110 protein-coding genes, 12 tRNA genes, 1 rRNA gene and 1 pseudogene (1 of these 124 running past the window's edge) are annotated in these 115,343 nt (G+C 45.3%); 9 read left to right on the top strand and 115 right to left on the bottom strand.

What is annotated here, in order from left to right; translation table 11 throughout:
- From PEPTYR26121_RS01760 to hflX, 81 genes and pseudogenes are all read right to left on the bottom strand, one after another.
- Positions 1 to 443, bottom strand: the 5' portion of a protein-coding gene (locus PEPTYR26121_RS01760) for a hypothetical protein (protein ID WP_180498615.1). It extends 313 nt beyond the left edge of the window; the window shows 443 of its 756 coding nt (coding positions 1-443); it begins with the start codon at positions 441 to 443; the stop codon falls past the left edge of the window.
- Positions 444 to 501: 58 nt separating this feature from the next.
- On the bottom strand, positions 502 to 1,500 hold the full coding sequence (asnA, locus tag PEPTYR26121_RS01755; protein ID WP_180498613.1) for an aspartate--ammonia ligase: 999 nt from the start codon (positions 1,498 to 1,500) through the stop codon (positions 502 to 504).
- A gap of 219 nt (positions 1,501 to 1,719) precedes the next feature.
- Entirely contained in the window at positions 1,720 to 2,355 is a 636-nt protein-coding gene (locus PEPTYR26121_RS01750) for a zinc dependent phospholipase C family protein (protein ID WP_180498611.1), read from the bottom strand.
- A 61-nt stretch (positions 2,356 to 2,416) separates the two neighbouring features.
- Complete coding sequence (locus PEPTYR26121_RS01745; protein WP_180498609.1) at positions 2,417 to 4,084, bottom strand: glycosyl hydrolase family 18 protein; 1,668 nt, start codon at positions 4,082 to 4,084, stop codon at positions 2,417 to 2,419.
- A 66-nt stretch (positions 4,085 to 4,150) separates the two neighbouring features.
- The gene (rplS, locus tag PEPTYR26121_RS01740) at positions 4,151 to 4,495 is read right to left on the bottom strand and encodes a 50S ribosomal protein L19 (protein ID WP_180498607.1); all 345 of its coding nucleotides are present in this window, start codon (positions 4,493 to 4,495) and stop codon (positions 4,151 to 4,153) included.
- Positions 4,482 to 5,231, bottom strand: coding sequence for a tRNA (guanosine(37)-N1)-methyltransferase TrmD (gene trmD, locus PEPTYR26121_RS01735; protein WP_180498605.1), 750 nt, complete (start codon positions 5,229 to 5,231; stop codon positions 4,482 to 4,484). The genes rplS and trmD overlap by 14 nt, the downstream gene beginning before the upstream one ends.
- Positions 5,228 to 5,728: a ribosome maturation factor RimM gene (gene rimM / locus PEPTYR26121_RS01730; RefSeq protein WP_180498603.1), complete on the bottom strand. Its 501-nt coding sequence runs from the start codon at positions 5,726 to 5,728 to the stop codon at positions 5,228 to 5,230. The genes trmD and rimM overlap by 4 nt, the downstream gene beginning before the upstream one ends.
- Positions 5,712 to 5,951: a KH domain-containing protein gene (locus tag PEPTYR26121_RS01725; RefSeq protein WP_180498601.1), complete on the bottom strand. Its 240-nt coding sequence runs from the start codon at positions 5,949 to 5,951 to the stop codon at positions 5,712 to 5,714. The genes rimM and PEPTYR26121_RS01725 overlap by 17 nt, the downstream gene beginning before the upstream one ends.
- A gap of 297 nt (positions 5,952 to 6,248) precedes the next feature.
- Positions 6,249 to 6,494, bottom strand: a pseudogene (rpsP, locus tag PEPTYR26121_RS01720) (30S ribosomal protein S16); the annotation flags it as partial.
- Between the two features lie 23 nt (positions 6,495 to 6,517).
- Positions 6,518 to 7,855 (bottom strand): signal recognition particle protein, encoded by a 1,338-nt coding sequence (gene ffh, locus PEPTYR26121_RS01715; RefSeq protein WP_180498597.1) that lies wholly within the window; start codon positions 7,853 to 7,855, stop codon positions 6,518 to 6,520.
- Positions 7,845 to 8,204: a YlxM family DNA-binding protein gene (gene ylxM, locus PEPTYR26121_RS01710; RefSeq protein WP_180498595.1), complete on the bottom strand. Its 360-nt coding sequence runs from the start codon at positions 8,202 to 8,204 to the stop codon at positions 7,845 to 7,847. Before ylxM ends, ffh begins: the two co-directional genes overlap by 11 nt.
- A gap of 73 nt (positions 8,205 to 8,277) precedes the next feature.
- Complete coding sequence (alr, locus tag PEPTYR26121_RS01705) at positions 8,278 to 9,441, bottom strand: alanine racemase (RefSeq protein WP_180498593.1); 1,164 nt, start codon at positions 9,439 to 9,441, stop codon at positions 8,278 to 8,280.
- Positions 9,442 to 9,519: 78 nt separating this feature from the next.
- A complete protein-coding gene (ftsY, locus tag PEPTYR26121_RS01700; RefSeq protein ID WP_180498591.1) occupies positions 9,520 to 11,118 on the bottom strand; it encodes a signal recognition particle-docking protein FtsY in 1,599 nt (532 codons plus the stop codon).
- Complete coding sequence (gene smc / locus PEPTYR26121_RS01695; RefSeq protein ID WP_180498589.1) at positions 11,087 to 14,650, bottom strand: chromosome segregation protein SMC; 3,564 nt, start codon at positions 14,648 to 14,650, stop codon at positions 11,087 to 11,089. The genes ftsY and smc overlap by 32 nt, the downstream gene beginning before the upstream one ends.
- Positions 14,651 to 14,654: 4 nt before the next feature.
- Entirely contained in the window at positions 14,655 to 15,626 is a 972-nt protein-coding gene (locus PEPTYR26121_RS01690; protein ID WP_180498587.1) for an elongator complex protein 3, read from the bottom strand.
- Positions 15,613 to 16,284 carry a ribonuclease III gene (gene rnc, locus PEPTYR26121_RS01685; RefSeq protein WP_180498585.1) on the bottom strand — a complete coding sequence of 224 codons (672 nt, stop codon included), beginning with the start codon at positions 16,282 to 16,284 and terminating at the stop codon, positions 15,613 to 15,615. Before rnc ends, PEPTYR26121_RS01690 begins: the two co-directional genes overlap by 14 nt.
- Positions 16,284 to 16,514, bottom strand: a complete 231-nt coding sequence (gene acpP, locus PEPTYR26121_RS01680; protein ID WP_343045206.1) for an acyl carrier protein — start codon at positions 16,512 to 16,514, stop codon at positions 16,284 to 16,286. The genes rnc and acpP overlap by 1 nt, the downstream gene beginning before the upstream one ends.
- A 13-nt stretch (positions 16,515 to 16,527) precedes the next feature.
- A complete protein-coding gene (plsX, locus tag PEPTYR26121_RS01675) occupies positions 16,528 to 17,463 on the bottom strand; it encodes a phosphate acyltransferase PlsX (protein WP_180498583.1) in 936 nt (311 codons plus the stop codon).
- 258 nt (positions 17,464 to 17,721) lie between these two features.
- Positions 17,722 to 17,805, bottom strand: a tRNA-Leu gene (locus tag PEPTYR26121_RS01670).
- 37 nt (positions 17,806 to 17,842) lie between these two features.
- Positions 17,843 to 17,919 (bottom strand) — tRNA-His (locus tag PEPTYR26121_RS01665).
- A gap of 55 nt (positions 17,920 to 17,974) precedes the next feature.
- Positions 17,975 to 18,553 carry an RdgB/HAM1 family non-canonical purine NTP pyrophosphatase gene (gene rdgB / locus PEPTYR26121_RS01660; RefSeq protein ID WP_180498581.1) on the bottom strand — a complete coding sequence of 193 codons (579 nt, stop codon included), beginning with the start codon at positions 18,551 to 18,553 and terminating at the stop codon, positions 17,975 to 17,977.
- 37 nt (positions 18,554 to 18,590) lie between these two features.
- Complete coding sequence (locus PEPTYR26121_RS01655; protein ID WP_180498572.1) at positions 18,591 to 19,829, bottom strand: N-acetylmuramoyl-L-alanine amidase; 1,239 nt, start codon at positions 19,827 to 19,829, stop codon at positions 18,591 to 18,593.
- A gap of 89 nt (positions 19,830 to 19,918) precedes the next feature.
- Positions 19,919 to 20,920: an AIR synthase family protein gene (locus PEPTYR26121_RS01650; protein WP_180498571.1), complete on the bottom strand. Its 1,002-nt coding sequence runs from the start codon at positions 20,918 to 20,920 to the stop codon at positions 19,919 to 19,921.
- Positions 20,921 to 20,929: 9 nt separating this feature from the next.
- Positions 20,930 to 22,402: a pilus assembly protein PilM gene (gene pilM, locus PEPTYR26121_RS01645; RefSeq protein WP_180498569.1), complete on the bottom strand. Its 1,473-nt coding sequence runs from the start codon at positions 22,400 to 22,402 to the stop codon at positions 20,930 to 20,932.
- A gap of 64 nt (positions 22,403 to 22,466) precedes the next feature.
- Complete coding sequence (locus PEPTYR26121_RS09265) at positions 22,467 to 23,162, bottom strand: prepilin peptidase (RefSeq protein ID WP_425484705.1); 696 nt, start codon at positions 23,160 to 23,162, stop codon at positions 22,467 to 22,469.
- Positions 23,159 to 23,524 (bottom strand): prepilin-type N-terminal cleavage/methylation domain-containing protein, encoded by a 366-nt coding sequence (locus PEPTYR26121_RS01635; RefSeq protein ID WP_343045205.1) that lies wholly within the window; start codon positions 23,522 to 23,524, stop codon positions 23,159 to 23,161. The genes PEPTYR26121_RS09265 and PEPTYR26121_RS01635 overlap by 4 nt, the downstream gene beginning before the upstream one ends.
- 9 nt (positions 23,525 to 23,533) lie before the next feature.
- Positions 23,534 to 24,721, bottom strand: a complete 1,188-nt coding sequence (locus PEPTYR26121_RS01630; RefSeq protein ID WP_180498563.1) for a type II secretion system F family protein — start codon at positions 24,719 to 24,721, stop codon at positions 23,534 to 23,536.
- A 7-nt stretch (positions 24,722 to 24,728) separates the two neighbouring features.
- Positions 24,729 to 26,066, bottom strand: coding sequence for a GspE/PulE family protein (locus PEPTYR26121_RS01625; RefSeq protein ID WP_180498561.1), 1,338 nt, complete (start codon positions 26,064 to 26,066; stop codon positions 24,729 to 24,731).
- Entirely contained in the window at positions 26,053 to 28,143 is a 2,091-nt protein-coding gene (topA, locus tag PEPTYR26121_RS01620) for a type I DNA topoisomerase (RefSeq protein WP_180498560.1), read from the bottom strand. Before topA ends, PEPTYR26121_RS01625 begins: the two co-directional genes overlap by 14 nt.
- A gap of 24 nt (positions 28,144 to 28,167) precedes the next feature.
- On the bottom strand, positions 28,168 to 28,443 hold the full coding sequence (locus tag PEPTYR26121_RS01615; RefSeq protein WP_180498558.1) for a DprA-like winged helix domain-containing protein: 276 nt from the start codon (positions 28,441 to 28,443) through the stop codon (positions 28,168 to 28,170).
- Entirely contained in the window at positions 28,440 to 29,243 is an 804-nt protein-coding gene (dprA, locus tag PEPTYR26121_RS01610) for a DNA-processing protein DprA (protein ID WP_180498556.1), read from the bottom strand. Before dprA ends, PEPTYR26121_RS01615 begins: the two co-directional genes overlap by 4 nt.
- Positions 29,231 to 30,757 (bottom strand): YifB family Mg chelatase-like AAA ATPase, encoded by a 1,527-nt coding sequence (locus PEPTYR26121_RS01605; RefSeq protein ID WP_180498554.1) that lies wholly within the window; start codon positions 30,755 to 30,757, stop codon positions 29,231 to 29,233. The genes dprA and PEPTYR26121_RS01605 overlap by 13 nt, the downstream gene beginning before the upstream one ends.
- Before the next feature lies 1 nt (position 30,758).
- Positions 30,759 to 31,118: a YraN family protein gene (locus tag PEPTYR26121_RS01600; protein WP_180498552.1), complete on the bottom strand. Its 360-nt coding sequence runs from the start codon at positions 31,116 to 31,118 to the stop codon at positions 30,759 to 30,761.
- Positions 31,119 to 31,293: 175 nt separating this feature from the next.
- The gene (locus PEPTYR26121_RS01595) at positions 31,294 to 31,644 is read right to left on the bottom strand and encodes a CD1247 N-terminal domain-containing protein (RefSeq protein WP_180498550.1); all 351 of its coding nucleotides are present in this window, start codon (positions 31,642 to 31,644) and stop codon (positions 31,294 to 31,296) included.
- Between the two features lie 14 nt (positions 31,645 to 31,658).
- Positions 31,659 to 32,216: an elongation factor P gene (efp, locus tag PEPTYR26121_RS01590; RefSeq protein WP_180498548.1), complete on the bottom strand. Its 558-nt coding sequence runs from the start codon at positions 32,214 to 32,216 to the stop codon at positions 31,659 to 31,661.
- A gap of 66 nt (positions 32,217 to 32,282) precedes the next feature.
- Positions 32,283 to 33,185, bottom strand: a complete 903-nt coding sequence (locus tag PEPTYR26121_RS01585) for a hypothetical protein (RefSeq protein WP_180498546.1) — start codon at positions 33,183 to 33,185, stop codon at positions 32,283 to 32,285.
- Positions 33,178 to 33,702 (bottom strand): prepilin-type N-terminal cleavage/methylation domain-containing protein, encoded by a 525-nt coding sequence (locus tag PEPTYR26121_RS01580; RefSeq protein ID WP_180498544.1) that lies wholly within the window; start codon positions 33,700 to 33,702, stop codon positions 33,178 to 33,180. The genes PEPTYR26121_RS01585 and PEPTYR26121_RS01580 overlap by 8 nt, the downstream gene beginning before the upstream one ends.
- Positions 33,638 to 33,955, bottom strand: a complete 318-nt coding sequence (locus PEPTYR26121_RS01575; RefSeq protein WP_180498542.1) for a type II secretion system protein — start codon at positions 33,953 to 33,955, stop codon at positions 33,638 to 33,640. Before PEPTYR26121_RS01575 ends, PEPTYR26121_RS01580 begins: the two co-directional genes overlap by 65 nt.
- Entirely contained in the window at positions 33,948 to 34,388 is a 441-nt protein-coding gene (locus PEPTYR26121_RS01570; RefSeq protein ID WP_180498540.1) for a prepilin-type N-terminal cleavage/methylation domain-containing protein, read from the bottom strand. Before PEPTYR26121_RS01570 ends, PEPTYR26121_RS01575 begins: the two co-directional genes overlap by 8 nt.
- Entirely contained in the window at positions 34,378 to 35,790 is a 1,413-nt protein-coding gene (locus tag PEPTYR26121_RS01565; RefSeq protein ID WP_180498538.1) for a hypothetical protein, read from the bottom strand. The genes PEPTYR26121_RS01570 and PEPTYR26121_RS01565 overlap by 11 nt, the downstream gene beginning before the upstream one ends.
- Positions 35,791 to 35,902: 112 nt before the next feature.
- A complete protein-coding gene (locus PEPTYR26121_RS01560; RefSeq protein WP_180498536.1) occupies positions 35,903 to 36,427 on the bottom strand; it encodes an SGNH/GDSL hydrolase family protein in 525 nt (174 codons plus the stop codon).
- The gene (gene thrS, locus PEPTYR26121_RS01555) at positions 36,420 to 38,324 is read right to left on the bottom strand and encodes a threonine--tRNA ligase (protein WP_180498534.1); all 1,905 of its coding nucleotides are present in this window, start codon (positions 38,322 to 38,324) and stop codon (positions 36,420 to 36,422) included. The genes PEPTYR26121_RS01560 and thrS overlap by 8 nt, the downstream gene beginning before the upstream one ends.
- 255 nt (positions 38,325 to 38,579) lie before the next feature.
- Complete coding sequence (hisS, locus tag PEPTYR26121_RS01550; RefSeq protein ID WP_180498532.1) at positions 38,580 to 39,890, bottom strand: histidine--tRNA ligase; 1,311 nt, start codon at positions 39,888 to 39,890, stop codon at positions 38,580 to 38,582.
- Positions 39,887 to 40,645, bottom strand: a complete 759-nt coding sequence (locus PEPTYR26121_RS01545) for a TrmH family RNA methyltransferase (protein WP_180498530.1) — start codon at positions 40,643 to 40,645, stop codon at positions 39,887 to 39,889. Before PEPTYR26121_RS01545 ends, hisS begins: the two co-directional genes overlap by 4 nt.
- Positions 40,632 to 41,300, bottom strand: a complete 669-nt coding sequence (locus PEPTYR26121_RS01540; RefSeq protein ID WP_180498528.1) for a potassium channel family protein — start codon at positions 41,298 to 41,300, stop codon at positions 40,632 to 40,634. The genes PEPTYR26121_RS01545 and PEPTYR26121_RS01540 overlap by 14 nt, the downstream gene beginning before the upstream one ends.
- 9 nt (positions 41,301 to 41,309) lie before the next feature.
- Positions 41,310 to 42,659, bottom strand: a complete 1,350-nt coding sequence (locus PEPTYR26121_RS01535; protein ID WP_246285866.1) for a TrkH family potassium uptake protein — start codon at positions 42,657 to 42,659, stop codon at positions 41,310 to 41,312.
- Between the two features lie 55 nt (positions 42,660 to 42,714).
- Entirely contained in the window at positions 42,715 to 43,065 is a 351-nt protein-coding gene (gene rplT / locus PEPTYR26121_RS01530) for a 50S ribosomal protein L20 (RefSeq protein WP_068367814.1), read from the bottom strand.
- A gap of 18 nt (positions 43,066 to 43,083) precedes the next feature.
- A complete protein-coding gene (rpmI, locus tag PEPTYR26121_RS01525; RefSeq protein WP_180498524.1) occupies positions 43,084 to 43,275 on the bottom strand; it encodes a 50S ribosomal protein L35 in 192 nt (63 codons plus the stop codon).
- Positions 43,276 to 43,289: 14 nt separating this feature from the next.
- On the bottom strand, positions 43,290 to 43,802 hold the full coding sequence (infC, locus tag PEPTYR26121_RS01520; protein WP_180499200.1) for a translation initiation factor IF-3: 513 nt from the start codon (positions 43,800 to 43,802) through the stop codon (positions 43,290 to 43,292).
- A 155-nt stretch (positions 43,803 to 43,957) separates the two neighbouring features.
- On the bottom strand, positions 43,958 to 44,590 hold the full coding sequence (gene udk, locus PEPTYR26121_RS01515) for a uridine kinase (RefSeq protein WP_281359973.1): 633 nt from the start codon (positions 44,588 to 44,590) through the stop codon (positions 43,958 to 43,960).
- A complete protein-coding gene (locus PEPTYR26121_RS01510) occupies positions 44,586 to 45,806 on the bottom strand; it encodes a peptidase U32 family protein (RefSeq protein WP_180498520.1) in 1,221 nt (406 codons plus the stop codon). Before PEPTYR26121_RS01510 ends, udk begins: the two co-directional genes overlap by 5 nt.
- Positions 45,799 to 46,440, bottom strand: coding sequence for an O-methyltransferase (locus PEPTYR26121_RS01505; RefSeq protein WP_180498519.1), 642 nt, complete (start codon positions 46,438 to 46,440; stop codon positions 45,799 to 45,801). Before PEPTYR26121_RS01505 ends, PEPTYR26121_RS01510 begins: the two co-directional genes overlap by 8 nt.
- Positions 46,441 to 46,468: 28 nt before the next feature.
- Positions 46,469 to 48,139, bottom strand: a complete 1,671-nt coding sequence (locus PEPTYR26121_RS01500) for a ribonuclease J (protein WP_180498516.1) — start codon at positions 48,137 to 48,139, stop codon at positions 46,469 to 46,471.
- The gene (locus PEPTYR26121_RS01495; protein ID WP_180498514.1) at positions 48,129 to 48,587 is read right to left on the bottom strand and encodes a Fur family transcriptional regulator; all 459 of its coding nucleotides are present in this window, start codon (positions 48,585 to 48,587) and stop codon (positions 48,129 to 48,131) included. Before PEPTYR26121_RS01495 ends, PEPTYR26121_RS01500 begins: the two co-directional genes overlap by 11 nt.
- Positions 48,588 to 48,653: 66 nt before the next feature.
- The gene (gene ruvX, locus PEPTYR26121_RS01490; protein ID WP_180498512.1) at positions 48,654 to 49,070 is read right to left on the bottom strand and encodes a Holliday junction resolvase RuvX; all 417 of its coding nucleotides are present in this window, start codon (positions 49,068 to 49,070) and stop codon (positions 48,654 to 48,656) included.
- A complete protein-coding gene (locus PEPTYR26121_RS01485) occupies positions 49,071 to 50,012 on the bottom strand; it encodes an aldo/keto reductase (protein WP_180498510.1) in 942 nt (313 codons plus the stop codon).
- A 45-nt stretch (positions 50,013 to 50,057) separates the two neighbouring features.
- Positions 50,058 to 50,315, bottom strand: a complete 258-nt coding sequence (locus tag PEPTYR26121_RS01480; RefSeq protein WP_180498508.1) for an IreB family regulatory phosphoprotein — start codon at positions 50,313 to 50,315, stop codon at positions 50,058 to 50,060.
- Between the two features lie 48 nt (positions 50,316 to 50,363).
- On the bottom strand, positions 50,364 to 53,003 hold the full coding sequence (alaS, locus tag PEPTYR26121_RS01475) for an alanine--tRNA ligase (RefSeq protein WP_180498506.1): 2,640 nt from the start codon (positions 53,001 to 53,003) through the stop codon (positions 50,364 to 50,366).
- A 115-nt stretch (positions 53,004 to 53,118) separates the two neighbouring features.
- Positions 53,119 to 54,357 (bottom strand): AI-2E family transporter, encoded by a 1,239-nt coding sequence (locus tag PEPTYR26121_RS01470; RefSeq protein WP_180498504.1) that lies wholly within the window; start codon positions 54,355 to 54,357, stop codon positions 53,119 to 53,121.
- A gap of 2 nt (positions 54,358 to 54,359) precedes the next feature.
- Positions 54,360 to 54,758, bottom strand: coding sequence for an RrF2 family transcriptional regulator (locus PEPTYR26121_RS01465; protein WP_180498502.1), 399 nt, complete (start codon positions 54,756 to 54,758; stop codon positions 54,360 to 54,362).
- A gap of 67 nt (positions 54,759 to 54,825) precedes the next feature.
- Positions 54,826 to 57,234, bottom strand: a complete 2,409-nt coding sequence (gene leuS / locus PEPTYR26121_RS01460) for a leucine--tRNA ligase (protein WP_180498500.1) — start codon at positions 57,232 to 57,234, stop codon at positions 54,826 to 54,828.
- 13 nt (positions 57,235 to 57,247) lie between these two features.
- On the bottom strand, positions 57,248 to 58,576 hold the full coding sequence (asnS, locus tag PEPTYR26121_RS01455; protein WP_246285883.1) for an asparagine--tRNA ligase: 1,329 nt from the start codon (positions 58,574 to 58,576) through the stop codon (positions 57,248 to 57,250).
- Between the two features lie 37 nt (positions 58,577 to 58,613).
- Entirely contained in the window at positions 58,614 to 59,939 is a 1,326-nt protein-coding gene (locus tag PEPTYR26121_RS01450) for a replication-associated recombination protein A (protein WP_180498496.1), read from the bottom strand.
- Positions 59,940 to 59,941: 2 nt separating this feature from the next.
- Positions 59,942 to 60,409, bottom strand: coding sequence for a transcriptional regulator NrdR (gene nrdR, locus PEPTYR26121_RS01445; RefSeq protein WP_180498494.1), 468 nt, complete (start codon positions 60,407 to 60,409; stop codon positions 59,942 to 59,944).
- Between the two features lie 54 nt (positions 60,410 to 60,463).
- Positions 60,464 to 61,555 carry a cell division protein FtsZ gene (gene ftsZ, locus PEPTYR26121_RS01440; RefSeq protein WP_180498492.1) on the bottom strand — a complete coding sequence of 364 codons (1,092 nt, stop codon included), beginning with the start codon at positions 61,553 to 61,555 and terminating at the stop codon, positions 60,464 to 60,466.
- Positions 61,556 to 61,648: 93 nt separating this feature from the next.
- Positions 61,649 to 62,593: an FtsQ-type POTRA domain-containing protein gene (locus PEPTYR26121_RS01435; RefSeq protein WP_180498490.1), complete on the bottom strand. Its 945-nt coding sequence runs from the start codon at positions 62,591 to 62,593 to the stop codon at positions 61,649 to 61,651.
- Positions 62,590 to 63,687 carry an undecaprenyldiphospho-muramoylpentapeptide beta-N-acetylglucosaminyltransferase gene (gene murG, locus PEPTYR26121_RS01430; RefSeq protein ID WP_180498489.1) on the bottom strand — a complete coding sequence of 366 codons (1,098 nt, stop codon included), beginning with the start codon at positions 63,685 to 63,687 and terminating at the stop codon, positions 62,590 to 62,592. Before murG ends, PEPTYR26121_RS01435 begins: the two co-directional genes overlap by 4 nt.
- Positions 63,684 to 64,781 carry an FtsW/RodA/SpoVE family cell cycle protein gene (locus tag PEPTYR26121_RS01425; protein WP_180498488.1) on the bottom strand — a complete coding sequence of 366 codons (1,098 nt, stop codon included), beginning with the start codon at positions 64,779 to 64,781 and terminating at the stop codon, positions 63,684 to 63,686. The genes murG and PEPTYR26121_RS01425 overlap by 4 nt, the downstream gene beginning before the upstream one ends.
- A 7-nt stretch (positions 64,782 to 64,788) precedes the next feature.
- Positions 64,789 to 66,096, bottom strand: a complete 1,308-nt coding sequence (gene murD, locus PEPTYR26121_RS01420; RefSeq protein WP_180498487.1) for a UDP-N-acetylmuramoyl-L-alanine--D-glutamate ligase — start codon at positions 66,094 to 66,096, stop codon at positions 64,789 to 64,791.
- Positions 66,097 to 66,105: 9 nt separating this feature from the next.
- Positions 66,106 to 67,062 carry a phospho-N-acetylmuramoyl-pentapeptide-transferase gene (gene mraY / locus PEPTYR26121_RS01415; RefSeq protein WP_180498486.1) on the bottom strand — a complete coding sequence of 319 codons (957 nt, stop codon included), beginning with the start codon at positions 67,060 to 67,062 and terminating at the stop codon, positions 66,106 to 66,108.
- Between the two features lie 3 nt (positions 67,063 to 67,065).
- Positions 67,066 to 69,411, bottom strand: a complete 2,346-nt coding sequence (locus PEPTYR26121_RS01410) for a peptidoglycan D,D-transpeptidase FtsI family protein (RefSeq protein WP_180498485.1) — start codon at positions 69,409 to 69,411, stop codon at positions 67,066 to 67,068.
- A 9-nt stretch (positions 69,412 to 69,420) separates the two neighbouring features.
- A complete protein-coding gene (locus PEPTYR26121_RS01405; RefSeq protein ID WP_180498484.1) occupies positions 69,421 to 69,834 on the bottom strand; it encodes an FtsB/FtsL family cell division protein in 414 nt (137 codons plus the stop codon).
- A gap of 13 nt (positions 69,835 to 69,847) precedes the next feature.
- A complete protein-coding gene (gene rsmH, locus PEPTYR26121_RS01400) occupies positions 69,848 to 70,780 on the bottom strand; it encodes a 16S rRNA (cytosine(1402)-N(4))-methyltransferase RsmH (protein WP_180498483.1) in 933 nt (310 codons plus the stop codon).
- A gap of 8 nt (positions 70,781 to 70,788) precedes the next feature.
- Positions 70,789 to 71,220: a division/cell wall cluster transcriptional repressor MraZ gene (mraZ, locus tag PEPTYR26121_RS01395; protein WP_180498482.1), complete on the bottom strand. Its 432-nt coding sequence runs from the start codon at positions 71,218 to 71,220 to the stop codon at positions 70,789 to 70,791.
- A gap of 135 nt (positions 71,221 to 71,355) precedes the next feature.
- On the bottom strand, positions 71,356 to 72,123 hold the full coding sequence (lgt, locus tag PEPTYR26121_RS01390; RefSeq protein WP_180498481.1) for a prolipoprotein diacylglyceryl transferase: 768 nt from the start codon (positions 72,121 to 72,123) through the stop codon (positions 71,356 to 71,358).
- Position 72,124: 1 nt separating this feature from the next.
- On the bottom strand, positions 72,125 to 72,766 hold the full coding sequence (deoC, locus tag PEPTYR26121_RS01385) for a deoxyribose-phosphate aldolase (RefSeq protein WP_180498480.1): 642 nt from the start codon (positions 72,764 to 72,766) through the stop codon (positions 72,125 to 72,127).
- A complete protein-coding gene (locus PEPTYR26121_RS01380) occupies positions 72,753 to 73,394 on the bottom strand; it encodes a TIGR01906 family membrane protein (RefSeq protein ID WP_180498479.1) in 642 nt (213 codons plus the stop codon). The genes deoC and PEPTYR26121_RS01380 overlap by 14 nt, the downstream gene beginning before the upstream one ends.
- A complete protein-coding gene (locus PEPTYR26121_RS01375) occupies positions 73,394 to 74,137 on the bottom strand; it encodes a YebC/PmpR family DNA-binding transcriptional regulator (RefSeq protein ID WP_180498478.1) in 744 nt (247 codons plus the stop codon). Before PEPTYR26121_RS01375 ends, PEPTYR26121_RS01380 begins: the two co-directional genes overlap by 1 nt.
- Positions 74,138 to 74,186: 49 nt before the next feature.
- Positions 74,187 to 74,888 carry an NAD(+) synthase gene (nadE, locus tag PEPTYR26121_RS01370; protein WP_180498477.1) on the bottom strand — a complete coding sequence of 234 codons (702 nt, stop codon included), beginning with the start codon at positions 74,886 to 74,888 and terminating at the stop codon, positions 74,187 to 74,189.
- Positions 74,888 to 75,568, bottom strand: a complete 681-nt coding sequence (locus tag PEPTYR26121_RS01365; protein ID WP_180498476.1) for a YigZ family protein — start codon at positions 75,566 to 75,568, stop codon at positions 74,888 to 74,890. Before PEPTYR26121_RS01365 ends, nadE begins: the two co-directional genes overlap by 1 nt.
- Complete coding sequence (hflX, locus tag PEPTYR26121_RS01360; RefSeq protein ID WP_180498474.1) at positions 75,561 to 76,838, bottom strand: GTPase HflX; 1,278 nt, start codon at positions 76,836 to 76,838, stop codon at positions 75,561 to 75,563. Before hflX ends, PEPTYR26121_RS01365 begins: the two co-directional genes overlap by 8 nt.
- A gap of 85 nt (positions 76,839 to 76,923) precedes the next feature.
- Between hflX and PEPTYR26121_RS01355 the strand changes: the two genes are divergently transcribed.
- Together PEPTYR26121_RS01355 and PEPTYR26121_RS09200 are read left to right on the top strand one after the other, a co-directional pair.
- Entirely contained in the window at positions 76,924 to 79,758 is a 2,835-nt protein-coding gene (locus PEPTYR26121_RS01355; RefSeq protein ID WP_180498472.1) for a transglycosylase domain-containing protein, read from the top strand.
- Positions 79,759 to 79,815: 57 nt separating this feature from the next.
- Positions 79,816 to 79,950: a hypothetical protein gene (locus tag PEPTYR26121_RS09200; RefSeq protein WP_281359967.1), complete on the top strand. Its 135-nt coding sequence runs from the start codon at positions 79,816 to 79,818 to the stop codon at positions 79,948 to 79,950.
- Between the two features lie 112 nt (positions 79,951 to 80,062).
- Here the strand turns inward: PEPTYR26121_RS09200 and PEPTYR26121_RS01350 are convergent, their stop codons facing one another.
- Both PEPTYR26121_RS01350 and PEPTYR26121_RS01345 read right to left on the bottom strand, forming a co-directional pair.
- Positions 80,063 to 80,887, bottom strand: coding sequence for a bifunctional 5,10-methylenetetrahydrofolate dehydrogenase/5,10-methenyltetrahydrofolate cyclohydrolase (locus PEPTYR26121_RS01350; protein ID WP_180498470.1), 825 nt, complete (start codon positions 80,885 to 80,887; stop codon positions 80,063 to 80,065).
- A 50-nt stretch (positions 80,888 to 80,937) separates the two neighbouring features.
- Positions 80,938 to 82,017, bottom strand: a complete 1,080-nt coding sequence (locus PEPTYR26121_RS01345; protein ID WP_180498468.1) for a C40 family peptidase — start codon at positions 82,015 to 82,017, stop codon at positions 80,938 to 80,940.
- Between the two features lie 272 nt (positions 82,018 to 82,289).
- Here PEPTYR26121_RS01345 and mgtE point away from each other — a divergent pair, with 272 nt between their 5' ends.
- Positions 82,290 to 83,654 carry a magnesium transporter gene (gene mgtE / locus PEPTYR26121_RS01340; protein ID WP_180498466.1) on the top strand — a complete coding sequence of 455 codons (1,365 nt, stop codon included), beginning with the start codon at positions 82,290 to 82,292 and terminating at the stop codon, positions 83,652 to 83,654.
- 20 nt (positions 83,655 to 83,674) lie between these two features.
- Here mgtE and PEPTYR26121_RS01335 read toward each other — a convergent pair whose 3' ends face one another.
- The 11 genes from PEPTYR26121_RS01335 to PEPTYR26121_RS01285 all read right to left on the bottom strand — a co-directional run bounded on the left by PEPTYR26121_RS01335 (position 83,675) and on the right by PEPTYR26121_RS01285 (position 98,375).
- On the bottom strand, positions 83,675 to 85,153 hold the full coding sequence (locus PEPTYR26121_RS01335) for a cobyric acid synthase (RefSeq protein WP_218956307.1): 1,479 nt from the start codon (positions 85,151 to 85,153) through the stop codon (positions 83,675 to 83,677).
- Entirely contained in the window at positions 85,132 to 86,463 is a 1,332-nt protein-coding gene (locus tag PEPTYR26121_RS01330) for a cobyrinic acid a,c-diamide synthase CobB (protein ID WP_180498464.1), read from the bottom strand. The genes PEPTYR26121_RS01335 and PEPTYR26121_RS01330 overlap by 22 nt, the downstream gene beginning before the upstream one ends.
- A complete protein-coding gene (gene sfsA / locus PEPTYR26121_RS01325; RefSeq protein WP_180498462.1) occupies positions 86,460 to 87,662 on the bottom strand; it encodes a DNA/RNA nuclease SfsA in 1,203 nt (400 codons plus the stop codon). The genes PEPTYR26121_RS01330 and sfsA overlap by 4 nt, the downstream gene beginning before the upstream one ends.
- Before the next feature lies 1 nt (position 87,663).
- Complete coding sequence (locus PEPTYR26121_RS01320) at positions 87,664 to 88,272, bottom strand: DedA family protein (protein ID WP_180498460.1); 609 nt, start codon at positions 88,270 to 88,272, stop codon at positions 87,664 to 87,666.
- Positions 88,273 to 88,287: 15 nt separating this feature from the next.
- Complete coding sequence (gene gatB, locus PEPTYR26121_RS01315) at positions 88,288 to 89,718, bottom strand: Asp-tRNA(Asn)/Glu-tRNA(Gln) amidotransferase subunit GatB (protein WP_180498458.1); 1,431 nt, start codon at positions 89,716 to 89,718, stop codon at positions 88,288 to 88,290.
- On the bottom strand, positions 89,718 to 91,148 hold the full coding sequence (gene gatA / locus PEPTYR26121_RS01310; protein ID WP_180498456.1) for an Asp-tRNA(Asn)/Glu-tRNA(Gln) amidotransferase subunit GatA: 1,431 nt from the start codon (positions 91,146 to 91,148) through the stop codon (positions 89,718 to 89,720). The genes gatB and gatA overlap by 1 nt, the downstream gene beginning before the upstream one ends.
- Positions 91,149 to 91,157: 9 nt before the next feature.
- On the bottom strand, positions 91,158 to 91,436 hold the full coding sequence (gene gatC / locus PEPTYR26121_RS01305; RefSeq protein ID WP_180498454.1) for an Asp-tRNA(Asn)/Glu-tRNA(Gln) amidotransferase subunit GatC: 279 nt from the start codon (positions 91,434 to 91,436) through the stop codon (positions 91,158 to 91,160).
- Positions 91,436 to 93,373: an NAD-dependent DNA ligase LigA gene (gene ligA / locus PEPTYR26121_RS01300; protein WP_180498452.1), complete on the bottom strand. Its 1,938-nt coding sequence runs from the start codon at positions 93,371 to 93,373 to the stop codon at positions 91,436 to 91,438. The genes gatC and ligA overlap by 1 nt, the downstream gene beginning before the upstream one ends.
- A gap of 1 nt (position 93,374) precedes the next feature.
- Positions 93,375 to 95,543, bottom strand: coding sequence for an ATP-dependent helicase (locus PEPTYR26121_RS01295; protein WP_246285864.1), 2,169 nt, complete (start codon positions 95,541 to 95,543; stop codon positions 93,375 to 93,377).
- 17 nt (positions 95,544 to 95,560) lie between these two features.
- The gene (locus tag PEPTYR26121_RS01290) at positions 95,561 to 96,250 is read right to left on the bottom strand and encodes a tRNA threonylcarbamoyladenosine dehydratase (RefSeq protein ID WP_180498448.1); all 690 of its coding nucleotides are present in this window, start codon (positions 96,248 to 96,250) and stop codon (positions 95,561 to 95,563) included.
- Between the two features lie 100 nt (positions 96,251 to 96,350).
- Positions 96,351 to 98,375, bottom strand: a complete 2,025-nt coding sequence (locus PEPTYR26121_RS01285; RefSeq protein ID WP_180498446.1) for an S-layer homology domain-containing protein — start codon at positions 98,373 to 98,375, stop codon at positions 96,351 to 96,353.
- A gap of 146 nt (positions 98,376 to 98,521) precedes the next feature.
- Between PEPTYR26121_RS01285 and PEPTYR26121_RS01280 the strand changes: the two genes are divergently transcribed.
- The 5 genes from PEPTYR26121_RS01280 to PEPTYR26121_RS01260 are packed head-to-tail and all read left to right on the top strand — an operon-like array spanning position 98,522 to position 102,749.
- A complete protein-coding gene (locus PEPTYR26121_RS01280; protein ID WP_180498444.1) occupies positions 98,522 to 99,181 on the top strand; it encodes a precorrin-2 dehydrogenase/sirohydrochlorin ferrochelatase family protein in 660 nt (219 codons plus the stop codon).
- Positions 99,108 to 99,992, top strand: a complete 885-nt coding sequence (gene hemC / locus PEPTYR26121_RS01275) for a hydroxymethylbilane synthase (protein WP_180498442.1) — start codon at positions 99,108 to 99,110, stop codon at positions 99,990 to 99,992. Before PEPTYR26121_RS01280 ends, hemC begins: the two co-directional genes overlap by 74 nt.
- Positions 99,985 to 101,460: a uroporphyrinogen-III C-methyltransferase gene (gene cobA, locus PEPTYR26121_RS01270; RefSeq protein WP_180498440.1), complete on the top strand. Its 1,476-nt coding sequence runs from the start codon at positions 99,985 to 99,987 to the stop codon at positions 101,458 to 101,460. The genes hemC and cobA overlap by 8 nt, the downstream gene beginning before the upstream one ends.
- Positions 101,447 to 102,412: a porphobilinogen synthase gene (gene hemB, locus PEPTYR26121_RS01265; RefSeq protein WP_246285863.1), complete on the top strand. Its 966-nt coding sequence runs from the start codon at positions 101,447 to 101,449 to the stop codon at positions 102,410 to 102,412. Before cobA ends, hemB begins: the two co-directional genes overlap by 14 nt.
- Positions 102,405 to 102,749 (top strand): DUF6483 family protein, encoded by a 345-nt coding sequence (locus PEPTYR26121_RS01260; RefSeq protein ID WP_180498436.1) that lies wholly within the window; start codon positions 102,405 to 102,407, stop codon positions 102,747 to 102,749. The genes hemB and PEPTYR26121_RS01260 overlap by 8 nt, the downstream gene beginning before the upstream one ends.
- Positions 102,750 to 103,120: 371 nt before the next feature.
- Here the strand turns inward: PEPTYR26121_RS01260 and ppsA are convergent, their stop codons facing one another.
- Genes ppsA through ybaK form a run of 9 tightly spaced genes read right to left on the bottom strand, consistent with a single transcriptional unit; the run spans position 103,121 to position 113,186 of the window.
- Complete coding sequence (ppsA, locus tag PEPTYR26121_RS01255; RefSeq protein WP_180498434.1) at positions 103,121 to 105,499, bottom strand: phosphoenolpyruvate synthase; 2,379 nt, start codon at positions 105,497 to 105,499, stop codon at positions 103,121 to 103,123.
- Positions 105,500 to 105,547: 48 nt separating this feature from the next.
- Positions 105,548 to 106,081, bottom strand: coding sequence for a class IV adenylate cyclase (locus PEPTYR26121_RS01250; protein ID WP_180498432.1), 534 nt, complete (start codon positions 106,079 to 106,081; stop codon positions 105,548 to 105,550).
- Entirely contained in the window at positions 106,082 to 106,783 is a 702-nt protein-coding gene (locus PEPTYR26121_RS01245; RefSeq protein WP_180498430.1) for a metallophosphoesterase, read from the bottom strand.
- Between the two features lies 1 nt (position 106,784).
- Positions 106,785 to 108,551: an ATP-binding protein gene (locus PEPTYR26121_RS01240; protein WP_180498428.1), complete on the bottom strand. Its 1,767-nt coding sequence runs from the start codon at positions 108,549 to 108,551 to the stop codon at positions 106,785 to 106,787.
- A complete protein-coding gene (locus tag PEPTYR26121_RS01235) occupies positions 108,541 to 109,572 on the bottom strand; it encodes a metallophosphoesterase family protein (RefSeq protein WP_180498426.1) in 1,032 nt (343 codons plus the stop codon). The genes PEPTYR26121_RS01240 and PEPTYR26121_RS01235 overlap by 11 nt, the downstream gene beginning before the upstream one ends.
- Positions 109,573 to 109,580: 8 nt before the next feature.
- Positions 109,581 to 110,129, bottom strand: a complete 549-nt coding sequence (locus PEPTYR26121_RS01230; RefSeq protein WP_180498424.1) for an isochorismatase family protein — start codon at positions 110,127 to 110,129, stop codon at positions 109,581 to 109,583.
- Positions 110,130 to 111,035 carry a PfkB family carbohydrate kinase gene (locus PEPTYR26121_RS01225; protein WP_180498422.1) on the bottom strand — a complete coding sequence of 302 codons (906 nt, stop codon included), beginning with the start codon at positions 111,033 to 111,035 and terminating at the stop codon, positions 110,130 to 110,132. It lies immediately after the preceding gene.
- Positions 111,032 to 112,711, bottom strand: coding sequence for a phospho-sugar mutase (locus PEPTYR26121_RS01220; RefSeq protein ID WP_180498421.1), 1,680 nt, complete (start codon positions 112,709 to 112,711; stop codon positions 111,032 to 111,034). Before PEPTYR26121_RS01220 ends, PEPTYR26121_RS01225 begins: the two co-directional genes overlap by 4 nt.
- Position 112,712: 1 nt before the next feature.
- Positions 112,713 to 113,186: a Cys-tRNA(Pro) deacylase gene (gene ybaK, locus PEPTYR26121_RS01215; protein ID WP_180498419.1), complete on the bottom strand. Its 474-nt coding sequence runs from the start codon at positions 113,184 to 113,186 to the stop codon at positions 112,713 to 112,715.
- Positions 113,187 to 113,390: 204 nt separating this feature from the next.
- Between ybaK and PEPTYR26121_RS01210 the strand changes: the two genes are divergently transcribed.
- Complete coding sequence (locus PEPTYR26121_RS01210; protein WP_180498417.1) at positions 113,391 to 113,894, top strand: ECF transporter S component; 504 nt, start codon at positions 113,391 to 113,393, stop codon at positions 113,892 to 113,894.
- 69 nt (positions 113,895 to 113,963) lie between these two features.
- Here the strand turns inward: PEPTYR26121_RS01210 and PEPTYR26121_RS01205 are convergent, their stop codons facing one another.
- The 12 genes from PEPTYR26121_RS01205 to rrf form a co-directional block, all read right to left on the bottom strand.
- Entirely contained in the window at positions 113,964 to 114,248 is a 285-nt protein-coding gene (locus tag PEPTYR26121_RS01205; RefSeq protein ID WP_180498415.1) for a virulence associated protein VapD, read from the bottom strand.
- A gap of 71 nt (positions 114,249 to 114,319) precedes the next feature.
- Positions 114,320 to 114,396 (bottom strand) — tRNA-Arg (locus PEPTYR26121_RS01200).
- Positions 114,397 to 114,399: 3 nt separating this feature from the next.
- Positions 114,400 to 114,474, bottom strand: a tRNA-Gly gene (locus PEPTYR26121_RS01195).
- Between the two features lie 5 nt (positions 114,475 to 114,479).
- A tRNA-Tyr gene (locus tag PEPTYR26121_RS01190) sits at positions 114,480 to 114,565 on the bottom strand.
- Positions 114,566 to 114,576: 11 nt separating this feature from the next.
- A tRNA-Asp gene (locus PEPTYR26121_RS01185) sits at positions 114,577 to 114,653 on the bottom strand.
- A 4-nt stretch (positions 114,654 to 114,657) separates the two neighbouring features.
- Positions 114,658 to 114,733, bottom strand: a tRNA-Val gene (locus PEPTYR26121_RS01180).
- A 6-nt stretch (positions 114,734 to 114,739) separates the two neighbouring features.
- A tRNA-Glu gene (locus PEPTYR26121_RS01175) sits at positions 114,740 to 114,814 on the bottom strand.
- A 5-nt stretch (positions 114,815 to 114,819) separates the two neighbouring features.
- Positions 114,820 to 114,896 (bottom strand) — tRNA-Met (locus PEPTYR26121_RS01170).
- A 21-nt stretch (positions 114,897 to 114,917) separates the two neighbouring features.
- Positions 114,918 to 114,994: transfer RNA gene (locus tag PEPTYR26121_RS01165), tRNA-Met, on the bottom strand.
- A 37-nt stretch (positions 114,995 to 115,031) separates the two neighbouring features.
- Positions 115,032 to 115,119, bottom strand: a tRNA-Leu gene (locus PEPTYR26121_RS01160).
- 3 nt (positions 115,120 to 115,122) lie between these two features.
- Positions 115,123 to 115,197: transfer RNA gene (locus tag PEPTYR26121_RS01155), tRNA-Asn, on the bottom strand.
- A 45-nt stretch (positions 115,198 to 115,242) separates the two neighbouring features.
- Positions 115,243 to 115,343, bottom strand: a 5S ribosomal RNA gene (gene rrf, locus PEPTYR26121_RS01150); the annotation flags it as partial.

Here is a 115,343-nt window from a genome sequence, read left to right as displayed (position 1 = left end):
TAAAAAGCCTCCACAGCTTCATTTGAAAGATCATATTGGTATAAAATCTTTCTCTCAAACATAGAGCATATTTCAAATTCATCGAGGGCCAAAACTTCCAGTTCATTGGCTCCGGCTACTTCATTTAAGCCTTGTCTATAGCCTGTTAAATACATGGCGAGTTCAAAACGATTCACATCATCGTAAATGGCGTCTGTTAAACTGCCGGCAAAGAGGGAGCGATTTTCTTTTCTTCTTAAAAAATAAAGAATATCCCTCTTTAAATTTTTCATCGACACATAGGAAGGAAAAATATTATGAATTCTCTCTTCCAAATCGTATAGGTTCAGGAGAATTTGCATTGCCGAACTGTCGCAATGGTACAAAAACCGATGCATCAGTTTTGATTTAATATCGACAAAATCTACATTTTTATTTTGTAATTGTAAACTGTTCTGCGACATGCTTTTCCTCCTTATCGTTTAACATTTTACCATAAAGACGAAAAGACTTCACCTGATTTTATAATATGTCTTCTCCCCGTAACTTAGCTTCCATTATAAAAGAATCCGGCCAGACGGAGGCTTGAACCTCGGCGATAGATTTCTTTTCCAAGAAAAACATACAGATTCTGGACTGACCGATGCCGCCCCCCACCGTGTAAGGCAAATCTCCGGCCATTAAATTTTTGTGGTAGTCCATTTCCATACGATCGGTCATATCGGCAATTTCCAATTGACGCTTTAAACTTTCCTCGTCGACACGGATTCCCATTGACGATAGCTCAAGCGCCGAATCCGTTATGGGATTGTAGAATAAAATATCTCCGTTTAATTCCCAGTCATCGTAGTCCGGGCTTCTACCGTCATGAGATTCGCCGCTTTCAAGCTCACCGCCGATACCTTGTAAGAATACGGCCTTTTTTTCGCGACAAATGGCATCCTCCCGTTCCTTGGGCGTAAGATCGGGATACATATCTTCCAATTCCTGAGCCGTCATAAAATAAATAGAGCTCGGTAATTTTTTCGTCAGCAAATATGGATACACGCTGTTTATATAGGTTTCAGTTCTGAGAAATACGGAGTAAATTTCGGATACAATGAAGTGTAGATAATCGCTCGTACGATCTTCTTTGCGAATAACTTTCTCCCAGTCCCACTGATCTACATAAATAGAGTGGGTAGCGTCGACGAATTCATCGGGCCGAATGGCGTTCATATCCGTGTAAAGCCCTTCATAGTAGCCGAAATCATAAACTTTTAAAGCATTACGCTTCCACTTAGCCAATGACTGCACGATCTCTACATCGATGTCATATTTTCTCAGTTTAAAACCTACTGCTTTTTCTACGCCGCTGAGATTATCGTTAAGACCGGTTTCCGGCCGTACAAATAGAGGCGCCGATACCCGAGTTAAATTAAGGGTATTGGCCAAATCTCTCTCAAAATAATCTTTTATACTTTTAATCGCAATTTGCGTCTCTTTTATTGTAAATTTCGTTGCTTCCGAATTGTTTCTCATCTTTTCTCCTTAAAAAAAGCGAATTTTTCATCACTTGGACGAAAAATTCGCTATGCCACCACTTCAAGTACTTCATACTCTATTATAAGTTAACGGATAATACCGTCTGTCCTTTTGAGAACAGAACCTCCAAGATGTTCTCGGCAAATACTCATCGGCGGCTTGCACCATCCCGCCTCGCTGTATATGAGCGTATTTTGCGTCGCTTCTTTTCTCAGGTTATGCCATTTGAACTTGTCGCGTTACAGCGTAGCCGTATGCGGCTTCACATACTAATTTCATAATCGTAACATTCAGCCCATATGCCGATGCAGCGTCATTTGCAAAGCTGATGTTTTCTTCCAGGTATGTTTCCACGGCGGACTCGATCTTTCCTTTTACCATGACGCGAAGCTCCTCTCTTTCAACGAAAAGAGGATGGCTCACTTCACCGTTTGCCATATCGAGATCCAGGCCGTTGGAACGTACATGTCGGTTTAATTCTCTCTCATAAAGCAAGTGCTCCCTCAGATCCTGCATTGATGTGCAGCGAATGCGTCGCGCATGAGGATGGGTCATATAGTCACAAAGATAGTGACTGATGACGCCGATTTTATAGCTGATGGCATGAATCAAAAGCTTGCTCCACGGTGTGTCGAGAAGGATCTCAGACATATAAGGAACTAAACGCACAATATTTTCGACGATATAATCGATACTTTCATCGTAGTAATGGGGAATAAATTTGTATTTCGAATAAATGTCGGGAGCGATCGATCCGCGTAAAAGCTTAGTTTGATCAAGCTCCACGCCGAAGGTGGATTTAAAGTACTGATCCAATCCTCCGGCTACTATCCTATGTGTTTCAGGTACCATGAACACTCCTTTGTTAATATTCCATATACTCTAATTATATCAAAATATCGGCTTTTTGCAATTATTGATAAGGATATCTATATTTACCGAATTGATCGTGAATCGTCGTCCATACATCGGGAGTCTCAAAGCCGAGACGCCAGGATGAAATACCGGCAAGATTGTACTTCCGCATAAGGGATACTTTCCATGCGACAGAATCTCCGTTTTCGATCCATATCTTCTCCGAATTGCCGTTGACCTCCTGCTGAATGGCGTATTGCTTGGCATCCTCGTCCCATACAGGCTCTAAATTGTGAGATGCTACATAATCCGCCGTGGTCTTCATACCTACGGCTTGAGACGTCATTTTGGAATCCTGCTCCTGCCATAAACGTGCATAGAAGGGAACGGATAAGATGAATTTTTCCGGAGGAATGTCTTTTAAGCTTAAGTTAACATTCCCTTCGACCCATTTATATTCGGCGACGGATCCCGCCTTTTGAGACGTACCCCAGTGCTGATCGTAGGCCATTAATACGACGTAATCACTTACCTCGGCGAGAGCCTTGCGATCATATAACTCATCTTCTACATCTTTAGAAATCTGGGGCGTAACGCATACGGATACCAACAAGTTTTCCGCTTTGGCAGCTTCCGCTACTTCACGAACGAAAGTGGTAATACCGTCGCGGTCTTCCAGTTTCGTATTCTCAAAATCGATATTAATGCCCTTCATGCCATAGGATTTCGTCAAATTGACAAGTAAGCCAACGGCTTTTTTACGCGCTTCTTCATTTTGTAAAAAGGCATGGGTCAACTCGGGATCGAAACTGTTGTCCAAATAGGCCCAGGTGTCGATGCCTAGTTTTGCGTAATTTTCCACATAACGAATATCCCCTCGATCTTTAATGTCCCCGTTGGCATTTTCAACGGAAAACCAAGTCGGAATGATGACATCCAGTCCCTCAATGGGCTTAATATTTTGAACTACACTGTCTTTTACTTGTGCATAGGTGTAGTCATAGGTAATATTCAATGGCTTTTTTACCGCTGAATAGGTCGGCTCATCGCTCTTCTTCACGTATTCACCGTCTAAAGTTTCCACGGAAATATTATCTTCGCGAATCCAACCTAAGAGGCCGTCCCGTTCGCGTACATGATACCAGTCGTTCTCTTTTCCAAAGACAATGAGATCACTGTCGGCTTTCAGTGTCGCCATAATCGGTGAATTAGTCGTGGCTTCTTCACGTAAATTTACCCCGTCTCCGGAAAGTTTCCCCGTAGCATAACTCGTATTGCGGTCGTCAATAAGCAACACATTTTTATCTTTATTGTAGTGCATGATAACGTGGTAATCGTGGACAAAAGCCTCGACAGGCACATAAATATGATCGTCTTTTTTGACAATGGGATCTCGCAGGCCGATTTTACCTCCGTTAATGCTGCCTTCATTGCTGTCCAGGGGAAGGATTTTTTCTCCCAATTTGTTATTGAAGACAACGGCATTTTTTCCTTCGTCGTAATGAGCGCTATCATCGAAGTTTTCCTTTATGGCCTCTAAAGAGAGGTAAAATTGACCGTCTTCACGCATTGTCTGTTCTTTTGGTAAAACGCGGTCTCCGTAAATAACATGAAAAGACTCGGAAAATTTCGAATATTGATTACTACCCTTAGCTTTGTTTATTACGGTAAAGCCTCCAAATAAAAGAAGGGCGAAGACCACAAGTATTGTAAATAATTTTTTCATGGCACCTGCTACTTTCTTAGTTCAATGTACAAAGAATAGGCACCGCGTTCGCAATGCCTATTTACATTAAAACTTCTTTTCTTTAACTTTAGCTGCCTTACCTTGACGAGAACGTAAATAGTAAAGTTTAGCGCGACGTACTTTACCGCGTTTAACTACCTTAATGTCCGCAATTCTCGGAGAGTGAACGGGGAAAGTTCTTTCCACACCTACACCATAGGATAATCTTCTGACGGTAAAGGTTTCGCCGATGCCGCCACCTTGACGTTTAATAACAGTACCTTCAAAAGCTTGGATACGCTCTCTGGAACCTTCGATAATGCGGTAGTTTACGACAACCGTATCCCCTGCTTTAAACTCAGGTACATTGTCTTTTAATTGTTCTTGTTCAATGGATTTAATGATGTCCATTTTTCTCCTCCTTAATCTGTTTTTTTAATGCTCTCAAATAATCTATATCCGATGAAGAGAGTTCAGCCGATCCTAGTAGATCGGGACGACGTAAGTAAGTCACCTTGAGAGACTCTTTTCGTCGATAGTCTTCAATTTTTTTATGATTTCCACTTAAAAGGATATCGGGTACGCGATAACCCCTGAAATTATAAGGTCTCGTGTAGTGACCGTGTTCCAGAATCCCGCTTGAATGAGACTCCTCGATTGCAGAATCTTGATTACTCAAGACGCCGGGAATTAAACGACTTACCGCATCGATTAGAATCATCGATCCTAATTCTCCACCTGAAAGTACGTAATCACCGATGGAAATTTCTTCATCGATGTAATGGTCCAACACCCTTTGATCGATACCTTCATAATGTCCGTTTACGAGGACGATGTGTTCTTTTTTGGAAAGCTCTTCTACTTTTTCCTGTGTCAAAACCTTACCTCTCGGGGAAAGATGGATTACATGCCCTTCCCAACCGCGATTTTTCAAGATCGCATCCACGACAGGCTGCGGTTGCAATACCATTCCGGGTCCGCCTCCGTAACCGTAATCGTCCACATTATTGTGCTTATCCAAGGTATAGTCGCGAATATCGACACATTCCAAAGATATAAGACCGGACTGAACGCCTCGGCCGATAACGGAATAATCCGCCATAGCTTCCACAAACTCGGGAAAAAGAGATAATACGGTAAACCTCATGACAGCATCCCCTCAATGGGATCTACGACGATACGATCTTCTTCTACCTTTTTAATAAAGGCGCGGACGAACGGAATCAAGTGTTCCTTATCGTCTTTCCGAACGACGAGAATGTCGTTAACGTGTTGCGTCATAATATCGGAAACTTCTCCAATATGCTTCCCATCTGTTGTAAATACGGGAAGCTCAAGTAAATCCTCGATGAAATATTGTCCTTCTTCTAAGGGCTTACGATCCTCTATGGGAATGTAGAGTTTTACGCCTCGCAGCCGTTCGGACGCATTTCTGTCGTCGATGCCTTCTATTTTTAAAAGCACCATGGATTTCTGTACCGATGAAGACTCGATCTCTCGAAGAGATGATTCCTCTCCCAGATAGATACGCTCAATTTCCGCTAATCGCTCGGGTGTATCCGTTGAGGGATAAACTTTTACCATTCCCCGGATACCATGAGCCGATGTGATTTCGCCGACGAGAACTTTATTCTTCCCGCTCATCGAAATCCACCGATACCATCACCTGTTCTTTAGTGCCGACGGCTTTAATAATGCTTCGAATCGAGCGGGCAATTTTGCCCTGTCTTCCGATCACTTGTCCCATATCTTCCGGTGCAATATAAACCTGTATATGAACCCGATCTTCTTCTCTCGTTTCAATGACTTCGACGGCGTCGGGATTGTCAACGAGTTTAGAGACGATGTAGCAAACTAATTCCTCCATAGTCTCACCTCCTCAAGTGTATGAAACTTAAGCTTCTTCCGTTGCTTCTTCAGCTTCCGCTTCTTCTGTTTCTTCAGCTTCTTCATCGGCTTCTTCAGCAGCCTCTTCTTCTGCTGCTGCAGCTGCTTCAGCTTCTGCTTTTGCCTTGGCTGCTTCGGCTTCTTTAGCCTTGCGTTCTTTTTCTTCTTCTTCGAGGCGATCTAATTCAGCTTCTCTTTCAGCACGTGCCTTCGCTGCTTGAGCTTTTTCTTCTTCACGTTTTGCCTTTTGAACATCGGTATTGTCATAGTTACCGGTTGCTTCGTAAACTGCATTTTCTTTGAATAGGCGGTCGACGGTCGTCGTCGGTTTAGCGCCGTTTTTAATCCAGTTGTTCGCCTTATCTGCGTCAACCCTTAAGATTTTCGGCTCCGTTAAAGGATTGTAATAACCAATCTCTTCGATGAAGCGACCATCTCTCGGTTTTCTGGATTCTGCTACTACAATTCTGTAAAAAGGACTTTTCTTAGAACCCATTCTCTTTAATCTGATTTTTACCGCCATTCTTTCCTCCCATAAATTTCTGTTTAAAAGGGAAAAGGCATTTTCATCTTGCGTTTGCCTTTTCCGCCACCCATGGCTCCCAGTTTTTTCATCATCTTTTTAAGATCTTTAAACTGTTTCAGGAGCGCGTTAACTTGTCTGACATCGGTGCCCGAGCCTTGAGCAATTCGCTTTCTGCGCGAGCTGTCGATAATTTCAGGATGTGTTCTCTCCTTTTTCGTCATCGACTGGATAATGGCCTCGACACGAGCAAATTCCTTCTCGTCGATTTTCATATTCTTCAAGGCTTTATTGTTCATTCCCGGCAACATGCCGAGTAAATCTTCAAGGGGACCGAGTTTTCGCATTTGTTGCATTTGATCCAAAAAGTCGTCAAATGTGAAAGTTTGCGAGCGAATTTTTTCTTCTAATTCTTTCGCTTTTTTTTCATCGACGAATTCTTCCGCCTTCTCGATTAAACCGACAACGTCTCCCATTCCCAGGATACGTTTCGCCATGCGATCGGGGTGGAATACCTCGAGAGCATCAAGCTTTTCACCTAAGGCGATAAACTTAATCGGAACATCGGTAACCGATCGAATAGAAAGTGCCGCGCCTCCACGCGCATCGCCATCTAATTTTGTTAAGACGACGCCGGTGATGGAAACTGCATCGTGAAATGATTGAGCTACTTGCACGGCATCTTGACCTGTCATAGCATCCAGGACCAGTAGAACTTCCGTAGGATCGGTAGCTTCTTTTATGCCTTTAATTTCATCCATTAAGGCTTCGTCCACGTGCAGACGGCCGGCCGTATCGATGATCACTACATCGTTGCCCTTTGCCTTGGCATGTCGCAAACTGTTCGTAGCAATTTCTACAGGATCGACATCGGTACCTTCTGTATAAACGGGAACATCGATTTGAGAAGCTAAAACCTCGAGCTGCTTAATAGCTGCCGGACGGTAAACGTCACAGGCTACGAGCAAAGGTCTTTTATTTTGCTTCTTCAAGAGACGTGCCAGCTTTGCGGTAGTCGTCGTCTTACCGGCCCCTTGGAGACCCGCCATTAGAATAACCGTCGGATTTTTAGAAAAATCGATTTTTTTGGCGTCGTCACCCATCAGCGCGGACAATTCTTCCATTACGATTTTAATAACTTGTTGGCCCGGCGTTAAGCTTTCCATGACGTCAGATCCGAGGGAACGTTCCTTCACTCGTTTCACGAATTTTTTAACGACTCTAAAGTTAACGTCCGCTTCTAAAAGTGCCAGTTTAACCTCACGCATGGCCTCATCGACATCTTGTTCGGTAACTTTTCCTTTACCTCGCAACTTTCCGATAGTGCCTTGCAATTTGTCGGCAAGGGATTCAAATATCATAGTATCCCTCCTTATCTATACGAGATTTTATCGAGTGAATAAGCAAAAGAAAAGCAGGATCGTCGGAAAAAGCTTTCAACTCATCCAGTTCTTTTTGGATGCATTTGGAATCTTCTATCCATTTACGATTCTTTTCAGCTAATCTTAACGACACTTCAAACGAATTAAGTGCCGCTTCCCCTCGTTTAATATTTTCGGAAACGGCCTGTTTCGAAGTGTTGACGATATCGGAAATCTCGTTCAATGAATAATCTTCCCGATAATAAAGGTCCATCACTTGTTTTTGCTTATCGCTCAATAATTGATCGTATAAGTCCAGCAAAACATTGATGTGTATTGTCTTATCCATGATCACTCCCATAAAAAACAGGGTCAGGTTAAATCCTTGACCCTGTGAATTATACTATCTCTTTAGATTAATGTCAATAATCAATTCCTAAAATTTCATCGACTGTTTTATAACGCTTACCGCCCTTAATATAGACTTTCGGCAAGCGCTTTTTAAAGTGAGTACAGAAAGATGTAGGGATTTCATTATTCGCTTCGGCAAGCTCCTCAACGGTGATCTCTTCGTCGCCTTGGCGGCCGAGGATGACGACCTCATCGCCCACCTTACAGTCGACGCCGGTTACATCTACCATCATTTGATCCATGCAAATTCTGCCGATTTGCGGGCAGCGCTTACCACCTACCAATACGTCAAATTTTTCAGACATGGATCTTTCCATCCCGTCGGCATAGCCGATGGGAAGAGTAGCGACCTTGGTTTCGCGATCAGTTGTATAAATCTGGCCGTAGCTGATGCCTTCTCCGGGACCGATTGTTTTGACATGGGCGATGTCGGCCTTTAGTTGGGCGATGAAACGTACATCGTAATCTTTCCCCGCCGGATCTCCTTCCGTTGTTCCGTATTGAATAATACCCGGGCGAACGTACTCCAGGTCGAATTCTCTAAAATTCATAATAGCGTGAGAATTTGATACATGTCGCTTTAAATATATATCGCGTTTGGCAAGCTCTTGAACAAACCAATCGTAGCGCTCGTATTGTTTTTTCGTAAACTCCGGATCGCTGTCCGCTTTGGCAAAGTGTGTGAACATACCTTTTATTTCGATATGATCCATTTTACTGATAGCTTCTACGGCATCTACGCCTTCTTTACAGGGCTTAAAGCCTATTCTGTTCATTCCCGTATCTACGGCGATATGAACGCCGGCTTTTCTGCCCATGCGTCCCGCGAGATCGTTTAGCTCTTCCGCCACGTCCAATCGATAAAGGGCCATGTCGATCTTATTTTCAATCATACTGTCGGCTACTTCTCTCGGAGTAAAGCCTAAAACGAGTATTTCGACAGAGGGCAATGCCTTTCTGAGAGAAATACCTTCGTTCCCCGATGCCACGGCGAAATGATTGACGCCGCTATCTACCATTGTCTTGGCTATTTCTACCGCGCCAAAGGAATAGGCGTCGGCTTTAACGATTGAAATAATATCCGTATTTTCTTTTAAATGACTCTTAATCTCTTCGATATTATGCTTCACTTGATCGAGATCCACTTCCAGCCACGCAGGTCTTGTTATAAGCATATGCACCTCCCACTCTTATTTTTTTGTTTTACCATATTTCTACGTAAAGTATTCTGTTTTAACGAATAATTTAGTTTTTTATTCTATATTTACAAGCGCATCTGCGAAATCTTTTCCCGAGAATTCTTGTAAGTCGTTCATGCCTTCTCCCACACCTATTAGCTTAATGGGAATATCCAGCTCTTGAGTCAAGGGAAGCACCACGCCGCCTTTCGCCGTACCGTCCAGCTTGGTCAATACAATTCCCGTCAAATGGGTTACCTCGTCGAAAGATTTGGCTTGTAAAATAGCGTTTTGACCGGTAGTTGCATCGAGTACCAGGAGAGATTCTTTCTGTGCGTCGGGAGATTCTTTTTCGATAATGCGATGGATTTTTTCCAACTCATTCATAAGATTTTTCTTATTGTGCAGACGTCCCGCCGTGTCACAAATCAATACGTCGATGTTTCTGGCTTTTTGTGCTTGAATAGCATCGAAGACGACGGCAGCAGGATCTGCTCCCTCTTTATGGCTGATCACCGGCACGCCCGACCGCTCTCCCCATGTTTCCACTTGCTCGATGGCGGCGGCACGGAATGTATCCGCTGCAGCAATTAGCACGGATTTACCTTCGCCCTTTAATCTATGGGCAAGTTTACCGATCGTCGTAGTTTTCCCTACACCATTGACGCCGACGATCAGAATAATGGAAGGAGAGATATCCAGATTTAAACGATGGTCTTCTTCATTCTTTTCTAAAATCTTTCGAATTTCTTCAGCTAGAAGAGGTTTAACATCATTCGGGTCTTGAATTTGTTGTTCGCGAATACTGTCGCGGAGATTATCGATAAGCAACATGGTAGTTTCCATGCCTATATCGGAAGAGATTAAGAGATCTTCCAAGTCCTCGATCATATCCTCGTCGATTTTCACGTAATTCCCCAAGATATCATTGATCTTGTAGTTCATATCGTCGCGAGTTTTGGAGAGCCCCGCTTTTAATTTGCCGAACCAACCGACCTTCTCTTCTTCTTGTTTTTCTTCCTCTTCTACAGATTCAGTTATTTCCGATTCCGCTGCTGAATCGTTTTCGTTCGCGTTCTCATCCGCCTTCGATTCAAGACTCTTATCGACGAAGTCTTCTTTTACTTCCTCGGAATCTTTTTCATCTTCTTCGGATAATTCTTCAACAGTGTCAACTTCAAAAGTAAGCTTTGGCTCGATAATCTCTTCGTTTTCAGAGACCGCAATAACTTCCTCTTCTACTTTATGAGTTTGAAAGTCTTCGGTAGTTTCAAAAACTTCTTCATCGACTAAGTTCTCCTCTTTTCTCGACTCTACAATTTCTTCAGCCTCCAGTTGTTCTTCGCCTAAAGGCTCTTCCTCTATTTCGAGAGTTTCTTCTGCTACAGTTTCGCCAGTTTTTTCTTTATTATCAAAAGAATATTTTTCCGTGATTAAATTTTCTTCGGGAGCTTTCTTAGTCTCTTCTTTAATTTCTTCATCAGCTTCTGTCTCCGGATCGACAATTTCGGTTTCCTTCGTTAAAGATTCATCAGATTCTTTGGTATCAGCTTCTACAGCTTCAGGTTCATCTTGAACCTCGTCGGATACTTCCGCTTCTTCCTTGCCAGTCTCTTCTTTTGTTTCAACATCCTCTTCGTTTTTATTGAATTTCTTTTTCAGCCACTCCAACATGTTTTTCGACCTCCTCTAATTCTAAGAATAAAATTCTGGAAATTCCTTTCTCTTCCATTGTGACGCCGTAAAGCTGGTTGGCCATTTCCATGGTCTGTTTACGGTGGGTAATCATTATAAACTGCATATCGTCGATATTTTTTACATAATGCGAATAGCGCCTAATATTGGCGTCGTCCAGTGCTGCGTCGATTTCATCTACGATACAGAAGGGAGATTGACGCATCTTCAACAGAGCGAATAAAAGAGCTACGGCCGTCATAGACCGCTCCCCTCCGGATAGCAAACTTAAAGACTGGAGTTTTTTTCCGGGAGGACGAGCGGAAATTAAAATGCCCGCCTCTAATATATCTCCCTCTTCCCAAGCCAAAGAAGCTTCCCCGCCTTGGAAAAGTTGCTTGAAAATATCATTAAAGTAGCCGTTAATTAAGACCACCGCTTCGTCTAATTGCTTGCGCATTTCCCTATCCAGTTGACGAATCATTTTTTCCAGCTTTTCCTTAGAAAGTAGAAGATCTTCTCTCTGATTCGATAGGAAGCTCACCCGATCGTTCCACTCTTCGTATTGCTCGAGAGCGTCCCCGTCAACAGGCCCGATAATGTTAATTTCATCGGATAGTTTCTTCGATTTTTGTCGCAAACTCGTTATAGATTCATTCTCAATCTTTTCGAGCTCTTCAGGAGTTTCCATGGTCTGTAATTGATCGGTCGAATCAGCATAAGCTTTTTCTGCATCTTCAAGGCGATTATTTAAACTCACCAATTCTTTTTCTTTCGAGAAAATGGATTCTCTCAATATATTGAGCTCGTCGCCTAAATCCTTGAGTTCTTGACGGCTTAGGCCGTAATCGTCGTGGAGCTTTTCCAACTCTTTCTCTAAAGATGATTTTCTTTCTTCTAGTGTATCCGATTTCGGAGACTGTTCGTCGATTATCAATTTTACCTTATGAAGCTCTCCGCTTATTTCATCTATATTGGCTTGTGCAGTTTCTATTTCTTTCTGCAAATAGTTAAGACGTCCTTTCGATTGATCTCGCTCGATCTCTGTTTCGCGACAACGGGCAATAAGCTTTTGATGCACCACTTTCTCTTCAGTAAGCAAATCGCGCATCGTTTCCAACTCTTCAGTTAAAGCGCTATCTTCAGCTCCCGAAACCTGGCATAAGGCAGCCAGATCGTTATCGATGTCCTCCAAAATAGACTGCTTTTCTTCGCACTCCGCGTTATCTCTTGCTATAGCTTCTTTCTCTTTTTTAACTTCGCTATTAATGGATGCGACTTGATCCACGCTATTATTTATGGATGAAGCTAATCTACGAAGAGTTTCTTCTATTTTATGCTTAGCCGCTTCCTGATCTTTAAATTGAGCAATGGAATCTCGGAGATTTTCTTCACTCTTTTGCAGATCTCGAATCATTTCTTCCCGTCGACTCTCTAAAAGACGGAGTTCTTTTTCCGCCGCTTTTTTTCCCCGCTCTTTTTTCGCTATTTCTCCGTCCCGGTTGTACAGGTCGACGGAAGTATTTTTCGACTGACCGCCCGTGACGGCGCCGCCGGCCTGGAATACTTCCCCCTCCTTCGTAACGATGCGGTATCTGTAGTTTAAATCTTTAGCCAGCCTTTTTCCGTCTTCTGCATTTTCAACGAGTAAAATACGCCCGAGTAAATGAAGTGCCACAGGGCGAATTTCCTCGTTGCATTGAATACAGTCCGATGCTACTTTGAAACTGACAGAGCTCTGCTGTTCGAGTCCTCTTTCTACGGAGCGAATCTTTAAATTATTAATGGGCAGAAATGTTATGCGTCCCAACTTTTTACGTTTTAAATAAGCGAGAATATCGCCGATATGGCGATCATCTTTTAAAATAATATTTTGACCGCTAAAACCAAGGGCCGTTGAAACAGCCAGTGCGTAATCGGGATCGATAACAAAGGATTCCGCTACCGGCCCTACGACAGAATGAGCAAAATGTTCGTAATCATAGGACTTTAAAAATTGCTTGACGGCATATTGAAACCCCTCGTGATTATCTTTCAGCCTAACGAGGTAATCTCTCTCGCGCAATAGGGATTCTATCTTCAGTCTGAGTGGCATGACCTCGTTATCGAGGGCCGCAATGCCTTCTTTTGAATCATTAAGATGATCTTGTATGTTTGCGGTTTTATCGCCGAGAACTTTCAGTTTCTCTTTCAGAGCCTCATCTTTTGCCGAATAATCATTTAAAGATAGCTTTAAAGCTTCGTGCTCGCCGTCCAACTGACCTTTTCGCTCATTTAATCTGTCCAAGCGTTCACGACGTTCGGCGAGCAAATAATCCAATGCCTGTTTACGTGATTCGGCATCGTGGCGACGATCTCTCAATTGATCCTCTTTCGCTTGACGACTTCTTTCTCCCTCGTCTCGTAAACTTACTCTTTCTCTCAGTTTTTCGAGAGAGTCTTCTATACCGGCGATTTCCTCCTGCTTTTCATCTCGGTTTTTTTTGGCTTCTTCTAAGAGTGCATCAATTTTATTCAATTCCTCTTCGAGATTTCGGGTTTCATTTCGAAATTGTTCCGCCCTTGCTTTTTCATGGGAAATACGGCCCGCTAAACTCTCCTGCTGCTCATGTTTTAATTGTAAAAGACCTGAAAGTTGTTCTTTCTTCTGTACAAGTTCTAAAAGATCATCGCGAAGTTGCGTTTCTCTATTGGTGAAAGACTCCAAACTTTCTTCTAAAGCTTTCTGTTCCCTTTCTTTGGCACTAAAAATGGAACGCTCTTCGTCTCGCTCCCTTTCAATCTTTTTCAAGGACTCAGTGATTTTTTCCCGCTTTTCATATGAAGTTTTCGACTCGCGAAGAGCGAGGGCATAAGTATAAAGGTGAAAATCTTTTTGGAGGGCTTTTAGAGCCAAGGCTTTTTCTTTCCGCTCTTCCATCTCCTCGCGACGACTTAATAGCTCGGAATAAATATCGTCGATTCGATCGATGTGATCAGATGTTTTCGTTAAATTTCGAACCGTTTCTTCTTTCCGAAGTTTATATTTCGATACGCCCGCCGCTTCTTCAAAAGCATGGCGACGATCTTGGGGACGAGTAGACAGAATTTCATCAATTTGTCCCTGACCGATAAAAGAATATCCGTTTTTGCCTATACCCGTATCGAGGAAAATTTCGCGAATATCTTTCTGACGCACTCGTTTTTTATTAATAGCGTATTGACTCTCTCCGGATCGAAAATATTTTCTGGAGATGGAAAGTTCTTCATAAGGTAAATCAAAAAAGCCGTCCTTATTGTCGAAAGTGAGGACGACCTCTGCATAATTAACCCCTTGTTGCCGATCGGTGCCGCTAAAGATAACGTCTTCCATCTTATTTCCACGCAATTGTTTTACGCTGGATTCGCCGAGAGCCCACATAATCGCATCCACTATATTACTCTTACCACTTCCGTTAGGGCCTACGATGGCGGTAATATCTTCGGAAAATTGAATTCGGGTACGTTTGGCAAAGGACTTAAAGCCGTATAATTCCATTTCAATTAAGTGCATAACATCATCTTTCTTTTATCCGTACGTCATCCATCTTGCCTTCGTAAACTTTGAAGCGTATAGGACCGTACCGGTTTTCTAAAAGTTTTCGTCCGTATCCCCTCGGGCCTATGATTCGATTAATTTCCCGCGAAGAGGCTACGATTTCTTTGATCGACGAATACTCGTCAATCAGTTTCTCGGTTCGCCGTTTCGATTCGGCAAATTCCCTGAAATTATCATGATAAGGTCCGGCGATGTAATCTTCACGCTCCATTTGCGGAAGACCTACGCGAATAACGGGAATATTCTTAAGTTCGTAAAAATCCAAAAGATCCGCTGCAATGTTAATAGCCTCTTCAATTGAGAGAGGTCGGTAGCTCCCCTCGAGATAATTATCATAAAGATCCGTGTTTTCAAACACTACCGTAGAATAAATTCTTACGAAGTCGGCGTACTTGGCAATCCACTCCGCGGTCTTCAAATCTCTTTCTAAAGAGTCCGCAGGGAGGCCGATCATTTGCTGAAGCCCTATGGATAGTCCGTGATTTTTCGTAAGGCACACCGCTTCTTCCATAATCTCTAAATCTAATCCGCGCCTGGATCGATCCAGCACTTCTTTATCAATAGATTGAATGCCGAACTCGATAATCTTTACCCCCGCTCTCTTTAGACGGATCATGTCATCATCAGTTAGTTTTTCAGGCCGCGTCGACATGCGGATCGATGAAATTTCGCCGCTTCGTATAAAGTCTTGGACAGGAGACAGCAACTCGTCTTGACGCTCCAAAGGCAGCATCGTGAAGGTACCGCCGTAGAAAGCCAACTCCGCCGGCTTGCTTCCTGTTCGGCTAAGTCCCTCCAGAATTTCTTCTCGAACATCTTCTCCGGTTTTATAGGTAGTAGTCCCGGTAATACGATTTTGATCGCAATAAATACACTTAACAGGGCAACCTGAAAAGGGAATAAAAATGGGAATAATATTACACTTCGCCATGGTCTATCTTTTCTATCAGTACTCTTGCGGCGCTGTTTTCGGCGCTCTTTTTATTGCGTCCTCTGCCTGTCGCCAATTTTTCATGAGAAACCCATACTTCCGCCTCAAATCGATCTTCATCTCCGAGAGCTGAAGGATTGATTTCATAGGTCTTATAATTTAAGACATTATCGCGATATCTTTTTTGCATGATTTCTTGTGCCCGAGATTTGTAATCGTCGTCGATTGTAACATCATATTGCAGAAGAGTCCTTTCTACAAAACCTTTCGCTGTCATAAAACCTTTATCGAGATAAATCGCCGCTACAAGAGATTCATACAAATCGTCGATTTGAACATTATACTTTTCATCTCGACGAAGTTCCTCTCCCATTAATAGGAAGTCCTCCAGATTCAAGTCGCGAGCTACACGTTTTAAAGACTTTTCTCGAACAAAGGCGGCACGATACTTCGTCAGCCCACCCTCATCGTACTGTCCGCGATGAAATAAAAAATCGCCTACGATAAAGTTTAAGACACTATCGCCTAAAAATTCCAAACGTTCGTAAGAACTCGTATTCTTTTCCTTGGAATAGGTTTTATGGGTAAAAGCCGCCTCCAGTAGAGATTTGTCGTTAAAGACAATCCCTATTTTCTCTTCGAGTACAGCAAAATCCACTAAAGATCCAATTCCTCTACGAGATCAAGAACATCGCCGACAGTACGAACCTGTTCCAATTTTTCTTCGTCCACTTCGATGCCGAATTCATCTTCCAAACTCATGATCAACTCCACGAGCTCGATGGAATCTTGGTTTAAATCATCGACAAAATCCATTTCAGGTTCCAGATCTTCCGGCTCCATATTAAGTTGCTCTGCAATAATATTTAAAACTTTATCTTTAATCATGATTATCCTCCTCTTACTCTTTGATCATTTTTATTAGCGCTCGTGTAGCCGACAGAACAGCAGCTTCGTCGGACGATCCGTGGGCCTTAAATACAGGTTTTTCGAGTCCTAGCAGGGGCACACCGCCATAACGATTGTAATCGAGAGCCCCGAGTGTTTCCTTAGCAAAATTCCCGACCCAAGCTCGCATTTCGGGGGTACAATCTTCACGCGATATAGCGGCTTTCATTCCGTGCTGAACGTATCCGATAACTCCCTCCATACTTTTCAGCATGACATTACCGGCGAAACCGTCGCATACAATAACATCGCTACCGTGAAATAAGACGTCGCGCGCCTCCACATTGCCATAAAAATTCGGTAGGGCCTCTTCAAAAAGTTCGTAAGCTTCTTTCACTTGGCGATTGCCTTTACCCTTTTCCGTTCCCACGTTCAGTAGGCCCACTGAAGGATCTTTAATTCCTTCCACATTAGATAAATACTCTATGCCCATTTTTGCAAAGCTTAATAGTACTTCCGGCGAAGCGTCCATATTGGCGCCTACATCTAATAATAACTTCGTTTGAGTTCCTATATTTAAAATAACAGGAAGAGCAGCTCTTTCCACGCCTTCTTGCCGTTTAACGATAAACATACCGCCTGCGAGTAAGGCACCCGTACTGCCGGCACTTACGACACCGTCGACGCGGCCTTCTTTTAAATCGAAGAAGGAACGAACGATAGCACTGTCTTTCTTTTTGCGAATGGCCATGGTCGGGCTTTCATCACCTTCGATGGATTCGCTACAGTGGATCACACAGTCCGGATCCACACCTTCAATCTTTTTTATATTTTCTGCATCCCCATAAAATAATGGCGTGCAGTTGAATTCCTCGGCAGCTTTTAATGCGCCTCGCACTATCGCTTCAGGTGCATTATCTCCACCCTGACAATCATATGCTATTCTCATAATAACCCCTTTATATCAATTTACGCACAGTCTGTGCACTATCTTCATCATTGTAATATAAACGGGACACTTTCTTCAACAGAAAGCATAATAAAGAAGATAAATGCTTGAAATACTACTTTTTTATAATGGTATCCAAATATATACATCCTAATTAATCTTTTATTAAGTAAAACCCGATTGAAATTAAAAATAAAAAACGACACCCTCTCTCGAAGGTGTCGTTGCCATACGTTATCGTCGAAATCGCATGATAATTGGTGCGGGAAAGAGGACTTGAACCCCCACGTCAAAGACACTAGATCCTAAGTCTAGCGCGTCTGCCAATTCCGCCATTCCCGCAGAACTCGCCGAAGCGAGTTAAATCCTTAAAGGATTATGGGGTGGATAGTGGGAATCGAACCCACGGTCTCCAGGACCACAATCTGGCGCCTTAACCGACTAGGCCATACCCACCACAATTTTGACGATGGATATATATTAACATCGATTTAAGATTCTGTCAAATGGTTTATGCCAAATTAATAGATTTAATAAAAGCCTGTAAAGCACGGCCTCTGTGGCTGATCTTGTTCTTCTCGTCATCGGTCATTTCTGCAAAAGTTTTTTCTTCGCCATTCGGAACAAAGATCGGATCGTAGCCAAAGCCTGCATCCCCTCTTTCTTCTTCTGTAATTCGACCCGAACAAATGCCTTCCACCGTGTAGGTTTCATTTCCATGTTTAACGGCGATGACTGTTTTAAAATAGGCGGAACGATCCTCGATCCCCTCCAGTGCCTTTAATAGCTTTGTTCTGTTTTTCTCGTCATTTCCCTCAGCTCCTGCATAGCGAGCGGAATACACACCCGGTTCACCATTTAATGCACGGACAAAAAGACCTGTATCATCTCCGATAATAAAGTCCTCAGCGCCTGATTGAATGTCTTTAATTTTAATAAGAGCATTGGCTTCTAAGGTATCTCCGTCCTCTACCGGATGAATATCGCCATAACCAGCCTCCGTCTTGCTCAATAGCTCCACTTTTCCGTCCAATAATTCTGCAATTTCTTTTAATTTATGGGCATTATCTGTAGATAATATAATTTTCATACTTACTCCTTAAAAAAAGGAAGGCTTTCCGCCTTCCTTAAAGATATTTCTGATCGAAGCTTACAATACCACTTACGATACCTCTCGCCAACTTGTCGAGATAGGCGTCGGTCTTGATCGTATCCATTTCGTCCGGATTAGACATGAAGCCACCTTCTACAAGTGCCGCATTCATATCCGTTAAACGTAAGACTGCAAGTTCCGGGCGATTCTTAATTCCGCGATTATTCAGTCCGGTTTCTTTTAAAATGTATTTAAGCACTTCATTGGCCAGTCGACGCTGATCTCCCGCTTCCTTTTTACGACTTACATTATTTTCAGAGGCGTAGAGTACTTCAATGCCCTTCGCTTTATCGCTACCGGCCGAGTTAAAGTGAATACTTAAGAAGATATCCGCGTTGGCATTATTGGCAACTCTGGCACGCTCTGCCAATTGAATGTATTCGTCTCTGGAGCGCGTCATAATCACTTGATAACCTTGTTGAGTCAATAATGATTCAACACGTTTTGCCGTATCCAAGGCCAATTCCTTTTCTTTCGTGCCGTCGACTCCGACAGCACCACTGTCTTTTCCGCCGTGGCCTGCGTCGATTACCACGGTAGGCTTGCCGCTTTTCGGCTTTTCGGCGCGACGAGGAAGTTCCGCAGCAGCGGTCCTCTTTTCTTCGGTAGCGACTTTAGGCTTTTCAACAGGCGCAGGTTTGGACTTTTCCTGTGCCTCTTTAGCCTGTGGAGCCGGCTTTTCAATCGGCTTCACTTGCTCTTTCGGAGCCTGTACTACACCATTTGAAATACTGGCTACTCGCTTTGCATTATTCCACTGTACATCAAATCCCAAATTTTCCGAAAGAAAACGAAGGGGAACCATGGTCTTGCAATCGCCGTTTTGTCGCACATATTCCGTGAGCCTCGGCGTAGATGCCTTGTCCATCTGCGTTTTTTTATTATTTACATAGACGACTGAGCTGTTGATTTTCAGCTTCACGTCCTGGTCTTTAAGTCGGATGCGAACCGATTTGGTACCTTGATCCCATTTTACATCGGCACCCATAAGTTCCGTTAATTCACGAATCGGCACAAAGGTACGATTTCCATCAACGTAGGGCGCATAGGAACTTTTCAGACTGAATCCGTTTACTTCTACATTAGCTGTCGCTACATTTTTACGCGAGCCTCTAACTTTTATTTGAACATTAGATCCTTTCGCCATGGCATAAGACGATAACGACATCATCATGGCCATACTGAGCGCAAAGGCTTTAAATAATCGTTTCAAGAAAACCTCCTCATAATATGTAACATTTTGTCATTATTAATTATGAAGAGATCACCTCATAAAGTCAACGAATGTAGGATTTTGTAATTTTATTGTAATTGAGCGATGGCTTTAAATAAATCGTCAGGTCCGGGAGCTTCGATAGGAATTTCCTCATCGGCAAAAATCATCCCTTTCGACTCAACGACCCTACCTATAACGGTAAATAAAATATTTTCTTTTTCCAGTTCACGCTTCATATCCTCCACGTCTCGCTCGTCCAAAACGATGATCATGGAACCCGATGAAATAAGGCGATAGGGGTTAATTTCTAATTGTTCTGCTATTTTTTTAGTAGCTATATGGAGGGGAATGTCTTTTTTATTAATTTCTATTCCCTTCCCGATGGCTTGCGATGTTTCCCATAAGGCTCCCTCGATACCGCCTTCCGTTACGTCGTGCATGTAACCGATTCGGTAATTAGCCGCAATTTGTCCTTCACGCTGAACACTTAGATCATGAACTAATTCGCGACCTTCGGAGAGAATTTCTTCGCCTATCTCCTTCAGCTTGTCTCCGAAATCGCTACAAAGAATGGCAGTACCCTCTAAGCCGGCATACTTCGTCATGGCAACAACATAACCCGGTTGTATGGCTCCTGCATCGGGCATAAGCGATTTATTCACTCGTCCGATAACCGTCGAAACCATAACGGGTTTCGTAACGGCGTCGGTAATTTCAGTGTGGCCCCCGACGATATCGAGGCCTACTTCTTCCGCCGCTTTTTGAGCATCGCTCATAATCTTTTCTATTTCACCGGAAGTTGTGTTCACGGGAAGTAGTAAGGTAAGCAAAACCCCAACGGCGTCGGCGGATTTAGTAGACACATCATTGACACTTATATGAATGGCGAGGGTTCCAAGATGATCGGCAGCACCTGTAATGGGGTCGCTACTCAACACGACGTAGTCTCCCTCTAAGTCTAAAACTGCCGTATCCTCTCCGATGGACGAGCCGCCCACCACCTCCGGTCGACGATTTTTAATCTTTGAAAGAATGAGCTTGTCGAGTTCATCGTTTGGAAGTTTTCCTACCTCTTCATATCGTTTCATCTTTCACTCCTATAAGCTTTCCGAAGTATTAACTTCACCTTCACTATTTTCATAGTGGCTTGTATCCATGCTGTTCTCCATACCCTCAGAGCTTTCATCGTCGTGAGAAACATCTCCCGCGAGAGGCACGGTAAATTTGAAATAAATAGTATCTCCTATGGTGGCCGTCGGCTCTTCATTTACAGTTTTTCCGAGGACATCTTCCAATTCGTTTTTCCAGCTTTCGATAGCTGCCGAATCGGTGGTTTCACCGGAAATTGCTAACATTTCCCCTTGATACTCTAAGTTATTAACGGAAATGCTATCGGGCGCCGAGCTCTTGACTTTAGTAATTAGGTCTGCGAGATCTACTTGAGTGCCCTCATTTGGAGACGAATTCTCGTCCATTTCCTCTTGCTCTTGTTCCCGGGTCGATTGAACGATCAGTTCCCTATTCTCCTGCTTAATCTTCTCGCCGTAGATAAAGGAGCCGATTAGAATGAGGAATGCCGCTAAAACGGCTACCAATGGCAGAATAAAATTTTTATTAAAGCCACGTCCACTTTCTTTTTTCGAAAAAATCTGTATTTCTTCAGTTTGCTCATGAACAAGCGAAAAAACGTCCTTAAATGGTAACAATGCATAGTCGGAATTGGTCGTAATGTCTTCGTAAAGCCCCGACTCCGATAAGGATCCCGTAAGAAGCTTATAATTTTCCAAGGCAAAGTCATGTCCTATGTTTTCAATATGAGTCAATGCGTCGTAAAAAGAGGATTCCATTTCTCTACGAAAAGTATCTCGATCCATATCGATAATACGCTCATCATATTGTCCTTCGTACCCACGAAGCAAGTCGGAAAACTCGATACCGTATCGATCCATAAGATCTGAAAAGCCTTCATTGGATTCGGTCCTTCCGTAGTACCTGTTCTCGTTGGCATAGTAAAAACCGTCGTGGTTTGTTGCCATTAATCCGATCCGCCCACCCCCTAAATGATGAGCGTATTGAATGAGATAGGTTGAGAAGGGAATAAGGCCTTTCATCTTTAAACCGAGGCCCTTAGTAAGTTCAATATAATCTTCAATTAAATCTTCTGCACAAATACTGATCAGCAGATGGTGAATATTCTCCCCATTTTCCAGATCGCGATAGCTTAGGCGATATTCTTCCAAATTCTGAACAAACAAATTGTCGCTTTCGTTCTCGATAAGGGAGCGAATCTCCTTGTCGCTCATGGCGGGAACGTGCATGGCACGGTTCACGGCGTCGCTCGTATTAACGATAAATAAGCAAGGATTCTTTGATGCATTTAAAGAATCCAGATTTTGTTTTAATAGATAATGTAATTGGCTATTGTCCTCGATATGCCCGTCGACGAGGACATGGCTCGGTATATCAAAAGACACGAGGGAATTCTCTTCGCTTCCCTTTTTGTTTATAGATATATATCCCACTCGATCTTCTAAATAGATGACCGTCGGTTGTGAACTAAATATTTTCATCGCATCCTCCTGATTATATTATAACCTATGGATTTGAAAATTTTATGATAGGGAGAGTCTATCTTCAAAAAAGATAAAGAATTAAAAAACCCGTCAATAAAAAGGGAAACATGGGCACAGATCTTATGTCATAGCCTCTCCATTTAAAGCTTAACCCCACTACAGCTGCCAAAATAAAACTGATGGTAAAGTAAAGATAACTCATCCAAACACCGGGCAATAAGAGGGCTAAAAGAGATCCGAAATAAAGATCCCCTTCGCCGAATCCCTCCGAAAATAATAAATAGATCGCTCCGAGCAAGAAAAATATAAATAACCCGCTTAAGAAATAGAGTGGCTCTCCTAAAAACCTATATACCAAAATTAAAATGGCGGAAATAACCAGCTCCGATGTATAGACTTCTTTAAACTGAATGTCTTCAAGGGAAAGAAAAAGGAAATATACCATTAAAACACTAAAGAGGAACCCGTCGATTTCTCTTTTGGTGATCACCAGGAGTACGAACACGGCGACTAAGCCACCAAATGTTTCCGTTAGGGGATGAAGGGGAGAAATTTTACCCCCGCAAGAACAAGTCTTACTCGAAAGAAAATAACCTGCTACGGGGATAAGTGAATACCATGGGATAATCTTTCCGCAATGATCACAGCGGCTACGGCCAAATATCCAGCTCTCTCCCCTCTCTCGCCTTTCGATTACCACATTAAAGAAAGAACTGAGACTTGCTCCCACAAAAAATGCTAAGAGAGCAAGAATCATTGTTGGCTATTGTCTTCAACTAATTGATTATTTGAAACTTTCACGGGACCGGGCGTAACGATGACCTGACCGTCACTGATGGTAACGGAAAAGCTATCTTTATTTAATGCCTTGGCAGGTTTCGGCAGATTTTTAGATTCTAGATAAGGCTTGATCGCATCCATGGAAATAGTATTTTCATCGGGATGATCGACGGAATATAGAATAGCCGCATTTTTGATAACGCGTACATTGGCATTGTGCGTAGTAGCCTGAGCACTTAAATTAGATCGTTGGTATTTCGGAATGGCAATGGCGATAAGTAGTGCGAGAATTGCAATAACGATAATAAGTTCAATGAGAGTAAAGCCTTTCTTTTTCATCATAACCTCCTAAAAGTGATTGACCATGTCGAACATGGGAATGGCGATGGAAAATATAATAAAGCCGACGATAAGGGCCATACATAGTATGAGTGCCGGTTCTATGTAGACAGCGATTCGCTCCGCTCGATTTTTCTGATGATAGTCCTCCATATGAATAGCAATGGCGAGCATATCTGAAAGTGTTGAAGATTCTTCACCTAAAGAGATATAGTTGCAGATTTCTTCCTTAAACAAATTCGATTTCTCCATGGCACGTGAAAGTTCCTCACCCTGGATCAGATGCTTCTTCATCTTTTGCAGTTGATCCCCTTTATAACTGTTCTTTTCCGACGCTTCCCCGTTTTCTAATATTTGCAGCATATCCACTCCATTGTCGATTTGCATTTTCATAGTACGGAGAAAGCGCAATTCGAAGGCATCTTTGTAAAAAGGTTTAAAGAGTGGAAAATGATAGAGGGCTTTTTCCACTGACTTTTTAGTCCTCCCGTAATTTTTTAAAAAGATAAACATCAAAATGACGAATGAAAAAAATACGAGATACCAAAAACCGAAGCGATTTAGATGTTCGGATATCCGGATTAATAATCGCGTCGTCGCCGGCAGCTCCGCGTGATCGTTCGAAAAGACTTCCGTAAATACGGGCAAAACCGTTTGAAGTACGATGTTTAAGACCATAACCGATGTAATCATTAAGATAACGGGATAGGCCAGGGCATTGAGCATCTTTTGTTTCATAGCATGCTCTTCCTTAAAATACACAGCGAGTTCGTCGAAGACCGTGGGTAATCTTCCTGCCGATTCTCCGCTCTTTATCATGCCGGGTACAAAAGGCGGAAAGGCACCTGCCATTTGAGCAGATTCCGATAAAAGCTTTCCGGCTTCCATATGGTTTATCATCTCATCGATAACTTTTTTCTCATAAGATTTGCAGCTTTTTTTGATTAAATTTAATACCGTCACAATGTCCATCCCGCCTAAAGTCATTAGACCCATTTGAGAAAATAAAATGGAAAGCTGCTCAGCCGGCAAACGCCGTTGAATGTTTAAGCTAAAATCTCTCCTTTTCGATTGAAGACTTACAATTTTTAAACCTTCTCGCCGAAGCTGTAACTCAGCTTTTTCTAACGATTCGGCTTGAACTTCGCCTGTAACGAGAACGGCTTTAGTGTCGATTGCTTTATATACAAATTTCATAGCACACCTACAAAGTCATTATAGTTCGATATGCTTCATCCATACTGATGGTCCCCTCTTTTATTTTTTCGCGAAGGGAGTCTTTTAAAGGGACCATTCCCTCCTTTTCGGCTTCTCGGCGAAGCATATCAAGAGTGACACCGGGTTTAATAAGAGCGCGTAAACTTTCCGAAAGCGTTAAGATTTCAAATATTGCCTCGCGACCTACGTAACCGTTGTCGCAATAAGAACAACCTATAGGCTTATAGGTTTCTCCCTTTATATCAAAATAGTCGTCGTGAGTTTCTACTTTTCTCTTACATTCGGGACATAGTGTACGTACGAGCCGCTGAGAAATTACGCCTATAACCCCTGCAGAAAGCATGTAAGGCTCGACGCCCATGTCCATCAGTCGGATCATAGCGGAAGGGGAGTCCGTCGTGTGGAGAGTCGAAAAAATTAAGTGCCCGGTAATAGAGGAGCGCAAGGCTATTTCCGCCGTTTCTTTGGAACGAATCTCGCCCACCATCATGACCTCCGGATCTTGACGCAACATAGATTCCAGGCCCGTCGTAAAAGTAATATTCGCCTTTTGATTGACCTGCATCTGATTAATCCCGTCGATGGCGTATTCTACGGGATCTTCAATGGTCAGGATGTTTCGTTCCACCTTATTGAGAAGCTGCAAAAAAGTGTACAGTGTGGTAGTCTTTCCGCTTCCCGTAGGCCCGCAGATCAAGACGAGACCGAGAGGCTGGCGCAATAGTTTTAGAACTTCTTCCAGCTGTTTTCCTTTTAACCCGATACCTTCCGGTGTATAGTCCAGGCCTTCCCGATCGAGCAATCGTAAAACGAGCTTTTCTCTTCCCTTGACGGGAACAGAAGACACACGAACGTCTACATACTTTCCGTCCAGCGTCATGGAAAAACGCCCGTCTTGAGGACGTCGTCTCTCGCCTATGTCCATTTGACTCATAAGCTTAATGCGCGTTATGAACTCCGAGTACCGCTCATTTTCATACTCACCATATAAAAATAAAGTGCCGTTCCGGCGCATACGTACCCGCCAATGGTCGTCGGCAGGTTCGATATGCACATCGGAACAACACTTTAAAATACCATCTCTTAAAATTTGCTCACTTAAAGCGACCGCATCGAGGGGAGACTCTGAGCGGTTCACCTTGAAATCTAACGGATTACCTTCTGTAGATTTGACCAGAACGACCTCCTGAGCGAGGGCATCCGTTAAATCATCGCGCATCTCGGCAGAAGAATCGTCGCTACGAAAATAAGCTATGCCGTCTTTCTCGCCGAGAAACTCGATATCAAATTTTGAAGCCAAACTGAAACCATCATTTTTCTTCATTCTCCCCGCTCTCCCATCTGACATAATCACATTCCATATTGTGGCATTTAATGCGTTTGCCCTTGCGAGTTTGTTTTATCGTGAGCACGTCGCCGCATTTCGGACACTTCTCCTCAATAGGTTGATCCCATGATACGAAATCACAATCGGGATACTGATCGCATCCAAAAAATTTACGACCTTTTTTGCTTCGCTTAATGACGACCTCGCCCTTTTCACATTTCGGGCATTTGACGCCGATAGATTCTACGAGTGCCTTAGTATTACGGCAATCGGGAAAGCCCGGACAGGCCAGAAACTTGCCGTAGCGACCCATTTTTATTACCATATTGCGTCCGCATTTGTCGCAGATCACATCGGTAGGTTCGTCGCGAATTTCTACCTTCTCGATTTCTTTTTCAGCCTGCTCCAGATAGCCGACCAGCTTCTTATAAACGGGATCCACCGCTTCTTGCCAGGCCAGCTCCCCGTCGGCTACGGAGTCTAAGCTGTTTTCCATTTTAGCCGTAAACTCTTCGTCTACAAACATAGGAAAATAATCAGTCAATAAGCTATTTACTGTCTCGCCCAGTTCCGTCGGTACAAAGCGCTTCTCCTCGATCACTACATAGTATCGAGCGAGGAGCGTATTGATAATCGGCGCGTAAGTACTGGGCCGTCCTATTCCGAGCTCTTCTAAAAGCTTAATCAGCGATGCTTCATTGTAGCGAGCCGGAGGCTGCGTGAAGTGTTGCTCCGGCATAATATCTTTTACCTTTAGGGATTCGCCTTTTTCCAGAGTCGGAATTTCTTTATCCTTTTGATCCTTCGACGGTAGCACGCGAAGGAATCCGTCGAATACCAAGGTGTTTCCGTTCAATTGGAATAGCTCTTCATTGCTGAGTAATTTTACCTTTTGTGTCGCATATTCCGCTGCCGTCATTTGAGAAGCCACAAAGCGAGACCAGATCAATTGGTAAAGTTTGTACTCGTCTTTTCCTAAACTGTCTTTCAGCTCGAAAGGCGTCCGCATAACATCGGCCGGACGAATACATTCGTGAGCATCCTGAGTATTATCCTTTTTCTTCGACCAAGTGGAAGGCTGAGAGTATTCCTTTCCGTAGGTAGACAAAACATAGGATTTCGTACGGGCCACGGCTTGATCGGAGATACGGGTCGAGTCCGTACGCATATAAGTGATTAAACCGACAGAACCTTCTCCGGGAATGGTGATCCCTTCGTAAAGGCGCTGCGCCACCTGCATAGTCTTTCGCGTAGAGAAGTTCAGGCGTTTATTGGCTTCCTGTTGCATGGTGGAGGTGGTAAAAGGCGCCAGTGTACGCCGCTTTCGCGTTCCCTTTTGGATGTCGTGAACCGTGAACTTTTCCTTATCCATCCGCTTTAAAACCGTATCGGCATCCTCTTTCGTCGCCATTGGCGCCGATTCCAAACGCTCGCCGACTAATCGACCGGCATATTTCGCTTCTAAATGTCTGCGATTCTTCAACAGTTTTGCCATAATCGTCCAATATTCGGAAGGCTCAAATTCGTTGATCTGCTCTTCTCTGTCGCAAATAATCTTTAAAACTACAGATTGCACGCGACCGGCACTTAAACCCGATTTAACTTTTTTCCATAATAAGGGGCTTATTTTATAACCTACAAGTCGGTCTAAAATACGGCGTGCCTGTTGCGCGTCGACAAGCTCCATATCGATGGGCCGCGGATTTTTAATTCCGTTTTTTACGGCATCTTTCGTAATCTCATTAAAAGAAATCCGCACATCATTTTTCGGATCCAGATCTAAAATATGGGTCAAGTGCCAGCTGATGGCCTCCCCTTCCCTATCCGGGTCCGTTGCGAGCAAAACCTTATTTGCTTTTTTCGCTTCTTTTTTTAATTCCTTTATAACCGGCCCTTTACCCCGAATATTAATATACTTCGGCTCATAATTATTTTCCGTATCGATCCCGAGTTTCGACTTCGGTAGATCGCGAATATGGCCCACAGTCGCCACTACTTTATAATGGCTTCCCGCCATTTTACGAATGGTCTTCGCCTTCGTCGGCGACTCCACAATAATTAAATTTCTTGCCAAAAAAATCCCTCTATTCCTAGAACTTTAAAGCAGTTCAATGCATTGACTGTCTACACCTGTAATAAAATTCTTTAATTCCAACATCGTTAAACGGGCCAATATCTCGGTCATATCCCAGCCAAGATCGGCCATTAATGATTCGGCAGTTTGATTGCCGTTCTTTATACTATCATACAATCTTTTTTCTTCCAAAGAGAGTTGAGATAAATCTACAGATTTTTTCTCTTCCTTCAAATTGAATACGGGATCATCGGCAATATCGTCTACATCTAAGACCATTTGAGCACCGTCTAAAATCAAGCGATTACATCCTCTGCTGTAAATGGAATCCAAATTGCCGCATATGGCAAAACTTCTTTGCCGTATTCCGCCGAAAGACGCGCAGTAATAAGAGAGCCGCTCTTTTCCTTCGCCTCTACTACAAGAGTACCGTCGCCGAGGGCAGAAATAATCCGGTTTCTTTCGGGATAACGAAAGGGCTTCGGCGGAGTAAAGGGCGGGTACTCGCTTAATACAAGTCCCGTTTGTATAATGCGCTCGTAAACACTTCTATTACTTTTAGGATAGCATTCGCCAATGCCATTACCTAAAACGGCGATCGTATCGCCTCCGGCATCTAAAGCCTCTATATGCGCCAATTTATCGATTCCTAGAGCCAGACCGCTTACAATGACGAGGCCTCGTTCTGCCAGTGGACCTACGAATTTTTTGCACATTTTTAAACCGTAAGGCGTGTGCTTTCTCGCACCCACCACCGAAAGTGCAGGTCGAGCCATCAACTCGATATTCCCTATGGCGTAAATTACCACCGGCGGATTAGGTGTGAGGGCCAATTTCTCCGGATAAAAATCGTCGCCGACGACCAAAACGTAAATGCAGTGATTTTCGATAAAATCTTTACGCCTTTGAATATCTTGATCAAGGTAGTGCTCTACCTTCTCTTTTAAAGGACCGAGCTTGCTGAAATCGATCCTGTCGTCAAAGGAAAGCTGATCGTCTTCGGCAAGCAATCCGTAGACTTGAAGTAGTTCATCGTTCGCCATCCCGGCGAGGGACAGTCGAATAAAAAGCTTTCTGAGATTATCACTTATTCCGACCAATATTTTCCCTCCACGGTTTTATAACGAATGGCCTCCAAAACATCTTCGTCGCTGATCTCTTCACCGCCACGAAGATCCGCCACCGTACGGGCCACCTTTAAAATTTTATGAATAGATCTTCCGCTGAATTTATATTTTTTATACGCCATATCTAACAACTTCTGCGACGATTCTTTCAATTTGCAGTACTGTTCGATTAAGTTTTCGGGAATATCCGCATTGGTACGAATGCCAGTTCCCTTAAATCGCTCCGATTGAAGGATTCTCGCTCGTTCGACACGATTCCGCACCACTTCCGAGGTTTCTCCCTTATCCATCGTCTTCATATCGTCATAACTTACAGGCTTTACTTCCACCTGTAAATCGATGCGATCCAAGAGAGGATGGGAAATTTTCCCTAAATATTTTTTAATCTGCTGCATACTGCAACTGCACTCGTGATGAGGATCCTGGTAGTATCCACAGGGACACGGGTTCATACTGGCCACCAGTTGGAAATCTGCAGGGAATTTTAACCTGGCCTGCGCCCTTGAAATGTGGATGGCTCCATCTTCCATCGGTTGTCGTAAAACTTCGAGCACTTTACTTTGGAATTCGGGGAGTTCATCGAGGAACAAAACGCCGCGATGAGCTAAGGATATTTCGCCGGGTTTAGGTATGCGGCCACCGCCGATTAAAGATACACCCGACGCCGTATGGTGCGGCGCACGAAAGGGCCTTTCAGTCATTAAGCCACTTGATGTAAGTTCACCGGAAACCGAATAGATCTTTGTTACTTCTACCGCCTCATCAAATGCCATGCGCGGTAAAATCGTAGGAAGCCTTTTGGCGCTCATGCTCTTTCCGCTTCCCGGCGGCCCGATCATTAAGAGATTGTGTCCTCCTGCCGCCGCCACCTCCATGGCCCGTTTTAAGCCGCTTTGTCCTTTAATATCTGAAAAGTCCAGGGAATAAAGCCGTTTCCCCTCGTCGGGCTCCGGCACCTTTGCAGGAGATATACTTTCTCCGCCATTTAACTGGTCCACTACTTCTCGTAAATTCGTCGCAGGGTAAATGGACACATCTTCAATAACGGCAGTTTCTCTTTCATTTTCCTTGGGAACGATGAATTTCTTGAACCCCAACTCGCGAAGAGAGGCCACCATGGGTAGGGCCCCACGTATGCCGGAAACTTCGCCGTTTAACTGTAATTCGCCTAAAAATATGTATTCTTCAATCAATTCAGGATCGCAAAGACCTTGAGCTGATAGCACGGAAATGGCGATGGCAAGGTCCATTTGGGAACCGTCCTTGCGGCGATTGGCAGGTGCCAAATTGACCGTTATCTTTTGTTGCGGATAGGGCATGCCAATGTTTTTAATGGCGGAGTGTACGCGTTCGCCGGATTCACGAATTTGTGCATCGGGTAGTCCCACCATTAAAAAGCGTGGCAGTCCGCGCCCCAAATCGCATTCTACCTCGACGACAAAACCCTCAAGTCCCTCCAGGCTGCATGTTTTTACTCTTGCATACATCTCACGCCTCCAAATCGTTCCCGTTAAAAGCATTTTTTATGTAATGAATCATGGATTGCTCGCCGATAAACACTTCGATCACATCAAAGCGGGTCGAATGATAGCGAATGGATTGAGTGGAAAGGAAATATTCCGCCGTCGTATAAATCTGCCGACGCTTAAAGCTGTCCACCGCCTCCATGGGCCGCCCATAACGCTCACTTCTACGGGTCTTGACTTCCGTAAAAATCAAAACGCCTTTGTAAAAGCTTATGATATCGATTTCACCATGAGCAAATCGAAAATTTTGTTCCAGAATGTCATGCCCTCGCTCTTTCAAAAAGCGTACAGCCAATTCTTCGCCGACCCGTCCGAGATTCATAATGCCTCCTTCGTGTATTCCTTATCAATATATAATATTGAAGATGATTTTACAATATAAAAACCTATTTTGTCATATCATTTCATTTAGAATCACGATCAGCCAGAAAAAACATTTATAAACATATACCGGATACAAAAGTAAGCATAAAAAAACCGCCCGCAGGCGGTTTTGATTATTCGCTTAAATCACTTTCATCCATAAAAGGTTCGGCGCCTTCATATTCTACATCGATTTCGGTCGGATCGTTGTAATCATCAAAAAGATCGTAATCATCGAGATCGAATTCGTCGAAATCATCATACCCTTCATCGTCGTAGACGTAATCTTCGAGTTCGGCTAAATCTTCTTCTACTACATCGACATAATCTTCAAGGTCTTCAAATTTCTCATCGATGACTTCTGTAAGTTCAGCCACAACATCGACAAGTTCCAAGAGAATTTGGCCTTCTTTGGAATTTTCTTCTAATCCCAAGCCGTCGGCTAATCCTTGGACGTACGCAATTCTTTGTAAAATATTTTTCATGGCAGCCTCCTTAGCTAAACTCTGGACATATACTCGCCACTGCGCGTATCGATGCGGATAGTATCTCCGCGATCGACAAATAGCGGTACAAGGAGTGTGAATCCGGTCTCAACCGTCGCAGGTTTCGTCGCGCCGGATGTGGTGTCGCCTTTGACTCCGGGTTCGGTTTCCGTAACTTCGAGCTCTACGAAGTTTTCGGGAGTAACATTAATAGGCTTGTTTTGATAGATTTGAATCGTCGCCATGTCGTTTTCCCGCATAAAGTTCAACGCTTCTTCGACAAATGCCTTTTCAATGGGAATTTGTTCGTATGTTTCGTTGTCCATAAAGTAGTAAAGCTCGCCATCGGAATATAAGTACTGCATTTGCTTAGTTTCGATAACCGCATTTTCAAATTTTTCCGAAGGGTTGAATGTTGTTTCTTTCGCACCGCCATTTAATACGGAGCGAATTTTAGCACGAACAAACGCCGCACCTTTACCGGGCTTTACGTGTTGAAAATCGACGACTTGATAAACATCGCCGTCCATTTCAAAAGTTACACCTTTTCTAAAATCACCAGCTGAGATCATATAATCCTCCTTCTTTGTACTGCTAACATATTATATCAAATTGAAAAAAATCCTACAACTTAAGAGCTATTGCTCATAAGTCTTTTTCATATGAAGATCGTGAACCTTTATAAATTTCGGAAACTCACGGAGAATGCTTTCAACTTGTCTTGGATTAAAAGCTACCGAAACTCCTTCCGGTTTGTCACCTAAAACAATGCCGTCACACAATAGGCGCCCCTCGATGCGACAACCCGGCTTTAAAATACACACACCTTTAATCTGCAGATCACCTTTTATAACCGCATCTTCACCTACGAGGACGAGTCCCTTCAGTGCAACGGGAGATTTTAAAAGAAGGGTACCCCTTATGGATCCTCGAACGGGGAAACTCGATGTAAAGCTTCCTATCTCTTTATCTTCACGAATCAAGCGATATCGCCTGTTTGAATATTCGATATAATCACCGTTTTGCGCACTCCATATGTCATCGTTCCGCCCTATTTTATAGGATAGATCTTTTTCCAGAGATTCGATCCATGGCGATACGATTTTATGAAAGCCATCATCTCTAAAATCTAAGTGGCCGTTTTCTACAAAGAAAACGGGATCCACGAGTTCTCCGTTTAATTGCGCCATGGAAGAAATTCCCTTATATTTTACGCGAGTCGAAAGGGTGAAAGTGGAATACTTCCCTTCTTCTTCAATACGTTCTAACTCCACAGATTGAGCGGTAACCTCTCCGTAACTTGGGCGAGGCAGCTCTTGAGTAGATGCTACTAATATGGATGTGAGTTTTTCCTCATTTAGATTGCGCCATGCTAAGTATGTAAGTGATTCTGCATAATAGCCGCTTTGAGCACTGTCGCCCATAGCTTTCGTCGTCAACGATTGGGTTTCAATCCGAGAAAATAAATAGAGTGACAATAGGGCCAAAACGGAAAAAATCATGACGGCCATTAACGAAACCGAACCCGAACGCTTACTCATAGCCGCCTCGCAAAGATAAAGAACGAGAATACTCTATACCGTCCCGTTTTAAGCTGATGTTTAAAAGATCTCCCTGCTGCCGAAAATGTAGATCTTGAACCTCATCCAGAATAATATTTCTGACGCCCGGGCGTTTTCTTATCTTTTCCCTACAGTACTTTAGACGATAATAGTCGCCGTACCGGGAAAGAGTATCGTCCTGCAGAGTATAACTTACGACTTTATGTCCGTTCTGTCCTTTTTCTCTCACGTAAAATTGCAAATACTTGTCCTCAATAAAGTAGATCTCATCGGCACCATGAATCTCATCGATCATGGACTGTAAAGCGAAATATTCATCATTGGTTCTCGTCATCTTACGGCTTAGCCCTGAAGATGTATTGAGCGATGTCAGCAAAATACTTCCCAAAACAGCTATTAAAACTGAACCGATGGCTAAAGCAAGTATTAATTCAAGGAGTGTAAATGCTTTTTTTCGGCCGAAGACCCCAAAAAAGAAGTTTTCCCGTCTGTCCATGAAAGACCTCCACCTGCTCCAATCCATCACTGTAATCCTCTATTTTCACGCGACAATCTTTTGTCTCAAGGATTTCATAGGCCACGGCCGCTTCCATCATATCTTCCGCTTCGCTCATAATATTCCTGTTGCGATTTAAGCGACCAAATTGAAGTGCGCTCCCGCCTAAAGCTGCGCTCAGCATAACGACCAATAAAGCCACAATAGCGAGACTCAAAATAACCTCGATCAAACTAAAACTTTTATTATTCATGAAACTTCTCCACTCGAACCCGACTGTTTACAGGAGAAAGTATTAAGCCATAGGATTTTCTCCCTATTTCAAAATATATCGTTCCGCTGTTGGAGGGCCTTCCGGAAGGGGAAAAACTTAATCTGTCGCTTCCATCTGAAGTACGGCTCTTGACAAAGACAAGATTTTTTTCGTAGGCTGTCGAAACATTCGAACCCTTCCTCGTCTTTTGACTATAGCCATCCCTCATAAAGGACATGACCGTTTCCTCTCGCTCCACCATTGCTCTTCTTCTTAAATCGCTAAGTTCTCCCGCCATCATATGTAATTGGCGCTCAGCCTTAAATTGCCGAACGCCATGAAGGCCAAGGGTCGCTATGGTTACCGTCATGGCTAATATTGCGACGACGGTAAGCACTTCGACCAATGTCATGGCCTGTTTTTTATTTTTCACGAGATAAAACTTGAACATTTTTCATGGGAATATTGACCGATACTCCACCGGGATCTTGGAACTTGTAACGCATTTGTACGGCACGCACCGTACCATCCATGCCGTTTAAGGGGAAGAACAGACGCGTAAAACCATTATCCACCTCTGCCTTACGTATGGGCAACACTTCTTTCGTGTGTCCATCCAGATCCGAGAGGAGAAGACTGAATTCACCGCCCACACTCGAATCGGGAACGATGTCAATGGAAAATTCATAACCGTTTTTCGGTAAATAGAATCCTCCCGTATCGAGGAAGATTTCGCGCTTAACAGCTTGTCCTCCCTCTTCTAACTCGGGCGTTGAGAAGGCTAAATTACCGACACGGTTTTCTTTAGCCATGTCTTCAGTGCTGTCGGTATCGAGAGATGTCTCGAAAGTGCCGTCGCCTGTTACAGTCAAGATAGCATCCATTACGGAATAGCGGGTAATGGGCGGCGCCAGATAAGTCGTTTCCGAGATCATGGGCGGTTTTTCCGATTGGGGCTTCACTTGAGCCTTTTTAGCAGGGCTCGCCGGTTTCTTGGCTTCGGACTTTTGCGTCGAGGATGTACCGGAGTTTTTGGATGTACTCGAACTCGAGCTCGCCGAAGGGCGAACAGTAGTGGAAGGTGTTCTTGTATAAGAAGAAGAGCTTCTCGTCGAAGAAGACGGTGTCCAACTACTCGAAGTCGAGGATGAGCTCGTCGAAGAAGAGCCGCTTCCCGTCGTCGGCGTCGCTGTAGTTTCAGGTGTTTGAGCCGGAGCTGAAGGAGTCGACGGCGAGGATGTTTCAAATTCCTTAGATTCCAGACTGTTGTTTACGATCTCATATGGAATGGACAAGCGAATCGTCGTAGATTCCATATTTGACGGATCTTTGCTGTAAGAAACAGAATCGATCACAACTTTGTATGGTAGGGATTCCAAAGTTTCCAGGTATTGTGTCAAGGTTTCGGCGGGACCGTTATGTTCGATTACGAGATTTAAATTGCCTTCGCTTCCCCCTCCGCCGGCAACCTCCTCGTTGGCAACGGCAACATTAGGATCCGATGCAATATCGTCCTCGATCGCCTTTTCAACATCCGTTTCTTTAAGGAGAGGCTTTGCATTTTGAACCGGTTCATCGGTCGCTTCCTGAGCGTGAGCTACCGACGTTTTCATTGCGGCCTTTAAGGCTTCCTGCTCAGCGAGAGGCGCATGGATAAAAGCACCGTAGCCGACGCCGCATGTGGCGGCCAAGAGAAGAGCGGCCAGCGCCGCCTGTTCTTTTTTAGAAACCTCGCCTCGTTTCAGGCGGGCAAATGTATCTTTAAAAATAGGTTTTAATTCGTCATTTCTGTCGGGAATGTTCTTTTTCCCAAAAGGTAAAAAATCAAAATTCACGTGATCACCTCTATGAGTATTGTACCATCGCCTAACCCCGGTGTCGACGACTCCGCGGCATTTTCACATTTTTTACAAACAAGAAAAGAGACTCGCCGAAACGAGCCTCTGTTTATAAATTCGATATTTCTTTAAATACTGCATCGGCAATAAGCTCATGGCCCTTTTCGTCCAAATGAATGCCGTCGATAAATCGCGCGTCATCCCCCTGAATGATATTCTCGAGAGAAAATCCTTCACTTATCTCATAAAGCTCCAACAGCTTATTCTTCAACGATTCGATCATGGCCATACCGACGAACAAATCGTCGGAGGTAATGCTCGGCATGGGCGGCAGAAGGATCAACACTCGCGCCTTCGATTGGCGAGCTGTCTCACGGAAATGTTCATAAGCTCTTTCCACATCCTTCGCACTGCGGTCTCCTAAAAGATCATTGCAACCGCCTAAGACGAGCAGGTAATCTCCTTCTTCGAGGGGAATCCTTTCTTCTTGCAGTTCGGTAATCCACCCGCCGTTTATGCCTAAATTCACGATGGGCATTTGAAGCTTCTGCTCCAGTGTATCGACCCACGAGGAACCGGGCCTGACGCCGTAGCCCGCTACATAAGAATCGCCGATGGCATAAATCTTAGTCAATTTTCTTGCTTGCGATTTCTTCTTTTAATTCGACTACGAAATCGTCGAGCTTAAGAGCAGAACGCTCTTCGCCGTCGCGATTACGAACGGAGATGACGTCGTCATTTTCTTCTTTTTCGCCGACGATCACCATATAGTTGATGCGATTTAATTGGGCGTCGCGAATTTTCTTTCCGATTTTTTCGTTACGTTCGTCGAATTCTGTACGAATGCCCTTCGCCTTTAATTCCTCGGTGACTTTCACTGCATAGTCTTGGAATTTTTCACTGATGGGAAGAACCTTAACTTGTACCGGTGCGAGCCACAAGGGGAATTTACCGGCAAAGTGTTCGACTAAAATACCGAAGAAGCGTTCCATGGAGCCCATGAGCGCACGGTGACTCATAACCGGTTGTTTCTTTTCCCCGTCTTCATCTACATAAGTGAGTTCGAAACGTTCCGGCATTTGGAAGTCGAGCTGGATGGTACCGCATTGCCAAGTTCTACCAATGGCGTCGCGCAAGTGGAAGTCGATTTTCGGGCCGTAGAAAGCACCGTCGCCTTCGTTGATTTCGTAATCCATATTTTTGCTTTCGAGGGCTTTTCTTAAAGCATCAATTGCCGTATTCCATTGTTCGTCAGTACCCATGCTGTCTTCCGGACGTGTGGATAATTCTACCGTATATTCAAATCCGAAAGTATTGTAAAGTTCATCGGCAAGGTCAATAAGCTTGATAACTTCTTCTTGAATTTGATCGGGCAACATAAAGATATGGGCGTCGTCTTGTGTAAAAGTACGAACGCGGAAAAGACCGTGTAGAGCGCCGGAAAGTTCGTGACGGTGCACTTGACCGAATTCCATAAGTTTTAGCGGGAAATCGCGATAAGAGTGCATGGTTTGTTCGTAAACCAAAATAGATCCCGGGCAGTTCATGGGCTTGATGGCGTAATCTTCGCCGTCAATTTTAGTAAAGTACATATTGTCTCGATAGTGATCCCAGTGACCGGAACGATGCCATAGAGCTTCATTTAAGATAATGGGCGTTTTAATTTCCCCATAACCTTTTTCAATTTGAAGATCGCGCCAGAACGTTTCCAGTTCGTTGCGCACGATCATGCCGTTGGGATGGAAGAAGGGGAAACCCGGGCCCTCTTCGCGGAAGCTGAAAAGATCCAGTTCTTTACCGATCTTACGGTGATCGCGACGTTTGGCTTCTTCCAAGCGTTCGAGATATTCATCAAGTTCTTTTTTCTTGGTAAAGGAAATACCGTAAATCCGTTGAAGCATTTTATTCTTCTCGTCGCCTCTCCAATAAGCACCGGCAATAGAAGTCAACTTAACGGCTTTAATGTCTTTAATATTTTCGAGATGGGGTCCGCGACAAAGATCGACGAAGTCACCCAGTCTATAGATCGAGATTTCCTCATCTGCCGGGAGATCCTCGATTAATTCGATTTTATACGGTTCATCTTTGAAAATAGCTTCCGCTTTTTCTTTCGATACCACTTCTTTTTCGAATACCGGGGCTTCTTTAACGATAGCCTTCATCTCTTTTTCGATATGTTCGAGATCGTCCGGGCTTAATTGCTCGTCTAAATCGATGTCGTAATAAAAACCGTTTTCGATAGAAGGGCCGATGGCAAATTTCGCTGTCGGATAAAGTCTTTTAATGGCATAGGCCATTAAGTGAGCGGAAGAGTGCCAGAAAATTTGCTTACCTTCCGGATCTTCAAATTTGACGACTTTAAAAGTACCGTCTTCGTCAATTACATCGTGTTTACCTAAAATAACGTCATTAAAGACAGCGCCGACACTTGCTCTTTCCAAGCCTTCCGAAATATCGGCGATTAATTCTTTTACAGATTTCTTTTCTTCATATTCTCGAATGCTTCCATCGGGTAGAGTTAATTTAAACATGATTCACCTCAATAAAAAAACCGACCGTCCAAAAAGGACGATCGGTACCGTGGTTCCACCTTTATTACTTCTCAAAACAGATAACGCCTGCTGTGCGCTGCCGATTAAGGCAGAAGTCGGGGTTGGTTTTCCGCAAAATTAAGAGCTCACACCGTCCTCTTTCGCTGATGGCTTGCGTACTCGTCCCTTCATACTTGAAAGGTAGTATAGCAGAAAGAAATTCATTTTTCAATCTGTTTACAAATTTTTTTATGATTATTTCTTTAGTACAGATAGAATCTCATCAATCGTTAAGCTTTCTTCTTCCCCTGTTTTCATATTGCGAAGTTTAGGCTTGCCCCCTTCCACTTCCGACTGACCGAGGACAATGGCGTAGGGAACGTCCATGTGATCGGCGTATTTAAATTTCTTTCCGATCTTTCCGCTTTCTCCGTAGAGCTGACAGGAAATACCCTCATCGCGCAATGTTTTTAAAAGCTTTAAGCCCTCGATTTTCGTTTCGTCAAAGGGGATGATCAAACAATCAGTGCCCTTTTGATCGTAGGATTTTAATAATCCCGCCTCGTTCAACTGATAGTAGAGACGCGAAAGGCCGATGGAAATGCCGACACCGGGGAGCTTTTGCTTTGTGTAATGGCTCGCGAGATCGTCGTAGCGACCGCCGCTGCACACTGAACCGATGGAGGGATAATTATCTAAAATGGTTTCGTAAACCGTACCTGTATAATAGTCGAGTCCTCTGGCGATCTTCATATCGGGGATCATGTGCTCGCTTTTAACGCCGAGAGCGGAAGCTATTTCAAAGACTTCTTTTAATTCTTCGACGCCTTTTTTATAGTCTTCGTCCTCAACTTGCAGCTTATCCAGCTGATCGAATATTTCTTCGGTAGTGCCGTCGATGGCGATAAATTCGGCGATTTTTTCGATGCTGTCTTGGGAAAGACCGAGCTTTTCAAGTTCTTCTTTCACGCTGTCGATTCCGATCTTATCTAATTTATCCACCACTCGTAAGACATCGGTCGTGTCGTCGATGCCCAGGGCACGGTAAAAGCCGTTTAAAATACGGCGATTGTTAATATGAATCGTGAATTCGTCGAAACCTAAATCCATAAAGGTACTTTCGATGATGGAAGGAATTTCGCCGTCGTTAATAATGGAAAGCTTGTCGTTTCCGATAATATCGATATCACATTGATAAAACTCTCTGAAGCGACCTTTTTGAGCTCTTTCCCCACGGTAAACCTTTCCGATGTGGTACCGACGGAAAGGAAAACTTAAGTCGCTGTAATGTTGAGAAACGTAGCGTGCCAAAGGAACCGTCAGGTCGAAACGCATGGCGATATCGGTGCTACCTTTTTGGAAGGCGTAAATTTGCTTTTCCGTCTCCCCTCCCCCTTTTGCGAGAAGTACTTCCTGCTTTTCCAAAACCGGCGTGTCGATGGGTAAAAAGCCGTGTTTCTCATAATTATTTCGGATAATATCCTTCATTTGATTAAAGACCAGTTGGTCTTTCGGGAGCAGTTCCATAAATCCCGGCAGCGTCGAAGGCTGTACTATATTTTTCATTTTCTTCCCCCTATCATAAACATGGCAATAGACGTCGCCACATTTGCATTTAACGAATCGATGGTTTCTTTCATGGGTATACGCAACTTGTAATTTACAAGCTCTAAGGTTTCTTCTCTAAGACCTCGCGCCTCATTCCCTACCATAAGCACCAGGTCATCTTCTGTAGTTAAATCGCTCTTCATAATTTGTCCACGGATATCCAGGGCGTAAAAAGGCATTTTCTCATGTAATTTTTTGAGCTCGTCATCCGTTATTTTAGCAATAGGCACGCGAAAAGCCGAGGCCATGGAGGAGCGCACACATTTATCATTCCCCGGATCCACTGTTCCCTTTCCCAGTAAAATGCCGTCGAAATGAAAAGCTTCCGCCGAGCGAATCATGCCTCCTAAATTTCCAGGATCCTGAATGCCGTCGGTGTAGAGGAATTTTCCGGTAGTGGGAAATTCTTTCAAATCTTTTAAAAAGTGGCGACATACAGCAATGGCACCCTGGCTGGTTTCGGTAGACACCAATTCTTCGAACAAAGCGTGGTTTAACACCGTAACCGGTACATCCATTGTTTGGTAATTCTCGGATAGGTGAAGTTTCTTCTCGTCGATCAAGATCTCCTTCACATAGCCTTCCCTATAAATCTCTTCGATGACGACAGAACCTTCCACTAATATTTCACCGAAACGCCCGCGATATTTCTTGTCTTTTAATTTTTTCCAGTTTTTGAATCGTTCATTTTTTTCCGAATCAATTCTTTTCAATCCTATGTTCCTTTTGAATCTCTCTTAAATCTTCGTCGCTTCCAAAGAAAATAATCGCGTCGCCTGTACGTAAAACTTCATCGGCAATATTATGGACGATCAAATTTTCATTACGCCTGATGGCGATAACATTTACGTGAAAATGCTCCCTGAAGTCCAAAAGTCTTACAGTCTTCCCTTCCCAGTCCTCGGCTACCTCATATTCGATGATGCCGTAATTCTTGGAGATTTCAAAGTAATCGGAAATTCCGTTATCTGACAAGCTCTTTGCCAGGCGCACACCCATATCCACCTCGGGATAAATGATTTTATGAGCACCCAAGCGCTTCAGAATCGAGCCATAACGTTTGGTCGGCGCCTTGGCGATAATCGTGGGAACGCCCGCTTCCACACAGGCGATAGTGGCCATAATCGCCGATTCCAAGCTGCTGCCGATGGCGATGACCGCACAGTCGAAATTGCCGAGTCCTAAATCTTCCAACACGTCGCTGTCCATAATATCAGCTTGAATGGCGGTGGTGACATCTTCAGAAATACTTTTAACCTTTTCTACATTTACATCCACTGCCAACACATCGTTGTGCATAGCATATAATTCCTTGGCGACAGTGGAACCCAGTCGCCCGATACCGAATACAATAAAACTCTTAGCCATAATGCGCTCCTAACCTACTATATATTTGCCTTCCGCATAGCGGTATTTTTTCTTATGATCGTCGTGGAATAGGCCCATGGCGAAAGTGGTGGGCCCGATTCTACCGATATACATTGTAAATGAAAGAGCCAATTTCGAATAGCTGCTTAAATTTCCCGTAATGCCACGGGTAACACCTACCGTGCCGAAGGCTGAAATTGTTTCAAAAAGAATGTCTATAAATTGAAAAACACCATTTTCAAAGGCTACTATAAATGCCGCCACGACAAATACGAGGGCAATGGCGATGACAAATAGAGAGAAGGCCTTTCGAACTATTTCCTCCTCAACCCTTCTTTTGAAAAGGACGGTGTCCTCCTGTCCCTTTAAGGTAGAAAAAGCAGAACTCATAACGATGGCGAAAGTAGTTGTCTTAAGACCCCCTGCCGTGGATCCGGGAGAACCGCCGATAAACATAAACAGAAAGCTGAAAAATACAGTGGTATCACGCATACTACCCATATCGATAGAATTAAATCCTGCCGTTCTAAAGGTCACTGATTGAAAAAAGGAAGCGAGTACTTTCTGAGGCATGGGCATCGAACCGATGGTGCTGCTGTTGGTCGACTCAAAGAAATAAAATAAAATCATTCCGCCGATAAGTAGAATCACCGTCGTAGAAAGTACGAGTTTTGTTTGGCGTCTCGTTCGTCGCTTTTTCGGATAATTTAAGAGATCCACATAGACGATAAAACCGAGACCCCCTAAAATAATTAAAGCCGCAATAATCAATGTGACGAAATAATCGTCTTGAAAAGACACGAGAGAATCGCCGAACAAATCGAATCCGGCGTTACAAAAAGCACTGATCGAGTGAAATACGGAAAAAGCTAAGCCTTTTTTTATACCGTACATAGGAATCAGACGAAAGCTTAAAAGAAGAGCTCCTAACCCCTCTACTATAAGAGTAAACAGCGTCGCGAATCGCATAAGACGTATCAGGCCTGTTAAAGATTCCGCGCTCCACTGCTCTTTAATAAACATCCGCTCGCTTAATCCGATGCGTTTGCCGATAAAAATCGATACCCAGGCCACCATGGTCATAGTGCCGAGACCGCCAATTTGTATCAGGGTAATGATGACAACTTTACCGAAAATACTCCACGCTTCCGCCGTATTTCTGACGATGAGCCCCGTCACACAGGAAGCGGAAGTAGCACTAAAAAGCGCATCGACAAAGTTCAAACTCTTCCCGTCGGCCGATGCAAAGGGCAGGGAAAGGAGTAAGGCACCTGTTAATATGAGTATGATAAAGGATAAACCCAAAACCAATGACGGATTTTTCGTTATTTTTTTGTGAATAATGTCAGGTAATTTCAATGGTTGCTCCATACAAAAACACCCTGCAGGGAGTATTCCCTACAGGGTGTAGCAATTATTCTCCCTTAGCTACTTGAACAAGTTGTGCAAATGCTTCCGGGTCGTGAATTGCGAGCTCAGATAAAACCTTGCGGTTAATATCTACATTCGCTTTTTTAAGTCCGTTAATGAAACGACTATAGCTCATGCCGTTTAAACGAGCGGCAGCGTTGATTCTCGTAATCCAAAGTTTACGGAAATCTCTCTTCTTTTGCTTTCTACCTGCAAAGGCATAGCTCATGGAGCGCATAACCGCTTGGTTTGCTACTCTGTAAAGCTTGGATTTCGCACCAAAATAACCTTTTGCTTGCTTTAATACTTTTTTATGACGACGCTTTGCGTTTACGCCTCTTTTTACTCTTGCCATATCTTAACTACCCCCCGATTACGGAATCATATTGTCGATACGACGTGCATCGGCTGTGGAGACCATCGCTCCTTTTCTTAGATTACGCGTTCTCTTAGCCGTTTTTTTACCGGTCAAGTGACCTTTAAAGGCTTTAAATCTTCTGATTTTACCGGTTCCCGTTCTTTTGAATCGTTTTGCGGAACCTCTATGTGTTTTCATTTTACCCATAGCATTTCCTCCTATTAGTTATCTGACTTGGAACTGAAGAACATGACCATGCTTCTGCCTTCCATTTTAGGCTTCTTGTCGACTTCACCATACTCTGAAACAAGTTCGGTAAATTCATCAAGCACCTCGCGTCCGATTTCAGTATGGCCCATTTCTCTACCGCGGAAACGAACCGAAACCTTGACGCGATTTCCGTCCTTAAGGAAATCAATTGCTCTATTAGCCTTGGTGTTTAAGTCGTGGAACTCGATCTTAGGCGTGAGACGCAATTCCTTAACGGTTATGGTCTTTTGCTTTTTCTTGGATTCCTTTTCTCTTTTCATCATATCGTAACGATACTTACCGTAATCCAAGATTCTACACACCGGCGGTTTAGCTTGCGGTGCGATGTTTACGAGATCTAACTTAAATTCATCAGCAATTTCTCTTGCTTTGTCAATGGACACAACTCCCAATTGCTCTCCATCGGGATCTATGAGACGCACTTCTTTAGCGCGAATTTCACCATTGATTTGAACTTCCTTAATGACTAAACACCTCCATAGGCAACAAAAAAAGCGGGCACAAAAAAACCCGCTTTCACATAATCTGGAACAAACCTTAAAACGTGAGTCGTAAGGTGAGAAACGGACTTCTTCTTCATACAGATGGTAGTATATCAGGATTTTCTTCCATTGTCAAACTATTTCTTCCGTCCTTCTAAAATATGATCTACTTTAGTCTGAATCAAATCTACTGCCACTTTATTATAGCCGCCCTCCGGCACGATAATATCCGCATATCGTTTCGAGGGCTCAACAAATTGTAAATGGGCGGGACGCACTGTAGCCATATACTGATCGATAACGGAATCCAAGCTTCTCGCCCGCTCCTTCATATCCCGTTTGATTCGTCTTAAAATACGAACGTCACTGTCCGTATCGACGAATATTCGCATATCGAGGAGATCCAAAATACGCGGTTCGGAGAAAAGTAAAATGCCTTCGATCAGAATAATATCTTTCGGTTCCAATCGAACGGATTCTTTTTTACGATTATGCACTGAAAAGTCGTATTCCGGCATGTCGATGGCCTTCCCTTCCCGTAACATTTTTAAATGTTCGATAAAGAGATCGTTGTCGAATGCGAAAGGATGGTCGTAATTGGTCTTTTGGCGGTCTTCAAAAGACAGATGAGACTGATCTTTATAGTAATTATCTTGACGAATTACCGTACAACGTTCGCTTCCTGTTTTAGCATAGAGTTGTTCGGTTACGGTACTTTTTCCTGAACCTGATCCTCCGCAGAGGCCGATTAAAATTGGTCGCATATTAATCAATCTTCTTTCTGATCATATCTTTTGCTTCTACCGGTCGATCGAGACGGGCGGTAAAGATTTGGCGCGCTTTATTGGCCACATCTATTGCCTCTCCCTCTTCGTCGCGCATATCTTCTATTGTCCATAGGAAGTGATCCTTTTCGGGACCGAATATCTCCACTTCATCTCCTTCAAACAGACGATTGCGCTGTTCAATGGTAACCCTTTGATTTTTCTCATCGTAATCAAGGACGACGCCGACAAAATCATAATCTCTAATGTAGGTCGTGGAATCGCTGATCCCACGCGTATCCTTTGCCTCTCCATAATAGAATCCCGTAGTAAAATCTCTGTGGGAAACTTTTTGGATCTCCTCGAACAGCTTTTCATCGTACTTATAGTTCTCCGGGTCGGCGTAATAAGCGTCGATAGCCATGCGATAAGATCTGATGACGGTGGCGAGGTAGTAAGAACTCTTCACGCGCCCTTCGATTTTTAAGGATCGGATTCCCGCCTCGATAAGTTCATCGATATGTCCGATCATGGAAAGATCTTTAGAGTTTAAGATAAAACTACCCTCTTCCGAAGAATCGATTGGGAAATATTCCCCGGGGCGATTCTCTTCGACCAGATGATATTTATAGCGACAAGGCTGAGAGCAGTCTCCTTGATTAGCATCCCTTCCCGTCATGTAATTGCTTAGAAGGCAACGACCACTATAACTCATACACATGGCGCCGTGAACGAAAGTTTCGATCTCGATATTATTCACTCTGTTAACGATCGTCTTAATCTCTTCCAGAGAAAGCTCTCTCGCGAGCACTACCCTTTCGGCACCGAGATCGCGCCAAAATTTTACCGTATCGCTATTGGTAATGCTGCCTTGCGTACTCATATGGATGGGAATATTCGATACTTTTCTGACGCGCTGAAAGATTCCGGGATCGGAGACGATTACCGCATCGACGCCTATAGATTCCAAATCCCTTACATAATCTTCCAATCCTTCGAAGTCCTCGTCGTGGGGCACGATGTTTAAGGTGACGTGTACGGCCTTTCCCCGCTCGTGGGCATATTCTACCCCCTCTTTCATCGTTTCAAGAGGGAAATTTTTAGACGCCTTTCGCAGACCAAAGGCTTCGCCGCCCAAGTATACGGCGTCGGCGCCATAGTCGATGGCCGTCTTTAACTTCTCAAGATCTCCGGCCGGAGCCAGCAGTTCTACTTTATCCATGCAATCTCCTTATCATCAACACACCGTCTCCAATGGGAAGTAAATTTACGCTGAGTTCATCCGATTGAAAAACCCTGTGCAACATTCTCTTCAGTCTCTTTACGATGGTTATTTTACGACGTTTAAATAGTTCTTTTGACGCCAACATGCCGTGGAATAGCACATTATCCATACAAATGACGCCGTCTTTATTTAAAAGCCGCAAACACTCTTTAAGATACACTTCGTACTGACCTTTTGCCGCATCGATAAAGATGAAATCGTAAGATCCTTCGTCTTGTACGATGAACTCAGCTGCATCTCCTACGATAAGACGAACTCTTTTTTCCAGATTTTGGTTTTGAAAATGGGTTCTCGCATTAACGGCGCGATCGGCATCTAGTTCCACCGTGGTAATCTCCGCATCAGTCGCCTCCGCCATGACCGATGCGGAGTAACCGATGGCCGTTCCTAATTCTAAAATGGAACGGGGTTTTAAAACCGAGAGGAAAAAGGAAAGATAGTTCTCTACCTGTCGGTCGATAATGGGAACTTCTTCCTCCTCGGCAAAGCGTCGCATATCTTTCAAATAACCATCTTTTTCCGGTACGAGATCATTTATAAATTCTTCGATAAATGGTTCTGTCGTATACATGCTATAAAAAAGCCGGATAAACCGGCTATTATACATCCATGATAATGGGCAGGATCATGGGATTACGTCTCGTCTTTTTAAAGATAAAGTTTCTTAAGTCGTCGCGAATTTGCGATTTAATGGCAGACCACTCTTTTACATTGTTCTTTTTACAGTTCTCGACAGACTTCGATACAGTATTGCGCACTTCGTTCATCAAATCCGTGGACTCGCGAACGTAGACGAAACCTCTCGAAATAATATCGGGACCGGAGACCATCTCGCCTGACTTTTTATTCATGGCGATAATGGCGATAATCAAACCGTCTTCTGAGAGATGTTTTCTGTCTCGTAAAACGATATTACCGACATCGCCGATGCCCAGGCCGTCGATAAGAACCTGACCGGATTCCACATCTTTAACGCGATGGGCTTCTGTTCTGTTCATCTCGAGGCACGCACCGTTTTCAAGCATAAAAATATTATTTTTGGGAATGCCCATTCTCTGTGCCACTTCCATATGTTTTAATAAATGCTTAACTTCACCGTGAACGGGGATGAAGAACTTCGGTTTTAGAAGGCTGAGCATGAGCTTATGCTCTTCTTGATAGGCGTGTCCGGAAACGTGAATTTCAGAAAGGGATTCATAGATTACGCGGACCCCTTTATCCAACAGGCTGTTGATGACGGTGTTGACCGCATTTTCATTACCCGGAATGGGATGAGAAGAGAGAATGATCACATCTTCTTTTGCCAATTGAATCTGTTTATGCTGACCGTTTGCAATACGGGTCATGGCACTCATAGGCTCCCCTTGGCTGCCGGTGGTGATTAATACCAGCTGCTTGGGATTGTAGCGATGCATGTCTTTAATATCGACGATAGTATTTTTCTTTACCCTTAAATAGCCGAGATTTTGGGCGATACCCATAACATTAAGCATGCTGCGCCCGCTTAATACGACCTTGCGATTATAGCGTTCGGCGGCATTGATTATCTGCTGAATTCTAAATACATTCGATGCGAAAGTGGCGATTATAATACGATTATTCTTCATAAGAGCAAATAGTCGATCAAGTGTGGCGCCGACTTTCCGCTCGCTCATAGAGAATCCTTCACGAAGAACGTTCGTAGATTCACTGAATAATGCCAATACTCCTTTGTCGCCGATTTCAGCCAAGCGATTTAAGTCGATAGGTGCTCCCGCAATGGGGGTAAAGTCTACCTTAAAGTCGCCGGTGTGCACTAAGACACCTAAAGGCGTGGTAATAGCAAGGGCGGCCGCATCGGGAATAGAGTGGTTGACGCTGATCCATTCCACATCGAAATGTTTGCCTATCTTCATGGGCTTTTTATAGCTTACGGTAACCAGTTTTGAAGAACGCAGCAAGCGATGTTCCTTCAATTTATTTTCAAGAAGTGCCAAAGTGAGCTTCGTTCCGTAAACGGGCACATTAATTTGTTTTAGAATATAGGGCACGGCACCGATATGGTCTTCGTGACCGTGTGTAATAACAATGCCTTTCAGTTTTTTCTGATTTTTTAATATATAGCTGATATCGGGAATAACCACATCGATTCCCGGCATATCGTCTTCCGGAAAGGTCATGCCACAGTCGATAAGTATCATTTCGTCACGATACTCTATGACCGTCATGTTCTTTCCAACTTCTTGTAATCCTCCAAGAGGAATGATCCGAAGTTTTTCCTTAGTCTTCATGAGACTCTCCTTTCATTTTCTGTCCGCATTCTTCACAAATGCCGTAAAATTTTAAATTATGATCCGTTATATGAAAATGGACCGTACGTTCAATCTCTTCTTCCAAGTCATCGAGTAAATCCACATTTACTTCCGTAATTTTGTGGCACTTATTACAAACCAAATGGTGGTGAATATGCTTTTCATCTCTCATACGGCGTTCATAACGTGTCGTTCCGTCGGGAAGGGTCAAGGCCGTTAAAAAGCCGATCTCTTCTAAAAGACTTACGGCGCGATATACCGTAGCGATGCCGATCTCAGGCATCTTTTTCGAGGCGTATTGAAACACTTCCTCCGTCGTCATATGTTCGTCATCGTGGTCGATAAAAACATCCATTACCACTTGCCGTTGCTTCGTATATTTGAATCCTTTATCTTGCAAATAATCTTTATATTTGTTTGCTGGCATAGTTTACCCACCATTTCTCTAAATATGACATCTTGACATCAAAAGCACGCCTTCAGTGGCGTAAAATTAAAGGGACTGTTGATCTAAATAAGTCTGCAAAATAAGAACGGCCGCCACTTTATCTACATGCTTTTTCCTGTTCTCTCGCCGCACGCCGCCTTCAATAAGGCTGCGAGTGGCGGAAGCGGTCGTTAAGCGCTCATCCACAAATTCAATCTCCATGTCGAGAGCTTCTTTTAAATAGTCAGCATAATTCATCGTCCGCGTCGCTTGAAATCCCATAGAATTGTTCATATTTTTGGGAAGCCCGATGATCAGCTTCTCCACACGATATTCGTCAATAATGCTCTTTAAAGCTTTTACATCTTCGGCTTTTGAGCTTCTTATTATCGTCGTAACCCCTTGGGCTAAAATACCGAGAGGATCGGATACGGCGACGCCGATGGTCTTATTTCCTATATCTAGGCCTAGTACTCTGTTCATTTAAATCACTTTAATGCAAAATTCAGGGCATACTGTGGCACAGTATCCACACAAAATACAGTTTTCGTTGGGGACGGCTTTTCCATCGATGACGCGGATACCGTTTTGTTTACAGCGCTTTTCACAGCTACCGCAACCGATACAATAATCACCGATAATTAAATGCCGTTTTTTACCGGAAACGTCTTTTAAAGCCTCCTCATTTTCACGATTCTGTAAAAATAAGTCGGCATTATAGTCGATTTCACTCTTGGATTGCATGCCGATAGCCGTGGAGTCGATTCCTTGTTGCTCGCGGATCCATTGAAGGGACTCGCGATTCTCCTGAATCAAATGACCGCCGCCTAAGGCCTTCATGGAATAAATACCGATGCCCTTGTCGTGGCGCGCTTTAATGGCGTTCATCATTTGCTCGGCGGTGCCGTCTTGGATCCCGATTCCCTTGCGATTAATAATCGGGTGAATCACTTCGATTTCCGGAAACAGCGCCGTCGCATTGACACATCCGATAAAATGCGTAGAAATACCTACGGCACGAATTATACCCTCATCTTTAAACTGTTTTAGACGCTCTAAAGCCTCGCGGTGGCCTTTAAGCGTCAAAAGAGACTCCTGCTCGTGGAGCATAAAGATGTCGATATAATCGGTGTTTAATTCCCTTAGGGCTTTTTTTACACTTTCCTCCGCCGTTTTGGCGTCGTAGCAATATGCTTTCGACGTAATTACCCATTCTTCGCGACCTAACTCTCTTATAGCCTCGCGAATGTAGGCGTAGTTATCATAAATTTCCGCAGTATCTATAAAGTTAATACCCTTTTCCCGGGCATATACTAATAATTCCGTGCCCTTTTTTAAAGATAAATTCGCCTGAAATCTCGAAAAAGTTAGCGAGCCAAAACATAAAGGCGATACTTCGATCCCCGTCTTACCTAATATAGCCATAAATCTCCTTATAACATTAGAATAGAGATGAGCCTGGGCCCATCTCTATTTTTCTTTTAAATAGAATTTTAACAACTCTGCTAAAAGCTCGTCACGTTCAATTGATTGTATAATGCTCCGCGCATCTCGATGACTTGTTATATAGGTGGGATCTCCGGATAATATATAGCCAATAATTTGATCGACCGGGTCATATCCCTTGTCCTCAAGTGCATGAAACACTACGGTCATACCTGAACGAATTTTCTCGCTGTCGCCGCCTGATTTTTCAAATATATGCGTTTCAAACTGATTATTGTCCATATAATCTCCTCCATAAGAGTATTATAGCACAAATATCAGATTACGACATTATTTTCCAATAGCCTGTAATATTTCTGTCACACTATCCATTGCTTCCGCAACCTTCGATGGATCCTTCGCTCCGGCTGTCGCCATGTCCGGACGGCCACCGCCGCCACCGCCTGCGATTTTCGCCACTTCTTTTACTATATTTCCGGCTTTATAGCCTTTATCGATAGCTGATTTAGGTGCGGCACATACGAAATTCAATTTGTCGTCATTAAGTGTTGACAGAACGACTATAGCGTCGTTTTTATCGCGCATGGTTTCCGCCATATTTCGCAAATCTTCCACGGATACATTTTCAAAACTTCCGCGAACTAAGGAAATATCGCCGATCTTTTCCACCTCGCCGATTGCATCGCTCATCTTGGACTTTGCAATTTCGGCATTCAATCGATTAAGCTCTTTTTCTAAAGCTTTCTCGTTATCTAAATGGGTCTTTAATTTTTCAAGAACATTGCCGTCTGTCGTTTTTAAGAGTTGAGCGACTTCTTTCACCAAATAATCTTTATCTTTCGTAAAGCGGTAAGCGCCCGGTCCGGTAACTGTTTCCATGCGACGGACGCCGGCAGAAATTCCGTTTTCCGATAAGATTTTAAACATACCGATTTGTGCGGTGTTGTCCACATGCGTACCGCCGCAAAGTTCTTTCGAGTAGTCTCCCATGCTGACGACGCGGACCTCATCCCCGTATTTATTTTCGAAAAGTCCGACAGCGCCGTCGGCCTTAGCCTCTTCATAGGATAAAAGCTCGGTTTTTACGGGAAGGGATTCAAAGATTTTCCGGTTAACCAATTCTTCTATCGCCTTGATGTCCTCTTCTGAAACCCCTTCATAATGTGTAAAGTCAAACCGCATCATACCAGGCGCAACGTAAGACCCCGCTTGATTTACGTGATCTCCCAGTACGTCTTTTAGAGCTTGGTGCAATAAGTGAGTGACCGAGTGGTTTCTGCGGATCATCTCCCGTCGATCTTCTTCTACATAGGCGTCGACCTGTCCGACCTTCGCATTACCTTCTAAGACCTTTCCGATGCAGTAAATATGTCCGCTCTTCGTCTTTTGGGTGTCTTCCACTTCTACGGTAAAACCGTCTCCTTTTAAGATACCGCTATCGCCGATTTGGCCGCCGCTTTCTGCATAAAATGGCGTAGGATCCAGGTAGAAAATGCCGCTTTTTCCTGCTTCAAGGACATCTACTTCTTTATCTTCGGAAATGACGTGCAAAAGATCGGCGTCTTTAACGCTTAAGGTATCATATCCCACGAATGTGGTTTCTTCGGCAATATCGTTAAAGTCGAAGCCGCCACCCGATGCCCAACCGATATTGTCGGAGTCATCACGGGCGTCACGTGCGCGATTTTTTTGTGCTTCCATGGCTTCGTTAAATCCTTCTTCGTCGAGGATCATCCCGTTTTCTTCGAGGATTTCTATCGTTAAATCTACAGGGAATCCATAGGTATCGTAAAGTTTAAAAGCATCTGAACCGGAAAACTCGTTAATTCCGTCGCGCTTTTTGTTTTCAATCTCAGTCTCGAGAAGGTTCATACCCGTTTCAAGAGTCTTTAAGAAACGCTCTTCTTCTCTCAAGATGACGCGTCCGATGACCTCGCGATTTTCATCCAGCTCCGTGTATTGCACCTTCCAGGAGTCGATAACCATGTCGGCGAGCTTATATAAAAATGCGTCGTGGATACCGAGATTGCGTCCGTGTTTTGCCGCACGTCGCGTCAATCGTCTTTCCACATAGCCTCTTCCCTCATTAGACGGAATAATGGAGTCGGAGATCATAAAGGTAATGGCACGAATATGGTCGGTAATCACGCGAACCGATTCGTCCATTTTAGCATCGGTACCATAGGTGTAATTTGCCATGCGGCAAACTTCTTCCAAAATATCGTGAATTGCATCGATTTCAAAAATATTATTCGTATCTTGAAGGACGGTAGCAATACGTTCTAAGCCCATGCCCGTATCGATATTGGGATGCTTCAAGGGGTGGTACTCCCCTTCTTCATCCTTATCAAATTGAGTAAAGACCAGGTTCCACACTTCAATATAGCGATCACATTCACATCCGGGCTTACAGTTCGGATCGCCACAGCCGTGCTTTTCGCCACGGTCGAAGTAGATTTCCGAGCACGGTCCCGACGGGCCTACGGCCAATTCCCAGAAGTTATCGTCTTTTCCCAAGCGAACGATTCGCTCCGCCGGAAGTCCGACTTCCTCATTCCAAATGCGGAAAGCTTCGTCGTCGTCCAGATAAACCGTCGCCCATAGACGTTCCGGGTCGATTTCCAATACATCTGTCAGAAATTCCCAGGCCCAGGGAATGACTTCGGATTTAAAATAATCGCCGAAGGAGAAGTTCCCGAGCATTTCAAAGAAAGTGGCGTGGCGATCGGTCTTCCCTACATTTTCAATATCACCGGTTCGAATACATTTTTGTGATGTGCATACCCGTGATGCGGGAGGCGTCGCTTCTCCAGTAAAGTATTTTTTCATCGGCGCCATACCCGCCCCGATTAAGAGCAGGGATTTATCGTTTTGAGGAACTAAAGAAAAGCTCGGCAAGGCCAAGTGCTCTTTACTCTCAAAAAACTCCAAAAAAGCGCTTCTAATATCGTGTAATCCCAATGGTTTCATGTTTCCTCCCGCTGATCTAGATAGTTTTGATTATGATTAAAATTATAAAGTTGCATGAATAGAATGTCAATTTGAATACTTTATTCAAATAAATAAGCGGCGGCAAAGCCGTCGCTTATTGTACTTTTTTCACTTCATTTTTACGTTGTCGATGATCTCTCCATTTCATCACGGTGAAGTTTTTGAGAATGGTTAATATTGAGAAGACAGGAACCGATAAAATCATGCCGATCACGCCGAAGGTTCCGCCTCCTATAACGATACATAGTAGGACGACCGCCGGATGAAGGCCTGTCCGTTTCCCTAAAATCTTCGGGGCAAATAGGTTGTTTTCCGCCCATTGTAGGAAGACGAAGAAAATACTTACCCATATTGCCTTGGTCCAGGAATCCATAACGGAGAAGAAAAAGGCCGGTACGAAAGCCAGAAACGGTCCGATATAGGGGATAATATCGGCGACGATAGTGATTAGTCCGATGGCGACTGCAAAGTTCACGCCGAGAATTAAAAGCATGATAGTTGTCGTGACGCCGACGATTACCGCGAGCAAAAGCTTGCCCTTTACAAATTCCAACATGGCGGTATTAATTTCAGACGCCAGATAAAGAATGTCCGAGCGATAGCTCGAGGGGATCATTTTATACATTTTAACCTTGATCCTATTTTTATCGACTGTAAAGTAATAGGTCAAAATTAAAACCAGAATAAAACTTACTATTCTTCCGAAGGCGGCGTACATTCCCGATGCCATCGAACGCAATCGATCCAATAAACTGGTTTGCAATGAGTTCAGATACTGCTCGATTCCGTCTTGGACATTGTTCAGGATACGACTCATATCGATATTGGTTACTTTTTCAATATGATCTGCCGAATCCAGTATCCTAAGATTCAAATCGTTTACTAAATTCGGAAGAGATGTGAAAAGATTCCGAAGTTCCTCTACGGTCTTCGGCAATACCACGAGGAACAATACGACGAAAATCAAGATAAACCCGATGTAGACGATAAGCACGCCCAGTCGCCTGGAGATCTTTTTCGTCTCCAAGTAGCTTACCAAAGGATTAATGATATAAGCGAGTATCATCGAGATTACAATAGCTGCTAGTGTCGTCGGCAGTACGGGAAACCGCTGAAATACATAGCGAATAATTATAAAGAGGAGAATCGCCGATAAAAAGAGTCCGACGCGTCTCAAATCCAATCGTATTCGCTTGCTCTTATCGATGTATTGGTTTCCGATATTAATTAAATAATAGACGCTAAGACCTATTAAAAGAATCAACAACAATCCGCGGAGCACCACGAGAAAGTTAGGGGTAACCGCATCGAAGAATGAATCAACTTGTACCATGGCTACCTCATATCTGCAAGTGTCATAGAGTATAAGACATCGTCGACTTCTTCTTGAATGCGATCCAAGATCGATTTAGCTGAGCAATCATGGCCTCTTTCACAATTATGAGCATCGTCGCTGCTGCAGCAGGAAAAAGCCATTTCGCCTTCCAATGCCGCAATAACATCACCTATGGCAATATTTTCAGGCGGTTCTGTAAGCACATAGCCTCCTTGAGCACCACGAATACTCTTTACCAAATTGCGTTTTTTTAAGCGTGAAAACAATTGTTCTAAATAAGCCACGCTGAGCCCTTCCTGTTCAGCTATATAGTTAACCGAAAGGGGGCCTCCACCATAATTATTTGCCAAATGGTACATGGCCATGAGGCCGTAACGACCTCTTGTCGATAACTTCATGTCTTCACCTCCTTAATTCCGAGTAATTCTATATGAATAAGATACTCTAAAGAAAGCGCACTGTCAATTATTTGATGACAATGTTTAATATCTTTCCGGGCACGTAAATTTCTTTAACGACGGTCTTGCCTTCCGTTTGTTTCGCAAAATCTTCGTGTTCGTGAACCACATTAAATGCCTCTTCCTGAGAAGCATTTCGATTTAAAACCACTTTATAGCGAACTTTTCCGTTAAATTGAACGGGAACCTCGATCTCGTCTTCCACCGTTTTGGCTTCGTCATATTCCGGCCAACGGGCATCGCATAAATTACCGCCTAGCTCGAGCATTTCCCAAAGCTCTTCGGTCATATGAGGCGCCACGGGATTTAATAGGATGAGGAAATCTTTAAATTCTTTTCGATTGACCCCTTCTTTTTGGAAGAAGTTTACCATGGTCATCAATTGTGCAATAGCTGTATTCGCTTTTAAATGTTCGTAGTCGTAGCTGACTTTTTTAATGCTTTGATGCATTAAAGTTTCAGATTCCTTGCGATAGCTGTCGCCGTCAAGAATATCATCCGCCAAATACCAGACTCTTTCCAAGAAGCGTCTGCAGCCTTTTACACCGTTCTCAGACCAGGGAACGGATTTTTCAAAGTCACCGATAAACATTTCATAGGTTCTCAGCGTATCGGCGCCGTAACGATCGACAATGTCGTCGGGATTAACTACATTTCCACGGCTCTTGCTCATCTTTCCGCCGTCTTCCCCTAAAATCATGCCGTGACTCGTCCGCTTTTGATAGGGCTCTTCGGTGGTCACCACGCCGATATCGTAGAGGAATTTATGCCAAAAGCGAGAGTACAATAAGTGGAGTGTTGTATGCTCCATGCCGCCATTGTACCAATCCACAGGCATAAAGTATTCGAGGGCATCTTTAGAGGCTAAGAATTCGTCGTTATTAGGATCCGTGTAGCGTAAATAATACCAACTGCTGCCTGCCCATTGAGGCATGGTGTCCGTTTCTCTCTTAGCGGGCTTGCCGCATTTCGGGCAGGTAGTATTCACCCAGTCGTCCACTTCAGAGAGAGGACTTTGACCGTTGTCTGTTGGTTCATAATTTTCCACTTCGGGAAGCTCGAGAGGCAACTCCTCTTCCGGAACGGGAACCCAACCGCAATCGTCGCAGTGGATCAAGGGGATCGGTTCTCCCCAGTAGCGTTGTCTCGAGAAAACCCAGTCTCTTAATTTATAATTAGTTTGTTTCTTGCCGAGGCCCTTTTCCGTAATCCATTGGATCATGGTCTCGATAGCGTCTTCCACGGATTTTCCGTTAAGAAAATCGGAGTTGATCATAATGCCTTCGGATACATCGGTATAGGCCTCTTCCTCAACATTTCCCCCTTCGATAACGGGAATAATGGGAAGATTAAATTTTTTGGCGAACTCCCAGTCTCTTTGGTCGTGTCCGGGAACCGACATAATGGCGCCGGTACCGTAGGTCATCAAGACATAGTCGGAAATCCAAATGGGAATTTCTTTACCATTGGCAGGATTAATGCCTACGAGTCCTTTTAGAGGTACACCGGTCTTTTCTTTAGAAAGCTCTGTTCGCTCGAAATCGGATTTCTTTTCAACTTCCGAAAGATAAGACTTTACTTCATCCATATTTTCAATCTTGTGAGCATACTCCGTTACGAGAGGATGCTCAGGTGCAACAACCATGTAGGTCGCACCGAAAAGGGTGTCGGGCCGTGTCGTAAAGACTTGGAGGACCTCGTCCGTATCCTTCACTTTAAAGTGAATTTCGGCGCCGACGCTCTTTCCGATCCAGTTGCGTTGTTGAATCTTAACAGGCTCGATAAAATCTACCGTATCCAAACCTTCCAGTAGGCGATCGGCATATTCCGTGATGCGAAGCATCCATTGACTGCGGCGACGATGTTTTACGACGGTGCCGCAGCGCTCGCATTTGCCACCGACGACCTCTTCATTGGCGAGGCCGACTTTACAGGAGGGGCACCAGTTTACGGGCATCTCCTCTTTATAGGCCAGGCCTTTTTTAAATAATTGCAGGAAAATCCATTGTGTCCAACGATAATATTTCGGATCTGTCGTATTGATTTCACGACTCCAATCGAAACTGAATCCCAAGCTCTTTAATTGCTTCTTGAAGTTGGCGATGTTTCGTTCCGTAACGATTCGCGGATGGATTTTGTTTTTAATTGCGTAGTTTTCTGTAGGAAGGCCGAAAGCATCCCATCCCATGGTAAAGATTACATTTTCGCCTTCATAGCGTCTTTTGCGAGCTACGATATCGAGGGCCGTGTAGGGCCTCGGGTGGCCGACGTGAAGACCCTGTCCGGAAGGATAGGGGAACTCTACCAAGGGATAAAATTTCTTTTTCCCCGGTTCTAAGGTCGCCTTATAAGTTTCGTGTTCGTCCCAAAAGTCTTGCCATTTCTTCTCTATCTGTTTCGGATCATATGCTTTCATGGGATTGCCCTTTCTAAAATTCTGCATTGCCTACGGTTCTCGGGAAGGGAATGACGTCGCGAATGTTCTTCATACCGGTAATATACATGACGGCACGCTCAAACCCTAAACCGTATCCGGAGTGAACGACGCTTCCGTAACGGCGCAAGTCGAGATACCACTCGTAATTGTCTCCTGTTAAACCCAGGTCCTTCATCTTAGCTTCCAAAACGTCTAAACGCTCTTCTCTTTGGGAGCCTCCGATAATTTCGCCGATACCCGGAACGAGTAAGTCCATAGCGGCGACGGTCTTTTTATCTTCATTTTCTCTCATATAGAAAGCTTTGATTTCCTTGGGATAGTCTGTAATAAAGACGGGTTTTTTATAGACCTCTTCGGTGATATAACGTTCATGTTCCGTTTGAAGATCGATACCCCAGGAAACGGGATACTTAAATTCACGATCACATTTCTCTAAAATATCGATAGCTTCAGTGTAGGTGATGCGGACGAAATCCGATTCTACAACATTTTTCAAGCGATCGATCAGGCCTTTGTCGATAAAGGAGTTAAAGAACTCGAGTTCTCTTGGGGCGTGCTCAAAGACATAGTTGATAATGTATTTAAGCATATCTTCCGCGACATCCATGTTTACATTGAGGTCGGCAAAGGCCATTTCCGGCTCGATCATCCAAAACTCCGCCGCGTGGCGTTGGGTGTTGGAGTTCTCTGCACGGAATGTAGGCCCGAAGGTGTATACGTCTCTAAACGCGAGGGCGTAAGCTTCCGCCTGCAATTGACCGCTTACCGTAAGATTGGCGTGTTTTCCGAAAAAGTCTTCTTCGAAATCGATAGAACCGTCTTTCTTAGGTACGTTATTTAAATCAAATGTGGTAACTTGGAACATTTCCCCCGCCCCTTCGGCGTCGGATGCCGTAATAATAGGCGTGTGAACGTAAACGAAGTTTCGTTGTTGGAAAAATTCGTGAATGGCAAAGGCGATTAAACTGCGTACACGGAACACGGCTTGGAACGTATTGGTTCTCGGACGTAGATGGGCTTTGGTACGTAAATATTCAAATGTGTGGCGCTTCTTTTGAAGCGGATAGTCCGCTTCCGCCAGGTGAAGAGGTTCAATTTTTGTCGCGTGAATTTCAATGGGTTGCTTTGCCCCGGGGCTTTCTACCAGATTCCCCTCCACGCGAATGGAACTGTAAAGAGGATATTTGGAAATCTCTTTAAAATTTTCAATATCGCCTTCATACACAACTTGGATACCGTCGAATCCACTGCCGTCGGTCAGTTGAATAAAGCCGAAGTTTTTAGAATCTCTCGATGTCTTGATCCAGCCTTCCAACACCATTTGTTGGTCCAAATAATCATTGTAATGTTCTAATACTTCACGAATTTTCACTCTCGTCCTCCTGATATAGTTTATTTAAGTATCTATTAATAATCTCTTCATGCCCTCGATTCGAGGGTTCGTAGTATTTCGTCTCATCCATGTCTAAAGGCAAGTAGCGCTGAGAAACATATCCTCCGGGATAATCGTGAGGGTAACGATACCCTTCGTGTTCCTCCAGGGGCTGGTGCTGATCCCTTAAATAAGGAGGAATCACCTTCCCCACTCCCCGCTTTACATCGTCCAAAGCACGATTAATGGCCATATAGCTTCGATTGCTCTTTGGCGCCGTCGCCAAATAAGTCGCCGCTTGCGCCAGGGTGATTCTCCCCTCAGGCATGCCGATCACTCGAAGTGTTTGAAACGCGGAGACCGCCATGGTAATAGCGTAGGGATCGGCATTTCCAATGTCTTCCGATGCTGAAATCATCATACGTCTTGCGATATATTCGGGCTCTTCGCCCGAGTCCAGCATTTTCGCCAGATAAAAAACGGCGGCATCCGGATCCGAACCGCGAATGGATTTTATAAAAGCGGAAATGGTATCGTAATGCTCGTTTCCGTCTCGATCATAGCGATGGGAACGCTTTAAAGAGGATTCCGACACATCCTTTGCAGTAATAAATATAGTGCCATTCTCTTTAGGCGATGTGCTCAAAACGCAGACCTCTAAAAGATTCAGCGCCGAACGTCCGTCACCGTGAGCCATGGCAATTAGATTCTCAAAAGCTCCCGCCTCAAACTGAATATCTTCTTTCCCGAATCCTCGCACTTGGTCTCGAAGGGCACGCCTCAAAAGCTCTCCTACGGCCTCGTCGTCCAGAGGTTTCAGCTGAACCACCTGCAGACGGGAAAGTAAGGCGGAGTTTACGTAAAAATAGGGATTTTCCGTCGTGGCGCCCATTAAAATAATCTTGCCTTTTTCCACATAGGGAAGCAGGACATCTTGTTGAGATTTATTGAATCGGTGGATTTCGTCGAGAAAAAGCACGGTCTCCTGGCCTTGCCCTCCCAACCGGTCTTCAGCTTCCGTTAGTACTTCTCGAAGTTCTTTAACATTGCTCGTAACGGCACTTATGGCGACAAAGGCACGATTGGACGCCTTGGCGACAATTTCTGCGAGCGTCGTCTTACCGATGCCCGGGGGACCGTAGAATAAAAGGGACGGCAAATAGCGAGTATGCAAAATGCGATCGATATACTTACCCTTCCCTACTACGTGATCCTGGCCTACGTAATCTTCAAGCTTTCTCGGCCGCATGCGCTCGGCGAGCGGCGCCGTATCCTTTAGGCGATTGTTCATCTGAAATTCAAATAAATCCATAATCACCTACTTTTTTCGTCGCGTGCCTTAAGTTCTTCCAGCTCCTTTAAAAAACTGTCGATGTCCTGAAAACGCCTGTAAACTGATGCAAACCGTACATAAGCTACCTCATCCAGATCCTTAAGACGCTCCAAAATCATTTCGCCGATTTCCTCGCTGGTAATTTGCTTTACCATTTTGCTCTGAAGGGTGGCTTCAATATCGTCGACCAGGGCTTCCATAGACTCCAGGGTCACCGGCCGCTTTTCACAAGATTTGATCAGGCCCTTTAATATTTTATTGCGATCGAATACGTCGATACCGCCACTTTTCTTTTTAACGGTCATAGGCGTCACTTCGATCTGTTCGTAGGTCGTGAATCGTCTACCGCAGGCAATACACTCTCTCCTGCGCCTAATGGACGCGCCTTCCTCCGTCGGGCGAGAGTCGACAACCTTCGAATCTAGATGATGACAATAGGGACAGCGCATGATTCACCTCCTAAAAAACAAAAGACGTATCCCGCAGGATACGTCAATAATTTACTATCTCATTCTGCGAAGAAAATCCGGAATATTTAACTCGTCGTCTTTTTCTTTCTTGCCGGATCCGCTCACTTTTTCATTTTGATCGTCTTTAGAGACATTGAAGCCCTTCGTTTGTTTTTTCGACTTATCGTCGTCATCTTGATCAAATTCCGTAGCGATGACGGTGATCTTCACTTGATCCTTCAAGGATTCATCGATACCGGCACCGAAGATAATATTGGCATCTTCATCGACGGTGGAACGAATTAAATCGGCCGCTTCGTTCATTTCAAACATACCCAGGTCGTTACCGGAGGTAATGTTTAACAGAACGGATTTAGCTCCTTGAATAGAGGTTTCGAGTAAAGGACTTTCTACGGCATTGCGCGCAGCTTCAGTTGCTCTATCGTCTCCGGAAGCGTAACCGATACCCATGTGAGCGATGCCCTTGTCATGCATAACGGTTTTAACGTCTGCAAAGTCGAGGTTAATAACATTGGGGACGCTGATGAGTTCGGAGATACCTTGAATACCTTGTTTCAAGATTTCATCCGCCATGACGAAAGCTTCCGAGAAAGTGGTCTTCTTGTCGGAAATATTAAACAGTCTGTCGTTGGGAATAATAACCAAAGTATCGACTTTGTCTCTTAATTCTTCAATACCGCGAATAGCTTGTTTCGTACGGCGAGCACCTTCAAAAGAGAAGGGCTTCGTTACGACGCCTACGGTCAATGCGCCTAAATCTTTCGCTACATCGGCAATAATTGGGGCTGCTCCCGTACCGGTACCGCCGCCCATGCCGGCAGTAATAAATACCATGTCCGCTCCGCTTAAGGCTTCGCGAATTTCATCCAGGCTTTCTTCAGCCGATTGTTCGCCGATGTCCGGGTTTGCGCCGGCACCGAGGCCTCTTGTTACTTTTTCGCCGATTTGAATCTTCGTCTCAGCTAAAGAGTTTTTTAGAGCTTGACGATCGGTATTAATAGCGAGAAATTCTACGCCGCGAACGCCGGCGTTAATCATACGGTTGACGGCATTGTTTCCACCGCCTCCTACACCTGCAACTTTAATTTTTGCAAATTCTTCATGATCCATATCAAAATCCAACATTTAAATCCTCCTAATTCGCGCACATAAGCCATGAAATCAAATCAATTTATTACATTTTATAGAGAAAATCAGTACAAGTCAAGAAAAGGCGTACTACCTCGTTTCATGCTCTTTCTCGGCACTGCGTTTTTGTTCTTTATTCTCTTCATCCTCATTGTTTTTAGAATCTTTTTTTGAGGATTCTTCTCCTTCTTTCTCCATCTTTTCGCTTTTATTTTTAGTTTGAGATGTATTCCCTTCTTCCAATTGCCCGTCGACTTCTTCATCGCTTAAATCCTCATCCATGGAAGAGGGTTTTACCGCAACGGGATGATCTCCCTGATCCAGATAAATCTCGCGATAAGTTTCATCTTTAAGTTTCATCTCTTTGCGAATTTCTTCAAGTTGTTTTACCTTATATTCGGCATCGTTAAAACTTTGAATATGAACGATGGTTCCATCCGAAAATGAAATCTTTACGCCTCGATCCAATATGGCCAGTGTATTGATATCCTTTTTTATTTCAGAAAGAAAGAGAGCTTGAATCATGGCAATCTTCTTTTCATTACCCGTTTCCTTAAGAGCTACCTGACCGAGCTTGACCCCTCTTGTGGGGATTCCCGTAATCTTCGGAAGACTCGTGTCATAGGATCTGGTCTTAGCGAGAGCTTTAAAATTTTCGTTAACGAGTATATATCCGTCCCCGCTGTAAAGCTGAGCAGACGGCACCTCTTCTTTTATTGAGACGGTTAAGGTATGAGGAAAGGAAAGGCCGATGTCTGCACTTTTTACATAAGGTAATTGCTCCAAGCGATTCTTCAGGCTCTTCCTATCCATTGTGAGGTAACTTTTGTTTACATAATCGTCTGTGATTTGGCGAATGGTCGCCTTCGGAACAACCTTCGCTCCTGAGATCGCCACTTCCTGAGTAGCCGTAAGAGATGAAAACAAAAAGCATCCGCCGGCGATAATCGCGATTAAAACGACGACAAGTAGGATTCGGCGATTGCGATATTTCCGCTTGAGCTTTTTCTTTCTCTTCCGCCTTTTCTCCGTCATGAGGACACCACCTCTAAAATGGCGTCAACAATTTCTTCCGTTCCCTTAGGGTTAATAAGACCATAGGCAGCATTTCCCATAGCTCGACATGCTTCCTCATTATCGAGCAGCCTCTTCATGACCTCGAGCAATACCTGTCCATTTAAATCTTTTTCTTCGATTACCTCCGCCGCATCGGCTTTTTTATAACTCATGGCATTATGGTATTGATGATTACCTGCCGTGTAAGCCTTGGGGATAAGGATCGAGGGCAAGTGCATTGCACTGATTTCTGCAAGGGTCATGGCGGAAGAAGACGCAACCACGAGTTTCGCTACGGCGAGAAACTCCGGAATTTGATGAGAATAATCGAGAATAGTATAGGAATTCTCGTCGACTTCAGGCATTCGCTCTACAAAACCTTCGTAATGTTCCTTCCCCGTAATGTGTACGAGATGGAAGGGAAGCTCTTTGTAATGTCCCATTATTTCTAAAATCGCTTCATTTGTAGATTCCTGACCGCCACTACCGCCGAAAGAAAGTACCAAGGATTTTTCATTCCCGAGACCTAAATTTTCCAGCGCTTTTTCTCTTTGTACCTTCTGAAAGCTGGAGCGAATAGGATTACCCGTGTAAAGCTTTTTAGCATGATCGGGAAAATAATGCTCCGCCTCCTTAAAGCTGTATGCGATAAGATCGACGCGCTTCGCCAGAAGGCGGTTGGTCTTTCCCGGATAGGCGTTTTGTTCCTGAATCACCGTTTTTATATTTTTTCTTTGGGCTTTCAGTACGATGGGCGCACATACATAGCCTCCTGTACCGATAACCACATCGGGCTCAAACTCCTTCAGTATCTCTCCCGCATCGTGTAGACCTCGTAAAAGTTCCATCATAGTGAGGATGGACTCTTTGTTGATTTTTTTTCGGGGAAAGCCCTTGATATGCACAGGAGCAAATTTCAATCCTTCTTTCTTAGCCAACTCCTCTTCCATGCTGTCTTTTTTTCCTACATAGAGAATGTCCACATCCTCTACTTTATTTTTTAACGCTTCACCTATGGCCAAAGCTGGATAAATATGGCCTCCGGTGCCGCCACCTGAGAGAATTACTTTCAACGTGACGCTCCTTTCGCAGATAGTCTGAGTAAAATGCCGCTCATTCCCATTACGAGAATGAGAGCGGTACCGCCATAAGAGATAAAGGGTAAGGTTAATCCCGTAACGGGCAAAAGTCCCACGGCGACGCCCATGTTAAAAAAAGCTTGAAATCCAATGGATACGACGATCCCCGTCGCTACCAGTTTTTCGTAAAATTTTCTCTGCATTCTGACCGTCTGAAAGCCTCTCGCTATAAAAATCGCAAAAAGCAAGATCACGACGACAGAGCCGATCAAGCCGAATTCCTGACCGATAACCGCAAAGATAAAGTCATTGTATGCTTCCGGCAAACGATTAAATGTTCGATGGGCGTTAAAATAACCGACTCCCGTAATGGATCCGATGCCGATGGAATAAAGAGAATTGGCCAGTTGCCAATCCGTATTCCCTATATCGTCGAAGGGATCTAAAAAGGAGGTAAGTCGTTTCATACGATAGGGTACGCGAAGGACAAACCCATAGATACCCATCGCACCTAAGGAAAGGATGGCGATCAGTTCCGAGAAACTCATGCCGGAAATAAAAAACATACTCATCAGACTGATAGTAATGACGCTCGCCGAAGAAAAATCCTCGATGACGACGATCCCCGCCGAAACGCCGATGACGAAGAGTATCGGTAGAAAACCTTGACGCCTCCCCCTTTTTCTGTGAATCGTGCAAAGATGAGCCACAAAAAAAATAGAGGTGTACTTGAGCAGATCCGAGGGCATAAATTGAAAATTAGTTTTCGGAATGGCCAGCCAGCGAGTAGCACCGTTAACTGTAACGCCCATACCCGTAAAAAGGGCTAAACATAAAATCATGCTGAAGACCCAAAGGGGCATGGCCAATTTTCTGAGGATTTTAAGTGGCGTGCCGTATCCGGCGATACAGGCAATGATGCCGATAACGAGGAATACGACATGACGCTTAAAGTAATAGCTTCCGTCGCCGAATTCCTTCAGGCCCTCTCCCCACGAACTGGAGGCCACCATGAACACGCCGACAATAAGCAGCATGATGATGGAAGCCAGCAACACAGGATCTACATATTTTTTAATTTGAGACATAGCCTCATCAGCTCCGCTTTTCTAAAATTAACGCTTTAAACCGATCCCCTCGTTCTTCATAACTCTTAAACTGATCCCATGAAGCGCAGGCCGGAGACAGCAATAAAATGTCCCCTTCTTCACTGTCGTCCAAGGCTTCTTCCGTCGCCTCTTCCATAGTTTCAAAGACATGAATATTCCGAACGCCTTCTTCCCGTGCCTCCTCTTCCATAATACTTTTCGTTTCTCCGAAAAGATATAAGCCGGCAATACCCTCGTGATGGCGCTTAAAGAGTTCTTTAAAATCACTGCCTTTGTCGTAACCGCCTGCCAGTAAACGTACCGGCCGCGAGAAACTTGCCAGAGCTACATCGGTGGAATCGGGATTGGTTCCCTTAGAGTCGTTATAGGCATCCACCCCTCCGATAGCCGCCACATACTCCATACGGTGATCTTTACCGCGGTATGACATAAGGGTGTTGCGAATAGATTCTACATCTACGCCCATAATATAAGCAGCTAAGGAAGCTTCCAGCGCATTGCGTACATTATGATCGCCTACGAGAAGCATCTCGTCACGATCCATTAAATAGATCGTTTCGCCGCCTAAAACGAGATAAAGTTTATCCCCGTCCCTGTAGGCTCCGTCCTGTTGAATGGGCGTCGTGCTTACTACAAGAGGAGATTCCAGCTCCTCGCCCGTCATGGCGAGATAAGGATCGTCTATATTTAAAATTAAGTAATCGCCTTCTCCTTGATTTTTATATATATTCTTTTTACTTTCGCGGTAAGAATCTACGGATTTATGATGGTCTAAATGATCCTCTGTAATATTAGTTAATATCGCCACTTTCGGTTTGAATTCGTCGATGGTTTCCAATTGAAAACTCGAACATTCGATGACGAGAATATCGTCTTTACCGGCGCGCTTTGCAATGGGCAAAATGCCGATGCCGATATTGCCTCCCACATAGGCCACTTTCCCGCCGTCAATTAAGAGATGGTAGAGCAGATCCGTAACCGTCGTCTTGCCGTTGGTGCCGGTAATGGCGAGAAAATTTTCGCACTCGGAAATACGGTAGGCGACTTCGATGTCCGAAAGTACGGGGATTCCTCGCTCCTCCAATTCCGGCAAAATGCCTTGATCCAGTGGAATGCTTGGGCTTTTGATGACGAAATCAATAGCCTCCCCGTCGTACACGGGAAGACCTTCCGCCAGATCAAAGTGGGACGGATCGTCGTCGTAGACATAAAGCGTATTATCGTCGCCCAAAGCATCGATGGCGCTCAGGCCGGTTTTCCCCAAGCCGTAAACTAATATCTTTTTGTTTTTCATAGTACACCCCTAAAAAATCAGGAAATAACTGATCACGCAAAGAACAATTTCGACGATGGAAAATAAACCGACGATTTGAACTTCATTCATTCCTTTATGCTCAAAATGATGATGGATGGGACTCATTAAAAAGACTCTTTTGCCCCTGGTTTTAAAAGAAACTACCTGGATGATCACAGAGAGAGTCTCGATAAAATAAATTCCGCAACAAATGGGAAGCAGTAATGGTAGATTGAGCAAAATGGCCACCGCTACGACGGCACCTCCAAGCGCCAAAGAGCCCGTATCCCCCATAAATACTTTTGCAGGATATTTATTATAGAACAAAAATCCTAAAAGAGCTCCAGCCATTACCAGACAAAACAGGGTGATGGATGTTCGACCCATCTTATAACTTACGAGGGAGAAAAATAACATGACGATGATGGTAACTGAGGAAGATAACCCGTCGAGACCGTCTGTTAAGTTTACAGAGTTTACCGTTCCGACGACGACGAAAATAATGAAAGGAATAAACATAATACCCATTTCCCATGTTGTGCCTCTACCGGGAACCAACATAGCCGTGGATAAGCCGTCGGATGTGCGAATCAATACATAGAGTAAAACGGCGATCAAGATTTGAGCCAGAAGTTTTTGACGCGCTGTAAAACCCAGGTTTCGCTTGTGGACGACTTTTAAATAGTCGTCTACAAAACCCACAAGGCCAAAGCCCAGTGTGGAGATAAATAAAACCATCGCTTCATAGGTTAAATTTTTGATTACCAAGGTAGCTAAAATAGCGGATGTTAAAAAGATAATGCCGCCGATAGTGGGGGTACCCGCCTTCACCAGGTGAGATTGGGGCCCGTCTTCCCGAATTTCCTGACCAGCGTGTAACCTTCTTAACATGGGGATAAAGTAGTGCCCCCCTATTAAACTGAAAATAAGTCCCAGGCCAAAACTGATTGGCAAAGTTGTAAACATAAACTAATGACTCCTTTTTTTCTTGTTTTTCGCCTCTTGGGTCTTCTGCTTTGTAGAAGAGGTCTTCATCTTAGGATCTTTCCGATCTTTAGAGCGGTCCTCTCCCGCTCCAAATTCCTCCTCGGATTTATTGTCTTTATCGGATGAAGGCTTTTCTTCGAGGCGCAGGCGAACTTTCATTCCTTTTTGAAGCTCTTCTCCTGCTAAGGGTTCCTGGGAGACAACCGTCCCCTCTCCCTCCATAATATAATCGATATTCGAATTTTCTAACAGTCTTTCAACTTCGCCTTTAGATTTTCCGAGGAAGTTCGGCACACTCTTTCGGTTGGCATCGTTAGGATCTACTTTTAAATCAACGATCGTGTCTTCGTCCACTTCCGTGCCCGCTTTGGGCGCTTGTTTTTCTACAATACCGAAGGCTCCCACATTTTCGGAGGCCATATTAAATTTCAGGCCTACATCCGTAAGCGCCTTGCCCGCATCTTCGAGAAGCATGTTCTCCACATTGGGAACGATGACTTTTTTTGCCTGTTTCTCTTTCATGCCCGCGGAATAGGGAACCTCTGCGCTGCGGAGCGCCGTGTTCATAATATCCGAAGCGATCGGTGCCGCAACGGTGGCGCCGAAATAATCTCCTTCAGGCTCCTCGACGATAACCAGCACCGTATATTTCGGATCGTCCATAGGCCCTACGGAAACGAAACTGCTGATATATTTATCTTTTTCATAGCCGCCGGTTTCCGATACCTTATCCGCCGTACCGGTCTTTCCGCCGATTAAATAGCGATCCACGGCACCATATTTACCCGTTCCTTTTTCAACTACCTGCACCATTAAATTACGCATGGTGTTGCTCGTAGATTCTGACACGACTTGTCGCCGTACGACGGTGCCGTGTTTTTCCACGAGATTTCCCGCCGCATCTGTGATTTCATCGACCACATAGGGCTCCAGCAAATAGCCTCCGTTGGCGACGGCGGATATGGCGGTTACCATTTGAATGGGCGTGACGGCAATGCCGTGACCGTAGCTCATCGTAGCGAGGCGCGCATCTCCGATCTTATCTTCACTTTCCGGAACCATTCCTTCCTGTTCCGCAGGCAAGTCGATGCCTGTTTTTTCACCGAAACCGAAAGCTCGGATATATTTTAGCATGCCCTCTTTTGAAAGCTCTCTTGCAATACTGACGAAGCTGATATTACAGGATTCCGCAAATGCCTTATCCATGGTGATGTCTCCGTGAGGATTGGGCAGAGAGGTACAGGTAATGGTTATGCCCGGAATGTCTCGAACATAACCCGTACAGTAATAGTGCTTCTTGGGATTGGTCGTGCTCTCTTCGATAGCTGCCGCCGCCGTTATGGTCTTAAAGGTAGAGCCGGGCTCGTAGGTATCGCTTACAGAGAAGTTTCGCCAATTATCGAACCACATCTCGGATTTTTGTTCTTGAGAAAGATCTTTCCACACGGCACTTTGCGCCTTCGTCGCCGGTCGATAGGGGTAGTTTAAATTGTAATCATCTGTGGAAGCCATAGCGGCAATAGCGCCCGTTTGTGTCTCCTGAACGATGGCGGTAATGCGCTTCGCTTGGTTCTTTTCACGATAATTGTCGAGGATCTCCTCGGTTTTTCGTTGTAAAGGTTCGGAAATCGTAAGCTTTAAACTTCCTCCTCCTTCGACGACGGAAGAAGGATCTTCCTGAGAAGAAAGAATGGCACTGTTGCCGCTTAAGGTCTCGTTATAATAGCGTTCCAGTCCGTAGCGCCCTTCTCCGTCTTTATTAGTAAAGCCGATAATGAGGGAAGCCAGATCATTATAGGGATAGGACCTGGCTTCAAAATCCTCCACGACGACGCCGGGAATATCGGTGTCGCGAACGCGCATAGCCGAGGACCGATCCACATTTCCTTTAAGAAGAACGTGGCCTTTTTTCTCCAGACGTTTCTCGGCTTCCTCTTTCGTCATATCCAGCGTTTTTCCCGCGATGCTGATCAACTGCTCTTTATATTTAGCACTGTTTTTACTCTTTAAAAGTGTTTCCGTGTCCACGTAAATATCCGATCTGCTGATATTGGAGACCAGTTCTTTACCGCTACTGTCCACAATGAGTCCGCGGGCATTTTTCTTGTTCTGCGCACTGTCCAGCGCCAATGCGTCCCGAGTTAAACTGTCCGATTCGACGGTTTGTAAATAACCGACGCGGATGAGCAAAATAAAAAAGAGCGAGAAAAGGATCGAATACAGTAGTGCCGCCTTTCGGTCCATACTTTTAAAGCGCGTACCAAAAGAACGATGATTCTTCTTTCTCTTTCTCACTCTTTTGTTCTGATTTATTTTCTGCTCTCGCACAAAAGTCTCCTACTTTCCGTTGAAAATATGCAACACGGAGATCACAGGATTTAGGTAAACATTTTCGTTTACATCATTATCTTTTTCCCGAATAGCGACATCGATGTACTTGACCTGATCATTATCCGGATACACCATGCCCAGCTGGAATTTAGCTTTTCGCATAATGTCGTCGGAATTTTTGATCTCATCCAAACTCGCCGTCATATCTTTATACGTCTTGTCCATATCTTCCAAAGCTCTCACTTGCCGATCGATTGCCGAATTAATATTTGCAAGGCGAGTCTGTACCTTAAGTTGTACGAGCCCCGTAATACATAACATTAAAATCATAAGGCCGATACAGGCGGAAGTGGACATCGAACGATTCTTTTTCCGTGGTATGGGTCGGCGACGATTTTGTCGCGCCTGAACCTTTTTCATTATATCACTCCCCCTATATTTTTTCAGCAATTCGCAGCTTTGCGGAATGAGACCGATTGTTTTCGGCCAATTCTTTTTCAGTAGCGGTAATGGGCTTTCTCGTAATGATCTTTATCTCCCGCTTTTTATCACAGGTACAAATAGGTTGGCGCGGCGGACAGATGCAGTCTTGATTGAGATATTTAAACTCATTTTTTACGATCCTGTCTTCCAAGGAATGAAAAGTGATAATGGCAAGCCGACCTTTCGGTTTTAAAAGAGACACCGCATCGGGAATGACCTCTTCCAATACATCCAGCTCCCGATTGACGGCAATTCGTAATGCTTGAAAGGTCTTCTTTGCCGGATGGCCGCCTTCTCGCCTAGCTCCGCCGGGGATAGCTTTTTTGATGATTTCTACGAGATCAAAAGTCGTCTCAATAGGATCGGTTTTTCGTTCCTCAACAATAAACTCGGCGATCCGTTTCCCCCAACGCTCTTCACCATATTCCCAAAAGATTTGGCTAAGTTCATCTTCGTCATATGTATTGACGATGTCTCGCGCACTTAATTCGTCGGATGGATTCATCCGCATGTCCAGCGGTCCGTCGTAACGATAACTGAATCCTCGCTCTCCCGTGTCGAACTGATGGGAGCTTACACCGATATCCAGTAAAATTCCGTCGACTTTCTCGATGTTTTCCGCAGCCAGGAGATCCTTCATATTTACAAAGTTCCCCTTAAGGAGTGTGTAATTATCTCCGATGCTCGCCAAATGGCGATCCGCCGCTTGGAGCGCGGCGTCATCTTGATCGATTCCGATAAGATGCCCTTCGGGAATTCGGCGCAAAATTTCACCGCTATGTCCCCCGCCTCCCAAGGTGCCGTCTACATAAACTCCTCGGGGATCAATATGCAAGCCTTCAATGACTTCATTTTTCAGCACCGGTATATGTTCAAAGGTCATAGCTTCTCCTAAATGCCGAGATCGGCCAACTGTTGTGCGATTTGATCGTAAGAAAGGGATTCGTCGTCGTTGTAATCATCCCACAGATCTTCCGACCATATTTCCATTCGCGTTCCTACGCCGATAACCACACTTTTAGTAGAGAGCTCGGCATAGTCCATAAGGTTTTGGGGAATGCGAATTCGCCCTTGCTTGTCCAGTTCCCCGTCACATGCTCCGGAGAAAAAATAGCGGACGAAAGCGCGTGCATCTTTGTGGGTAAGGGGAAGGCTCTTCAGTTTTTCTTCCATGCGTTTCCATTCATCTAAGGGGAAAAGAAAAATGCACTGATCCAAGCCCTTGGTCATGACAAAGCCGTCGAGTATTCCCTCTCTAAACTTTGCCGGCATGACCAAGCGCCCTTTCGAGTCTATATTGTGTCGGATTTCTCCAAAAAACATTTTCCACCCCGAATGAACCCTTCTCTACCACTTTCTCCCACTTAACTCTATTTTACACGATTTAAAATGGGATTCAAGATAGAAACACAAAAAAACCACCGAATTCGGTGGTTTTTCTAAAGATTTTTATTCAGTTTAAGTGTTTTTATTAATCAATCTGTAATCGTCTGTATTTTTATGACGATAAACATTGATTAAGAGACTAATTCCGATGGCAATTCCTATTAAGCTCATGACCTGTGCCGTCTTTAGAGGCCCGATGTAGAGACTGTCTGTCCGGAGGCCTTCGATAAAGAAACGGCCGATACTATAAAGGATCAAATAAGCTCCCGACAGTTCGCCGGGATATTTTCTTCGCTTCGATAAATAGAAGTAAATGAAGAGGAAAATGCCGATATCCAAAATAGATTCGTAGAGGAATGTCGGGTGCACCATGACGCCGTCTACCGGAATGGCCCAAGGTAAATCGGTCGGCCCGCCGTGGGCTTCGCCATTCATAAAGTTTCCCCAGCGTCCGATCCCCTGGGCCAGGGCGACACCTCCTACGATCATGTCCAGAAGGTCCAGAAATTGAACTTTCTTCGTTTTTGAAAAAAGGAAAATGACGAAGGCGCCGACGAGAAGGCCGCCGTGAATGGCGAGCCCCCCATTTCGTATGGCGAATATCTCCGAGGTATGTTGGCTGTAATACTCCCACTCGAACAGAACGTAATATAGTCGGGCGCCGACGATCCCCAACGGCAGAGCCAGGAGGCTCATATCCACTATGGATTCTTTCGGTATTCGGGGGTTTCTCTCGATAAGTTTTTCGCCGAAGTAAATGGCGAGCATGGCGCCTATGGCGATGAAAATTCCATACCAACGCACCTCGATACCGAAAAGCGTAAAGGCAATGGGGTTCATTTTATTCTCCTAAAATGGCAGCGGTTTTAGAAGCGCCGATTCTGGTAGCGCCGGCTTCGATCATTGCTTCCGCCGTCTCTTTCGTACGGATCCCGCCGCTGGCTTTAACGCCCATTTCCTCGCCGACAGCTTCGCGCATAAGTCGTACATCTTCAACGGTGGCGCCACCGGTGCTGAAACCGGTAGAAGTCTTCACGAAATCGAGTCTCGCTTCTTTCGCAAGACGGCAGGCCGTTTTCTTCTCTTGATCTGTTAAAAGACAGGTTTCTATAATCACCTTCACGACGGCGGAGGGAACGGCTTCGCGCACGGCCTTCATGTCTTTCAGGACCATTTCTTCATCGCCGCTTTTCAGTGCGCCGATATTCAAAACCATATCCACTTCGTCAGCGCCGTTTGCCACGGCTTCTTTCGCTTCGAATGCCTTTGTAGCGGAGGTAGTGGCTCCGAGAGGAAAACCGATTACCGTACAGACCTTTACATCGCTCCCCTTTAAACGCTCGGCGGCAAGTTCGACCCAGCAGGGCTCCAGACAAATGGAAGCCGTATCGTAAGCTTTTGCTTCGTCGATGGTTTTAATTACCAAATCCTTCGTAGCGTCCGCTTGAAGAATCGTATGGTCGATTGTTTTATTTAATTTCATTGGAATCTCCTTTTATAAAATACAGTCCCGACAAACCGATCATTCCCGCGAGCATAGTAAAGCCGATTCGTTTCACCATGCCGAAGAAAAAAGGTTCGGGGAGCATTTGAATCATCAGATCTTTTTCCGGGTCCATAAGCCATAAATCGTTTGTAAAGAAAATCTGATGAAATTTAAACCACGCTGCATGAAAGTTCAGCGCCACTATTATGGAAAACAAAGTGAGAACGACGAGCAGTCCCATGGCCGAAGATCCTATCTTCCTCATCGCTCCCCGCCAACCTAAACGGCTAGAAAGAGTGAGTAAAGACACGACGAGTATTCCTATAGCTAAAAGGGAAATTTTCCGCATTAATTTAAACAGAGCGTAAACATCCACCATATGGTCGATTTCGCTTGCGGAAAAATAAGGGGCAAGAATCTCTCCCTCCCCTTTTTTTAAATAGGCTCTGAGTGCCGCGGATATTTCACTCAACGAGTCCATGTCTTTACCCGTCACATCGGGAATCTTGTTTTTTTCCATCTGTGCCACATAGTATGCCTGATTCTGGCTCACCGCTTCTGTTGAAAAGCTAAATAAAAGAAAAAAACAGGACAGAACGGTGACGATGGATAGTATACGGTTCATTATTCCTCGTCTTCGTCGTCGTTTTCCCAGTTATGAATAACTTCCTGAACGTCGTCGTTTTCTTCCAATTGATCGATAAGTTTTTGCATCTTCTTTCGATCTTCCGGATCCTCTAAGACTGTTGTTGTTTGAGGAATATAGGTGATTTCCGAAATAGCGAAGTTATATCCTTTTTCTTCCAAAGCTTTTCGAACGGCGCCGTAGTCCTCAGGTTCTGTAAAGACGAGAATCCCGTCTTCATCAACTTGAATATCTTCAGCGCCCGCTTCGATGGCATCCATCTGAAGAGTGTCGGAATCTACATCTTCCGTAAGTTCGATACCGAATTGGCCCTTCTTATTGAACATAAAGGCAACGGATCCGTCGGTCCCTAAATTGCCGCCGTGTTTATCGAACGCGTGACGAACATCGGGGGCCGTACGGTTACGATTATCCGTTAAGCAAAGTACCATGACGGCGATGCCGGAGGGCCCATAGCCTTCGTAGGTAACGGATTCAAAATTATCCGTTTCCCCGCCCCCCGCCGCCTTTTTAATGGCGCGTTCGATATTGTCATTAGGCATGTTTTCAGCTTTGGCGCTGTCGATGGCCGCTTTAAGGGCGGGATTGTATTCGGGATCCACTCCCCCCTCTTTGGCTGCTACGGTGATTTTACGAGCCATTTTGGTAAAGATCTTGCCTCGCTTGGCGTCTGCCTTTCCCTTTTTATTTTTTATATTATGCCATTTAGAATGTCCTGCCATATTAACCTCCTTTATTTATAACAAATAATAATTATATCACTTATAAAGATTATCTTTCAAACTTCGGCGGCATGTGGCGCTTGTGTTCGCTAATAGCGTGTTTGCGATCGATAGCGTCGCGGTTTTCACCTCGGTAATCTTCTCGGATCACCGCATCGAGCTCGTCGTATGTGAAGCCCATATCATCTTCGTCGGTTTGCCCGACGTATAGGCCCGCTGTCGGTTTCTTCTCGATAACTTCTTTTGGGAGATTAAGTTTCTTAGCAAGCTCAACCACTTCGCTCTTCACAAAATCGACGATGGGCATTAAATCACAAGCGGAATCACCGTATTTTGTAAAGTAGCCGATGTGATACTCGCTGGCATTGGAGCAGCCGCAAACCAGGTAGTTGCGGTCTTGGGCGTAGTAATAAAGCGTGGTGGAGCGAAGCCTCGGCTTAATATTGTTCTTTGCCATATCGTTGTCGCTGTTCATGGACGCGTCCACCAAAGCGCGATATGTCTCCGTAAGATCTACTTTTTCAATCTTCAGATCCAAAGTTTCCGCCACGAGGCGCGCATCCTTTTCGTCTTGAGGATTGGAATTAATGGGCATAATAATTCCCAGAGCATCGTCGCCGAAGGCGCGCTTGGCAAGGCCTGCCACCACTGCGGAATCGATACCACCGCTAAGGCCGAAGACCACGCCGTCGGCATGGGCATCTTTTACGATTTCTTTCATCCAATTGCAAACTGCTTCAATAGTATTCATTATTCTTCCCCTTTATAAAGTCGTTGATCGTAACTTTTTCCTTCATATAATAACTTGCCGTCGAGAACGGCACGCTCCGTCGGGTCTTCTTTTTCTATATGAACGGTACCCGATGTGGCATCCAGCAAATAATTCTTAAACGATTCATAACCCGTTTCATAAACCGTCGTCGTCACTTGCACTCGATCGGTAAAGACTGTGTCGATAATGGGATAGCCGTTTTGCATCATGTAGTTTTCGATGCTCCCGTGTTCCGTATAGTCATAGGTAAATGTAATATCTAAGGCTTTATGCATTTCTACCACGACAGCGTCATCCAGAGCCGCCGATGCGGCGGAGGAATAGGCCCGAATAAGGCCGCCGGCGCCAAGGAGTGTGCCGCCGAAATAGCGGGTTACCACGCAAACCACATTGGTCAGGCCGTTTCGCTTTAATACATCTAAAATAGGTGGACCCGCCGTCTTTTGCGGCTCCCCGTCGTCGTCGTACTTTTGAATGGACTGATCTTCGTTAATAATATAAGCGGTGCAATGATGGGTGGCGTCCTTGCCTTCGTCTCGAATCTTTTGAATAAAGGCCTCCGCCGCTTCTTTCGTCTTTACAAAAGCCACGCGCCCGATAAACTCAGACTTCTTCTCGATCAGGCTTACTTTTCCCTCTCGATAGACTGTCTTATACATAGCGCCTCCTTATCTGCTCTTTATAGCGATTTAAGTAAACTTTCGGGAGCGTGGCCTTGAGTTCCACGCCTTCATCAGTATATTCGAAGGAATCCACCGGAAAGCGACTTTTTATTTCTTCAACAAGGTGCATTTCCCCGTATGAAAATGCCATCTCCACTTTAACATATTTGGATTTTAATTCCTCTTCGATAGCTTCATACAAAGGCTCGATAGTAGGGTCCTTTTTCACCGATCCGTAAAGAACGCGATGTTCCGAAGGAAGGAAAGGCAATCTCTTATGTTCCATTTGATCCGCCTTATTGACAAATAAAATAATCGGCGTGTCGCGAACGCCCAGATCGCTTAAGAGTTTTTGTGTCGTCTCATAACGTAGTGCTTCATCTTCTCCCGATCCGTCGATCATATGAATAATGAGATCGGAATCTTTTAATTCTTCTAATGTGGTGTGGAATGATTCGATCAGGGTGGTGGGAAGATTGGATATAAAGCCGACGGTATCCGTTACATAGACAACCAACCCGCCGGGAAGGGTGATTCTCCTCGTATCGGGATCCAAAGAGGCAAAAGGCATGTCTTCTACGTAAACCTCCTTGCCCTGTGCCGACGATTCTCTGAGCAGTCGGTTCATAAGGGAGGATTTCCCCGCATTGGTATATCCTACAATAGCGATGGATGGAATGTCCGATCGTTCCCTCTGTTTACGACCCGTGTCCCGAACTTTTTGCGCCCGCTTCAGCTTCCTTTTCGTGCGCATTATATCGTCGTTAATGCGACGCCTGTCGATTTCCAATTTTTGCTCACCGGGTCCGCGAGTACCGATTCCCCCGCCCAGTCTGGAATAATTTTTCTTTCCGATCAAGTGGGTCTTTCCATATTCCAATTGTGCGAGATAAACTTGCAGTTTTCCCACGTCGGTACGGGCTCTCGATGCAAAAATATCTAAAATAAGTGCCGTGCGATCGAGGACGGGAAGATCCAATGCCTTTTCGATTTCCCGCATTTGAATACCGGTAAGCTCGCCGTCAAAAATCACGAGCTCCGCCTCGAGGGTTTCGGCGGCCATCTTAATTTCCTCCAGCTTTCCCTTTCCCATTAAAGTTGCCGGATGAAAGCTGCGTACCGTTTGCGTCGCTGTTCCCACCACTATACCGCCTGCTACATCTACGAGATCGTTCAGCTCATTTAAACTTTCTTCATTATATTTATTTTTATCGTCCCACGCTGCGGCGGTAATAACCTTCTGTCGTTCCGTAATATGTTTTTCCACACCAAACCTCCTTTCCTAAATATACACAATCACAAGCTTCTACGCAAGAAGGGGGCTATGCTATAATGTGGACAGGAGGATGACTATGTCCCATCAAATAAAAAATCATTCAAATACTATTCACCTCGCCCTCAGCATTCTCGCTTTCGTAGTCGTATTGATTGCGGGTATTTTGGGCGCATGGGTAGTTACCATTCTTCATTCCGTCGAGTCTGTCGACTTCAGCGAGCTTAAAGGCTCCATCGCCGAAACCTCGATTATTCTCGATGCGGACGGCAACACCATCGACGAGGTAGATCCTTCCGTCGTCAGTGAACACGTAGCATTAAATCAGGTGCCGAAACATGTGCAGGATGCTTTTTTGGCCATCGAAGACCGCAGTTTTTATGAACATCACGGCCTGGATCTACGTCAAATCTTTGCGAGTTTTGCCGCCAATATGAAAAGCGGCCGGGTTGTCCGAGGCGGATCCACCATTACGCAGCAGTTGGTTAAAAATGTGTATTTAAGCACCGATCAGTCCGTGGCTCGAAAATTAAAAGAAGCGTACATAACACTGGCCTTAGAAGAAAAACTTTCAAAAGAAGATATTTTAGAGGCCTATTTAAACCGCGTGGATCTGGGACTTGGCAGCCAAGGCGTGGAGGCGGCGAGCCAATCTTATTTTTCTAAACATGTCCAAGATTTAACCGTAGAAGAAGGAGCCCTTCTCGCGGGCATTGCAAAATCTCCCGCCAATTACCAAGCACTCAAGCGCATTCCGGCTTCTGACGATAAGAATGAGAATATCGTCGCCACACAATCCGTCGGCGATAAGGTATACGATCTTGAAAAGAACGAGCGCGCCATGGAGCGGAAAAATACCGTACTGCAGGCCATGGCCGACGCTCACTACCTTTCCTCCGAGGATGCCGAATCCGCATCATTAAAAGACATTCACTTTGCTCCGAAACAGGAGGAACCCTCTCCCTATACATCTTATGTAGCCGATTTCGTAACTGAGGAAGCCGTTCAGGCGTTGATGACCGCTCAAAAAATCGATCGCGATCGCGCCACACAAATGATTCGGGAAGGTGGCCTCACCATTCAATCAACAATCGTCCCTCAATATCAAAAGGGCATGGAAGATTTGTACGACGGTTACGCCCAACTGATCCAAAACGGACGCAACCGTGGCGCTCATTTCGTAGATTTTTCTACCGATGAATTTGGAAATATGATAGATGAAAAAGGCGACACTCTCTACCTGCGTTACGGCAATCTGTTCGATAGCGATGGTAATTTACATTTAGCCAAAGACTATTACAAGTTCAAAAACGGAAATCTTATCTTCCATAATCCCGCCTTTGTTCAAAAAAATAATACGGTTCATCTTAAAAATCTCTATACATTGGACGGACGCGACAATTTGAAAACTATCTCCGGCGGCACAACCGCCTTTGAACCGGGAGAAATTACAGGCGATAAGGAGTTTAAGATTTCAAAAAACGTCTTGGATAAATACGGTGATTTCATTAAAGAAGAAGACGGAAAGTTAGTCTTTTCTAAAGAACTCTTCCTCTTTCCGGAAGAGTCCAGTTTACAACCTCAGTCCGCCGCCCTTATTACGGATAATGAAACCGGCGGAATCGTCGCTCTTGCAGGCGGAAATAGTTTACGTAATCCGGCCCGTCTCCGTTTCAATCACTTAAACAGCAGACGCCAACCGGGAACCGCCCTCGTGCCCTTATCGACCTATTTGACGGCACTAATAGAAGGTGATACTCTCGCCACTTCTTACGACGACACGCCTCTTAAGATCGACGGTGCCATTTGGCCGGCGCAGAGAGAATTCTACGGCTACGATGTCTTGGCCGACGGTGCAGCCCACACGCGAGAGGCCATCAGCGGCAAAATCATCGAACGCTACGGTTTCGATGGGAGCTTAAAGACGCTGAAACTTCTCGGCCTTTACGACAATTCTTCGGAAGATGCCATTCGCACGCCTTCCGAAGATAAGGCGCGCAATGACCTTACCTACGACGGCCTGGCATCCGGTAATCTCGTAGACGGAGTAAGTTTGAAAGAGCTCGTAAGTGCCTATTCTAAAATCGCTTCTCCTCAGGTGGGCGAAAACTATATAGTAGAATCTATTCAGGACGGGGAAGGCAAGATACTCTACCGACACGAATCGAAATCTGTTACTTTCCCGAAGGAAAGCAATGTACTTCTTCGCTACGCCCTCTCCCTCTCGCCCTTATCGAAGTCTATTCAGCAACAGGGCTACGACGCATACGCTATCTTCGGTGAAAATAAATTTAACTCCGACTACATGACCGTGGGCTCCACCCCTCGCTATACTTACGGCCTTTGGATGGGCAATGAAATTCAAAAGCTACCCCTAAGCGACAATCAGGATCTCGCAAAGTCCTTTTACGCTTCCCTCTATGGAATTGTCGGTGACAAAGATCAGTGGACTCTCCCCGATTCTTTGGAAATGGTTGAGGTAAGCGACAAGACCGGCGGACTCGCCTCCACTTACGCAAGGCGCGCCGGCTCCACGATTACTCTTCCTTTCCTACCGGGAACGGCACCGAAGGAGGTTACGGAAGATTACACACGCCTTCTTATCTGCTCGGTCTCGGGCGAGAGAGCTTCCACCTACTGCCCTCACGAAACCATTACCTATGGTTATTACTTCGTGCGACCGAAGGGATATGACCCGTCTCAATTCGATAATATCCGTCCGAAGGATTATTATACGCTACCCTCGGGTTATTGTAAGATTCACACTAAGGAATGGTACGAAGAAATGCAACGACAACAGGAAGAGCAGGAGAAAGAACAGGAAGAAGCTCTAAAAGCTCAAGCCAAGCAAAATAAGAATAATCGTTCCTCGTCGAAGAAAACGACGAATAATCGTAAAAATACGAGGCGGTAAACTAATGTGTAACTACCGGCCTTTTGGGTAAACTATATGTATAGTGAGGAGGCAGATATGAAGTTTAAGAAAATTTTAAAAATATTAGCTTTTACGAAAGCGTTTAAAGCCCTAAACCACAAACCCGTGCGAAAGGCATCGGGAGGAATTTTCAAAAAGTACATTTTATGGAAAATCTTGAGACGCAGATAATATGTAAAGGACCTCGAAGTGATTCGAGGTCCTTTAAATTTAGAATGTAATCCCAGGTATATCCACGGACTTTATAGTACAAAAAGATCGAGTGCAGTTTCACTCGATCTTTTTATTTGTGCCGGAACATATTGTCAAGTAATAAGAGATTGGTCAGACTGCCGACGCCGCCCGGAACGGGAGTAACATATTTTGCCTCGTCCACCACCCGATCGAAGTCCACATCTCCTACCATCTTTCCTTCTTCTGTAAAGGCGATGCCGCAATCGATGATACACTGGTCTTTCGATACGAAGGACTCGTCCACCCATCGACATTGTCCCGTACCGTAGACAACGAGATCGAAGTTTTTCGCGAGTTCGGGGATTGATTCGGTTTTAGAATGGCCGATAGTAACCGTAGCATTTTCATCGAGCAACATCATGGCAAGAGGCTTACCGATAACCATGGAGCGATTGATAATAAGTACCCGTTTACCCTTTAAGTCCATCATATCTTTAGCGATTAAAAGCGCGCTCTTGGCCGTGGCCGGATAAATGGAAGCTTTGGATGTAAAAACTTTCCATTGATTGGACGGTCCCAAACAGTCAATATCTTTGTCGCTGTCGATGACACTGTCAATTGCATCTGTATCTAAATGTTTCGGCAGCGGATGGAACAATAGGATTCCCCCGACTTTCTCGTCGAGATTACCTCTTTTTATTTCGGCGATGATTTCACTTTCCGTCGCCAATTCGGCAAAAGTTGACACTTCTACCTCGATGCCCACACTATCGGCGGATTTTTTAATGGAATTCTCGTAGCTTATGTCTGCCGGATTATCGCCGACTCGTAATATTAAAAGCTTGTAGCCAATTTCACGCTCCCTTGCCCGGTCCGCTTTGTCTCGTAGTATGCACTTGACTTTGTCTCTTAACGGGGAAATGTCGTATTTCATAAAATCCTCCTAATAAAAAAGAAGCGGCTGTGCCGCTCCTTCCGTTCCATTTACAGGACGCGCATCGCGTTGACAAAGCGTGAGCTGTAATATTTTTCAGTTAATTTATTTTCTTTAACTCTTGCACTTCCGCTGGCAGCGTGAACGAATACATCGTTGCCGACATAAACGCCTACGTGGCTGACACCTTTACCGGTGGTGTTAAAGAAGACCAGGTCGCCGGCTTGCAGTTCCGAACGATCTACCGGCGTGCCCACTTGGGATTGTGCCGAAGAGGTTCTGGGAAGGGAGATACCCATCTCTTTTACATAAATTGCATATACCAAACCGGAGCAATCGTATCCGTTTCCGCCTGTTGCGCCCCATACATAGGGGGAGCCGATTTTGCTGTAAGCGGAATCGATGACGCGTTGTGCTTTTGCGCCGTCAACCTTGGGAGCCGGAGCGCCCTTTACTTCAGCTTTGGCCTCTACCTTCGGCGCCTGACGTTGAATAACTTCACGTTTTACGGCTTGCACTCCACCTTCGCCGAAATCTAAATAGTTCGGATCGATTTGGAAGTCTTTGCCTTCTTCATTTAAGATGATAAAAAGACCGTCTTTATATCCTACGACATTGACAGTGTTATTTTTCTTAACTGTGAAAACGCCGTTCGTATTTTCAAGGGTTAAATCTTGCTTTACTTTTGCAGCTGTGGTGTAGGGACCTTCTACAGCTTCGACAAAACCGTATTCTATGGAGCCGAAAAGACCGTCGACGGTGTTGACCGCCACGCCCTTGCTGTAGTGTGTTACTGCTTCCAGTGTTTCGCCGATAAAAAGATTGCGAACAACCTTGCCGTCTTTTCTAAGAACAGCATTTTTCTTTACGACGTATTCTTGGGGTTTACCTTCGGTTACGAGAATTTTAGTCTTCGGAACCGTTACTTTAGCGTTGCCCTTTTTTACGATATAACCATTGTCGGTGGTATCGATAATATTTGCCTTTTCCTCAACGGCAAAACCGATTTGCTTGCCACTGTACAATGTCGTGCTATGATCCTGAACGAAAACGCCGGTATCTCTTAGACCTACCACTGAAATTAATGCCAGTGCTGCAGTTCCGATGGTAAGTTTAATTTTCTGATTCATTTAAAAGCTACACTCCTTATGTAAGTCATCTGTTTCGTTTAAAACAAACGTCAAACGTCATGAATTCTCTCGGGAATTTAGATATTTCTTAATGATCTTTGGAAATTATAACATGATCGGTTACAAAATGTAACTATTTCATGGGTCATTTGTGTTACTTCTTTGTTACAGCTTTGTGACTTTATGTTATGTTTTTAACCTCCCGATTAAAGCTTATAGCCACTCCATTAATAATAGAATGGTATAATAAAATAGAAGTTAAAAAGGAGGTGATGTATTTGGAATATGAATCCGACTACGAATTTTTAAAAGAACAATTGGAACAGGTCATTCGACGTGGCGATGTCGATGATGCTTCTGCCTTTTTTGATCAATACCACGCAGTGGATATCGACGAGGTTTTAGAAGATCTGGAACCTGCAGATCTTCAATTCTTCCTATTTATGCTCGATGCCGAACAGGTCGCCGATCTAATAGAAAATGCCGAGCCCGATCTGCAACCTAAAATGACGCGGTTTTATTCTACGAAAGAATTAATCGAAATTTTCAGCTTTATGACGAACGCCGATGTAGCAGACTTGCTGGGCCTTATGTCGACGAAACGACGCAAGGAAGTTTTAAACTATATGAAGGCGAGCGAGTCCGACATTTTAAAGATGATCCTTTCCTATGAAGAGGACAGCGCCGCCAGGATTATGACCACGGAATTTATATCTCTGCGTCAAAGTTTAACTGTGCGGGAGGCCCTCTTAAAAATAAAGGAAATCGCACCGACCACCGAAATTATCGAATCCATCTTTATTACAGACGATCGCCACCGCATTCAGGGAATCGTTAATTTAAGAGATATTCTCGTGGCTCCCGGCTTTAAACCTTTGGCCGATCTCGTTGAAAACCATCCTTTCTTCGTTTACGCCGAACAGGATCAGGAGGAGGCCGCCAACCTCATTTATAAATACGATCTGAAATATCTTCCGGTCGTCAATAAAAACATGGCCATATTAGGCGTCATTACAAGCGACGATATTATCGACGTTATGGAAGAAGAACATAATGAAGATATTCTCGCCATGGGTGGGGTTTCGAAAGATGAGGAATACGACTCCAGTTTCTTCCACTCCATTAAAAGCCGCCTACCCTGGCTCGTAATCAACTTGTTTACGGCCTTTATGGCCTCGGCGGTGGTCAGTATGTTTGAGTCTACCATCAGCCAGGTTGTAGCACTCGCCGCCGCCATGCCCATCGTAACGGGGATGGGAGGCAATGCAGGCAATCAGGCACTTTCCATCGTGCTTACGAGTCTCGCCCGGGATGAAATCAGCTTAGAAGATGATTTGTCCCTTATTCTGAAAGAGATCGCATTAGGCCTTTTCGACGGCGCCGTCATCGGTCTCTTTGCAGCCGTGGTCTTGTATCTGAAGTACCAAAATTTCTATTTAGGTCTTATTATCTTTGCCGCCATGATTTTAAACATGGTCATAGCAGGAGTCGTAGGTTTCCTGCTTCCACTACTCTTCGATAAGATGAAAATCGATCCTGCCATCTCCTCTCCTATTTTTTTAACGACGGCGACGGATATTTGCGGCTTCTTTATTTTCCTTGGACTGGCTACGACGATTCTACCGAAATTACTGTAATCAAAAAAGAGCGGACCATTTCAGATCCGCTCTTTTTTGATGCCTAAGATTTTATCCAGGATGTTCATATCGATGGCCGCCTCTACACCGTCGGCAAGTTTTTCGTATTGCATATCTTTAAAATTTAAATAGTCTACCGATTCGCCTCGCTCCAGATTCTTTAATTCTCGCAATCGATTGATCGCACTGTCGGCTATGTCCGGAGCGTCAAAAAAGCCGTGAAGATAGGATCCGAATATATGCTCATCGAGTACCACACCTCCATATTCAGTTAATGGTTTCTCCTCTTTCGATAAGGTGGTACGACCCATATGAAGTTCGTAGCCTTTTACCTTTAGTTCCTCTCCATAACGTAGAAGATCGCCTCCGTAAGTAATGGTCGTTTCAACTCGCTTCTGTTCCTTTACAGATGTAATTTCCGTGTCTGCATCTATAAGGTGGAGGCCGTCGATTTCGCCTCCTTCTTCGATTTTATGGGGGTCTCGTATGCGTGCACCGAGCATTTGAAAGCCGCCACATATGGCGAAGAGCGGCTTTTTATTGTGTGCATGACGAAGCACCCGGGCGTATATTCCGGATTCTTTTAACCACTTTAAATCCGCCATAGTATTTTTCGTCCCGGGCAATATTAATAGATCAGGATCGCCCACTTCTTCCACTCGCTCCACATAGCGAAGGGAGACATCGTCGTAGAGTGCGAAAGGCGCCACATCCGTAATATTGGAGACGTGGGGAAATTTTATAACAGCGATGTCGATCGGGGCATTTTGTTTCCACTGAAAGGGTGTAGCCAGGGAATCTTCCGCATCCAATGTAATATCCATATAGGGCACGACGCCGAGCACGGGCCTTTTCGTATATTCTTCAAGCATTTCAAGTCCCGGTTCAAGAATAGACACATCGCCCCGAAATTTATTGACGATAGTTCCCTTAAAAAGATTCCTCTCCTCGTCATCGAACAAAACGTGCGTCCCCACGACGGCACCGAACATTCCCCCGCGATCGATGTCCGCCACGAGGAGTGCCGGAATATTTACCGACTTGGCAAAGCCCATGTTCACCATATCTACCGATTTTAAATTAATCTCCGAGGCGCTCCCCGCACCTTCGGCAATAATAATATCGTACTCTTTTTCGAGGGATCTATAAGCGACAATCGCTTCTTTAAACAGCTCAGGTTTCGATGCGTAATATTCTTTCGTGCTCATATTTTTTAAAACCCTGCCGTTTACGATAACCTGGCTTACGCCCTTCCCCGTCGGTTTCAAAAGAATGGGATTCATTCGGTGATCAGCTTCGATTCCCGCCGCCTCCGCCTGCATAAGTTGCGCTCTGCCGATCTCCTCGCCGCTTTTTGTGACGCCGCTGTTCAACGCCATATTCTGCGCCTTAAAGGGACATACCTTAAAGCCGCGACGCTTATAGATTCTAAGGAGCGCCGCCACCATGGCGCTCTTTCCCGCATTGGATGCGGTGCCTAATAAGATAATCCCTGCCACGGTGTCGCCTCCTTCAGTTTCATTAAAATTCGTCGCCGTAAATTATGATTGCCGCTTAAATGAAGATGGGGAAAGCCTGCATAAAGATTTTCCCCATGAAAACCCGCCTTGCGCTCCCTATTGCGTTTGGCTTTTTTCATCGTAAAATCTTCCCCGACTACCGTGGTCTGTCCGTAGTGAAATTCATGAACGGGTACTGACTCGCCCGCTTTCATTAATAGGCCGTCAGTTTTCGATTCCATAAAGTGGTAACCGAAGTTCTTTAAAGAATCCGTCATCCCGGCTTTACCCGGCAAAAGATCCCATGCCGACACATCATCTATAGATTCCAGAAGGCTCATATAACCACCGCACTCGGCGATCAGCAAATGGTCTTTACTTAGATAGTCTCGTAATTCTTCTTTAAGAGCCGCATTGTTTGAAATCTCATCTTTGTAGAGCTCGGGATAACCGCCTCCTAAATAAAGCCCCGAAATGCCTTTCGGTAAGGAATCGTGAAGGGGCGAAAAGGGAATCCACTCCACTCCGGCCTCCAGGAAATCTTCCAGGACGTCTCGATAATAGAATTGAAAAGCCTCGTCTCTTGCAATGGCGACTTTCACTTTGCCTATGTCGATTTTTTCCCGACCCATTGCATCTGTCGGCTTTACATCGGCGAGATCGAGAAGCTTCTCCATATCCACATGCTCTTCAACCAAATCCGCCAATTGATCGGCGTATACTCTTAAATGCTCCACCTCTTCCGGCCGAAGGAGGCCTAAGTGGCGGGATGAAAGCCTGCCTTCGACGGAGGGAATACACCCCAGGAGCGGAAGCCCGGTGTAATCTTCGATTATTTTTTCATAATAGGATGCGAGCATAGGTTTCGTTTCATTTAAAATGATCCCGGCAATGCGATTGGGGTCGAAGTCTAAGAACCCCTTTATCTCCGCCGCCAAACTCGCGCCCTTCCCCTTCCCCGACATAACGAGGATCGTCGGCGTGTCGGTTAAGACGCTCATTTCCGCACAAGATGCTTTTGTCGTGGTATAGATGCCGTCGTAATAACCCATAGCGCCTTCAATCAGTACGAGATCCGTCTTTTCCATCTTGGATAAAAGGGATCGAATGTAATTTTCCTCCATTAAAAAGGAATCCAGATTGTAACCGTCGCCGCCGAGGGCGCGGTGATACATTGGGTCGATGTAATCGGGACCGATTTTGGCAGTGGACAGATTTAAGCCGCGGCGTGTAAAGGCGCGAATCAGCCCCATGGTAATTGTAGTCTTTCCGGCGCCTGAACTCGCGGCGGAAATCATAAGACGCTTCATTTTAAACTCCATTCATAGGCCTCGCGCTCCGTACCGTCGGCCACAGTAATGATGCCGCAGTAAGAAAAGCCCGAAATCTCGATCAATCGTCTCATAGCTTTATTGTCCTCGTGGGTGTCTACTCGAATAGCATCCACATTTCGAGATGCTGCATATAGTTTAATACGATTCATCATGCGGCGCCCCATCCCTTTGCCTACGTATTTTTCCGATACCACGGAGCGGTGGATGGTAAGGTACTCCCCGTCAGTGCGCCACGCACCGTCGATGGCGGCGTAGGTCGGGTCCTTTCCCTCAGCTAAAACGGCAGTGCCGACGATATTACCATTATCTTTGAAGATGAAAGTATGACCTTTTAAAATACCTTCCAATATAGTCTCTTCCGTCGGGTCCATCCCCTGCCATTGATTCACGCCTTCTCGCTTTAATTTCTCACGTCCGCTCTGAACCAATGAAAGGACGCTTTCTAAATCGTCTTCTTCCGCAACCACCATTTCGAGCGGTTCGTATAGATCGAAGGACACTTCCCGATCTATTTTCATTTGATTCCTCTCGATTAATGTATCCATTACATAAATTTCCACGCCTTTTTCATAGGCGCTCCTGAGTTCGTCGCCGAAGTTCGGATCGGTTTCGTCGTTGGGACTGAAGAGCACGGGGCCTTTCATCTGCACGACAAAAAACACGCCGGCCTTTTCTCCCGCCGCCGCAAGCTCGCCTAATTCTCGGAGATGCTTTGTACCCCTCGTCGTCGGAGCGTCGGGAAAGCGGGCATGGCCGTCTTTTTCAAGCGTTACGCCCTTCACTTCTATAAAGCCGCTCCCCTCGCTCCCTTCGACGTAAAAATCGAAGCGACTTCCGCCGTGGGTAACTTCTCGCTTAAAGCTGTGAATTTTCCCGAAACCCTTCAGCGTAGGCTCGGTGGCCAGATATTCCGCCACTAAATGATTGGGCGCTTGGGAATCGATATTGACCCACATACCCCCTTTATCCACGGTAACGAGGGAGTAGGCTGTCTTTCGTTTGGAGCCGGGCTCCGCACCGTTTAAAACTACTTTCCGCCCCGAAATGAAAAGCTCACGGCAGCGGCCCGTATTGGGTACATGGACGGGAAGTTTTACCCCGTTTTTTTCTATATACGCAATGAAGCGATTTTCCCTTTTAAGAAAAACCGCTTCTTCCATTCTGCTATAGTGCATTTTATTCTTCCTTCTGTTTAAAGTGCCAGATCAAATAAGCTATACCGGCCACGACGAGAAGCGCCGCGATGACATATTTGTAATAGCCCAAATAGGTCAAAATAATATGCCAGTTTTCACCGGTCTTGTACCCGAGATAGGTCAAGATCAGGTTCCACACGAGAGAACCGACGGCGGTCAAGACGGAAAAAAGAGGCAGGGGCATTTCCACCATTCCCGCGGGAATGGAGATCAAGCTGCGAATAATGGGGACGCAACGGCCGATGAGAACGAAAATCTTTCCTTTATCTTCGAATTGATGGACTACGGTCAAGATCTCTTTGCGCTTAAAACCCAGCTTTTTCATCCAGCCTCGTTCCGCCGAATCGTAAATCTTTTCTGTGGGAACGAGACGACCGATGCCGTAGAGAATATAGGCGCCGAACAGGGAACCTGCCGTCGCCGCCAGGGCCGTGGGCAGGAAATTAAGATTTCCCCGCCCTACAAAGAATCCACCTAAGAGCAGAATCACTTCCGACGGAATGGGCGGAAAGATATTTTCGACGAAAATCAAGAAAAAGACGGCGAAGTATCCGTAGGATTCGATAGCCGAAACAATAATAGATTCCAATTTTCTACCTTTCCCTTATCCCTTTAAATACTTTACCAACAACTCGTTGGCCATTTGGGGATTCGCCTTTCCGCGACTTTTTTTCATAACTTGTCCGACAAGGAAGCCGACGACGCGGTCTTTACCGTTTCTGAACTGCTCCACAGACTCGGGATTTTCGTCCAGAACTTCTTTTACGAAGGCTTCGATTTCAGAGGCATCGCCGATTTGAACGAGGCCCTCTTCTTCGATAATATCTTTCGGCTTTTTGTCTTCTTCGCACATTTTACGGAAGACTTTTTTGCCGGCGTTATTGTTGATCTTCGATGACTTAATCTGTTCGAGAAGATATGCGAAATCTTCAGCCTCAAAGGGGACATTCATTTCCCCGTCGTCGGTCACTTCGATACGACGAAGGAACTCAGTCATAAACCAATTGGAGAGCATATCGTAATCTTTAAAGTGTTCCGCAACTTTTTCGTAAAAGTCCGCCACAATTTGAGTGGCGCAGATAACCTTGGCGTCGTATTCTTTCAGCCTGTAAGTTTCGATAAAACGCTTTAATTTCGCATCGGGAAGTTCCGCCATTTTGGAGCGTACCTCGGCGATCCATTCGTCGTCGATAAACAAGGGACCGAGATCCCCTTCAGGCGCAAAGCGATAGTCGCTTTCCGTATACTTCGTACGCATGACGATGGTTTCATTGACGCTGTCGTCCCAGCGGCGAGTGGCGCGAGGTTCACTTTCGCCCTTTTCCATCATGGCGATTTGGCGATCCACTTCGTAGTCGATAGCCTTTTCTACGGCGCGGAAAGAGTTTAAGTTCTTGACCTCACTGATGGCGCTGCGCTCGCCCGTTTCTGTATTTTTAATATTGACATTGACGTCGCATCTGAGAGATCCCTCTTCCATCTTTACGTCGGAAACACCGAGATAGCGCAAGGTATTTCTGAGTTTTTCCAGGAAGATTCTCGCCTCTCTACCCGAACTCATGTCAGGATCCGAAACGATCTCGATGAGGGGTACGCCGCAGCGATTGTAGTCCATAAGGGTCGTACCCTCATCGGTATGAAGGCTCTTGCCCGTATCTTCCTCGATTTGAATTTGGTGAATGCCGATTTTTTTAGCTTCCCCCTCGTCGCCTTCGATTTCGATATAGCCGTGGTTTGCGACGGCTTCGTCGGTTTGGGTGATTTGATAGCCCTTTGTAAGGTCCGGATAGAAGTAATTTTTTCTGTAGAACGTACTTTTGTGATTGATAGTCATGTGGAAGGCCGTCGCGATTTCAATGGCTCGCTCTACAGCCCCTTTGTTGAGAACCGGCGTCGCACCGGGCATGCCCAAACACACGGGGCAGGTGCAGGTATTCGGTTCCCTGCCGTAGGCGTTTTCACAACCACAAAATGCCTTGGTTTTCGTGGAAAGCTCCACGTGGATTTCCAATCCCACAATGGTCTTGTAACTCATCAGATATTCCCCTCCAATTCTCTTGCCGTTTGAATCGCTTGAATATCATTGCCCTTCTTCGGAATGATTTGAATGCCTACGGGCAATTTATTTTTCTTCGTCGCCGGCACGCTGATACCGCCCGTGCCGATTAAGTTGACGGGTACTGTAAATAAATCCAGCATATAAATTTCTACCGGCGTCATATCGTCGTCGATGGGCACTGCCACCGTCGGAGAAGTGGGGCAGAGGATAATATCGTGATCTTCAAAGACCCCGTTAAATTCCTCGATCATGGCGTGGCGCATTTCAAGAGATTGTTCCCAATACTCTTTGGAGTGATCCATACTCATAATGTAGGAACCGATCATAATGCGGCGCTTAACTTCCGTACCGAAGCCTTCGCTACGGGTTCGAACGTAAAGTTCTTCGATATTTTCGTAATCGTCGGTGATATAACCGTAATTGATGCCGTCGTAGCGACTCATATTCGGTGCGATTTCGCCGTTGACGAGAATATGATAAATGGCGATGGCGAGATCCAAAGTTCCGATGTGAACGTATTCGATTTTCGCACCTTTGGATTTCATAAATTCAACAGTATGAATAAAGGCTTCCCGAACCTCATCTTGAACTTCGAAGGTTTTGAATACGTCGGGAATGGCTACTTTCAAGCCGTCCAAAGATTTTGCATCTTTTTTTCCGTCCAAGTGGAGAGACTCGTTGCCGATACAGGTGGCATCGTGCAGATCCGACCCTTCCAAAATGGAAAGAACGTACTCCACATCGTCGACGCTTTTGGCGAGGACGCCCACTTGATCGAATGTGTTCGCCATAGATGCTACGCCATAGCGGGAAATACTGCCGTGAGAAGGCTTCATGCCGACCAGACCGCAGAATGCCGCGGGCTGACGGACGGAGCCGCCGGTATCGGTTCCCAGGCTTACGGCACAAAAATCAGCTGCGACCGATGCAGAACTGCCGCCGGAACTGCCGCCGGAAACTCGTGTAGGATCTACCGGATTTTTCGTCACTCCGTAATAGGAATTCTTCGTTGAAGAACCCATGGCGAATTCATCCATATTGACCTTACCGATGAGGATGGCGTCTTCACGCTTTAATTTTTGGGTCACGATGGCATCGTAAGGGGATACGAAATCGTCGAGCATTTTAGACGCACAGGTCATGCGTACATCTTTTACGGCGATATTGTCTTTTACCGAAACGACGATGCCCGCCAATTTTCCAAGAGGTTCGCCTTTTTCACGTTTTTCATCCAGCTCTTTCGCCTTGGCGCGGGCCATGTCTTCCATAACGGTAATAAAAACATTGAGCTCGCCGTCGTCACGTTTGATTTTATCTAAATACGCCTCCACCAGTTCACTACAGGTAATGTCGCCGTTTAAAAACAGCTCCCTGGTTTCCAGGCCGGTTTTTTGAATCAGATTCATATTCCCTCCTTAATCGACAAATTTAATTATTTCGAAATAGCCATATTTCGTCGATACGGCATTTTTCGTCGCATCCTCGCGATCCAGCGACGGACGAATCTCATCGTCTCTTAGGCGATTCGGTAATTTATTCGTATGGAAAGTCGGCGCACAATGAACTTTCGCCTCTTTAATCGTATCGATCAGATCCATAGTGTCGGAAAAATCTTGTACAATGCCGTCCAACTCTTCGTCGCTGAAATGTAATTTCGAAATTTCCGCAATATGTTTTATTTCATCTTTTTTCATTATCGATCTCCCCATTTCTCATAAAATTCTGCTTCATTTACTATCTCCACGCCCAGGCTTACGGCTTTGTCCACTTTACTTCCGGGATTATCGCCTGCCAGGACGGCGTCCGTATTTTTAGAAACCGAACCGGTCACTTTTGCGCCGCGGCGCTCCAGTGATTCCTTAATCTCATTTCTAGGCTTTGAAAGGGTGCCCGTCAGAACGAAGGTAAGCCCTTCCAAATCGCCGCTTCTCTTGAGCTCTTCGTATTGAATTTCGATGCCCGCATTAAAAAGATCGCCTACATAGTGGCCGATAATATCGTCGCCGAAAAAGACCCGTATCTCCCGTGCCGTTTCCGGTCCGATGTCTTCGATGGTTTGAAGTTCTTCTTCACTTGATTTTTGCAGCTCGTCGAAGTTTTTAAAATGAGCGGCCAAATCCCTCGCCGTCTTTATACCCACTCCGCCGATTCCTATGGCATAAAGAAAGCGATGGAAGGGAATCTTCTTGGATCCGTCGATAGCATTCAGGAGATTGCTCGCCTTTTTTTCGCCGAAGCCTTCGAGTGTTAAAAGGTCTTCCATTGTCAGGCTATAGATATCGGGGATTTCATGTAAAAGACCCCCCTCGATTAATGCGGAAGCCGTCTTTTCGCTCAGCCCTCGAATATCCATGGCATCCCGAGAGGCGAAGTGGTCCATGCGCCGCACAAGCTGTGGCTCACAGCCGATGGTGTTCGGGCAAAAACTGTGTACGCCGTTTTGAACGAGCTCCGTGCCGCAAGCGGGGCAGGTCGTGATCATGGGAATTTCTTCCCCCTCGTCTCCTACTCCCTTTAAAATTTCAGGGATAACATCATTGCTTCGGCGAAGTAACACTTCTCCGCCTTTCATTACGCCCTTTCTCCGAATGTCGTCGTAATTATTGAGGGTCGCCCTTGAAATGGTGACGCCGTCGATTTCTACGGGATCGAGAATGGCAGTCGGCGTCACTTTACCCGTGCGACCGACACCCCATTCAACATCTAAAAGAGTGGTAACCACTTCCTTCGCTTCGAATTTATAGGCGATGGCCCATCGAGGGAATTTTACGGTGTAGCCCAAATGGTCTCGCTCGTTGACGTCGTTGATTTTGATGACCACGCCGTCTATCATCACATCTAGATCTTCTCGCCTGCGCTCCACTTCCTCGATAAAATCCAAGACACCTTTAAAATCGTCAAGCTTTCGCGTCATGGGATGGACGAGAAAACCCTGCTCTTTTAAGAACGATTTAATCCCCTCGTCGGTTTCAAAAGTCATGCCCTCGGCATAAGTTAAGTTATAGAGATAAGCCGTTAAATGGCGACGTCTCGTTTCCTTTGGATCCAAATTTCGAAGGGCACCTGCTGCGCCGTTTCGCGCATTTTTTAAAGACACTGATGCCGTGCGATTATAGGCCTCCAGGGATTTAAAAGGCATAAGCCCTTCCCCTTGCACGATTAAATGACCCTTAAAAGGAATGGTCAACGGAACCGAGGAAATCGTAAGGACCTGCTCCGTAATCACTTCGCCGACGGTGCCGTTGCCTCTCGTGACGGCGCGGGTAAGCTTACCGTCATCGTATGTCAATGAGATCGTTAGACCGTCGAATTTAAGCTCCGCCATATAACCTTTATCAGACGCCCCTGCACTTTCCATGCGGTTCATCCACCCGGTCAGGGTTTCATAATTTTGCGCCTTGTCCAGGGAATAGAGAGGATATTCGTGCTGAAATTTTTCAAAACCTTCCAGCAGATCTCCGCCCACTCTCCGGCTGGGAGAATCGAAGAGTACCTCGCCCGTTTCACTCTCCAATCGCAATAGCTCGTCATAAAGAGCATCATATTCTTTATCGCTCACGATGGGATCGTCCAAAGTGTAATAGGCATGGGCCCACGTATTCAGCTGGTCGACTATCTCACGCATGTCCATCTTATTCCTTCTTTCTCAAAGGGGCAATTTTTATATTTAATGTCTTCAGTCCTTTTCCTTCAAAAGCGATGACCGCTTCGTCTCCTTTTAATTGCACGACCATACCCTCGCCCCATTTTTTATGCATCAGTTTATCGCCTACGGCAAAGTCCACATCGCCTTTTTCTTTCGGAGCTGCCTTAACTGCAGGTCTTGCACCCGTGGTTCCCGTAAAAATGGCGTGGCCGGATTTTTGATTCTTCTTCACCGGTTCGTTGTCGATGATCTCGATCACATCTTCAAGTTCTTTGATAAAGCGACTCTTCACCGCAGGCTTTCGCTTGCCGTAGAGTGTGCGGGATTTGGCGGAAGATAAGAAAAGTTTTTCCTCAGCCCGAGTCATGGCGACATACATTAGCCGCCGCTCTTCTTCCATTTCTTCTTCCATATCAAAAGCGCGAGAAGTGGGGAAAAGCCCTTCTTCCAGCCCCACTACGAAGACAATGGGAAACTCCAAGCCCTTTGCACCGTGAATCGTCATCAGTTGCACGGAGCGATCCTCATCTACCAATTCATTTTTATCCGAGATCAGACTTAAATTGCCTAAAAAGTCCGTAAGTGTTAAATCGGGATTGTCGCGCTGAAATTCAGCTGCCGCGGACACGAACTCGTCCAGGTTTTCAAGGCGAGTTTGGGACATTACCGTATCTTCTTTTTTTAAGTCTTCGGCATAGTGGCTCTCGAACAAAATCGCTTCCACCAATTCGCTTAAACTTAATTCCTCTTTCTTATTCATTAAGAGGTGGATTAAGTTGACGAATTGCTTTATGTTTTTTTGCGCACGAATTTTTAACTCGTCGTTTTCTTCGAGAGTCTCCATAACCGTAAAGAGATCCAAGCCCTTTTCATCAACGTAAGATTGGAGCTGATCCACCGTCGTTTCGCCGATGCCTCGCTTCGGCACATTGACGATGCGGCGAAGGCTCACATCGTCCTTCGGATTGTCGATCACTTGAAGATAACCGATGACATCTTTAATCTCCATGCGATCGTAAAAGCGGAGACCGCCGACGACACGATAGGGAATCCCCTCCCGCATAAGCGCCTCTTCAAAACCGCGCGACTGAGCATTGGTTCTGTATAAGATAGCCATATCGCCGAAAGAAGCGCCCTTGTAATTTAAATGGATCATCTTTTGAATGACGGCCATTTCCTCTTCGCTGCTGTGGTAAAACTCCTTGAAGACAATGGGATCGCCGCCCTCGCGATCGGTCCAGAGGTTTTTCTTTTTAAGGGCCGGATTATTGGCGATGAGCGTATTAGCCCCTTTTAAAATCGGCGTCGTGGACCGATAATTTTGCTCCAGCATAATGGTGCGGGCTCCCGGAAAATCTTTTTCGAAAGAAAGAATATTTCCGATATCGGCGCCGCGCCAACGATAAATGGACTGGTCGTTGTCCCCTACTACCGTAAGGCCCACGGCTTTTTCCGAAAGCATCTTTACGAGTAAATATTGAATGTGGTTCGTATCCTGATACTCGTCTACGAAAACATAGGCAAATTTTTGTTGGTAAAACGCCAGGACGTCCGGATGCTCCTGAAAAAGTTCCACAGTCTTTACGAGCAAATCGTCGAAGTCCATGGCGTTGTTTTCCCGCTTCTTCTTCTCGTATAAGCGATAGGCCTCCGCCATTTGCCGCTTATGGAAATCGCCGAAATACATTTTCATGGCTTCATCCGCCGACATGCCCTCGTTTTTCCAATTGGAAATTTGGCTGAGTACGCCGAAGGGCTTGAACATTTCCTTGCTCATATTGAGCTCGTTCATACAATCTTTAATAAGCGTCTTCTGATCGGCACTGTCATAAATTGCGAAGTTGGAATCGTAACCGATGGCGTCGCCGCTGCGTCTTAAGATCCTGACGCACATGGAGTGAAAGGTACTGATCCACATGCCGTCCACGGGATAGTCCAGTTGTTTCGCCACCCGATCCTTCATTTCCTTCGCCGCTTTATTGGTAAAGGTGATCGCTAAAATATGGTAGGGCGATACGCGAAGTTGATCGATTAAATAGGCGATCTTCCCCGTTACCACGCGGGTCTTGCCGCTTCCCGCCCCTGCTAAGACGAGCAAAGGTCCCTCGGTGGCGAGAATCGCTTCCCGTTGACGATCATTATAACGACTTAACATGGACTCTATCCTCATTTCTACTTTCCAATAAGATCACGTACTACTTTCGATGCGATGAGTAAGCCCGATGCAGGCGGTACAAAGGAAATACTCGCCGGGGAGCGCTCTCCTTCTCCCTCTTTTTTGTGGGGCACTTCTTTTGAATAGACCACGGCATAGTCCTCGATGTTTCTACGCTTAGTCTCTCTGCGCATCACCTTTGCCAGAGGACACATGGTGGTTTTGGAGAGGGTCGTAATTTCCAAAAGCTCGGGGTGTAATTTGTTCCCCGCCCCCATAGCGGAAATAAACGGCGTCTTCGCCTCTTGAGCCGATTGAGCTAAAAGTAATTTAGCACTTACCTGATCCAATGCGTCGATGGCGTAGTCGTAGGAGGCGAAGTCGAATTTTTGAATGGTTTCGTCACTGATGCGAAAAGGATAAGCATTGACGCGGCTTTCGGGGAGTATAGATAGAAGCCTGTCCTTTAATGCATCCACCTTCAGTTCGCCCACGGTTTCCATGGTGGCCACGAGCTGGCGATTAATATTGGTCACGTCCACTCGGTCGAAGTCTACGATGTCCACAGTACCGATTCCCGAACGCAGGAGCGCTTCGGCGCAGTGTCCGCCGACGCCGCCGATACCGAAGACGATGACCCTTTTACTTTTCAGCGTTTCCAGGGCTTCTTTTCCGATTAACCACTGAGTTCTTAGAAATGGATCCATACATACCTCCCCTACTTTACTAACATCTCATTATAACAAAAAAGCCCCGGCGAATACAATTCGCGGGGACTTTCTCAGATCTGTTGTAAATCTTTATTCTTTATTTGTAGAAATAAATGGGCACATCGTTCAGTTCATATTTGCCGTTGATACGAACATTGCCGATGGAGTATTCGTTGCCAAGTCGATAAACGTCAAATTTAATCTCCATATTATCTTGATTACCTGCGAAACTCAGGGCGCGGTCGTAATCTTTTTTGATTTGGAAATATTGCGGCAATTCTACTTCTCCGTACTTCTTCAGATCTCCTTTATAGGTAACTGCGTAAGCGGAGTAACCTTCCACAGTATTAATTGCCCAGTTCGATCCCGGTACTTTATCGACTATCTTAGCCAAACTCTTGATTCCTACTTTTTCATCTCGATTCACTAATTGGCGAGCCAGCGTAATGCCTTCCACTTGGCCACCCTTTAAGTGAAGTTCAACTTCAATCTGTTTATAACCTTTTAAGTTGGTAATATAATCAGATACTTGTCCGGCAGACATTTTCACCGCTTTGCTACCGGGATATTCTCTGAAATTAAGCTCATCTTTAACAGTATATTGGCGCACACCGCTATTCGTCTTAATACTGATCTTTCTTTCTCCGAAAGTGTAGATCGCCATATTATCAAATAGACCGGCTACAGTTTCTTCCGTTTCGCTTACGCCTACCACATTGCCGTAGGAGGTCTTAATCGTAAGAGGATAGCCTTTCTTTAAATTACGGGTCAATTCGTAAAGTTCGTTGGCAATCTTAGAATCTTCCGCATTAAAGGTATAGGTCTTACCGTCGGCGAGCTTCAAATAAAGCTTGGCGTCTTGTTCAAAGCGGGAACCGTAGTAAAATTCCACGAGTTCGCCGGAGGCGGTGCCGTCGTAAGGATAGACATCCACTTCACTCAGTACGCCGTTTTTAGCCTTAAAGATGACCATATCCGTGGCGCGAATATCTTCCGCCTTAATTTCCTTACCTAAGGACTTCACCTTGGTGTCTTTATCGAATTTAAATTTGGTGGTGTAATCCGCTTTAAATTTGGAATCCACTTTGGCATCTTTTTTCGTCACGTAATCTACGGTAATTCCGTCTTTTTCCGTGGATCTGACCACGCCGGTACCCACTATATCATTGGATACGATATCTACTTTAAGAGCGTGTAAAGAGGCGACGCCCGTATTAGAAGCGTAGGCAGATACCTTTACCTTGGAGCCGATGGTAATGTCTTTTGCCGTGCCCGGTTTACCGTTAAGGGTGATCTTCGTGTCGCTTCCCAATACAAAAGCGATGGCCTTATCGTCTTTGCCTTTAATGGCGAAGCTCGGCGTGCCGTTTACTTCTTCGTTGAAGTAAACTTCACCTTCGTAATCCGTGGTTTGTTTTGCAGCATTTCTGTAGTCGTAGCTCAAATTGGTGATGGTCGCCATTTGATCGCGGTGTAGGGGCTGTTGAGGATTGAAGTATCCGTCGTCACCGGTGGTGTGGAACACGCCCGCGTCGATAATACCCGCGTAAAGGCCTTTTACATCTACATCGCCGATAAGCGCTTTCGGCGTCTTGCCGATGGCATTCAAGTCCTTTACCTTAATATTCGAGATGTCTTTTTTCGCTTCGATGCCTAAAGCCTTGGCGTAGTAAACCATAACCAGTTCACGGCTCGGGAATTGATTTTCTTTCGGTTGGCTCGTAATAAAGCCTTTTTTATAAGCTGCTTTCAGGTTTTCTTCCGTAATGACGCCGTTGTCGAGAGCCACGCAAATAGCCGAGCGTGCCCATCCCGGTACCTTATAGGTATCGGATACGTGGCCGTAACGGCTGATAGCCGCCGTAACATCTTGTGCACTCGGGTTTTGAATGCCCTTTAAAAGCTGCATGATTTCAAGATAACTAACGGAACGTTTAGGCTTAAAGGTGCCGTCGTTATAACCGCTGATTACTTTTAAATTCGTGAGTTTAGTAATATGAGGTTCAGCCCAGCTGCCGGTGCGCACATCGGAATAGGATGCGGCCATGGTAGCGATCGGTTGGGTCAATATTGTACCTGCTAATGCCAGAACGGCTACTGCTTTTATTTTATTGTTCTTCATAACATTCCTCCTTTTAGATTCAACTTATCTTCATTATATCACGGCATTGGACATGACCTATTACGTTTTCGTATCATATCTTACGGAAAAGCAAACAGTCTTTGTTATAATGGTAAAGAAAAATATCCACAAAAACGGGAGGCGTTATGCGTTATTATCCTATAAGCATCGATACGAAAAATAAAAAAGTACTCGTTATCGGCGGCGGTCGGGGTGCCTATACAAAGATCAAAGGGCTATTAAATTCGGAATTTTTAATCTACTGCCTGTCCACAAAATTTACCGAATCTCTTCTAAAACTCGCAGAAGAAAATAAGGAACGCATTTTTTTAAAGGAAATGGAGATCGACGGAGACTTTCGTTTTTTCGCCTACGACTATTTAATCCTCGCCACGGACGACTTAGCGCTTAATCGTCGGCTGACGAAGAGGGCGAAGTTATCTTCCGTGCCCGTCCTGTCCCTTACGGACAGCGACAACTCCGACTTCCATTTGATGGCCAATACGTACAAGGGACCTCTCACCGTGTCCATTCAAACGGGCAATCCCAGTCTCTCTCGATTGATTAAGAGGGATATGGAAAAGTTTGTCGACGGATATTCAGAAGAAAAAATGAAGATTATGAGCGAGGTTCGCAAGCGCTTAATCGAAGAGAACAGCCCTTATATTTCCGAGCTTATGGCGGAACTTTGGGAGAATGAGGAAATAAGCAACAGATTTTGGGAGGAACGAATTGAAAATTCGCATAGGAACGAGAAAAAGCCAATTGGCTATGACGCAGGCGAAAAGCATCGCCGAGATTCTTAATGAGGCGGGCTTGGAGACGGAGCTCGTCGCCGTATCGACGAAGGGCGATCAGTTTCAGCACCTTCCCATCGACAGGGTGGGCAAAAACGGCGTCTTCGTCGGCGAGCTGGAATCTGCCCTTACATCGGGTCATGTAGATGTGGCCGTTCATTCCCTGAAAGACATGCCCTCCCTATTGCCGGAGGGCTATCTTTTGGCGCCGCCTCCCACCTCTCCCGATGTGCGAGATGTTATCGTGGGGAAAGCGCCCTTAAAAAATGAAGAAGACTTGGCAAAAATGACCATCGCTACGGGAAGCAATCGAAGACGCTCCCAACTGCTCCACTTCTACCCGGGCGTGTCCATCGAGCCCATTCGCGGCAATATCCAAACACGCATAGAGAAAATGAAAGCTTCCCATGCCGACGGAACGATTCTCGCCTATGCCGGTCTCCAGCGAGCAGATCTCACACACTTAATTTCAGGCATACTGGACCCCACCCGCTTCATCCCCTCCCCCTCCCAGGGTTTACTCGGCATCGAAATATCCGAGGAGCGGCATGATCTTCTTCAGATCTTTAAGGAAGTCTCCGATCCCTACGCAAACTTTCGCATGAAAGTGGAACGAAAATATCAGAGGGCTCTCGACGCATCATGCCATTCCCCCATCGGCATCTATATAGAAAAGAAAAATAAAACCGACATTCTATTGCATGGCTGCTTTGCAAAAGACGGGAAAAGCCCCCTTCGTTACGCTACCGTCTCCTCCACCTTTCATACGGCGGAAGATGATGTATTAAAACTTGTTCAAGAGGTGAAAGGCCATGACTAAATATCCTGTCATTATCGCCGGCGCCGGCATCGGCCATATGGACCACGTAAGCCTAGGTGTCTTGCGGAAAATTCAGTCGGCGGACTGCATCATTTACGATCGCTTGATGGATCAACGCTTGCTGGATTTTGCACCTTATGCGGAAAAAATCGACGCGGGCAAAAAGAAAGACCATCACAAGATTCCTCAAGAGGAAATCAACGCTCTCTTGGTCGAAAAACATTTAGAAGGAAAACGGGTGCTCCGCTTAAAGGGCGGCGATCCCTATGTATTCGGCCGGGGTGGCGAAGAGGCGCTCTATTTAAAAGAACGCGACATTCCCTTTACTCTGTACCCGGGGATTACTTCCGGCGTCGCTGTGCCCGCTATGGCGGGGATTCCCGTTACCTTCAGGGATACCGCCCGTGCCGTTACTTTTCTAACGGCTTTTTCAAAAGACGGCCCGGAAGATCTTAAAGCTTATGCCGCCCTTCCCTCTACCCTTGTAGTCTACATGGGTCTGAGCCGAAGCCGAGCGATCGCCCGCTTCTTAATCGAAGGAGGTAAAGATAAAAATACGCCTATGGCCGTGCTTTCCAAAGGCGGTACGGAAGATATGCGATCTTTCTATTCCACATTGAAGGACGTGGCGGAAAACGGGATTCCGGAGAATCTCGTGAGCCCTGCCCTGATCGTCGTCGGCGATGTTGTCGATCTGCACGAAGAATTAATTCCCGCGCCCTATCACAAGGGAAATGTGGTGTTAACTTTTGAAGATAAAAAAAGCCGGGCAAGGCGAATCTTAGAAAGAGAAGGCTATCGAGTTCATCGCCGCCCTATGATCGAGATCGCACCTGTCAATGAGGATAAACTTTTCCATGCCATCGAAAATTTCTCCGCCGAACTCGTGGTTCTGACCTCGAAAAATTCCGTGGATTATTTCATGAAGAGCTTTATAATAAATAGAGATATTCGCGATTTGAGGAGCGTGGACTTTTATACCGTAGGAGAAAAAACCGACGAAGCCCTGGCGGCGTACGGCATTCGTTCAAAAGGGCATCCGGAGATCTACGACGGTCATCATTTGGCGGAGCTTCTGAAAAAAGAATACGCAGGAAAGAACCTCACTATATTCTACCCTCATTCTGTAAAGAGCGACCCTTGTTTAGGGAGCGTTCTTCGCACCATAGGTGAGCTTGTAGACCTTCCTGTTTACGATGCCATCGATCCCGGAAAAGGATCCGAACTCCCCGATAAAATGAGCGCCGTTATGTTCGGCTCCTCTTCCGCCGTGAAAAATTTCTTCCACCACTATGGAGACGAAAATTTGGAGGGCACCCTTTACTTCGCCATCGGCCCCTCCACAAAAGCCACGCTTTTGGATTGCGGAATCGACGATAATAAAATTTTTATGTCAGAGAAAGCCACTTTCGACTCTCTTTGCGACTGTATGTTAAAGGAGATGCATTATGCGAATGCGCAGAATTAGAAACAATCCCATCCTTCGTTCCATGACGGCGGAAACAAGTCTGGACGTGAAGGATTTAATCTACCCTCTCTTCGTTATCGAAGGAGAAAATATAAAAAAAGAAATTCCATCCCTCCCGGGTGTCTACCACTTTTCCGTCGATCGACTGGAAGAAGAAATTCAAGACATTGTGGATTTAAAAATTCCCGCAGTCATTCTCTTCGGGGTCGTCGATCACAAAGACAGTTGCGGTTCAGGAGCCTACGACGACAACGGTATCATTCAACAGGCCTGCCGAAAAATCAAGGACATTACGAGCGACTTAGTCGTTATCACCGATCTCTGTATGTGCGAGTATACAGATCACGGCCACTGCGGTATTTTAGACGATACGGGCATGGTGGATAACGACAAAACCCTGGACTACCTGGCCAAAATTGCGGTCTCTCACGCCAAGGCGGGAAGCGACGTCATCGCACCTTCGGATATGATGGATTTCCGCGTATCTAAAATTCGAGGGGCTCTCGACGAGAATGGCTTTAAGGACATTCCCATTATGAGCTACGCCGCCAAATTCGCCTCGAAATATTACGGTCCCTTCCGCGACGCCGCCGGCAGCAGCCCTTCCTTCGGCGACAGAAAATCTTACCAAATGGACTTTCATAACGGCGACGAAGCCCTTAGGGAAATCGCTCAGGATCTGGACGAAGACGCGGATTTTATTATCGTGAAGCCGGGCCTCGCCTATTTAGATGTACTCGCCAGGGCAAAGGATCATTTTAATACTAACTTCATTACCTACAATGTAAGCGGCGAGTATGCCATGATCTTAAAGGCCATCGAGTGCGGGATTTTCGACGAAAGCATTATCATGGAAAACATGATCGCCATGAAGCGGGCCGGCGCCAAAATGATTATTACCTACCACGCCAAATGGCTCGCTCGCCAATTAAAAGAGGGACACCATGCTTAAAAACGACTTTCTCTTGAAACAGATTCAGGAGTACATTCAATTTCTTCTGCGCCTGATCTTCCCTGAGGGCGATTTGGCTTTGGAAAAGAAAAAGATCACGGAAAGGAAACATTTTCGCGAGCTCGCCCATTTAATCGACGAAGGACGCTATAACGACGCCGAGGATCTTTTATTCGACGGCGCCGAAGAGGGCACGATGGATTTAGCCTCCGGCATTTTCTTTTATCAAATGCTCTTGGATATACCGGAGAAGACCCTTCGCACTCACGATTTTTCCACGAAAGAAATCGAAACGGGACTAAGAGATTTTGCCAAGCTTTTCAATGTGGAATTTTAATTTATACTTTTAAATAGAAAAGGTTCGAACCGTCGTGGCTCGAACCTTTTTTATGTATACTGTTCTCAATCTTCCTCCGCCTTTATCAGACATGTTATTAAAGCTAGAATAACAGGCGCAAGAGGCAATATGAAATACACGGGGATACCGCTCGAAGATCCGCTGAATTGCTCCAACCATAACTTCAACAATTCCAACAGAATAAATGACAGGGCGATCACATACAAACATATTCTGCTCTTTAAATTCATAAGCACCCCCACAACACAGCAACTTTTCTTTCTCGTTACAGAATATATCGAGAAATACTTCCCCGTCAAGAAAGTTTTCAATCGAAAACCGCCGAGGAAACTCGGCGGCTCTTTTACTTTTTATTGTTCTCTTAATTTGCGAAGAATCATTTTTTGTTCTACGCTCGCAACAAGTCTGCGGGTGTAATCCACCGTATCCGGGTTGACGGACATGGAGGTAATGCCGCATTCTACGAGGAATTCTGCAAATTCCGGATATTGGCTCGGGCCTTGGCCGCAAATAGAGCAGGTAATGCCTTTTTTGTTGGCCGCATCCACTAAAGTTTTAATGGCGCGTTTAACCGCTTCATTGCGCTCATCGAAGTAACCCATGCGGTTTAAGATGCCGCTGTCGCGGTCGGCACCCATGGTAAGTTGGGTAAGGTCATTGGAACCGATGGAGAAGCCGTCGACTAATTCAGCAAATTCTTCCGCTTGGAAGACGACGGAGGGAACTTCCGCCATAATCCAGATCTTGAAGTTTTTAGATTGCTTCAAGCCTTCTTCCGCCATGATTTCCTTAACGGTTACCAGCTCTTCCGGTGTACGGACGAAGGGAAGCATGGCCACTACATTGTCGAGGCCGAAGTCTTCACGCACTTTGCGCATAGCTTGGCATTCAAGTCTGAAGCCCTTTTCATATTCCGGAGAAATGTAGCGGCTGACGCCACGCCATCCGATCATGGGGTTTTCTTCGTGCGGTTCAACTTCATCCCCGCCCTTGAGGCCGCGGAATTCATTAGTACGGAAGTCGCTCATGCGAACGACGACTTGTTTCGGGTAAATCGCGCCGGCTACTTCCGCAATGCCTTCAGCCAATTTTTCGATCAGGAGATCGCCTTGGCCGGTTTTGGCAAGGTACATGGGGTGTGCGCCGATTTTATTGGTGAAAATAAATTCCGTGCGCATTAAGCCGATGCCGTCGAAGGGAAGGTTCTTGTATTTTTCAATAAGCGCCGGTTCGCCCAGGTTCATGTAGATCTTTGTCGCGGTTACGGGAGCTACCAAGCTCTTTAATTCGTCGAGTTCGATTCCGAGACCTGCGCCGCCGGTTTGCGCTTCCGGCTTTTTCTTGTCGCGATCGTGCAGGACGCTGCCTTCGTAGACGACACCGCGAGTGGCGTCGACGGTAATTTCCATACCTTCTTTTAATACGCTGGTCGCATCGTTACTTCCGACCACACAGGGAATGCCGAGTTCGCGGCTGACAATGGCCGCGTGACAGGTTCTGCCGCCTTCGTCGGTTACGACGGCTGCGGCGGTACGCATGGCGGGTACCATATCGGGGTTGGTCATGGCGGTGACGAGAATATCTCCCTCTTTTACGAGATTGATTTCGCTAACGTCTTTAATCTTTTTAACTTTACCCCGTCCGATTCCGGGAGATGCCGCGAGACCGCGTACCAAAGGATTGAGCTTTTCAGGTTCTTTCGTCATATCACTTTCCTCTTCCGGTTTAATTTCTTCACCAAGAGTGGTGATGGGGCGAGATTGTAAAATGTAGAGACCTTTCGTGTCGCGGTCCATACCCCATTCGATATCTTGTACACTTCCGTATAGACTTTCGATTTTAAGACCGGCGTCGATTAGAGTAGCCAGTTCTTCTTTGGAAAGACATTCTTCCTTAACGGCGCCGGCGCCGAGAATATCTTCTACATCGGCTTCGTGTGTACCGATGCCGGAGTCGTTTTGAACGACCATTTTCTTTTTGTCGGCGATGACTTTTTCTAAAATGCTCTTGTCGCTCTTTTTAATAACGTATTCGTCGGGAGTGACCGTACCGCTGACGACGGCTTCGCCTAGGCCGTAGCTGGCATTGATCATCATTTCATCGCGGCTGAAATTAATGGGGTTGGCTGTAAACATAACGCCGGATTTTTCAGAGTTGACCATTTTTTGAATGACCACGCAAAGGGAAACTGCAAAGTGATCGTAATTTTGTTTCGCACGGTAATAAATGGCTCTCGGAGTCCAGAGGCTGGCCCAGCACTTACGCACGTGGTGTACGAGCTCTTCTTCTCCGGCAATGTGTAAGTAAGTATCTTGTTGTCCCGCAAAGGATGCGTCGGGCAAATCTTCCGCCGTTGCAGAAGAACGCACGGCAACTTGGGGATCTTTCAGATCGATGGAACGGCTGAATTCTTTATAAGCCAACACAATTTCTTCCTCGATCTTAGGATCGATTCCGCCCTCTTCAATGCTTCTGCGAATATCGTCGCTGGCGGCGGTTAACATATCTACATCGTCTACGTCCAAGTCTTCCATTAAGAAACGGACTTTTTCTTCTAAACCTGCGTATTCGATAAAAGCGTCATAACCTGCGGAGGTAACGCAGAATCCCGGGGGTACGTCCAAACCGAAATTCGTCATCTCTCCTAGATTGGCACCTTTCCCACCGACGATATCGACATCGTCTTTACGGATTTCGTGGAAAAAGCGAATAAATTTAAAACCTGTCATATCATTCCTCCTCGCAAGTATTATAGCACATTACCTATTTATGTTGTACTATTTATTTTTTGAATTTTGCAATTCTCGAATGGAGAGGGTGCTCACCTGTTCGGGATCGATGGATAGAGCGCGAATCACCTCTTCGATGGCTTCGCGGCTTTCTCCTTCGATTTCCATATAGGGGTCGGGATACGTGTCTTGATCCCAGCGATCTAAATCCAGCCGGCAATTTTTAAAGCGATAGCTGATGCGATGCTTTTCGCCGAGGGAGGTGCGATCGTATCCTAAAAGTTTAAAGATCCTAAGCATTTCATCCATGTCGTCGATGACGACCGTGTGTTCGTCATAGACGCGCACGGAGGTGTTCACCTTTTTCTCTTTAAACGTGCAGACTCTTTCAATTCTCCCGTCACATTGCACTTCACGTAAGCGAAGATAACCCAGCCCTTCCGGGATAGGATGATTGCCGGAATTGATCACGATAGTCTTTTGTTTTTCGTCGCTTATTTTTTCCCCGCCACAGTCGATGATTTTTTCTTCCATGGCATGTAAGTCGATATTTAACACTTTAACTTCAATTTCCCGTTCCATTTATACCTCGAGCTTTCGTACTTTAAAATCGATATAATCCGACGACACACATTGGTAGTTCACACCGTCGAACTCCCCTTCCACGACGAATTTATGGCCGTAACTGTGGAGATGGCCGTAGACGCAAAGATCGATTTTGGCATCTTTTAAAATCTCGGCGAAATCGTTGGGCTCTCCTTTCGATGAAAAGGGCGGGTAGTGCAACATGGCAATGCGATGGGCTATGACCTTCCCCTCCGCTTCCTTCTCCATGGCATCGATGCTCAGTTGAAGGCGATTGAGCTCCCGCTTGTAAATCTTTTCGTCCTGTTCATCCACGCTTCCGGCGTCGATATCGGTCCAGCCACGGCTGCCGCAAATAGCCACATCGCCGACCACCATTCCCGTATTGTGTAGAAAATCCATGGTCTCGAGGCCCAGTTCATTGAGTTTATTGAGAGAAGACCACCAATAATCGTGATTGCCCTTAATTAAAATTTTACGACCGGGCAAGGCATCGATTCGAAGGAGATCCTCTTTTCCGTCTTCTAATTTTAAAGCCCAGGAAATATCGCCTACAACCAGAACCGTGTCCTCAGGTGCCACGCGCTCGCGCCATGCGTCGAAAATCTTCTCTTCGTGATTTTGCCACGCCTTGCCGAAGACATCCATGGGCTTCTCTTTTTTATGATCTAAATGCAAATCGCCAATAGCCCAGATCAATCTACTCTCCTTTCCCTTTCGGTGTTGTAAAATCTAAAACTTGTCGGCTCATACCATTTAAATAATCTACGAGCATTTCCCGACGCCCCTCATCCAGGTAGACGAAGCCGTCGTCAAAAACCATGGGAATGTGGGGATCCATTTGATTCACCGCCGCCAAGCGAAGAGACATTACCAACAAATCGGCGGTGGAACGGCTAAGCTGCGTATCCCGCAAGCTCGGTCGGTCTTTACCCGATATTATAAAGTGGCCCTTTCCGAAGGCGATGCTATCGTAGCGGCCGCCACTCAAGGCCGAGAATATCCTCTCACCATCGGATAAAATCTCTTGCTTAAACCCTTTTTCCCCGTCGGAATCCACTTCTCTTAAAATAGACTCCGCCAGATCGATGATCTTCAGTTGATCTTCCAGTTCTTTTCCCGAGGCTTTCTCTTCTTTATAGGCTTGTTCCGTCTGCGCCATTTTACGGTGAAGAACGTCCGCCTCCCGCTCCTTGCCCTCTAAAAAGCCCAACTGTCGCTGAATATTTTCGATGGCCGTATCCAACTCGCCTCCCCGCTCAGGGAGAGATTCAAGTTTATGCGCATAGCGGTACAGGGAATCTTTCAGCGTATCCATTTCAATTTCTTCATCAACATAAGGATCGAGCCAGGAACAAAGGGCCTGCTTTTCCGCCAAAAGCCCGTCTCGCTCCCCGTATAAATTATGGTAGGTGCGCAAAAGTTTTTTCGTGCGACTGTTCCATAGAAAAAAGATGATGGAGAACACGCCGAAAAGAGCTGCTCCCATTAGGGATAAGGCAGCGACCTGTTCTTGTTGAAAGAAGAATATGAACATCGCCGTCGCCGCTAAAAAGAGTAAAGCCATTGCTCCCGTTCCCTTGGCGATCCCCGATTTGTTTGTCAATCGGCTCGACTTCTTGGATTCAAAGCGATCGATGGCCTTTTCATTTTCGATAAGCTTCTGATCCAGTTGAGATACCAACTCCATCTTTTCCCTCAGTTGAGGAAAAATTTGATGTTTCTCAATTTGCAGACGACGCTCTTTCTGAAGGCTTCGAAGTTCCTCCGCCATTTGCGTCTTCGATCTTCGATGATTCTGTAATTCTCTGGATTCTGCTCTTAAATTCGCCATATCCTCTTCGTATCTGGCGATCTGATCACGGTGCCGCCCGATGGGAGATTTTTTTGCCCGCGGCGTCCCGATTTCTCTACGGCGCTTATCCAAATAGGCATAGCCGTCGCTGAAACGAAGCGAGCTGTTGCCTTTAGTGAGAAAGTCTCTTGATTCCTCGATGCGCTTTAAAATCGACGCTGCATCGGTAGACTGGAGATCCTCCATGCAAAAAAACCGCATAAAATCGTCTTGGGAAAGGCCCCAAAAATAACTTCCCGGCTGGGGAATCCCTGAAAAAGCGTAGAGAGATTCATCTTCTACAATCTCATTGGTATCCAAATTAGTGAGGATCAACTGCTCGTTTTCCTTATGAAATTGACGCTCAATTCGAAAGCGTCCCTTCCCCGTTTCAATCTCCATGGCAGCGGAAAAATCTCGCCCCTGTAGAGGTTTATAATCCTCGTAATCGTCAGAATAGAGCTTGCGATTCAAGCTGTCCTTTGAAAAACCGTAAAGGAGCGCACGGATGCACATAATTGTCGTAGTCTTCCCCGATTCATTGGGTCCCGGCAAGTATTGATAGCCCTCGCCGAAAACTACTTCCGTATCGTGAAAGCCTCCGAAACTTTTCAATTCTAATTTATGAATCATAGTGCTCTCCCAATAATGAACGAATACCCATATCGCAGACGGCAAGAATCGTATCTTCGTCTTCATCCAATTGTGCCGCCCTGCGAATAAATTCGCCCAAAGCGTCCTTTTCGTGAGCCCGATATACTCGCTCAATTAATTTCGGTAAGTCTCTCGCCCACTCTACTTCATAGGCCACTCCGGCCAGGTCCAGAGTGCGCCGAATTTCTTTGTCGAGGACACCACTATATCCTCCCGCTAGATGAAAACTGTAGATCGCCCGATCATCTTGCAGGCCTTCTTTCAGCTCCTCCACTATATTTGCTGAGGATGCGTCCAAAGTCTTGTGGCGAAGAATGCGTTGCGCTAAGGGGATATACTTCGTTGAAAGTACGTCGGTCAGTTCGCCATAGACCACGCCGAGTTTTCCTCGATCGGTGCGATCCAAGGGCTCCGGCGTACCGCACATCTGCAATTTATTCTCGTATAAAATCGGCTTGTGCACATGGCCCAAAGCGATGTAATCGAAGAAAGACAGGATATTCGCATCGACAGGGAAATAGCCGTCTCCTCCGGTCCAATTGCCGTGATGCAACAAGACATGGCGATAATCGTCCCGGAAGCTCTCTCCGCTACACTGTAAAATCCGATGGTAACTGTCCCGATCCCAGCTGGTACCGTAGAATATAATTCCACGCTTGTCGTCTCGATATTCGCTGAGGGCTCCCTGTTCGAAGAGATAGACATTTTGGGGGAGTCGAGCGGAAATATAGTCGTAAAGTTTGAAGTCGTGATTCCCCAACAGGAGAAGAGTCTCGAAATTTTGATCTCTCAAAAGGCCGAGTACATAATCCACTTCTTCCGGACGAATCTTTTCCTGCTCGAAAATATCGCCGACTAAAAACAGATAATCGACGGATTGTGAGGCACCATATTCTAAAATACGCTGAAAAGTTGAAAAGCGATTCTTCCGCCCCTCTTCCCGATCCGGAGGTCTGGAAAAAGGGAAACTTCTACCAAGATGCAGATCCGCCGTATGCAAAAACCGCATTATATAATGAGCTTTTGCACCGCTTTAAACTCGTCGGTGCCCGATACACTGTTGAGATCAAATAGAATCGTCTCCGTCGGGCGGATTGACGCGCCCATTTGGCGCATTTCTTCAAAGGCGAAGATAGCGGATTCCGGATTGCGGGAACTGATGGCATCTTGTGCCACATAGACTTCGATGCCTCGTTCGATCAGATCTCTAACCGTAAGGAGTACGCAAATATGGGCTTCCATGCCGCAAAGGACGATTTGCTCGGGTTTTTCTTTTTCGATGTATGCGATGATCTCCTCATCCAACATGCAGGAAAAAGATTTTTTGTCGAAATCTACGGCTTCGCTTACCTTTTCGCGAATCTCGGGGTTAAATTCACCCAGTCCTTTTTTGTACTGTGTCGTAAAGATCGCGGGGATCTTCATGATTTCCGCCGTATCGGCCAAGACGCCTGCGTAATGAAGCATGCGATCTTTCTCATAAATAGCATTTGCCAGGGAATCTTGAATGTCGATAAATAAAAACATCGTCTTTTTACGATCTAATTTAAAATTCATTTAAACCTCCATAGTCTGAACATTGATTCGATTCATATCGGATTTAATTGTGGCGAAATCCGTCGTCTTTTCACTTTGTGCCGCCGCTGCCGTCAGTTTTAAAAGAGTGGGGGCATCGTATTTTCGAACGATCCCCGCCGCCATGGCCACGGCAGCGTGATGAGGATCGAAGTAATCGTTGATCTCGTCGTTTTTCGCAAAGAAGTAGTCTCCTCTGCAATAGAGGATCGATCCCTTGGAACTTCCCGTAACGAGAATAAGGGGAATATCGTCACCATAAAGTTTCTCCACTGTGGAGGCGATATCTCCTAGAAACTGAAGATTACGTTTCACAAGCTTACTCAGGGCGGAGCGATCGATGATCATGCCGAAGGGCTTCGCCTCCCGCACTTCTTCTACATCGTCTCTTTCATCGGAAAGAATGATCACAGGCTTGGATTTACTCCTCGCATAGCGCACCATGGGAAGCTTCATGGATTCGGGATCCTTAGAGCGAGTTCCTTTGGCGATAACCACCACATCACTGGATAAGCACTCTCGTACAAAACGCTCGTAGAAATCCACGGTATCCTCACGAGTTATGCGAGGCTCCTTCGTGTAGATCGACGTATTCTTGTATTTTTCTTCGAGAATAATACGTTCCTGTGTCTCGTCTCGTAAGCTTTCCGATTCCACGACAATACCCGATTGACTCAAAAGTTTATTATAGCGATCGCCGGCAAAGCCGCCTAAAAAAGTAAGCAGACGGGCTCCTTCGTTCATATCTTCAGCGAGGCGCGCCATGTCGGCGCCATAACCTTTAGCCGAGGTTATGCTTTCCGTAGCCTCTCCTCGCCCTCCTTTAGGAAAGCTGTCTCCTGTCAGTCTACGTTCTAAGATCGGATTGGTATCTATTATAAGAATCATGATAAGTTTAACCGACGGGTCACAACATCCAGGATCCAGTCGATTTTCTCCTTTGCTCGTTGTTCGGAAGAATCGTGTGTATAAATATAAAGTTTGATCTTCGGCTCTGTTCCCGAGGGGCGAATGGAAAAGCGACTTCCGTCGTCCAGGTGGTATTCCAATACATTACTTGCGCCGATGCCTTCGACGCCGTCCTTATAGTCGATGATTTCGGAAACTTTTAGCGATTTCACAGATGCCAGGGGATTCTCTCTTAAATCCTTCATCATCCATGCGATTTCTTCCTGTCCTTCCTGCCCTTCGCGAACAAATGACAGAAGCTTTTCAGCGTAATAACCGTGGCGTTCATAAAGAGATTCCATTACTTCCGGAAGTCTTATGCCTTTTTGTAAATAGTAGGCCGCCATTTCCGCTATCATCATGGACGATACGACCCCGTCTTTATCCCGCACATGGTCGCCGTAAACATAGCCGATACTTTCCTCGAAACCGAATAAAAACTCGTGTTCCTTCGTGCTGTCCCATTCATTGGCGGGGGCGCAAATGTTTTTGAAACCCGTCAAAGACATATACATGTCCACTCCGTAGTATTCTGCTACGACTCGCGTCAAATCGCCGGATACGATACTCTGTACCATGGCACCGTTGGCGGGGATGGTGCCGTGAACCTTTCTTCGGGAAAGGATATAATCAATTAGTAGAGCGCCAATTTGATTTCCGGAAAAGGGAACGAATGTGCCGGTAGCATCTTTCGCCATCATGGCTACCCGATCACAGTCAGGATCCGTGGCGATAAGAATATCCGCGTCAATTTTTTCGCCCAGTTCCACAGATTTCTGGAAGGCATTTAAATCCTCGGGATTGGGATAGCCTACGCTCTTAAAGGTAGGATCCGGCTCCACCTGTTCTTCCACCAAGTGGACATTGTCGAAACCTCTCGTTTTAAATACTCGCCGCACCGGCAAATTGCCAACGCCGTTTAAAGGCGTATAGACGATGGAAATATCTTTGTCGATATCCTTTTCAAGAGCTTTTTCGAGAGTCAAACGGTAATACTTTTCCTCTACTTCCTCATCGATAGTATGGATCAGACCTTCCCGTTCATAATCCTCAAAGCTTTTTTCGGCCCATACATTGTAGTCGAATGCATCGATGGCTTTTGAAATTTCATCGGCCATATCGTCTCTAATTTGGGAGCCCTCTTCCCAATAAACCTTGTAACCATTGTATTCTCTCGGGTTATGGCTCGCCGTAATCATGACACCGGCTTGGGTGCCCAGTTCACGAACGGCAAAGGATACCATAGGGGTCGGACGGATGTCGGCATAAATATAAGCGTGAACCCCTTGGCTGGCCAAAACAGATGCGGCTACCCTCATAAAGGTCTCACTCCGCTCCCGCACATCCCAGCCTATGGCGACGCCTCGCTTTTTCGCCTCTTCACCTCGGCTTGCAATTACTTCGGCAAGCCCTCTTGTAGCCCGAGCAATCACCTGTTCATTCATGCAGTTAGTTCCGGGACCGATCTTTCCGCGGAGCCCCGCAGTTCCGAAAGAAAGCTCCTTATAAAAGCTTTCCTCGCACTCAGCTTCACTCATGGTCTCTAAACGCTTAAGGTCCTCTTCCGACACATGGTCGAGAGACTTCCACATCGAAATGCGATCCTGTATATCCATCTTAACCTTCTTTCGTTATATCTAAAAATTTTCCATCGCAGGCCTCGGCGAGATCCCTGGGCGACAAATGCATTTGCAACCCCTTCTTACCGGCACTTACATAAATACGATCGGAATTTAAAGCCGATTCGTGAATAAAAGTTGGGAATTCCTTCTTCATGCCGATGGGCGAACATCCGCCGCGAATATAGCCCGTTAAGCTTAAAAGGTCCTTTACGTGAACCATTTCCATCTTCTTTTCTTCGACAACTTTAGCCGCTTTTTTAAGATCCAGTTCATCCTCTACCGGTATGACAAAGACAAAATGTGCCCCATCCTTCCCCTCTGCAACCAGAGTTTTAAATACCTCATCAGTGGGAAGATCATTTGCCTTTGCAATCTTAGCCCCGTCCACTTCAACCGATGGATCGTATTCAACCACATCGTAATCGATGGAATGGCTGTCCAATATTCTGAGAGCGTTTGTCTTTTTCATAGAACACCTCATTTATTTATACCCGAAGAAAATTAAACTACCTTAATTACATTTACCTATACGATATGTACTATTATATCATGGACTAAATGGTCACTGAAGAGAGTGCCCACCCTTCTTCTACTGATACCTTTGTTAATCCTCTCTTTGGTACTGTCGATTAAACGAAAAGTCTACTACCATAGAAGGGAAAGGATGATACATATGAAAAAAATATCGACACAAAAACTTACTCTCATCGCTATGTTTATAGCCTTGACGACCATCGCAACTATGGTAATACAAATTCCCATTCCCGCTACAAAAGGTTACCTTAACATCGGCGATACCCTATTGATATGCGCCGGACTACTGTTGGGCAAGACAGTCGGCGGCATCGTCGGCGGCATCGGGTCTGCAATGGCCGATCTTCTAAGCGGCTACGCCTTTTACGCCCCCATTACCCTCGTCGTAAAAGGACTGGAAGGTTACCTAGCAGGTGCATTAAATGAAAAAACAAAACTTCCGACAATTGTCTCTGCCATAATAGCGGGACTTGTCATGGCAGTGGGCTACCTCTTGGCTGAAGGCATTATACTTTACAATTTCCCCACCGCACTGGCAAGCTTTGTACCTAATATATTACAAGGTGTCGCCGGCGCCGCATTGGCAACCATTTTATATCCCGTGCTGAAAACTGCACCGATAATAAAGAAAATGAATCGCTGAAAGCGGCGATTGATAAATCTCATTAGATAATTACATTTGAAAAGGGCTGTTCTAAATGAACAGCCCTTTTTATTCTTTTATAATCGACGTAAAATCTGACCAATCTTCTGTTTTGAATACTGATAGGTCACGAAGACTTTTCTTAAACCAGTCAATATTCGATAATCCTTTAATAGCACGGTATACATCCTTTAGACCGCCTTGATCAGAAGAGTTGATATAAATTCCGCCAATCGATTTTTCAAAACCATATTGCTTCAATTCTGCAGCAATTTCATCAAAAGCTGTCTTGTATGTATCTTGAAAATGTTGCTCTAAGCTTTCCTTTTTTAAGTCAAATACAATAGCGTACATACTATCCCTGCTCTCTTCTCAATAATTCAAATAAATACAAAAAAAGCCTAATCTCTCGATTAGACTAAATTTGGCGTACCACAGAGGATTCGAACCCCTGACCTTTTGGTCCGTAGCCAAACGCTCTATCCAGCTGAGCTAGTGGTACATATGGAGCGGAAGACGAGATTCGAACTCGCGACCCTCGCCTTGGCAAGGCGATGCTCTACCACTGAGCCACTTCCGCGTATATGGTGGAGGAGAGTGGATTCGAACCACTGAAAGCTGAGCTAACGGATTTACAGTCCGTCCCCTTTGGCCAACTCGGGAACTCCTCCTTATGTAATTATGGCGACCTGGATCGGGCTCGAACCGACGACCTCCAGCGTGACAGGCTGGCATTCTAACCAACTGAACTACCAGGCCATAATGGTGGGCGCAATAGGGCTCGAACCTATGACCCCCTGCTTGTAAGGCAGATGCTCTCCCAACTGAGCTATGCGCCCATATAATGGTGACCCCGCCGGGATTCGAACCCGGGTAACCGCCGTGAAAGGGCGGTGTCTTAACCGCTTGACCACGGGGCCTTATATGGTAGCGGTGAACAGATTTGAACTGCTGACACTACGGGTATGAACCGTATGCTCTAGCCAACTGAGCTACACCGCCATAAATAATTCAAAATAAAAATGGTAGCGGGAGCAGGATTTGAACCTACGACCTTCGGGTTATGAGCCCGACGAGCTACCAGACTGCTCCATCCCGCGTCAAGAATTGCTGATGGACATGTGACTATTATCCTATTGGTGCCGAGGACCGGAATCGAACCGGTACGATCTCAACGACCGCAGGATTTTAAGTCCTGTGCGTCTGCCAGTTCCGCCACCCCGGCAGATGGCTCTCAGGGTGGGACTCGAACCCACAACCTACCGGTTAACAGCCGGGTGCTCCACCATTGAGCTACCTAAGATTATTTGTTTGTTCATCAATTCTTTTTTCAGAAGATAAATCTTCTGCCCGGCAATTTCCTACTCTCCCAGGTCGTTACCAACCAAGTACCATCGGCGTTAAGAGGCTTAACTTCTGTGTTCGGCATGGGTACAGGTGTGTCCCTCT

Origin of the sequence: Aedoeadaptatus nemausensis (assembly GCF_903819165.1) — a bacterium.
In the GTDB taxonomy this organism is placed as follows: Bacteria; Bacillota; Clostridia; order Tissierellales; family Peptoniphilaceae; genus Aedoeadaptatus; species Aedoeadaptatus nemausensis.
The sequence above is the reverse complement of the archived record's forward strand: the minus strand, read 5'-3'. Positions and strand labels throughout refer to the sequence as shown.

Bases quoted from the DNA above. Each gene is read 5' to 3' on its own strand.
- PEPTYR26121_RS01220 (WP_180498421.1), bottom strand. From the start codon at position 112,711: ATGGATATACAGGATCGCATTTCGATGTGGAAGTCTCTCGACCATGTG.
- cobA (WP_180498440.1), top strand. From the start codon at position 99,985: ATGACTAAATATCCTGTCATTATCGCCGGCGCCGGCATCGGCCATATG.
- efp (WP_180498548.1), bottom strand. From the start codon at position 32,216: ATGATCTCAGCTGGTGATTTTAGAAAAGGTGTAACTTTTGAAATGGAC.
- PEPTYR26121_RS01485 (WP_180498510.1), bottom strand. From the start codon at position 50,012: ATGGCTATATTAGGTAAGACGGGGATCGAAGTATCGCCTTTATGTTTT.
- PEPTYR26121_RS01405 (WP_180498484.1), bottom strand. From the start codon at position 69,834: ATGAAAAAGGTTCAGGCGCGACAAAATCGTCGCCGACCCATACCACGG.
- ybaK (WP_180498419.1), bottom strand. From the start codon at position 113,186: ATGAAAAAGACAAACGCTCTCAGAATATTGGACAGCCATTCCATCGAT.
- PEPTYR26121_RS01350 (WP_180498470.1), bottom strand. From the start codon at position 80,887: ATGAAATACGACATTTCCCCGTTAAGAGACAAAGTCAAGTGCATACTA.
- nadE (WP_180498477.1), bottom strand. From the start codon at position 74,888: ATGAATACTATTGAAGCAGTTTGCAATTGGATGAAAGAAATCGTAAAA.
- PEPTYR26121_RS01495 (WP_180498514.1), bottom strand. From the start codon at position 48,587: ATGCCAGCAAACAAATATAAAGATTATTTGCAAGATAAAGGATTCAAA.
- PEPTYR26121_RS01345 (WP_180498468.1), bottom strand. From the start codon at position 82,017: ATGAATCAGAAAATTAAACTTACCATCGGAACTGCAGCACTGGCATTA.
- PEPTYR26121_RS01500 (WP_180498516.1), bottom strand. From the start codon at position 48,139: ATGAAGACTAAGGAAAAACTTCGGATCATTCCTCTTGGAGGATTACAA.
- PEPTYR26121_RS01510 (WP_180498520.1), bottom strand. From the start codon at position 45,806: ATGGATAAAGTAGAACTGCTGGCTCCGGCCGGAGATCTTGAGAAGTTA.
- ligA (WP_180498452.1), bottom strand. From the start codon at position 93,373: ATGGACATGCGTGAGATAGTCGACCAGCTGAATACGTGGGCCCATGCC.
- mraZ (WP_180498482.1), bottom strand. From the start codon at position 71,220: ATGTTTTTTGGAGAAATCCGACACAATATAGACTCGAAAGGGCGCTTG.
- PEPTYR26121_RS01230 (WP_180498424.1), bottom strand. From the start codon at position 110,129: ATGAATTTTAAATTAGATCGTAAAAAGACGATGTTTTTATTTATCGAC.
- PEPTYR26121_RS01540 (WP_180498528.1), bottom strand. From the start codon at position 41,300: ATGGCTAAGAGTTTTATTGTATTCGGTATCGGGCGACTGGGTTCCACT.
- rdgB (WP_180498581.1), bottom strand. From the start codon at position 18,553: ATGAAAATTATATTATCTACAGATAATGCCCATAAATTAAAAGAAATT.
- rimM (WP_180498603.1), bottom strand. From the start codon at position 5,728: ATGAGCGGGAAGAATAAAGTTCTCGTCGGCGAAATCACATCGGCTCAT.
- rsmH (WP_180498483.1), bottom strand. From the start codon at position 70,780: ATGACCTTTGAACATATACCGGTGCTGAAAAATGAAGTCATTGAAGGC.
- PEPTYR26121_RS01365 (WP_180498476.1), bottom strand. From the start codon at position 75,568: ATGTATAAGACAGTCTATCGAGAGGGAAAAGTAAGCCTGATCGAGAAG.
- PEPTYR26121_RS01585 (WP_180498546.1), bottom strand. From the start codon at position 33,185: ATGAGTAAGCGTTCGGGTTCGGTTTCGTTAATGGCCGTCATGATTTTT.
- alaS (WP_180498506.1), bottom strand. From the start codon at position 53,003: ATGAAACCATTGGGATTACACGATATTAGAAGCGCTTTTTTGGAGTTT.
- PEPTYR26121_RS01470 (WP_180498504.1), bottom strand. From the start codon at position 54,357: ATGGTACAAGTTGATTCATTCTTCGATGCGGTTACCCCTAACTTTCTC.
- PEPTYR26121_RS01725 (WP_180498601.1), bottom strand. From the start codon at position 5,951: ATGGAGGAATTAGTTTGCTACATCGTCTCTAAACTCGTTGACAATCCC.
- PEPTYR26121_RS09265 (WP_425484705.1), bottom strand. From the start codon at position 23,162: ATGATTCTTGCTCTCTTAGCATTTTTTGTGGGAGCAAGTCTCAGTTCT.
- PEPTYR26121_RS01635 (WP_343045205.1), bottom strand. From the start codon at position 23,524: ATGAAAAAGAAAGGCTTTACTCTCATTGAACTTATTATCGTTATTGCA.
- PEPTYR26121_RS01630 (WP_180498563.1), bottom strand. From the start codon at position 24,721: ATGAAATTTGTATATAAAGCAATCGACACTAAAGCCGTTCTCGTTACA.
- ffh (WP_180498597.1), bottom strand. From the start codon at position 7,855: ATGATATTTGAATCCCTTGCCGACAAATTGCAAGGCACTATCGGAAAG.
- asnS (WP_246285883.1), bottom strand. From the start codon at position 58,576: ATGGTGTTGGAAGGCTGGATCAAGACATCGAGAGATTCTAAAAACTTC.
- acpP (WP_343045206.1), bottom strand. From the start codon at position 16,514: ATGATTAAAGATAAAGTTTTAAATATTATTGCAGAGCAACTTAATATG.
- PEPTYR26121_RS01605 (WP_180498554.1), bottom strand. From the start codon at position 30,757: ATGTATGCAAGAGTAAAAACATGCAGCCTGGAGGGACTTGAGGGTTTT.
- PEPTYR26121_RS01505 (WP_180498519.1), bottom strand. From the start codon at position 46,440: ATGTATACGACAGAACCATTTATCGAAGAATTTATAAATGATCTCGTA.
- mgtE (WP_180498466.1), top strand. From the start codon at position 82,290: ATGTATTTGGAATATGAATCCGACTACGAATTTTTAAAAGAACAATTG.
- PEPTYR26121_RS01425 (WP_180498488.1), bottom strand. From the start codon at position 64,781: ATGTCTCAAATTAAAAAATATGTAGATCCTGTGTTGCTGGCTTCCATC.
- PEPTYR26121_RS01330 (WP_180498464.1), bottom strand. From the start codon at position 86,463: ATGAAGCGTCTTATGATTTCCGCCGCGAGTTCAGGCGCCGGAAAGACT.
- murD (WP_180498487.1), bottom strand. From the start codon at position 66,096: ATGAAAAACAAAAAGATATTAGTTTACGGCTTGGGGAAAACCGGCCTG.
- PEPTYR26121_RS09200 (WP_281359967.1), top strand. From the start codon at position 79,816: ATGAAGTTTAAGAAAATTTTAAAAATATTAGCTTTTACGAAAGCGTTT.
- PEPTYR26121_RS01240 (WP_180498428.1), bottom strand. From the start codon at position 108,551: ATGATTCATAAATTAGAATTGAAAAGTTTCGGAGGCTTTCACGATACG.
- gatA (WP_180498456.1), bottom strand. From the start codon at position 91,148: ATGAATCTGATTCAAAAAACCGGCCTGGAAACCAGGGAGCTGTTTTTA.
- asnA (WP_180498613.1), bottom strand. From the start codon at position 1,500: ATGAGAAACAATTCGGAAGCAACGAAATTTACAATAAAAGAGACGCAA.
- PEPTYR26121_RS01250 (WP_180498432.1), bottom strand. From the start codon at position 106,081: ATGGAACGGGAAATTGAAGTTAAAGTGTTAAATATCGACTTACATGCC.
- PEPTYR26121_RS01650 (WP_180498571.1), bottom strand. From the start codon at position 20,920: ATGAAACGATATGAAGAGGTAGGAAAACTTCCAAACGATGAACTCGAC.
- PEPTYR26121_RS01285 (WP_180498446.1), bottom strand. From the start codon at position 98,375: ATGAAGAACAATAAAATAAAAGCAGTAGCCGTTCTGGCATTAGCAGGT.
- PEPTYR26121_RS01435 (WP_180498490.1), bottom strand. From the start codon at position 62,593: ATGACGGAGAAAAGGCGGAAGAGAAAGAAAAAGCTCAAGCGGAAATAT.
- gatB (WP_180498458.1), bottom strand. From the start codon at position 89,718: ATGAGTTACAAGACCATTGTGGGATTGGAAATCCACGTGGAGCTTTCC.
- deoC (WP_180498480.1), bottom strand. From the start codon at position 72,766: ATGAAATTAAATAAAACAATCGACCATACGATTCTTCAAGCGGACGCT.
- PEPTYR26121_RS01295 (WP_246285864.1), bottom strand. From the start codon at position 95,543: ATGTTAAGTCGTTATAATGATCGTCAACGGGAAGCGATTCTCGCCACC.
- PEPTYR26121_RS01745 (WP_180498609.1), bottom strand. From the start codon at position 4,084: ATGAAAAAATTATTTACAATACTTGTGGTCTTCGCCCTTCTTTTATTT.
- rpmI (WP_180498524.1), bottom strand. From the start codon at position 43,275: ATGGGTAAAATGAAAACACATAGAGGTTCCGCAAAACGATTCAAAAGA.
- ppsA (WP_180498434.1), bottom strand. From the start codon at position 105,499: ATGACAGGTTTTAAATTTATTCGCTTTTTCCACGAAATCCGTAAAGAC.
- ruvX (WP_180498512.1), bottom strand. From the start codon at position 49,070: ATGAACAGAGTACTAGGCCTAGATATAGGAAATAAGACCATCGGCGTC.
- PEPTYR26121_RS01600 (WP_180498552.1), bottom strand. From the start codon at position 31,118: ATGAATCTCGGACGGGTCGGCGAAGAATTGGCTGTACGCTTTTTGAAA.
- PEPTYR26121_RS01595 (WP_180498550.1), bottom strand. From the start codon at position 31,644: ATGAAAAATATTTTACAAAGAATTGCGTACGTCCAAGGATTAGCCGAC.
- alr (WP_180498593.1), bottom strand. From the start codon at position 9,441: ATGCTTATAACAAGACCTGCGTGGCTGGAAGTGGATCTCGATCAAGTG.
- PEPTYR26121_RS01625 (WP_180498561.1), bottom strand. From the start codon at position 26,066: ATGAAGAAAAATGATGGTTTCAGTTTGGCTTCAAAATTTGATATCGAG.
- ftsZ (WP_180498492.1), bottom strand. From the start codon at position 61,555: ATGTTGGATTTTGATATGGATCATGAAGAATTTGCAAAAATTAAAGTT.
- nrdR (WP_180498494.1), bottom strand. From the start codon at position 60,409: ATGCGCTGTCCCTATTGTCATCATCTAGATTCGAAGGTTGTCGACTCT.
- thrS (WP_180498534.1), bottom strand. From the start codon at position 38,324: ATGTTTAAATTAACTCTACCCGATGGAAGCATTCGAGAATATGAAGAA.
- PEPTYR26121_RS01375 (WP_180498478.1), bottom strand. From the start codon at position 74,137: ATGGCAGGACATTCTAAATGGCATAATATAAAAAATAAAAAGGGAAAG.
- PEPTYR26121_RS01480 (WP_180498508.1), bottom strand. From the start codon at position 50,315: ATGGACAATAATCAGTTTGAAACGCATATATTTGAAAAATCAGGCGGC.
- ftsY (WP_180498591.1), bottom strand. From the start codon at position 11,118: ATGTTGGAGTGGCTGAAAAAGAAATTCAATAAAAACGAAGAGGATGTT.
- PEPTYR26121_RS01280 (WP_180498444.1), top strand. From the start codon at position 98,522: ATGCGTTATTATCCTATAAGCATCGATACGAAAAATAAAAAAGTACTC.
- gatC (WP_180498454.1), bottom strand. From the start codon at position 91,436: ATGAAAAAAGATGAAATAAAACATATTGCGGAAATTTCGAAATTACAT.
- rplT (WP_068367814.1), bottom strand. From the start codon at position 43,065: ATGGCAAGAGTAAAAAGAGGCGTAAACGCAAAGCGTCGTCATAAAAAA.
- PEPTYR26121_RS01750 (WP_180498611.1), bottom strand. From the start codon at position 2,355: ATGGTACCTGAAACACATAGGATAGTAGCCGGAGGATTGGATCAGTAC.
- trmD (WP_180498605.1), bottom strand. From the start codon at position 5,231: ATGAGGTTTACCGTATTATCTCTTTTTCCCGAGTTTGTGGAAGCTATG.
- PEPTYR26121_RS01580 (WP_180498544.1), bottom strand. From the start codon at position 33,702: ATGGACAGACGGGAAAACTTCTTTTTTGGGGTCTTCGGCCGAAAAAAA.
- ylxM (WP_180498595.1), bottom strand. From the start codon at position 8,204: ATGGATAAGACAATACACATCAATGTTTTGCTGGACTTATACGATCAA.
- PEPTYR26121_RS01260 (WP_180498436.1), top strand. From the start codon at position 102,405: ATGCTTAAAAACGACTTTCTCTTGAAACAGATTCAGGAGTACATTCAA.
- PEPTYR26121_RS01575 (WP_180498542.1), bottom strand. From the start codon at position 33,955: ATGAATAATAAAAGTTTTAGTTTGATCGAGGTTATTTTGAGTCTCGCT.
- PEPTYR26121_RS01690 (WP_180498587.1), bottom strand. From the start codon at position 15,626: ATGGCGAAGTGTAATATTATTCCCATTTTTATTCCCTTTTCAGGTTGC.
- PEPTYR26121_RS01290 (WP_180498448.1), bottom strand. From the start codon at position 96,250: ATGGATCCATTTCTAAGAACTCAGTGGTTAATCGGAAAAGAAGCCCTG.
- smc (WP_180498589.1), bottom strand. From the start codon at position 14,650: ATGCACTTAATTGAAATGGAATTATACGGCTTTAAGTCCTTTGCCAAA.
- PEPTYR26121_RS01205 (WP_180498415.1), bottom strand. From the start codon at position 114,248: ATGTACGCTATTGTATTTGACTTAAAAAAGGAAAGCTTAGAGCAACAT.
- PEPTYR26121_RS01465 (WP_180498502.1), bottom strand. From the start codon at position 54,758: ATGAAGTTATCGACAAGAGGTCGTTACGGCCTCATGGCCATGTACCAT.
- sfsA (WP_180498462.1), bottom strand. From the start codon at position 87,662: ATGCACTATAGCAGAATGGAAGAAGCGGTTTTTCTTAAAAGGGAAAAT.
- hisS (WP_180498532.1), bottom strand. From the start codon at position 39,890: ATGAAAAATATAGTACAGCCTTCGACGCTGCCGGGATTTATGGAACTG.
- plsX (WP_180498583.1), bottom strand. From the start codon at position 17,463: ATGAGAATAGCATATGATTGTCAGGGTGGAGATAATGCACCTGAAGCG.
- lgt (WP_180498481.1), bottom strand. From the start codon at position 72,123: ATGAACCCCATTGCCTTTACGCTTTTCGGTATCGAGGTGCGTTGGTAT.
- PEPTYR26121_RS01380 (WP_180498479.1), bottom strand. From the start codon at position 73,394: ATGAACCGTATACTATCCATCGTCACCGTTCTGTCCTGTTTTTTTCTT.
- leuS (WP_180498500.1), bottom strand. From the start codon at position 57,234: ATGAAAGCATATGATCCGAAACAGATAGAGAAGAAATGGCAAGACTTT.
- pilM (WP_180498569.1), bottom strand. From the start codon at position 22,402: ATGAAAATATTTAGTTCACAACCGACGGTCATCTATTTAGAAGATCGA.
- PEPTYR26121_RS01210 (WP_180498417.1), top strand. From the start codon at position 113,391: ATGAAAAAAATATCGACACAAAAACTTACTCTCATCGCTATGTTTATA.
- PEPTYR26121_RS01450 (WP_180498496.1), bottom strand. From the start codon at position 59,939: ATGGATTTATTTGAATTTCAGATGAACAATCGCCTAAAGGATACGGCG.
- hemB (WP_246285863.1), top strand. From the start codon at position 101,447: ATGCGCAGAATTAGAAACAATCCCATCCTTCGTTCCATGACGGCGGAA.
- mraY (WP_180498486.1), bottom strand. From the start codon at position 67,062: ATGTTTACAACTTTGCCAATCAGTTTTGGCCTGGGACTTATTTTCAGT.
- PEPTYR26121_RS01225 (WP_180498422.1), bottom strand. From the start codon at position 111,035: ATGATTCTTATAATAGATACCAATCCGATCTTAGAACGTAGACTGACA.
- rplS (WP_180498607.1), bottom strand. From the start codon at position 4,495: ATGGACATCATTAAATCCATTGAACAAGAACAATTAAAAGACAATGTA.
- PEPTYR26121_RS01355 (WP_180498472.1), top strand. From the start codon at position 76,924: ATGTCCCATCAAATAAAAAATCATTCAAATACTATTCACCTCGCCCTC.